This is a genomic window from Brucella sp. NBRC 12950 (assembly GCF_030268145.1).
GTDB lineage: Bacteria > Pseudomonadota > Alphaproteobacteria > Rhizobiales > Rhizobiaceae > Brucella.
The window spans coordinates 55,618-170,960 of the sequence record NZ_BSQC01000003.1; the positions used below are offsets into that span (position 1 = coordinate 55,618).

Consider the following 115,343-nt stretch of genomic DNA (forward strand, 5'->3'; position numbering starts at 1 on the left):
GCGTCTATCCGGTTTCGCTTGCGCTGAGTTTTCTCGGCCTGCCCGACGCTGTTAGCGGACGTTGGACCAAGGCCAAAAGCGGCGTCGACATGCGAACGGAAATCACGCTGACATATGCAAATGCCACAGCTGAGCTCTCATGCGGCTTTGATCGGGATGGTCAGAACCAGATGCTGATTGAAGGTACAAACGGCGCGATCCTCATTCACGCACCGTTTCTGAAAGCACAGCGTCTGGCGATTTTTTCCCCGAATGTGCTGAATTCAGCCCTTGGTCCGAAAGGACCGGGTGGGTTGATTGGCAAGGTTTTGAACCGCCTGCCTTTGCCCGGCAGAACGGTTGAACACCACGCTTTTGCTGGAAACGGATTGCAGTTTCAGGCGCAAGCCGTGCGCGATGCCGTGACACGCGGCGAGATTTCAAGCCCGATCATGCCGCTTGAACACAGTGCTGCGGTGGCAGACATCGTCAACACTGTGCTTAGTATGCAACCTGATTAGAAGCTGCTCTGAACCTTATAGGGTGCAGCGTTTTCGCCAGCATTATTGAGCGCGAGGGCTACTTCGGTGATGTGCAGGGCCACCGCACCGGAGAAAAAGGCCATCTTACCGGTTTCAATGGCGCGCGCCTGATCAGCCACGCCACGCATAAAATCGATCTGCGATGGGAATGACGGCAGGCTTAGCGCATCGCCTTTTGGATAGGCGAGCTTGCTGCCAACAGCCGGTTTCCAAGGCAAAGTCTTGCCGAGCTTTGCTTCCACGCGACCAAAGACGCGCGACAGGATAGAACGCTTTCTGGTGGTCGATTCAAGCCGCACAGCAGAACGGTTGTCCCAAAGATCATCGACAGTGATGGAACCCTTGTCGGCCACGATTGTCAGGCTGCGATCCTTCGGCATTGCAAGGCCGGACGTCAGACGCGCAACAAGACCGGATTTGAAACGCAAGCAGCCGACGGAGAAATCCGGTGCCATGTGCAGATGCTCCGTTCCCGGCCCCTTGTTATGGAAGGTGATCGAGGAGAAGGCGGTCACACTTTCAACGGGGCCAAAAAGCGACACGAGCCAAGACAGTGCATAACCTGCATGTTCCAGTGTGCAACCAATCTCAAACTCATGCAGACCCGGCCAAGGCGCGCCCGATTGCGAGCGCCATGTCGCCCATTTATCGCGAAAAACCGGGCCGTCTTCCATTTCGGCATAGACCAGACGCGGCGTGCCGATCTCGCCCATGGATTGTGAGACCAATTTCTGCGCGTCACTGAGACCATTGGCCGGTGCGGCTGCCAGTGTCAGTCCGTTTGCGGCTGCAAACTCAACCAGCCCTTTGGCATCATTGAAATCCATCGCCAGCGGCTTTTCGGAATAGACATGCTTGCTCGCCTCAAGAGCCGCGCGTGAAATGGCATAATGACTTTCCGGCGTCGTCAGGTTGAGAACGATCTGCACGTCTTTATCGGCAAGAATTGCCTCAAAGCTTTCATAGGCACGCACCTTATAATGCGCTGCAAATACCTTGAGCCGTTCAGCCGAGCGATCAAAGGCACCGAGCAACCTCAATTGCGGATAATTGCGCAGCGTGGTCATGTAGTAATCGGCGACGAAGCCTGTGCCAATGATCGCAATATTCATGGATAACTCCGATTAGAGCATTTCCAGCAAAAGTGCGAAGCGGCTTTGCTTAGGATAATGCGTAAAAACAAAAAGATAGAGCGGTTCCTACTATTCTTTTTCAACAGGAACCGCTCTAGACAGACCGTTTTGGGATGGTGACTTTGGCCGTCATGCGCAGGCCAAAAATGGCAAAGATGAGCATGAGCCAGACCGGGTCCATGCGACGGAAGAAGAAGCTTTCCAGCATCGCGTTGAGCGTGCCGAAAAATACAAACATCAGGAAGAAATCTGCCAGCAACAGGTTTTCGCGTGTCGGCCTGCACCGCATGTAATTGACCAGCGGCATGATGATTATGACGAAAATTGCGCAGATCAGACCGATAAGCCCCATGGAAAGCGTGATGTCGAGATAGCCATTGTGGCCATGCACGATGCCACGCACATCCCAGTCGAGATAATAAGGATGGGCCGCTTCCTTGACTCGATCAGTGCCCCAGAAACTTTCATAGCCAAAGCCGATCCACGGGCGGCTGTGCAGCGCCTCGACGGCAAAAGCCCAGATTGATGTGCGCCCGGTAAAGGTTGGGTCAACGGAGAACTTCAGGACAATCTGGTGCAGCGGCTCGAACAGAACCGTGCCGATGGTGAACAGCGCAAATACCACCTGAATAGCAAGGATCATGAGCGGTGCCAGTCCACGAATACCGAACACGCCCGGACCAATGACCAGAAGCATGGCGAAGGGAACCAGAGCAACCGTGGTTTTTGAGCCGGTATGCGCCACGAAGAACAAAGCCAACAAAGCAATAATCGCACCGCTGACCCGCCAGCCGCGCCGCCACAAATAGATGCCTCCAAAAGCGAAGAGCGCCATGACTGGCCCGCCGATGTTCTTGTGTGTGAAAACACCACGCCAGAGAAACGAATTCTGTGGCTCGCTCACATCAACGCCATGTGTGCCAAGATTAGGCAGCAGCACGACACCGGCATAAGAAACGACAATAACGATGGAGGCTACTGTGAGCAGCATCACGGAATAACCGTCAGCATCTTGTGGCAGGGCGAGTACTGCAACAATTGCCAGAACACCGATCAGTGTCAGCATGACCCCGCGAATGGCAGTTCCCGGATCAGGACTTACGAAAGCGGATGCCAGCAACAAGCCAAACATGAGCAGCCAGCCAAGACTGACCAGCCGCATCAGTTTGCGCGGATCAGCAAACATGGCCAATGCAGCCAGTGCAATTGCGCCAACGAGACCAAAGCCCAGCTGATTGACGGTGTCGCCCGCTTGCGGCCCATCGGGTGCGACGGGCATGGAAAACGGGCGGAAAGAAATCAGCAGAATGCAGAAAATAACCGTCGCGGTGACGAGCGCAATCTGGCGCATCGTCACCCGCATCGGATCGGACGAACCTGAACTAGTTCTTGTCCGGGTTGCGATACTGCTCATTCAGATATCCAAAATGGGCCATCACTCGGCCCAGACCGATATGGATGAAGTAGGTGCCGACAGGTGCAAAGCCAGCAGCAACACCTCTTCTGACTGCCTTGATCGGCGAGTAAGCCAGCAGAGCAAGGCTCTTCAGGAACACGCGCACCTGACCGAAAGGCTCATCCTTGCGCTTGCGCTGTTCGATCAAAGTTGAAAGTACGCCATTTCGCAGACCGCGAGATCTGATCCAGTCATTCTCCAGGCGGCGTGCAGGAATAGTTTCGCGCACAATGCCTTCCGCACACCAGGCAACTTTAAAGCCCTTGGCGATTGAGCGGGACAGGAAGTCGGAATCGCCGCCGCCTGTGAAGTTGAACTTGAGATCCATAAACGGATAGCTATGGGCCTCAAGAACTGCGCGTGCGATCAGCAGATTGCCCGAGGAGTAGATGATCGGAACCGGACCTGTCTTGGTATAGTGCGGCAGGAAGACCGGGTGCTTTGCCCACTGTTCCGAATTTGGCTTTTCAAAAATCGGAAACTGTGGACCACCAACGAGGCTAACGTCGTAACGCTCAGCGGTTGCAACCATGTTTTCGATCCAATCCGGATCGGCCAACTCATCGTCATCAATGACGATGACATATTTGAAGTTCGGGAAAAATTTGGTCGCTGTCAACCAACCAGCATTATAGGCATTGCAGTTGCCGCGGTGGGATTCACCGATCAGCATACCACGATATTTGCCGGCTTCGAAAAGCGGAGCGGCAACGGTTGCGCCTTCCTTCTTTTCGGTTTCGTTCTCGATCACGACAACCGCCCATTTGCGCTTGGTTGTCTGCGCATTCAGCGTGTCGAGCGTGCGTATCAGGTGCTCTGGCCGCTTGAATGTCGGGAGCGAAACGACGATGTCGATCTCGTCATAGGGAAGACCAGGCGTTTTAGCGATTACTTCAATATGATCCGGTAAATCTGGCATCACAGCATCCGATTATTTCTAGGATTTTGGTTTTTATGTTTATCTTTCCACTATTGATAAACGCTTAAAGAAAAGTTCACCGCATAGCTGTAGACACTAGCTTCAATAAACATTCATTAAGAGCCGTCAGGAGTTGAATTGCAACCGTTTCGTCTTGTCTTTGTGACATCGCTTGTTCCACATGCAGTCGCCTCAACAGGTTATGAAGTCGCAAATGCCGCGGTTATTGATGGGCTTCGCCGTGCTGGCGCGCATGTGACCGTTCTGGGCTTTACATGGCCGGGCCACAAGGCTGCGGAAGACAAGGACACAATTGTACTTGGCGAAGTCGAAGTCCGCACTGAAGGTGCGGGCATCAAGCGCAAGATCGGATGGGTGCTCAAATCTTTCATGACCGGCCTCACAGTTTCCTCGGCAAAGTTACGGGTGATCCCGGCAATCGAATTGCACAATGCGATCACCGAACTTGGTGAATTCGATGCTTACGTGCTCAATGGCGTTACTCTACCAGGCGCATTTGAAGGAATTTTTAAGGACAAGCCGTCGCTTTTCGTTGCCCACAACGTCGAGTATCGCTCGGCAGAGGAAAACGCGGCCGATGCCAAAGGTAAGGTCCAGAAATTCCTGTTTGGCCGAGAGGCGCGCATTCTCAAAAAATTAGAAAACCGGCTTTGCAAACAGGCCAGCTTTGTCTTCACTTTTGCGGAAGATGACGGCCCGGCGCTGGGCCTCAACAACGACAAGTTTGCAACCCTGCCCCTCGTAATGCCGGGCAATAGCCAGACCGTAAAGCCAGAAGCAGCCAAATATGATCTCACGCTGATCGGAACATGGACATGGCATCCGAACCGCATTGGCCTTGAATGGTTCCTGCGGGAAGTAAAGCCTCTTCTGCCAAAGGATGTCTCAATCGCCATCGCCGGAAACACGCCGGCTGATCTGATTGCAGCATGGCCGGGCGTGAATTTTCTCGGCAAAGTGCCGGATGCCACAGCCTTTGTCGAAAGCGGCAAGCTGATACCGCTTATCAGCCGTGCTGGCACAGGCGTACAGCTTAAAACCATAGAGACATTCGAGTTGGGCAAGCCAAGTGTCGCGACCGCGCATTCTGTTCGCGGCATTGGCAATATTCCAGCGAACTGCACAATCGCCGACAAGCCTGCAGAATTTGCCGCAGCCATCGTGGAACGCCTCAAAGCGATCAACGAAGGTGACGATCAAAGACTTGATGGCAAAGCCTTCAAACAGGCACAAATCGCAGGCATGGACAGTGCTATCGCCCGAGGCTTAAAGAACCTTCAGGACGTCACAGGAAAAGCAGACTGAATATGACGAATAGTTCATCCGAAAAACTCGAATATCGAAATATTCTCGGCATCAAAGTTGTCTGTTTCGACTGGGACAGTTCATTCGCTTATTTTGAGAAGCGGATCGAAAACCGTGAATTCATGAAGCAGGGCTGGTTGAATGCCAACAATGCCAATATTGCGCATGAAGACCCGGCCTATATGGCAGCGCTTAAAGATTATCTGATCCTGCCTGATGGTATTGGCGTCGATATCGCAAGCAAGGTCGCCTACGGTGAAAAATTCCCGGCCAATCTCAACGGTACGGACTTCATTCCCGGCCTCATGCAGCATATCAAGCGCCCGATGAAAGTGGCACTTCTGGGTGGCGGTCCCGGCGTTGCTGCAGATGCGGCACATTTGTTCAAGAAGCAAATCCCGCAGCACGACTTCCGCGTAATCTCGGACGGCTATTTCAAGCCCGCCGATATCGACGGCATTCTCACCCAGCTTAAAGTGTATCACCCGGATATTCTGCTGGTCGCCATGGGCGTTCCCCGGCAGGAAATGTTCATCGACAAGCATATCACGGCAGAACATTGCACCATTGCGAGTGCTGTGGGTGCCTTGTTCGACCTGCATACGGGCCGCGTACAGCGTGCGCCCCATTGGGTCCGCACAGTCAAGATGGAGTGGGTGCATCGTCTGCTGCAGGAACCACGCCGTCTTGCGAAACGCTACCTCGTTGGCAATCCGGTTTTCCTCTGGCGCGTGGCGAAGGAAAAGCTCTCAGGGGGTAAGCCTTGAAGACAGCAATTGTTACCGCCAGCTGGGATCAGGACTTTGAGCGCTGCAAGCTCTTATGCGAAACCATGGACAAGCATGTCACCGGTTTCACCAAGCATTACATTCTTGTCGACAGCAAGGATGTAGCCCTCTTCCGGCAGATTGAGAGTGCAAACCGCATCGTTATCGACGAGCGCGATTTGCTGCCTTCATGGATTCGCCCATTTCCCGATCCCACCTATCTCGGTCGCCGTCGTGTCTGGCTTTCTTTCAAAACCAAGCCGTTGCGCGGCTGGCATGTGCAGCAGTTGCGCCGCATTGCGCTGGCCAGCAAGGTGGAAGAAGACGGTCTTCTCTATACCGATTCAGACACTGCTTTTGTAAAGCCCTTTGATTGCAGCACACTCTGGCAGAGCGATAAGTTGCGCCTGTTCTATCGGCCCAATGCACTTGCCAATCCCGAATGGCCGGAGCATCCGGTCTGGGCGGAAAATGCCGGGAAATTACTTGGCGTCAAAAACGGCAAAAGCGCACTGAATGATTATATCGGCCAGCTTGTTTCCTGGCGCAGAGATTCAGTCGTCTGCATGTGCGAGCGGATCGAAAAGCACACCGGTCAGCATTGGGTTGCCGCAATCGGCAATGTTCGTCGCTTCTCGGAGTGTTTCATCTACGGCCATTATGTCGATGATGTTCTGGAAGGCGCAGACCACTTCCACGATACCCACGATCTCTGTCGTATGCAGTGGTTTGCACCACCGCCGAGCGAAGAAGAGTTCCGCACCTTCATTGCCGAGATGGAACCGCATCAGGTTGCCATTGGTATGCAGTCATTCCTGAGCCTGTCAGTGAATGACATTCGCCGGATCATCGGCGCGTGATCTATTGAATTCAGAAGAGTAAAGCCCGGAGCACCAAACTCCGGGCTTTTTTATACCCGCTTTGCAGGCAGTCTCATGCTCGTATAGGTGAATACCAGCGAGAGGATGTAGATGCCGGCAAAGACGAAGTTAAGCCCGGCAATCCAGTCGTTGTTGTCGCCGTGATAAAGCAGCAGCAGCCAGACGAACAAAGCCTTGGCCGCAGTCATCAGCACCATGCTTATAGTGCGCAGGCCAGACTGACCGCGCGCATAAAGAATTTCTGTCTGATACTCGATGAGATTGCGGAACCCCGGCACGAGCAGGACCAGCGGCAGAAGACCGACAATCGGCGCCACACTTGCACCAAGTGCTGTCGGGAAGAACTGCAGGAAGATCACCATTGCGCCAAGACCTGCAACCGACACGGCAAAAACCGCAAGTTCCAGCCCGGCCCTGATGCGCAGCGACGCCAGCATATTCGGATTGCGCATGAGCTTTTGCACCAGCATCATATTAAACGAACGGATCGGCAGTGCCGTCAGGTCCACAAGGCGCATGATGATCGCATAGATACCCGCCGTGGTCGGCCCGCCAATGCTCAGAACCAGAAGCTTGTCGAGTTCGCTCTGGATATAGAACAACAATTCCGCCCCCATCACGGCGATGGAATCGGAAACGCGTCTTAAATAAAGGCGCGGCTCAAAACGCAGTTTCACTTTCGGATAAAAGCGCAACGCGACAAGCAATGCTACAGCATTGGCAGCCAGATACCACCATGCCCAATGGGCGACATCATGGTGAGCTGCCAGAAACATGAACAGCACGGCAGCAATGGCACGCGTGGTTGTGCCAAAAATCACCAGAAGCGCTGAGATGCCGAAGCGGCGCAGACCATTATTGACGATGATGATCATTTCGGTTGAGCGCCACAACAGTGCTTCGGCAACCACCACCACAGCAAAGGGCAGGAATGAAATATCGCGGCTGAAGAAGATGAAATAGACGATCCAGGAACTAAGCGCGAAAAGCGGCAGCGACAACAGCACCGCCACCAGATAGCCCGCGGTATAGGTTCCCAGCAGCAAAGGCTTGACGGTCGAGATGCGATAAAGCGGCGAGCTGAACCCAAGCGAGACCAGACGCGAAAGCACCACACCTGTTCCAGATGCAGTGGCAAAAATACCGAAATCACCTGTCGGCAAGGTGTTTGCAAGTGCAATGAAATAAAGAAGCGAAACCACCAGCCGTCCGGCGGAACCCGAAAACAGCGAGAAATAATCCCGCACCATGCCGCCTCTGCTACCCAATAATTTCTGGACTGCTTTCGCGATCACCCAAGGGCCTCGTCTTTATATTACCTGTTGCTTGTTTACTCGTACATGCCGACCGTAAATCGATACTTAGCGAAAAAGACTTAATTAAAAAGCACTAACGCGAATATCGCGATGCAAATTAACCATTTGTTCTCCATAAAAAACCTATAGTCCGATGCGAGTAAGCGGTATTTCGGGGTACGGACATCTTTGACGATGAGCGGTGACGACAAGCGCAACAAAGGAAGAGAAGAAAAGCCTCTTCTGGCATTTTCAGACGCGCCCGAGACGAGCCGCGAAGAATCTGACGCGTCCAAAAACGAATCTCAGACCATTGCGCCGCCATGGACACCCCCTGCAACGCCTGAAGAACGGGCAGAGCTTTTCCGCTCCCAGCAGGCAAATAAAGCAGCAGAAGAGAAAGAAGTTTCCGAGCTTCGCAGTCGCATGGCCGCGATCAAGGCCGAGCTTGAGCGCAAGATTGCCGAGCGTGAAGCGCGTGAAAAGGCACCGAATGATGCGCTGCCACAGCCTTCCGAACCAGTACAGGAAGCAGCCGCTCTGCCTGCCCGACGTGATGCACCGGACAATGAATGGAAACCGCTGATCGATCCGCGTGTTGCGATCGAAGTGGTGAAGGGTTCTCGTCGCTTGCTACTGGCCACGACCTTGCTCGGCGGCATAGTGGCTACGCTTTATGCGCTGACCATTCCGCAGATGTTTGTGGCCTCCACCGATATTCTCGTCGATCCGCGTAATGTGCGGTCTGTTGGCACCGAGCTCACCCCGGGACAATTACCGACCGACGCCTCTTTGGCCATCGCTGAAAGTCAGGCACGCCTGCTCGATTCGAGCAGCGTGCTTCTCAAAGTTATTGATAAAGCAGATCTCACCAAAGACCCCGAGTTTAACGGTAGTTTTGTGCCTACGGGTGTCGCCGGTTTCTTCGCGCAGCTGAAAACCATGTTCCGGCCGAAAACGGCCAGTGACGGTCAGGCGCTTGAAACCCGCGTTCTCTACAATCTCTATGATAGTCTGACCATCGGTCGAGATGCCAAGACCTTCATCTATTCGATTTCGGTCAAGACGCGAAATGCTGAGAAATCGGCTGATATCGCCAATCTTATTGGTTCCGTTTTCCAAACAGAGCTTGATTCGCTTCAGTCAGATGTGGCGCGCCGCAATGCAGACGAACTTTCAAAGCGTCTCGCCGATATGCGGGGCAATGTCGAGAATGCGGAGAAGGCAGCTGCAGATTATCGCGCCTCACGCGATCTGGTTGATGTCGATGGCAAGCTTATCAGTGACAATGATCTGTCGCGCCTCAACGACCAGCTGACCAATCAGCGCGCGGAAACCATGCGGCTTCAGGCGCGGGTACAGGTGCTTAGCGATGCCAATACCGGCAGCGTTATCTCCGGCACCCTGCCGGAAGATTTGCGTTCCAACACGCTGACAGCCTTGCGCGCGCAGTATGCGCTGGCGAGCCAGAACGCCAATGGTGCGTCCACCCAGCTTGGGCCCCGCCATCCGCAATTCATTCAGCTTCAATCGCAGAAGCAGACTGTTCTCAATGATATTGATGCGGAACTGCGCCGCATTCGCGCTTCACTGCAGGTCGAAGTTGCGCGTTCCGTGCAGCAAGAGAAAGACCTGAGCGCCCGTCTTGCGCAGCTCAAGTCACAGCAGGCCAACAGCAACAATGATCGCGTGAAGCTGCGCGAGCTGGAGCGCGAAGCAACGACCTTGCGTTCAGTCTATGAAGCATTCCTCCTTCGCTCGCGTGAAACGAGTGAACAGGAAGGCATCACGACCACCAATGTTCGTGTGATTTCGGAAGCACGTCCGCCGCTTGATCCGGCCGGATCAACGCGCAAGCTGATTGTAATTGCAGGGCTGATTGCGGGCTTTATTCTGGGTCTGGCAATAACAGCCGTCCGCAACTTCGGACGGCTGGTGCGTATCAGTTAAGATCGCGACATCTTGCGTCCGCTGGCACGCAGAATTCCCTGCGCGCCATCGAGATGACCGACCTTTAGCTCCAGCGCCAGAAACCGACGCTTTTCAAACGGGCCGGGCATGGCAAGTTCGCCGGTCTTCTCGGCAGTAAAGCCGAAACGGCTGTAATATTCCGGATCACCGACCAGCAGAATAGCGCCATGACCAAGGCGCTTTGCCTCGGCAATTGCGTACTGCATCAAGGCCGAACCGATACCGCGACCGGCAGTCGATGGGTCGACTGCAAGCGGGCCGAGCAACAGAGCTGAAACAGGAAAGCCGAACGCATCCAGACCGGCATGGACGTTCCACAACCGAACAGTTCCCGCCAGCATTCCATGGTCATCAATCGCCGAAAAAGCCAGACCTTCCGCGGGCAGACGACCACGGCGCAGTTTTTCCGACGATTTCCTACGACGGCCTTCGCCCATCGCGCGATCAAGCAGAGCTTCGCGCGCAATGATGTGTTCCACTGCTTCGCCCGCGATGGTGAAAGCAGGCACAAAAAGCGGCGAAAGACCGGCTACGGTATGTTCCTGAATTTCCAGATTTGCGTTCATGACATCGCACCCTAAAAATGGGCAGCCGCACATCCTGCCCAGCACTTTTCAGCACTGGGCAGATTGAGAGGATCGGTCGGAAAGAACCCGACCGGTTAGATGACGTAGGATCGGAGCGGTTCGAAGCCGTTGAACGCCACCGCCGAATAGGTGGTGGTGTAGGCGCCTGTGCCTTCGATGAGAACTTCATCACCGATGGTAAGCGAAACCGGCAGCGGATACGGTGTCTTTTCATAAAGAACATCCGCACTGTCGCAGGTTGGGCCAGCCAGCACGCAAGGTTCGGTTTCGCCACCATCATGTGGAGTCACGATCTGGTAGCGGATCGCCTCGTCCATGGTTTCGGCCAGACCGCCGAATTTGCCGATGTCGAGATAGACCCAACGAACATTGTCGTTGTCCGACTTGCGCGAAACCAGAACCACTTCGGTCTTGATCACGCCTGCATTGCCAACCATGCCGCGGCCCGGTTCAATAATGGTTTCCGGAATGCGGTTGCCGAAATGCTTCGACAGTGCATCGAAGATCGCCATGCCGTAAGCCTGTGCGGTCGGTACGTCCTTGAGGTAGCGGGTTGGGAAACCGCCGCCCATGTTGACCATGCGAAGGACGATGCCTTCATCAGCCAGCGTGCGGAATACCGATGCAGCATCGCTAAGAGCGCGATCCCATGCGGTTAGGTCCGTCTGCTGCGAGCCGACGTGGAACGACACACCGTAGGAGTCGAGGCCGAGCGACTTTGCATGACGCAGCACGTCGATAGCCATGGCAGGCACGCAACCGAACTTGCGCGACAGGGGCCATTCAGCGCCTTCACCATCCGTGAGAACGCGGCAGAACACACGGCTGCCGGGAGCTGCGCGCGCAACCTTTTCGACTTCTTCAACGCAATCAACGGCAAAGAGGCGGATGCCCAGCTCGAAAGCGCGCGCAACATCGCGCTCCTTCTTGATGGTGTTGCCATAAGAGATGCGGTTTGGCGTTGCGCCGGCTTCCAGTGCCATTTCGATTTCGGCAACGGATGCCGTATCGAAGCACGAGCCAAGTGATGCAAGAAGACGCAGGACTTCAGGTGCAGGATTTGCCTTCACAGCATAGAAAATGCGCGAGTAAGGCAATGCCTTTTCAAAATTCTGATAGTTTTCGCGCACGACGTCAGTGTCCACGACGAGGCAAGGGCCATCTGGGCGGCGGGTGTTGAGGAAGTCAATAATACGCTGAGTTGCCATGGTCGTTCTCCCGCGCGGCTTGATTGGCCGCATCTAGAGCGCAACCCTTTTCGGAATTGCGCAGAAAAAACACTTAGGGAATCAGACCGGGTCCCCCATGGACCCGAAAATTCTCTAAGAGACAAAGTAAGCATAAGCGCATCCGCGGTGAGGCCAGCCTTTGGAGGTGCTGAGGTCACGCGAAAACTCATGCGGCGATGGAACAACGCTAAACCCGCGTTACTCCGCTTTGTCTGCCTTGGATTGGAATTGGAGAACCGCATCCGCACTTCTGGCAATGAAGGTGTGCCTCTTCAGTAATTCCGGCTTTTGGACAGCCGAAAGACACTAGAAAGGCCCGCACCGTCGTTGCTTCAAGATGTCCTTGATCTGGCGGTTGGCCTACAGATCAACTGGAGCGGTTAGGTCCAGGTACCGTACCGAATTCCTCACCATTCGAGGATCGGCGGACACCCACAGGCACGTGCGACTTTGGGCAAGGGCGATATAATCCCAAACATGTGTTCATTCAATGACAAATAAGGGCCGAGCGAAAATAATTTTTAGGGGTCTCAACGCATTCACTGTGCTTGCCATTGTTCAATATTAGTGAAACAATCTACCGTATAAATTTCTCTTTTCTTAACCATAAATGCTGATTTCGACAGCAAGTCGTGAACAATGACCAGCCTCGATTCCTTCAACGCCCTCATTACAAAAGCTGAAATCGCACCTGCACCTTCGGTCAATGGCGCTCTTCAGGGCGCAACTTTGGCAGTCAAAGACATTTATGATGTCGCAGGAATGAAAACAGGCTGTGGCAATCCTCAGATTTTGGCCGAATCAGTTGCAGCCGAAAAATCGGCGCCCGTCGTCGAGAAGCTGCTCGCAGCGGGTGCAACAGTGATCGGCAAAACGCAGACCGATGAACTGGCCTTCTCTTTGATGGGGCAAAATTCGCATTTCCCCTACCCGATCAATCCCGCAGCGCCCGACCGAGTTACCGGTGGGTCTTCATCCGGGTCTGCGGCGTCGGTCGCCGGAAAAATCGCAGATATAGCGCTCGGCTCCGATACAGGCGGCTCAATCCGCGCACCTGCCAGCTTCTGCGGGCTGATCGGCCTGCGTATCACACATGGGCGCATTCCGCCTGAAGGCATCATGCCGCTTGCGCCTTCGCTCGACACAATCGGCTGGTTTGCCCGCGACATCGCACTTTATGAAAAGGTCGGGCAAGTTCTGCTCGGCGATGATGAGCAAAACTTCAGCTTCTCGCAGCTTCTTTATATGCCGCTGCTTGAGCATCTGCTGCTCGATCATCCTGAAACAGACAGCTATCGCGCCATGTTTGCGAAAGTGCGCCCGCATTTTGCAAGTCTTAAGGCTGCCAGCCAGTCAACCTTGTCAATAGACGAACTCTACCTCACCTTCCGCCAGATACAGGGCTGGGAAGCATGGGACACGCATGGCGCGTGGATTTCATCCGGTGATCGCAAGCTTGGCGCCGGCGTTGCGGACCGTTTTGCTTACGGCTCGGAAATCTCCAACGAAGCAGCAACCCGGCATCGCATCCGTCGTGCGCGTTTCACACAGGAATTGGAAACAATCATCGGTGACAACGCGGTTCTGGCGCTGCCAACCGTACCGGGTGCAGCACCTTTCGCAAATGAACCATTCGAGAGCCTGCAAGCCTATCGTGAACAGGCTCTGCGGCTGCTTTGCCTTTCCGTGCTATCCGGCCTGCCACAGATTACTGTTCCATTGGGACAGGTTCATGGCGCGCCATTTGGCATCTCATTCATTGGCCCACGCGGCAGCGACCGGGCGCTTCTTGCGCTTGGCCGAAACATTCTCGAAAAGCAGGACTAAACCATGGACACCCTCACACGTATGCGCGCATTCATCGACGTGGTCGAAGCGGAAGGTTTTTCGGCTGCGGCGCGAAAGATCGGACGCTCCAAGGCGCTGCTTTCCAAATATGTGCGTGAGCTTGAAGACGAGCTTGGCGCCCGTCTTTTGAACCGCACCACGCGCCAGTTTTCGCTGACAGAAGCCGGGCACACCTATTACCACCGCGCTGTAGAGATCATCCGCGAGATCGACGCGCTTCAGGATGCCGTCAGCGAAACAAGTTCAGACGCGCGCGGACGCATCAAGCTTTCAGCGCCGCGTACCTTTGCCGATGCGGTGATCGGGCAGTCGCTGATCGATTTCTGCCTTGCCCATCCGGAAATCGTGCTCGACGTGCGGCTGGATGATCGTTTCGTTGATATGGTGGAAGAAGGCTTCGACCTTGCAATCCGCATCACGCGTTTGCAGGATTCCTCCCTCATTGCCAAAAGGCTGTCACCGTTCCATTCCGTTTTGTGCGGTGCGCCAGAGCTGATTGCGCGCGTTGGCAAGCCCGAACGCCCGGAAGATCTGCACGATAAGCCCTGCATCATCGACACCAATGCCCGCTCACGCAACAACTGGCATTTCCGCAATACCGACGGCTCGATGATGACGGTGACGGTCAATGGCCCAATCGAAGTCAACAGTCCGGTTGCGACCAAGACCGCCGCAATTGCCGGACTTGGGTTTTGCTCGCTTCCAGCCTTTATTGCGGAAGAAGAGATCGAGCGCGGCAGGCTCATTCCCTGCCTCGATGAATTCATCGTAAGGGATGGCGGCATCTATGCAGTCTATCCGCATCGTCGCTATTTGCCAGCCAAAATCCGCGCTCTCGTCGACTTTCTGACCCAGTGGTTCAAGGAACGCGAAATGCAGGGCGACACAAAACTGTAAAAGATCGCGGTATAAAAGGCGGCGCTTGCGTCACTTGTCCTACTTTTGCCGCCTTCACCCTTATGCCTTGCAAATGAATTGACGGAACCCGTATATGCATGATTTGCGCTCATGGCTGAAAAGCCCCCTTGGCCTTGCCGTAACACTGGCGACAGTGTTTGCGCCTCTGGCCGCGAGCGCGCACCCGCATGTCTTTGCCGATGCAAGGCTGGAACTGACAATTGCACCGGACGGCACGGTTGAACAGCTCGCCCATATCTGGCGTTTTGATGATGTGTTTTCATCAACGGTTCTGATGGAGTTTGATAAGAATGGCGATTTGCAGCTCGACAAAAACGAGCTGATCGACCTTGGCCATGTCATCAACAGCTCCATCGCCGAGTTCAAATATTTTCAGACCGTGCTTGCCGATGGCAAGGACGTTAAAATGGCGCGTCCGAAAGATCTGGCAGCTGACTTCTCCGATAATCATCTGATGATCGTCTTCACCAGCAAGCCTGAAAAGCCGCTAAAGCTTGAACCCGGACACAAGGTCAGTTTCGGCGTTTACGATCCGACCTTTTATACGGCGATCGATTATGTGAGTGATAATGAGCTGGTCGTCAAAGGTCTGCCTGCAGGCTGCAAGTCTGAGGTCATTCGCCCTAATCCCGATGAAGCGCTTGCACAAAATCAGGGAACCCTGACCGAAGCCTTTTTCAATGATCCGGCAGGCACAGACATGTCGAAGATTTTCGCCACGCGCCTTGAGATAGACTGCGAGAAAAAAGGATAATCAGCCTTATGAAGAAAACGGTCCGTTTCATTCTCACAGTCAGCCTTGTTATGATCGCCGCCCAGGCTTGGGCGCAATCATCTCTGGGCATCGGTGCCAATGAAGTCGCCATGAAACCGACCGGACCTTTTGCGCATATCATTCTGTGGATGAATGAACAGCAGCGCAACTTCTATCTCGCCATGACAACCGCGCTCAAAGCCATGCGGGAAGACCCATGGCAGGCATCCGTGCTTATCGGCCTTTCTTTTGTATACGGTATTTTCCATGCCGCTGGCCCCGGCCATGGCAAGGCGGTCATTTCGTCTTACATGATCGCCAATGAAACGGCATTGAGACGCGGTATTTTCCTGTCTTTCATCTCGTCTCTGCTGCAGGCGATCATGGCGTTGTTTGTCGTGGGACTGGCCTGGCTTGTGCTGCGGGGCACCGGCATTTCGATGAACCAGACGGCGCGCTATATGGAGATTGCCAGTTTCGCGCTGGTGCTGTTCTTTGGCCTGTGGTTGCTTGCGCGCAAATTGCCGCTTCTGTTCAAGAAGCGTGACAGTGCCGAGCCTTCCCCGACAAGCGCGCTTTTTGCAGCAGCGCCTCAAACGGCAATGGCCAGCGGTCCAGCTTGGCAGGGCAGCATTTCACAAAGCACGCGTGCGCTTGGCACCACCAACACGGTCAAGCTCAACTACAAGCCTGCCAATGCCGCGGCCGATCACGTCTTCATCGGTGAGGGTGATATCTGTGCCGATTGCGGCAACGCCCATATTGCCGATCCATCGACGCTCGGCGACGATTTCAACTGGAAGACGGCATGGTCTGCGATTTTCTCTGTCGGCCTGCGCCCATGTTCCGGCGCGCTGATCGTGCTCACCTTCGCGCTTCTCAATGGTCTGTTGGTTGGTGGATTGCTTTCGGTCTTCGCGATGGCCTTTGGCACATTTCTGACCGTCGCATTTCTCGCAACCCTGGCCGTAACCGCCAAGAACACGGCATTGCGCTTTGCAGGCAGCAGCGCCGTGTCCGGTCGCCTGAAGGCGGCGATTGAAGTAGGCGCGGCACTGTTTATTGCGCTGACCGGCGCTCTGCTGCTTAGTGCTGCACTCGTAGGTTAGTCCTTATTCTGGCGGCGCGAACGCAGCCAGAATATGCCAAAGAAGCTGAGTACGAAGAGTATCCCGAAAATAACCGCTGCGATGTGCGAGCGTTCGCCAAGCGCGATCATGATCGTTGGCAAATAATAGGCAAGCACGCCAAAACCAACCAGGATAATGGCTGCGGCAATTGCCGGATTGCTCTTCTTCGGTTCAGCCGCCAATGCGAAAATCCTCTAATTTTCTGATCTGCTGACCGTCACTATCAAAGTTTGTCGGCGCAAGCCATGCCTGATAAGCTTGTTTCAGCGCTGGCCATTCGCTGTCGATGATCGAAAACCATGCGGTGTCGCGGTTGTTGCCCTTTGTCACCATATGTTGGCGGAAAGTGCCTTCAAACTGAAAGCCGAAACGCTCCGCCGCGCGTTTGGACGGCGCGTTGTTATCATTGCACTTCCACTCATAGCGGCGATAGCCAAGCTCATCGAAAATATACTGCATGAACAGGAACTGCGCTTCGGTGGCAGCCGGTTTACGCGAGATGAGCGGTCCCCAATAGATGTTCCCGATCTCGATGGCACCATGAACCGGATCGATACGCATCAAGGCCTGACGACCGGCGACCTTGCCGCTGGCCTTGTCGATGACCGCAAAGAATAGAGGATCTTCGCTGCCCGACACCTTTTCGAGCCACGGCTCAAACGCTTCGCGCGTTGCAGGCGGAACCTCGAACAGCCAGGTAAACCGTTGATCCGCATCTTCAACGGAAGATGCCGCAAACAACTCATCACCGTGCCGGGCGGCATCCAGTGGTTCGAGCCTGACATAGTGGCCTTCCAGCACTTTGCGTTCAGGCTTCGGGCGTGGTGTCCAATCTCGCAAATCAGTCATTTAATGCTCCCATCTAATAGAGACAGGAGCATAAAAGGTGGATTACGCAAACAGGAAAATTGTCACCCTCATTTCTCTCTCATTGCGGCGCGATCCACGGAGACCGCTTTGACGAGCGCCACGACCTGATCTCCCACTGCAAGGCCCAGATCATCGACCGAACGCCGCGTCAGTCGCGCACCCAGACGCCGACCCTGAAAGTCGAGCGCAACATGGGCGTTGGGGCCTTCTCCCGCTTCAATCGCCACAACGGAAACCGGCAGCACATTGCGGATACTGATCGCATCAGGCGCCTTGCGCGCAATGGAGACATCGCGTGCGCGAACCCGAAGACGCACATGCATGTTCTGTTTAAGCCCGGCATCGCTGAGCTGGAATGTCGTCCCGCCAAGATCAATTTCGGCAAGCTTGTAGCGCTCATCATAAGCTGAAACCGAGCCTTCAAGCAGCACACCAGCGCCCTCGCCGTCACCATCGATCAGCGGGAAAATCTCGGCAGCTTCGCCACTGGCTTTCACCTTGCCGCCCGATAGAAGAACGATTTCATCGGCAAGCCGCGCAACCTCGTCAATCTCGTGGCTGACATAGACGATCGGCACATGGCTTTCATCCCGAAGCCGCTCGATAAAGGGCAAAATCTCCTGCCTGCGTGCATGGTCCAGAGAGGACAGAGGCTCATCCAGCAACAAAAGTGCCGGATCAGACAAAAGCGCACGACCAATAGCCACACGCTGGCGTTCGCCGCCCGAAAGAGTTACCGGACGACGATCCAAGAGATGATCGATGCCAAGCAGCGCCACAACCTCGTCAAAGCTGCGGCTGTTCTGGCGTTTTCCGGCCCAGCGCGCATAAGTGAGGTTTCGCTTCACACTCATATGCGGAAACAGCCGCGCTTCCTGAAACACATAGCCGATACGGCGTTTTTCAGGTGGCAGATTGATCCCCTTTTCGGCATCGAAAAGCGTAAAATCACCGACGGCGATGCGCCCGCTTTCCGGACGCAGCGTTCCGGCAATCATCTTGAGAAGCGTTGTTTTGCCAGCGCCCGAATGGCCAAACAGAGCCGTAACACCCCAACGGGCGGCAAAATCTGCTTCAACCGCGAATTTGCCATTGCGGCCAGCGACGGAAACTTCAAGACCGCTCATTTCGCTTCTCCTGCAAGCCTGCGCTGCAACCATTCAGACAACACCACGGCAGCAATGGAAATGGCTGCAGAAATCGCTATCAGACGGAAAGCTTCGGCGTCGCCTGTCGGGGTCTGCAAAAGCGCATAGATCGCCAGCGAAAGGGTCTGCGTTTCGCCCGGAATGTTGGAAACAAACGTGATGGTCGCGCCGAACTCGCCGAGCGCCTTGGCAAAACCAAGCACCGCACCCGCCAGAATGCCCGGCAGCAAGGGCGGCAAAATCACCGTGAAAAAAGCAATAAACCTGTTGGCGCCCAACGTGCGCGCCGCTTCCTCAAGCCCACGATCAAGCCCTTCAATCGAAAGGCGAATAGGGCGAACAAGCAATGGAAACGCCATGACGCCAGCAGCAAGAGCTGCACCCGTCCAGCGGAAGGAAAAGGAAAGGCCAAGCCATTCCTGCAACGGCGTCCCAAGCGCACCACGCGATCCAAACAGGATCAGCAGAAGATAACCCGTCACCACCGGCGGCAGAACCAGCGGCATGGTGACAATAGCCTGTACCAGAGACTTGCCCGGAAAATTAAACCGGGCAAGAATCCACGCAACAAGAAAGGCAATTGGCAGAGCGACAACAATAGCGATCCCGGCAACCCGGAGCGACAGAGCAACAATCTGCCAGACATTGCCTTCCATCATTACTGAGCGGCCTCTGCAGCGCCTACAAAGCCCTTGTCCTTGATGATCGCCTGACCGGCATCGCTTTCAAGGAACGCAAGGAATGCCTTGGCAGCATCATTTTCGTTCTTTGCAATCAGTGCTGCAGGATAAAGGATTGGAGCATGGCTCGAAGCCGGGAAGCGATAGGCTTCAACGAGTTCAGGCGCAGCCGCACGATCCGATGCATAGACGATTGCGGCCTTCACTTCGGCGCGGCTCACATATTGCAGCGCAACGCGCACGTTTTCGGTGAAAACGGCGTTCTTTTCGATGTCTTTCCAGATATCGAGCTTTTCAAGCGCTGCCTTGCCATATTTGCCGGCAGGCACGTTCGACGGATCACCCATTGCAAAACGACCGGCGCTGAGCAGTTCCTTGGCTTCCCCCTTCGGCGTTTCCTTCTGCGTTGCAATCACCAGCGCGTTGCCCGCAATCACCTTACGCGATGCGTTGTCGATCAGGTCGGCTTTCTCGACAAAATCCATCCAGTCGAGATCGGCAGAAATGAAAATCTGTGCCGGAGCACCCTGCTCGATCTGCTTTGCCAGAACCGAAGAAGAAGCAAAGGAAGCCACAACTTCCGTGCCGTCCTTGGCCTTGATCTGCTTGGCGGCTTCCTCGATCACATCCTTCATGCTGGCTGCAGCAAAGACCGTGACCTTTTCGGCAGCATGAGCAACCGATGCAGCACCGGCTGCAACGGTAATAAGGAACGCAGCGATAAGCTTTTTCATTGTCGACCTCCATAGAGCCCGTATTTCGGGCAAACATCATCACACGCCGGAAAAAGTCCGCCGCCGTTTGTTCGAGCATCAAGACCTGTCGAGATGCTCAACTTGCGATGATGGGTATGATGGAGGCAAACGCGACCCGGATGCCGTCAGACCCTTTTCACACGGGCGTCCATGCAAAAGCCGCCCAGAATTTCCGTAACGAATTCATATCGTTCCGAAAATATGGCCACCTTAAAGGGGAGTAGTAGCTTTGGCTAGTGCTGATAAGAATGATGTGGCAAAAGAACCGCATCATCAAAGCGCATCCCGAAAAGTGTGAAGCGGTTTTCGGACTAAGATGCGCGTTCAAAAAAAGTTAACGTCCGATGTGCTTGTGGCTTGAGCCACGAAGCTTGGCAAGCTTGACCTGCTTTTCGCGCTCGGCAAAACGTGCGCGATCTTCCGGCGTACGTTCGTCATAACAACCAGCGCAGGAAATGCCTTCCTCGAAGAACTGCGAGAGCTTGTCTTCTGCAGTGATTGGACGGCGGCAGGCGCGGCAAAGCTCGATATCGCTTTCCGTCAGACCATGACCGATTGCCACGCGTTCATCGAACACGAAGCATTCGCCGTTCCACATGCTTTCTTCTTTTGGCACGTCTTCGAGATATTTCAGAATACCGCCCTTGAGATGGAAAACATCATCAAAGCCGAGCCCCTTGACGAAGGCCGTTGCCTTCTCACAACGGATGCCACCCGTGCAGAACATGGCAATCTTCTTGCCTTCAAGCTTGTCGCGGTTCTGCTCCACCCATTCCGGAAATTCGCGGAATGTTTTGGTGTTCGGGTCAAGCGCGCCTTCAAAAGTACCAATGGCATATTCATAATCGTTGCGCGTATCGACAACGACCGTGTCTTCATCGGCAATCAGCGCGTTCCAATCCTTGGGCGCAATATATGTGCCAACGCTTTTCAGCGGATCAATGCCATCGACGCCCATGGTTACGATTTCACGCTTCAAACGCACCTTCATGCGATAGAACGGCATTTCGGTCGCATTGGAATATTTGAGTTCCGGATTGGCAAGCTCCGGGATCGACGTGATGTAAGCCACGAGTTTTTCGATCGCAGGCTGCGTGCCTGCCACCGTACCGTTGATGCCTTCCGCCGCGAGCAACAGAGTCCCCTTGATGCCGTTCGTGCAGCAAAGTTCGGCCAGCGGCTCGCGCAGGCTTTCATATTGCGGCAAACGCGCAAAGCAATAAAGGGCAGCAACAGTAAAAGGCAGATTACTCATCGTTCGATCTCTTCCAAATTTCCTTCGAACTAGTCCTCGAACGCGGCAAATTCAAGTTATTTATCCCCCTCCTCTCAAGACAAGCGAAAATCCGGCTTCGATAAACGCGGTTTGCAAGAGGAGAAACCTGTTGTTCGATACAGAAAGTTTTGCAGAAATCATCTCATGGGCAAGGCAAGCCGGAATTGATCCGGCAGCGCTTCTGGCTGAGGCTGAAGTGGAAAGTGGCGGTCGCGCGCTTTTCGACATTAATGGCAAAAAAGAACCAGCAATACGCTTTGAAGGCCATTATTTCGACCGCAGGCTTGCAGGCCGTGTCTATCCATAAGAAGGCGGCGCTTGAATCCACCTCATGGGGGCTTGGTCAGGTGATGGGTGCCCATTGGGAATGGCTGGGCTATAGCAGCATTGATGAACTGGTGGCGGAAGCGCGCAATTCTGTCGGTGGACAGGTCAGGCTGATGCTGAAATTCATCGACAAAGCCGGATTGAAAACAGCACTGGAGCAGAAACACTGGCGCAATTTCGCACGCCGCTACAACGGGCCAGCCTTCGCACGCAATCAATATGATAGCCGCATGGCCGCAGCCTTTGAACGCTGGAACCGCAGCCTCGGCCGTATATTGCAAGCGGTATAACGCTGCCGCGCCGCGCATCGGTTTTGATGTGCGCGGTAGACAAACAGGGCCATGCACTTTAAATCGATTTTTACACGCACACTCAAGCAGAAGAGCAAGCCCATGCCGCAGAAAACCGATCTTCTCGTTCCCGTCCTGCAAGGCCAACCAGTCATTCCCGTCTTGCTGATTGACAAGGTAGAACATGCGGTTCCGCTGGCACGCGCGCTGGCCAAAGGCGGATTGCCAGCAATCGAAATCACCCTGCGCACGGCTGCAGCACTCGACGCCATTCGCGCAGTCGCATCCGAAGTGCCCGAAGCAATCGTCGGTGCAGGCACCATTCTCAATGCAAAGCAATATGAGGAAGCAGCCAAGGCCGGTTCGCGCTTCATCGTAAGCCCAGGCGCGACGAAGTATATTCTCGCTGCAGCCGATGACAGTGATGTGCCTCTGCTGCCTGCGGCCATCACGCCGAGCGAAATGCTCGCCCTTCGCGAAGAAGGCTACACGCATCTCAAATTCTTCCCGGCAGAACAGGCAGGCGGCGCACCATTCCTGAAGGCCCTGTCCTCGCCACTGGCCGGTACAATCTTCTGCCCGACCGGCGGCATCAGCCTTGCCAATGCGAAGACCTATCTTTCGCTGCCAAATGTGGTCTGTGTCGGTGGCTCATGGGTTGCACCGAAGGAACTGCTGGAAGCGGGCGACTGGGACGGTATCACCAAGCTTGCCGCGGAAGCCGCAGCCTTGAAGGGCTAAACGTTAAACAGCCAAATAAAAAAGGGGCCGTAACGGCCCCTTTTTTCTTATCTTGGTCTCGCGGACGATCAGTTCGTTTCGGTGAACTTCGCTACCGTCAGGAAGGTAACGGCATTGCCGCTGAACTTATTTGAGCGGTCGCTTGGCAGGTCGCCACGCTGGAAGCCAGCGGTGTAGACCATTGCCGGTGCCGATCGCATTGCATCGTTGCGCAGAACCGGATTGGTTGCAGGTGCATTCTGAGCAACAGAATCTGTCGACATTGCAACGGTCGAGGTTGGCATCGCCGCCGGCTGCACGACAGCACCTGGACGAGCGCTTGCTTTTGCAACGCGACGAGCACCCTTGGCAGTCGTTCGGACGCCGGTTGCTGCAGCATCACTTGCAGCAGCAATCTGCTGACGGGTTGGAGCCTTGACCTGCTTGGCAACGGAAGCTGTCTTCACCGGAGCAATGCGATCATGTGCAGCTTTTGCAGGAGCTGGAGCTGGAGCTTCTGGTGCAGCATTGGCCACAGGCTTCGTGTCGAAATCGTCATCTGGCGGTCCGATCAGCTCGCCAATCTCATCCTTGCGGGAAAGCATGGCAAGCTGTGTATCGTCGCGTGGGGCAGTCTTTGGCAGCGGGAACGCGGCTGTTTCACCCGGCTGCGGCACGCTTGCGCTCGCATCTGCGACAGCTGGAGCCGCGTCCTGCGGGTTGTTGACGAGCTGGGCAATCGCATCCTGCGGACGGTCAGGCCGCGCCGAAGGGATAGCTGCAGAAGCAAGCTGAACGCTATCGGCTGCCTGCTGAGGACGTGTCGATGGAACTGGAACGAAACCGTTCATCAGCGGCGAAGCACCTGCATCAGCAACTTGAGCCGTGTTTGCGTCAACCGCGGCACGCGCCGCCGCAGCTGCTGCGTCACCAGTCTGTTCAGCGGCAGCAAGGGCTACAGCATCCTGAGGAGCGGTCGCTGGCTTGCGCGCTGGAATTGGCACATTGAGCGCTGCCATTGGCACTTCTTCAGCCTCCGGCGCTTCAACCGCGGCTTCCGGACGTGGCGCCTGCATCGGCACCGGCGCATCGCGGGCTGGCAGAGCTGCAACCATGGTTTCAGCCTGTGGCGTCTGTACTGGTGCGGCAGGTGCCGGAGCCTGACGTGCAGGAACGGCGCGGGCTGGACGGGCCGCAGCTGGCGCTACATCGCCATTATCTTCTTCTTCGTCAGCACCGCCGCCACCAAAGAGCGCGCCAAACAGCGTCTTGCTCTTACGTGGTGCCGAGTTGCTGGCCATCATGACGTTGCCGCCACTGGCTTTCTGTCTTTCAATCATCGCAAGCGCCTGCTCATAGCCCGGCAATGGCTTGCCGTCGGCTGGAATGTGAGCAGTCTTGCCATCCGGGAACAGCGCTAACAGCTCGCGGCGGCTCATGCGTGGCCACGAGCGGACATTGCCAACATCCATATGGGTGAAAGGCGAGCCGGAACGTGGGTAATAGCCTACACCGCCGACCTGATAACGCATACCAATGGCACGCAGCTTTGCAAGCGGAACACCCGGAATGAAAAAGTCCATCGCGCGGCCAAGCGTGTGCTGGCTCTTCTTGGCCACACCGCTGGTCTTGGAGCGCAGCATGTTATTGGTTGCAGGGGAACGATAGGCGGAAACAACGGTGATATACTGATTTGAACCGGTCGAACGATAAACCTGCCAAACCAGATCGAACAGGCGCGGGTCCATCTTGGTTGGCTCGTTGCGACGCCAGTCACGCAGGAAGACGTTCAGCTTCTTCAGACCATCAGGCAGGAAGCGACCATTCTTCTTAAAGGTGATTTCGGCCTTCTCGCCGGTGTGAACGTAATAAAGCTTGAGCGTGCGCGTTTCGGCTGATGCCTGCGCCGGTGCGAATGCAGTCACGACCGCCGCTGCAACCAGAGAGGCGGAAACAGAAGAACGAACCTTAAATACGGAAGCAGACAATCCAGTCCAGACTTTCGCAAAGCGCGCTTTAATGGTCGATATGCTGCTCATTGAATTATATCGCCTTACCGTGTTGTCCGCCCTAAGGGCCGTATCAGAGATCGTAGAAACGAATATGCGTGAGCCCTGATTGTCGGATTTAATGGTTAATGGACGCTTAGTGAACAACAAATGAGGAAACACCATGGCAAAAAAGACACACAGACGCATCTATTTTCGTCATGGTAAAAAAATTATTAACAATCTTCCGCGAAGCTAACATTCTGGCAACACCAACAGGTACTGCTTCATAAATTACTAAATTTCAATAAGTTAAAGAGTTTTAGCGGCCCGCAAACCGGCCGGATTGGGCATTAAAATGGTCATCTGCGTCGTCGCGACCCTTGCCAGCTATTGACGCCACATCGATGCCATATTCCTTCAATTTTCGGTACAGCGTGGTCCGTCCGATGCCCAAACGGCGCGCGACTTCACTGATTTGACCATCGTAATGCGCAATTGCGAAGCGGATCATCTCTTCTTCGGTCGCAGCAAGCGTACGAACTTCGCCGTCCCGTGTCGTGCCGCTGATCGCGCCCGAACTTGATATTTCGCTGTTCTGAAGTGACGCTCCACCGTCCGTAGACTGTCCACGAACAATACCTGTATCGAGACCCATATTTCGGAAATGTCGAGCCGTTAATGCATGTTCATCGCACAGAAGTACGGCATGATAAATTGCATTTTTCAGTTCCCGCACATTGCCGGGCCAATCGTAGGTCTTCAACCCCTCAAGTGCATAGGGTGTGATGCCCGTAATATGCCCGAGCCGTTCTTCGCTGGCAAAATGCATCAGAAACTGATGCGCGAGGATTGGAATATCCTCAATGCGATTTCGCAACGACGGCATCTCAATAGAAAACGATGAAATGAGATGATAAAGCCCGGGGTGAAACCGGCCCATATGCACAAGTTCGGCCACGGAATGACTGTTTGAGGCAATGACGCGTGTGTTGGCCAAAAGATCGGCACTTTCACCAGCGGTCACATATTGCGAGGCTTGCATGAGCTCAAAGAGACGAAGCTGCGTGCGATAAGGCAGCGCGCTGATCTCATCAAAAAACAAAGTTCCGCCCTGCGCCTCTACGATTTTACCCGCAATCTGGATTGGCGCCTCAACGGAATTGATTGATCTCGCTCCTGAATGCCCGAACAGCAGTTGGTCGGCATTGCTTTTTGCAAGAGAACGGCAATCGATGGCGACAAATGGGCCCTGCCAACGTGTTCCACCACTGCTGATAGCCCGCGCCAGAGTTTCCTTGCCTGTGCCGACTTCGCCTTCGATGAGCAATGGCGTATCAAGCGGCGTCACACGACGCGCCAGCATAGCCACTCTCTCCATTTCCGGGCTCTTCGTCACCATATCGGAAAGCAGTATATGTGGTTTCTGCGAGGAGCGCGTGCGCTTGAGTTCCTGTGTCAGCGAATCGAGTTTGAAAGCATTGGCAACCGATACCTGCATTCGCTCGAACACGACGGGCTTGGTCATAAAGTCGACGGCGCCCAGTCTTATAGCCTGCATGGCTTTTTCGAGGTCGTCGTTCTGTACCAACACGATAACGGGAATATTGATGCCAGCTTCACGCATTTTTGTAAGGACAGCGCAGCCATCCATATCTGGCATAGTCAGATCGAGAAGTATAAGCGCAATGTCCTTGCGGGTGCTGATGAAACCGAATGCACTCGTGCCACCATCTGCAAGAATGGTCCTATGCCCCATGCGTAGCACGGCCGTTTCAAGGCTGCGGCGTTGTATCGGATCATCATCCGCTATAAGAATACGCGTACTCATGGCTGCTTCACTACCAGCGGTATATGTCTCGGAACATCCCAATATCTAGTATGTGTCATATTTCAGGCGCGTCATTTGGAGCATCGTTCCTTATGAAAGCAAGCCCTAATGCACACACATTTGCGCATCATCCTCAGAATAGTTCTGTGATCCAGAATACCGCCTTGCCACTTGGCGCCTTGAAAAAGACATGCGAGAAGAGGGCAACAGGAGAATGCTATGACCTTTGCCATGAACCGTTTTTCAAAGTCTGTCACGCTTGACACCATGCCTTATATGCCGGCCGGTGATACCGGAACTGCCGCAACGGCCGACCTTGGAATGCTGCCCGAGTGGAACCTGGCTGACCTCTACCCCTCTGCCGAGAGCGCTGAACTGAAAGCTGATCTCGAAAAGGCGGCAAAGGATGCAGCCGATTTTGAAACCCGCTGGAAGGGCAAACTCGGTGAAGAAGCGGCAAAGGCCAATGGCGGAAATTTTGCCGATGCGATCAAGGAATATGAGGGTCTAAGCGAACTCATGGGCCGCATCGCTTCCTTCGCGGGCCTTTATTACTACGGCGACACCACCGATTCCAAGCGCATGAAACTGTTCGGTGATGTGCAGCAGAAACTGACTGACGCAAACACGCCGCTGATTTTCTTCAGCCTCGAAATCAACCGCATCGATGACGACGTGCTTGAAAAAGCGATGGCGTCCAATCCCTCGATCGGCCACTACCGCCCATGGCTGGAAGATTTGCGCCTCGACAAGCCATATGAGCTTGACGACAAACTGGAACAGCTTTTCCACGAAAAGTCGATCACCGGCTACAGCGCCTGGAACCGCCTGTTCGATGAAACCATGTCGAGCCTGCGTTTTGAAATCGATGGCGAAGAACTGGCCATCGAGCAGACGCTCAACATGCTGCAGGATGCAGATGGTGCCGTGCGCAAAAAGGCATCGGAAGCGCTTGCCAAGACTTTCGGCGCAAACCTGCGCACTTTCACGCTGATTACCAATACGCTGGCCAAGGACAAGGAAATCTCCGACCGCTGGCGTGGTTTTCAGGACATTGCCGACAGCCGCCATCTTGCCAATCGCGTCGAACGTGAAGTTGTCGATGCGCTCAGCAGTGCCGTCGAAGCTGCCTATCCGCGTATTTCGCACCGCTATTATGCGTTGAAAGCCAAGTGGCTCGGCCTCGAAAAGCTGGAGAACTGGGATCGCAATGCGCCGCTGCCGGAAACACCGCAGGCGCTGATCTCGTGGGATGAGGCGCGCGAAACCGTGCTTTCCGCCTATGGCAACTTCGCGCCTGAAATGGCCGAAATTGCCAAGAAGTTCTTTGACAAGAACTGGATTGACGCGCCGGTGCGTCCGGGCAAGGCGCCGGGTGCTTTTGCGCATCCAACCGTGCCTTCCGCTCATCCTTATGTGCTGCTCAACTATATGGGCAAGCCGCGCGATGTGATGACGCTTGCGCACGAGCTTGGCCACGGCGTGCATCAGGTTCTGGCCGGCGAACAGGGTGCGCTGATGGCATCCACGCCACTCACACTGGCGGAAACGGCTTCCGTTTTTGGCGAGATGCTCACGTTCCGCTCGTTGCTTGAACGCACCACCAACAAGCGCGAACGCAAGGCCATGCTGGCTCAGAAGGCCGAGGACATGATCAATACGGTCGTGCGCCAGATCGCTTTCTACCAGTTCGAGCGTCGTGTTCACACCGAGCGCCGCGAAGGCGAACTGACATCAGAGCGTATCGGCGAAATCTGGATGGATGTGCAGCGCGAAAGCCTTGGCGATGCGGTCAATCTCAATCCGGGTTACGAAACCTTCTGGACCTATATTCCGCACTTCATCCATTCGCCGTTCTACGTCTATGCCTATGCATTCGGCGATTGTCTGGTAAACTCGCTTTATGCCGTCTACCAGAACTCGGAAAAAGGCTTCCAGCAGAAGTATTTCGACATGCTGAAAGCGGGTGGCACCAAGCACCACAAGGAACTGTTGGCGCCATTTGGCCTTGATGCAACTGATCCGGATTTCTGGAGCAAAGGCCTGTCGGTGGTGGAAGGCATCATCGACGAACTCGAAGCCATGGAAGACTGAGCAAATTCGTGACCCACAAGGGTTTGAATAGGGGTTTGAATAGGCCGCAAATCCTTTTTCGGGATGACAAGGCGGGCCGCGATGTTTTATTCGCGGCTCCGTCTTCGATTATCCGTGCCGATACGCCAGATACGTTCGAAGCAGCATGGAAGGCCATGCAACGCGCCCACGAAGACGGCAAATGGCTTGCAGGCTACCTCTCCTATGAGGCGGGCTATCTTCTTGAACCCAAACTGAAAGAGCTTCTGCCGGAAAATCGCAAAGCGCCGCTTTTATGCTTTGGTGTTTTCGATGGCCCATCAGACGAAGCCATGCACACGCGCAGCGATGACAACATCACGTACTTAACTGAACCGGTCGCCCAATGGTCGCTTGAGGATTACCAGCCGAAGTTTGCGCGCCTTCACCAGCATTTGCGCAAAGGCGATTGCTATCAGGGAAATCTGACATTTCCGGTTCATGCTGAATGGGACGGCGATCCGCTCGTGCTGTTCAACACGCTCGCAAAGCGCCAGCCTGTTCGCTATGCGACCTATTGCGATCTCGGTGGCCCGATCATCCTGTCGCGATCGCCGGAACTCTTCTTTGAAGTGGATGGCGAAGGCTATATCGAAACCCATCCGATGAAGGGCACCATGCCGCGCGGTGCCACCCCTTTTGAGGATGAAGCGAACCGCCAGTTTTTGATGAACGACCCCAAAAATCAGGCGGAAAACCGCATGATTGTTGATCTCCTGCGCAATGACATTTCACTGGTCAGCGAAGTCGGATCGCTCGATGTGCCGGAAATTTTCCGGGTCGAAACTTATCCAACCGTTCACCAGATGATCAGCCGCGTGCGCGCAAAGCTTAAAGACAAGCTGCCGCTGCGCGCGATTTTTGCAGCACTTTTCCCATGCGGTTCCATTACCGGCGCGCCGAAAATCAGCGCGATGGAAATCCTGCGCAGGCTGGAAACCGGCCCGCGCGATATCTATTGCGGCTCGCTTGGCTGGATCGAGCCGGGTGGACGTATGCGGTTCAATGTTGCCATCCGCACGATCTCGCTTCTTGAGCAAAATCGTGCAATCTTCAATGTCGGGGGCGGTGTGGTCTTCGATTCCACAGCGCAAGCGGAGTATGAGGAATGTCTTCTGAAAGCACGGTTCGCGACGGGACAGCGACCAGCCATGCGAACCCAGACTATCAGCTGATCGAGACCATGCGCTGGGAGCCTCTTTCGGGTATCCTGCGTTGCGATCTTCATATGGCGCGGCTGGAAAACTCCGCAAGAGAGCTTGGCTTCCGTTACAACATGGAAACGGTGCATAAGAAGATCGCCGAGATCAGTGCCGGGGACAGCCCGCTCAAACTGCGCCTGACCCTTGCTCCGGACGGGCTCGTCGAGATTGCAGCTTTTCCTTATGAGCCGTTGCAGCCACAGACTGTCTGGCGCATCGCAGTGGCTGAAACGCGTCTGAAGCACGATGATGCCTTGCTGCGCCACAAGACCACGCGGCGTCAGGCCTATATTTCGGCCCGTGAAGAATATTCGTCAGCCGAGGTGGATGAAGTCATTCTGCTCAACGAGCGTGGCGAAGTGTGTGAAGGCACCATCACATCGATTTTCCTCGATATTGGCGGCAGTACCTGTGTCACCCCTGCCCTTTCCTGCGGCCTGCTCGATGGTGTTCTGCGGCGCGAACTTCTGAACAACAGCGTCGTTCAGGAAGGCGTTGTGACGGTGGATGATCTTAGCCGCGCGCGCAACATTCTTGTCGGCAATTCATTGCGTGGAATGATCCGCGCTCAGCTGGTTACGATATAAATTCGTTAAACACGTATTCATGTCATAGGGTTGTGACGTTTCTTTCTTTCTATGAACCTGTGCTATCGTTGCGAAATTAGCAGTTCTTAAAACAGGGAATTGTGCAACGCTGTAGCTTTACAGCAGGAGAGAGAAAGAAAATGGCGAAAGTGAAATGGCCAGTCTATGGCGAAATTACCGGCTCTGTCATCATGATCGGCTTTGGCTCGATCGGGCGCGGTACCCTGCCACTGATCGAACGCCATTTCAAATTCGACAAGTCCCGTCTGGTCGTCATTGATCCATCTGAGAAGAACCGCAAGATCCTGGATGACAAGGGTATCCGCTTCATCAAGAACGCGATCACCAAGGACAATTACAAGAAGATTCTTGGGCCTCTGATCAAGGAAGGCGAAGGCCAGCCTTTCATCGTCAATCTGTCAGTTGACACCGGATCGCTCGATCTGATGCGCTACAGCCGCGAACAGGGCGCGCTCTATATTGATACGGTTGTCGAGCCATGGCTTGGTTTCTATTTTGACACCGAAGCAGACAATGCTTCGCGCACCAATTATGCGCTGCGCGAGACGGTTCGCGCTGAAAAGAAAAAAAATCCGGGTGGCCCGACCGCTGTTTCCTGCTGTGGAGCAAATCCCGGCATGGTGTCGTGGTTTGTGAAAAAAGCGCTCGTTGATCTCGCGGGCGAACTCAAGCTTGAGTTTGAAGAACCAGCAGCCGATGACCGTCAGGGCTGGGCAAAGTTAATGAAGAAGGCCGGCGTGAAGGGTGTTCATATCGCTGAACGCGACACCCAGCGCGCCAAGGAGCCGAAGCCGTTCGACACCTTCTGGAATACATGGTCGGTGGAAGGCTTTATTGCTGAAGGCTTGCAGCCTGCGGAGCTCGGCTGGGGCACTCATGAAAACTGGAAGCCTAAAAACGCCCGCAAGCAGAAAAAGGGCAACAAAGCTGCCATCTTCCTTGAACAGCCCGGAGGCAATACACGCATTCGCACCTGGTGCCCGACCCATGGCGCGCAATATGGTCTGCTTGTCACCCACAATGAAGCAATTTCGATTGCCGACTTCTTCACTGTGCGCAGCAAGAAGGGCAAGCTCGAATATCGCCCGACTTGTAACTACGCCTATCATCCGAGCAATGTCGCCATTCTGTCGCTTGATGAAATGTTTGGCGGCAGCGGGCGTGCGCAGGCGGTTCAGCATGTGCTTGAGGAAGACGAAATTCTCGACGGCTCGGATGAGTTGGGCGTCCTGCTCTATGGTCACGACAAAAACGCTTATTGGTATGGCTCGCAGCTGAGCGTCGAAGAAGCTCGCAAACTCGCGCCTTATCAAAACGCAACGGGTCTGCAGGTTTCGTCTTCTGTTCTGGCTGGCATGGTCTGGGCATTGGAAAACCCTGAAAGGGGCATCGTCGAAACCGACGAAATGGACTATCGTCGCTGCCTTGAAGTGCAGCTCCCATATTTGGGGCCCGTCAAAGGCTACTATACCGACTGGAACCCTCTGGAAGGCCGTGGCGTTCTGTTCGAAGAAGATGTCGACACCAAAGACCCTTGGCAATTCCGCAACATTCTAGTGCGCTAAACAAATGGAATTGCCCAGCCTTTGCGGGGCAATTTCGATTGCGGCAGTTTCGCAACATTTTGGCTATCGTCGTCAAAGGGGCTTGTAATCGTGTAAATTTCCATACATCACACGAGAAACACTCTTATGGAGAAAATGGACATGAAACGCTTCCGCATCATTGGCTCTACGGCAATCGTATCGCTCGCGCTTGCAGGTTGTGTGGCAACCGGCCCTGGCGGTGGTGGCAATGTCCCAGTCGTCAATCGCGCGCCATCCGGTATCGACGGCGCATGGGTTGATCCGAACGGTATCGTTTCATCCTTCAATGGCGGCATTTTCGAAACCCGCTCGACCGACACCAACGAGAAGCTCGCAGAAGGTAACTATCGTTACCAGTCACCACAGCTTGTCGAAATCGACATGCGCTCGATCGTGCGTGGCACGTCGTCCCGCGTAAACTGCGCTCTCGTGGCACAGAACCAGCTGAACTGCACCTCGTCCGCAGGATCGCGTTTCTCGCTGACCCGTCGCGGCTAAAACCTTCTGATTACCCGTTCCAGACGGCATACGCTTTTAGCGTGTGCCGTTTTTTTATGTGATACTTCCGTAATCTTCAGACAATTCAACTGCCTTAGTCATTGTTAGGATTGTAATTTGCCTTTTTTTCTCTAGTTTTCCGGCAAAGCAGGAGTCGGAATATGAGTGAGACGGATAAAGTGATCGCCACCCCAGCCAGCCATGCTGTAAAGCAACCCAAAGTCGGTGTCTTGCTTGTTAATCTCGGCACGCCGGACGGCACAAGCTATGCCCCGATGCGCCGTTATCTGGCCGAGTTTCTCTCGGATCGCCGCGTGATCGAATGGCCGCGTCTATTCTGGTATCCGATCCTTTATGGCATTGTGCTCAACACGCGCCCGAAGCGCTCTGGCGCACTCTATGACCGCATCTGGAACCGCGAGAAAAATGAATCACCGCTGCGCACCTTTACCCGTGCGCAAGGTGAGAAGCTTGCGGTCGCGCTGAAAGATCATCCGAATGTCATCGTCGACTGGGCCATGCGCTATGGTCAGCCTTCGATTGAGGAAGTGACGGATCGGCTGCTGAAACAGGGCTGCGAACGCATCGTGATGTTCCCGCTCTATCCGCAATATTCGGCAACGACCACCGCTACCGTAAATGACAAATTCTTTGAAGTGCTGATGAAAAAGCGCTTCATGCCAGCTGTCCGCACGATCCCTTCCTATGAAGTGGAGCCGGTCTATATCGAGGCGCTCGCGCAGTCGATCGAGAAGCATCTGGCAACGCTTGATTTCAAGCCGGAAGTGATCCTCGCTTCTTATCACGGAATCCCGAAAAGCTATTCCGACAAGGGCGATCCGTATCGCGCACAATGCCTTGAAACTTCGCGGCTTTTGCGCGCTCGTCTTGGAATGGACGACAAGCAGTTCCGCTCGACTTTCCAGTCGCGTTTCGGACCGGAAGAATGGTTGCAGCCATACACCGACGAAACTCTTGTAGAACTGGCAAAGCAGGGCATAAAAGCCGTTGCCGTTCTCAATCCGGGCTTTGTGGTGGATTGTCTGGAAACGGTCGATGAAATTGGCCACGAAGCGGCAGAAGAGTTTCATGAGGCTGGCGGCGAGAATTTCAGCCATATACCATGCCTCAACGATAGCGAAGAAGGCATGAAGGTTATCGAAACACTCGTCCGTCGCGAGTTGCAGGGTTGGGTTTGATTGAAGGGGTTTGAATAATGACTGGTTTTGACATCACGCTGCTGATTTTAGCCGCACTTGTGCTTGCAACGCTTTTTGCTGGCATCAAGACTGTGCCGCAGGGCTACAATTACACGGTGGAGCGCTTTGGCCGCTATACCCGCACGCTGATGCCGGGCCTCAATCTCATTGTGCCTTTCTTCGACCGTATCGGCGCACGGCTTAACATGATGGAACAGGTGCTCGACGTTCCAACGCAGGAAGTCATCACCCGCGATAACGCCATTGTCGGCGTCGATGGCGTGGCCTTCTATCAGGTGCTCAATGCAGCACAAGCCGCCTATCAGGTTGCCAATCTGCAATATGCAATCCTGAACCTCACCATGACCAATATCCGTACCGTCATGGGCTCGATGGATCTCGATGAACTGCTGTCCAACCGCGACGCGATCAATGATCGTCTGCTGCGCGTTGTCGATGAAGCAGCCCATCCGTGGGGTCTCAAAATGACCCGCGTTGAAATCAAGGATATCAATCCGCCTGCCGACATCGTCACCTCGATGGCCCGCCAGATGAAGGCGGAACGCGACAAACGTGCGCAGGTTCTGGAAGCTGAGGGCGACCGTAATGCGCAGATCTTGCGCGCTGAAGGCCAGAAGCAGTCGCAGATCCTCGAAGCGGAAGGCAAACTGGAAGCCGCCAAGCGCGAAGCTGAAGCGCGCGAACGCCTTGCAGAAGCTGAAGCCAAGGCAACGACGCTGGTTTCCGACGCCGTTGCAAACGGTAATGTTCAGGCACTCAACTACTTCGTTGCGCAGAAATACACCGAGGCACTCGGCAATATCGCCAGTGCCAAGAACCAGAAAGTGGTTCTGATGCCGCTTGAAGCAAGCTCGCTGATCGGCTCGCTGGCTGGTATCGGTGCGATTGCCAAGGAAGTGTTTGGCGATGGCAGCCATCCGGTTGACCCAACACCGGCTGCACCTGCTGCACGCACGCGCAGCGTTCCTACTACTCGCAGCTAAAACAGGCAGGGCGCCATGATCATCAATTTCCTGTCACAACTTGGGCTCTGGGGCTGGTTCGTTTTAGGACTTGTCCTGCTCATCCTGGAAATCCTGGCGCCCGGCATCTTCTTCATCTGGTTCGGCCTTGCGGCCCTCGTAACCGGCGTCTTTGCTTTTCTGCTGGGTTCGGTCGTGGGCTTTGGCTGGCAGTTGCAGATCGTCCTGTTTCTGGTGCTGGCCGTTATTTTCGTGCTGGCAGGACGCCGCGTTTTTGGCTCCAGCGACCGTCAGGATGAGCCTTTGCTCAATCGTCGCGGCGATCAGCTCGTCGGCCAGCGCGCCACCCTTGCGGAACCTATCGTCAACGGTCGCGGCCGCATCCGTATCAATGATACAACATGGCGCATCAAAGGCCCGGACTTACCCGCAGGTACTGAGGTGCATATCGTGTCGTTTGATCCGATCACGCTTGAAATGGAAGTGGCTGTTTAAACCGCCACTTCCATTTCAATTAGGCAACGCCAATCCGCAGCAGATCGTGGAAGTGAACGAGGCCAATTGGGCGGTTGTCTTCAACAACGATCAGCGCGCCGATGTGCTTTTCATTGATGAGGCTGAGTGCTGCGCTCGCCAGCAAATTCTTATCAATCGTCCTTGGCTTACGCGTCATGATGTCATCAACGGTCAGCTCTGAAAGATTGCGGCTCAGATTTCGCGAAATATCACCGTCCGAGATAAAGCCTGCCAACTGACCGTCCTGATCGACAACGATCACACAGCCAAAACTCTTTTGCGCCTGCACCTTCATGGCGTCCGGCATCAATGTACCCACATTGACCAGCGGCAGACGGTCACCCTTATGCATGATCTCACGAACATGGACGAGACTTGCACCGAGCGAACCGCCCGGATGGAAGGTTTTGAAGTCTGTCGGGCTGAAACCACGCGCTTCGAGAAGCGCAATTGCAAGCGCATCGCCAATGGCCAACTGCATCATCGTTGATGTAGTCGGCGCCAAACCATGTGGACAGGCTTCCTGTGCCTTTGGCAATAACAACACGACATTCGCCGCACGTCCAAGAGCCGATTCCTCGCCCGCGGTAATTGCGATCAGCGGAATGCGGAAGCGTTGCGAATAATTGACGATGCCCTTGAGTTCCGCCGTTTCGCCCGACCACGAAATTGCGAGAATGACATCATCCGTACCGATCATGCCAAGATCGCCGTGATTGGCTTCCGCCGAATGCACGAAGAAAGCGGACGTACCAGTCGATGCAAAAGTTGCGGCAAGCTTGGTGCCAATATGCCCGCTCTTGCCCACGCCAGTCACCACGAGACGGCCCTTCGAGGCAACAATCGTCCTGACCGCTTCCGCAAAGGGTGCAGCAAGGCCGTTGTTCAGCGCATCTTCAAGCGCTACGAGGCCCGCATTCTCGGTCTTGATGGTGCGCAGAGCCGAGGCAATCGAATCCTCCGCAGGCGCGGCTTCATGTGTCGTGTCGAGCTTTGTCATGACGCCAACGGTTAGCGCCTTCGCTGCTGCTTGTCCAAGTATTTGTTGACGCACAATAACGACGCTCAAAACGCAATCGTCAATAAAGAATTAACCATGTCCGTTTACCGTTCGCTTACCACGTTGCAACGGTTTGAAGACAATATGCTTTTTGCCAATATCCCATCGGGCGGACCATCGCCTTTTGCCCGCAGGCTGAGAAGCCTGTTGCTGGCAGGGGTTGCCCTGGCAATCAGCAATTCGATTGCATTTGCGCAGGATACGCAGCTGCGCGGCGATCTGGACGAAGACGGTAATCTTCCCATTTCCTCGTCAGAACAGAACGCCAATCGCGATATTGATCCTGCAAATCCGAATGCGCCTGCACAGGATAATCTTGCAGACGATTCCTACACGCCTCCCGCACCGCCTCAGCCCATTGAACCGGCGCAGGCAGCAACGATTGCCGAAGAAGAAGCACCACGCTTCCTTACCACCGACAATATGCCCGTCAGCGCGGTCACCACGGAAGAGCAGGACGAAACCGGTCGCGCGCGTCGTGAGAACCTGCCCGCGCTCCCCGAACAGGGTCGCCGTGCAACACAGGAAGCCGATCCATTCGCGCCAATCGGCATTCGTGCAGGCACGTTTGTATTGCGTCCGACACTCGAACAGGGCATTCGCGCCACCACCAATGGTGACAACAGCTCGACCGGCTCCAGCGCAGTGCTGTCGGAAACAACTCTCCGCCTCAATGCAGAATCGGATTGGGGACGCCATCAGGCAAAAATCGATGCTTCCGGCACAATGAGCAAATCAATCTCCGGGCAGGACGTGTCAGAACCTCGCGTCGATGTTCAGGGCAATCTGCGTTTTGATTTGAGCGACCAGACAACCGTGAATGCGGGGGCGGGCTATAAGCTGCGCCGTGAAAGCGCATCAAGCCCGAACGGCGTCACGGACGCTTTGAAGCGACCGCTCGTTCATACCATCAACGGCAGCCTCGGAATCGAACGCGACACCGGCCTGCTTTTTGGCCGTGCGACGGGTCGCGTCGAGCATGAAATCTATGGTGATGCGGAATTGTCTTCCGGGGGCACGGTCAGCCAGAAGGACCGCGACAATACCTATGCCAGTGTGACGCTGCGCGGCGGCTTCAGCATTTCGCCGGCACTCAAGCCCTTTGCCGAAGTCGAACTCGGCAAGCGCATGTTCGATGATCGCGTGGACAGCAACGGTTATGAGCGTAGCGGCTCGCAATATGCAGTGCGCGGCGGTCTGATGTTTGATCGCGGCGAGAAATTCAACGGCGAATTCTCGGCTGGCTTCATGCGCGTTAACAGCGATGATGCCCGCCTCTCCGATATTAGTGGGCCGTCATTGGCTGCGAGCATCAACTGGTCGCCATTGCGCGGCACCGATGTTCAGCTTTTTGCGCAAACCACCGTCGATACATCAACAACGCCGGGCGTCGCCGGCGCGCTTCTGCATTTCGCAAGTATCGAAGTGAAACGCCAGGTGAGATCCGATTTTAGCCTGAACGGCAAGCTTGATCTCAATGTCCGCGACAACAAGGACGGCACTGGCACGGATTACACTGTCGGCGCCCAGATTGGCGCGACATACTGGATCAACCGCTTTGTCGGCATTGACGCACGACTAAGGCATGAGTTTCAAACCAGCCAAATTTCTTATCGCGAGTACCACGCCAACAGTATTTATGTCGGCATGAAAATACAGCGATAAAACATGCGCTAAAAAAGGAAGGCTTGCGCCGTCCTTTCTGTTTTCAGTCCCACTTCGGGGCCAGTCCGTCCGGGCTGACGATACGCCCATCTGTCTTGGCAAGCGCGTGGATTGCCTGCATTTCTGCGTCACTTAAGGCGAAGTCGAAGATGGCGAGGTTTTCTTTGATCCGCGCTTCGCTGACGGTCTTTGACAGTGCAATCACCTTATCCTGCTGCACCAGCCAGCGAAGAACCACCTGAGCAACCGACTTGCCGTGGGCGGAAGCAATGTCCTTCAACACCGCGTCGCCGAACACCTTGCCGTCAGCCATCGCATAATAGACGGTGATCGACATGCCTGCAGCGTGAGCCGTTTCAATCACTGTCTGCTGGGTCAGATAAGGGTGATATTCGATCTGGTTCGTCACCAGCGGCAGATCAGACAGGGCCTTTGCTTCCGCCATCAGAGCCGTGTTGAAGTTGGACACACCGATGTGACGCACCTTGCCAGCCTTTGCCACTTCATTCAGCGCGCCGATCTGCTCGGCAAGCGGCACGGCTTCATTTGGCCAGTGCAGAAGAAGAAGATCGACATAATCAGTCTTCAGCTTGGCAAGGCTTTCATCGACAGAATTGATAAAAGCATCGTGCTTGTAATGATCGACCCAGACCTTCGTGGTGAGGAAGACATCGTCACGCTGAATGCCGGAGCTGAAAATGGCTTCGCCGACTTCGGCTTCGTTGCCATAGATCTGGGCTGTATCGACATGGCGAAAGCCAGCCTTGAGCGCATAGGGAACAATGCGCAGCACATCTTCGCCGGGCATACGGAAAGTGCCAAGGCCGAGAGCCGGGATGGTGGCACCATTTGTTGTTACGTTATGCATAGTCATTCCTCGTATTTTCAAGCGGTTGCGACGCGGGTTTCAGTGCGGCGATCAAGCACGCCGCTCAAAACTGTGAGGCCAAGAGCACCCGCGACGAGAATTGCACCAACCCAAGGGGTTGAGATGAGACCGAGCTGGCTTTCGACCACCATGCCTCCGAGCCAGGCGCCAAGCGCAATGCCGAGATTGAACGCTGCAATATTCAGCGCGGAAGCGACATCGACAGCCCCCGGACGGTGTTCTTTGGCAAGCTGCACCACATAGAGCTGCAGGCCGGGAACATTTGCGAATTGCAGGAAGCCGAGGGCCGCAAGCGTGATCAGCGTGAAGAGCGGCGACATAGCACTAAAGCTGAACAGCACCAGCACAATCGCCTGCAACACGAACAGAACAGTCAGGGCCCGCACCGGATCGGCGTTTGAAATGCGTCCGCCGACGATATTGCCGATGGCAATGGCGATGCCATAAAGCACGAGAATGTAGCTGACGGAATCTGCGGAAAAGCCGGTAATATCCTGCAGGATCGGGGTGAGATAGGTGAAGGCCACAAACGTACCGCCATAACCGAGTGCGGTCATGCCATAGACAATCAGCAAGCGACCGGAGCCCAGAACACGCAGTTGATCCATGAGCGATGCTGGTTCAGCCTTCGGCAATGCACGCGGCAGAAGTGCTGCAATACCGACGAGAGCCACAAGGCCGATGGCCGAAACAGCCCAGAAGGTTGCACGCCAGCCAAAGTTCTGGCCGATCCATGTGCCGAGCGGCACGCCGGTAACGATTGCAACTGTCAGGCCCATGAACATCATGGCGATAGCCGAAGCGCGTTTGTTTTCCGGCACGAGATCAGCCGCGATGGTGGCACCGACCGAGAAGAAAACGCCGTGCGCAAAGGCAGACAGCACGCGCCCGACCATGAGGATTTCATAGCTTGCGGCGGAGGCTGCAACCATGTTTCCAGCGATGAACAGCGCCATGAGGCCGAGCAGCAATGGCTTGCGTTCAAGACGACCGGTCAGGGCCGTGAGGATCGGAGCGCCAAAGGTGACGCCAAGCGCATAAACGCTGACGATCAATCCGGCGAGCGGCAAAGTGATATTCAGATCCGAAGCGACCGTCGGCAGCAAGCCAACGATCACAAATTCGGTCGTCCCGATCGCATAGGCCGCGATCGTAAGAGCAATGAGAGCTACAGGCATGGGAGGAGTTCCTGTTGTTTAACTTTGTCTCCATATCGCTCTCTGGATATCAAATGATAAGAGTGATAATCTTGCATATAACTGTTCATCAAATTCACAGGTGATGCTTTGGATAATCGCTTTGGTGAAATGGAAGTCTTTGCGCGCGCAGTGGCAACAGGCAGTTTTTCCGCTGCCGCCCGTCAGCTCAACATGACACCGTCAGCGATCAGCCGTCTTGTCTCGAGGCTGGAAGATCGCTTGCAGGTGCGTTTGCTGGTGCGGTCCACCCGCAGTCTGACGCCGACACCGGAAGGTGAAATCTATCTGGCGGAAGCGCGCAGCCTGCTCGACCGGTTGACTGAAATGGAGGCGCGCATCACCGATGGCGCAAAGGCAGCAGTACGCGGCCCTTTGCGTGTCAGTTCGACGGTCGGCTTTGGTGCAACGGTCATCATGCCGCTGGTGCCTGAATTTCTGAAACTATATCCGGAGGTCGAGCTGGATATTACGTTAAACGACAGCATTATCGATCTCTGGCAGGAGCGAACCGATCTTGCGATCCGCTCCGGCGTCTTGAAGGATTCGGCTTTGAAAGCCCGCCCAATCACTCTGATGCGGCGGCTGGTAGTTGCCTCTCCGCTTTATCTGGAAAGGCACGGCACGCCACAAAGACCGGAAGACCTCAAAACGCATAATTGTCTGCGCTATAATTTCCAGCCGAGCGAATGGGAGTTTGCCGACCCGGATACGGGTCATAGCATTCGACAGGTGGTTTCCGGCAATTTTCTTGGCAGCGACGGCACGATCCTAAGACGCATCTGCCTTGAAGGTGGCGGGCTGATGAAGACCGGAGAGCATACTGTTGCCGATGATCTGGCAAGCGGGCGACTGGTGGAAGTGCTGGCCGCATGGTCGCCATCGGAGCCTGAGAAAATCCATGCGGTTTTCCCCGGCCACCCTCACCTCGCCGCGCGTATCCGTGCCTTTATCGATTTCCTTGCGGCAAAACTCTGAATTTGGAGCGCATCGGGCCAGCCATGCGTGAGAGAATGCCGTCTTTAAGAACCAAGCGATGAAACAGTGCGGCCAGTATGTGGGCGACAATCAACACGCACAGAACCCATGAAAGCAGGCTGTGCAGCGCATTTGCGGGTGCCATCATCCATTCCACTTTCTCGCCCGTTGCAGGGACAATATTGATGCCCCATTGCTCGCGTCCCTTACCGCTGCCATAAGCGCGCAACAGTGCCAGAGCCGGAATGGCGAACAGCAGCACATAGAATGCATTATGTGCAATGCGCGCCAGTTTGCCCATCAGTCCTGCTTGATGCGGCGGGCGCTGATTGCGATTGATGAATGCCCAGATGGCACGCACGACAACCAATGCAATCGTCAGAAACCCGACCGTTCCATGTGCCGGACCGAAAACCCGGATGGTATCAAGCATCGGTGAAGGGCCAACCATTTTCCACGAAAGGATCATCATAAACTGCCAGAGCAGAATATAGGCCATTGCCCAATGTAGAATCCGGCTCACAAGCCCGTATCGCTCCGGAGAATCCATCAAGAGCGGCGTGTTCGTATTCATCAGATTATCCCTTTCGGCAAAAGAACGCACAAAGGACGCTCCGAATATTTAAATCTGTGCATCATGCTTTCCGAAAATCGTTCACGATTTCCGGGCCGATGCGAGTGCCCAGGCAAGATAGGGCGCACCGACCAAAGCTGCGAAAAGGCCCAGCGGTAACTCATAGGGGAAGGTCGCATTGCGCGAACCAAGATCGGCAATCACCATCAAAAGCGCGCCCAGCACGGCTGATGCCACGACATGCGACTGAGCCTGATCAAAGCCCATACGGCGCGTCATATGCGGCGCCATCAGCCCCACGAAGCTCAAAGGGCCGACGAGAAGCGATGCGGCGGCACTGGCAATTGCGGCAAGCAGGATCGTCAATATCCGCGCAGACCGCACCGGCAAACCAAGCGAGACTGGAATCGTCTGCCCCAGCGGCAGGATGGTCAACCAGCGAGACGCGAGCAATGCCAGCCCAATCACTGTGAATGTCAGCACGACAAGGAAAAGCGAACTTTCCGGCGTTGCCGTTGCCGATGAACCGCTGAGCCAGGCAAGAATCTGCCACGACCGCTGATCGCCGATCGAGAGGAAGATGCTCAATATGGCAGATGCGAGCGAACCGACCGAAATGCCGGCCAGCAGCAAGCGTGCGGATGAGAGCCTTCTGCGGCTCGCAAAGCTCAATACAACCAGCATGGCAATCAGCGCACCAATGGACGCGCAAAGCAGCAATTGCGCATTATTGGGTGCCGCGAAAATTGTCAGTGCTAAAGCAAAGCCTATGCCTGCTCCGCCACTGACGCCGATTACTTCCGGGCTTGCCAGCGGGTTGCCTGTGAGGCGCTGAAGGACAGCGCCCGCCATTGCAAGCAGACTGCCTGCGGCAGCGGCAGCCAGAAGACGCGGCCAGCGCAAAGGCAGGATATCGCGAAGATTTTCGCCTGTCAGAAGCAACCAGCCTTCCGGCGTGCGCGCAAGCGCAAGAGCGAGAAAAGCGGCGACCAGCAGAACGATGGGCAGCAAGCCAAGTTTGGCATTTGAAGCACGTCTGAAAACCTGTGCAGATGAGGATTGCTGCGATCCTGTCGAACGCACACGCGGAATGAGCCAGAGCAGCAAAGGCCCGCCGATCAGCGCGGTAACTGCGCCTGTCGGGAAAGTCTCACCCAGATTTGCGCCGAAAACTTGCACCGCTCCGTCGCAGATCCAGAGAAGAACGGCACCAGCAAAAGGTGACGCCAGCAGGATTGAACCCGGCTTTCTGACCCCGAAGCCACGGACGATTGCAGGGGCAGCCAGACCGATAAAACTGACAAGCCCGACACTGGCCGCAACGCCGGCACTCAGCACCACCGCAACAGCCACGACCGCCACACGCAGCCATGCCAGGGGAACACCCAGCGAGCGAGCGCTGTTATCGCCAAGGCCTGCTAGTGTCAGCGGACGGCTCAGCATGACTGCGGCAATGAGGCAGACGAGGAATTGTAAAGCAAGAGCGACTGTCGATGACCAGTCCTGCTGGCTCAGCGAACCGCCGTTCCATGTCACAAGCGACATGAGATACTGACCCTGCGATAGCGTCATCGCGGCGGAAATCGCACTGCATGTCACACCGATCAGAAGACCGGACACAACCATCGTCACTGGCTCAAGCCGACTGCGCCAGCCAAGCAGAAACACGATTGCGGTCGCAACACCAGCACCCGAAAGCGCCACCGCCCACCGAAACTGGTCAAGCACTGTCGGGAAGAACAGCGTTGCCGTAACGATTGCCAGCTGCGCGCCCGATGACACACCAAGCGTCGATGGATCGGCAATCGGGTTGTTGAGCAAACGCTGCAGCAAAGCACCCGCCAGCCCCAGTGCTGCACCGGCAAAAATCGCAACGGAAGCACGCGGAAACAGCGCATAGGCCAGGATGACCTGCTCGGTACTCATGTTTTGCGGATTAAACGGCAGCGAAGGCCATTGCGCAAAAGGCAAAAACGCGTTGGCGTTCCAGAGAAACAGCCCAAGAGCAATCATAATGCCGATTACAGCGCTTGAAATCAGTCCGCCACGGGTCACAGGAATGCCTCGCCGCTTGCCTGCAACGCCCGGCTCAGAAGCCGTGCAAATCGCAATCCGGCGGTCAGTCCGCCATAGGGATTGATGTTACCCACCATATAGACACGGCCGTCGCGGACAGGTTTGAGCGATTGCCAGATCACGCTGTTGCGCAGGCTGTTGCGCGATTCAACTGGAATATCCGAGATGATGATGATGCGTGCATCAGGATTTGCTGCCAGATTTTCCAGCGGAACGGGGGCCGCAAATGTAAAGCGCGAGCGATCCGTCCAAGCGTTTGGCAGACCAAGCCGCTCCAGCACATCACCAAACATGCTGTCATTGCCGAAAGCGCGGAAATGGCGCGCATCGCCAATATTGATGAGGTAGGTCGGGCGCGATGCAAAAGGTTTCAACGTCTCTTTGGTCTCGGCAATAAACTTCGCCTGAGCCTCAATAACACTTGATGCTTTGGCGCTGAGTTCAAGCTTATCGCCCAGCGCCGTTACAGCTTGCAGCGACTTCTCATAGGGCCCCTCGCCGCGCACGTAAAACGGCAACGACATGATCGGCGCTATCGATTTCATCGCCTCTTCGTGCCGGATATAAAAAGGGGAACTCAGGATCAGATCAGGCTTGAGCAGATAAAGCAGCTCGAAATTCGGCGAACCACGCAGACCGAGATCGACAACCGAAGCAGGCAATTGCGGCTCAACCGCATCTTCACGAAACCGGATCAGCTCTGTTGCCGCAATCGGCGTGACACCCAATGCCACCAGACATTCGAGCATGGCCCAATCGATTGCCGCAATACGCGGAAATGGATTGGCGCGTGCCACATTCGGCAAAGCCAAAGCCGCCAGAAGGCCAAGGGCTTTCCGGCGGCTGATTTTAGATGCAGAGACTAACGATCCGCGTTGCGGGCCTGTTACCATGTAAATGTCAGCTTGCTCATATAGGTTCTGCCGTCACCATAGTTACATCCGAAAGAACTGCAACTTGCGACATACTTCTTGTCCGCAATATTCTTGATATTGAGCGACGCCCTGATGTGATCCTTCTGATAGTGGATTGCAGCATCGGCGAGGGTCACGCCATCAAGATCAAGCGTATTCCCTGTATCGCCAAAACGCTGGCCAAGATAGCGCACACCGCCACCAACGCCAAATCCTTCAAGCACGGAACCTTCCTGGAAGGTGTAATCAAGCCAAAGGCTGGCTGCATGTTCTGGCACGTTCGGCGGACGATTTCCGTCATCCTTGCCGCTTACGATTTCGGCCTTCATATAGGTGTAGGCTGCACGCAGATCGAGGCCTTGGGCAAGGCTGGTCACACCTTCAAGCTCAAGCCCCTTAACCTGAATTTCGCCGATCTGTTCAGTCGTGGAACCGGTTCCGACCGGCAGCGGAACGCTGATTGGCACATTCTGCTGGCGCAGATCATAAACCGCTGCAGCAAAATAACCATCCCAGCCATTTGGCTGATATTTTACGCCTGCTTCCCACTGCTTGCCGGTCGTTGGCTGCAATACACCTGCGGTTGCCGAAACTGCTACAGGTTCAAACGAAGTCGAATAGCTGACATAAGGCGCGATGCCATTGTCAAACACATAACCAAGGCCTGCACGGCCGGTCAGTTTCTCATCATCCTGATCAAGCGGGCGTGGTGTATTGGTATTGCGATTGGTAGAGGTGCCGCGGGTCGAAGCCCAATCCTGACGCAGAGCGAAAGTCGCGCGCCAGTTTTCATAGGCCAGCTCGTCCTGCGCATAGATACCAACCTGCGTCATGCGGGAATCGACAAGCGTGTTAACGGTCGGCTTCGCGGTCAGGTACTTGATCGGCCCACCATAGACAGGGTTGTAGGCATCCAGTGTGGTCGCACTCCAGAACTGCGTTCCGGCACTATTGTCGAAATAGCGATAGTCGACACCGACAAGAAACTTGTGCTCGACCAGACCTGTATCGAACTCGGCGACCAGATTATTATCGATATTGAACGTGTTCAGGCGTTCGTTCTGAACTGTGGCCGTGCGGTTGATCGTGCGGCCGTCCTTTGCGAGACCGGTCGATGCCATGCCAAGCGCCGTATAATCCCAGCGTTGATTGGTATAACGCGCGTTCTGCCGGAAGGTCCATGTTTCGTTGATGCGATGTTCAAGCTCATAACCGAGATTGACGACATTGCGGCTTGAATCGTCATAGCTTGGATCGCCGACATAGAAGTCGCGTGGCAGGCTGTAATCGGTCGCGTTCAATGTGAGCTGTGCAGGCAAGCCCGAAGGTGAGCTTGGATTGTCATGCTGGAAGCTGGTGAGAATGGTGAGCTTGGTATCTTCATCCGGCTTCCATGTGAAAGCGGGCGCGATGAAATAGCGATCATTGTCGAGATAGTCAGTCTGTGTGCCAGCTTTGCGCACCATGCCCGTCAGGCGATAAGCAAACTGATCACTTTCCGCGAAAGGACCGCCAAAATCGAAATAGGTGCCATAGGTGTCATAGCTGCCAGCCTGAACGCCGATCTCGCCGAACTTCTCAAACGTCGGGCGCTTGCTGATCATATTGATCAGGCCACCGGGATTACCCTGACCGAACATCACCGAAGCAGGTCCGCGCACCACTTCGATACGCTCAAGCATATAAGGATCAACCGCCGAGGCACCTGCAGTGCGCATCAGGCGAAGACCGTTTAAGAACTGCACCTGACGGCCATCAAAACCACGGATCAGCGGTGAATCAAAGCGCGGGTCGGAACCATAGGGTTCGGAAACCACACCCGGCGTATAGCCAAGCGCTTGCCCAAGGGTTTGCGCATCCTGCGCTTTCAACTGGTCAGCCGTAATGACCGAAATAGACTGCGGGGTTTCAACCAGCGGTGTGCCGGTCTTGGTCGCGCTGATGCTTGTTCTGGCAACATAGCCTTTGACGGGAGCGGTTGGATCTTCCGAACCGCTATTCACAACAATCGGTGCAAGCACGGTGGGGCTTGCTGTTTCCTGCGCATGTGCTGCAACGATGGCAGCGAAGGTTGTGCCGGAAAGAATGACGACCGATAATGCGTGGCGGTTTCGGGCCAGGATTTTCACTTTGATCCCCTCAAGGTTTAAACTGGACCCCATTAATCATCTTTTCGTAATCTATCCAATAATTCAAGGGCGTATTTTTCATAAGTTTGAGTTATGCTAATCAAAATCGCCATAGTTTTGAATTATTCAAAGAAACAGCCATGCCGGAACAGCGCAGCAAGCTCCTTACGTCCAGATCCTTTGAACTTCGACATTTGCGTTATTTCTGCGCGCTTGTTGAGGAGAAGAACTTTGAACGGGCAGCTGCAAAACTTGGCATTGCCCAACCCGGTCTCAGCCAGCAGATCATGGCGCTGGAAACCATTCTCGGTGCACCTCTTCTTGATCGCTCGCGACGCGCCGTTCAACTGACGCAATCAGGCGAAGTGCTTTATCGCGAGGCAGTCAAAATACTCATGCAGGTCGATGCGACGATGATTGCGGTCAACCGTGCCGGGCGTGGTGAAATTGGCCAGATTTCCATCGGCTATGTCGCCTCTGCTGCCTATTCAGGCGTAGTGTTCGAGACCATTCGCAAGTTCAAGCACGAATATCCCGACGTTTCGGTCAATCTGGTCGAGATGGAGCTGCGGATGCAATTGACGCGCATTTCCGAAGGGCTCCTCGACATGGGTTTCGTGCGGTGGCCTGCGCTTCTTCTGCCTGGTCTCACCAGCCTAGTGGTGAGAAAGGAGCCGCTTGTTGCAGTTCTCAGCGAAACGCACCCGCTGGCGCATCAAGCTACCATTGAGCTTCCGTCACTCAAGGATGAAATCTTCATCACCCCGCGTCAGCCAGCCGATATCGGATTTCACGGTACAACCATCGAAGCCTGTCACATCGCAGGCTTTGAACCCAACATCAGCGCTCAAGCGCTCGATTTCACCGAAATTGCGAGCCGCGTATCTATCGGGATGGGCGTGGCACTTGCGCCAAAATCGCTAAGTGCTGTGGGCTTGCCCGGCATTCGCTATATCGATGTTGCTGGAATTTCCACCACATCCGACGTGGCACTGGCTTTTCGTAAAAGCGAGGCATCGCAGGCGGTTAAGAGTTTCATCGCCACGTGCCGACGCATGAATCTCTAAAGATTGCCGTTCTCCAAAATGAAATCCACAACCTCCTGCACACCCTTGCCGCGATGCAGATCAGTAAATCCATAAGGACGCTTGCCACGCATCCGCGCAGCGTCGCCATTCATGATATCGAGATCAACATGAACATATGGCGCAAGATCGCTCTTATTAATCACAAGAAAGTCGGACCGCGTGATGCCCGGCCCGCCCTTGCGCGGTATTTCCTCGCCCTGACAAACGGAAATTACATAAAGCGTCAGATCCGCGAGATCGGGCGAAAATGTTGCTGCAAGATTGTCACCGCCAGATTCGATGAAAACGATATCCAGATCGGGAAACCGCTTGTTCATCTCGGCAATCGCCTGAAGATTGATTGAAGCGTCTTCGCGGATCGCCGTGTGCGGACACCCGCCTGTCTCCACACCCATGATGCGATCTTCAGACAAGGCCTGATGTTTGGCGAGAATGAGCGCATCCTCCCGCGTGTAAATATCGTTTGTGATTACCGCAATGGAATATTTCTCGCGTAAGGCCTTGCAGAGTTTCTCCGTTAAAGTCGTCTTTCCCGAGCCTACGGGGCCACCGATACCAACGCGCAAAGGTCCGTTTTTTTGTGTCATGAGCGGAAAAGCCTCGAATGCTGTGTTTCGTGTTTCATGGCCATGATTTCAGCAAGAAATGTTGCCGAACCAAGGTCATCCAATATGGATTGAGCAGCCCTTGCAGCCGTCGTAACAAGCGTTGGCTCCAAAGCTGCCATCAGGCTTGTAACGCCCGCTTGCCCAGTAACGGAAAGCCGAATGGATGCTTGCAGAAGATTGATGCAAAAAGCCTGTAGATAGGCGCTCAGTGCCAATCCCAGCGGAATGCCGTGCGCGCCCGACACGGCACCCACCGCAACAGGATAAGCACATTCAGACGGCAGGCGTCTGAAAATTACATGATCCCAAGGTGCGGCAGCCACCAAAAATGCAGAGCCTTGCAACATAGTTTCCATGCGCCGTTCGTGGGAACCTGCTAGTGCTGCGCCAAGCTCCGCTACTTCCTGAAGGTCACCACCTGAAACGGCCTTTCGCCAGCTTTCCGCAAACAGGACAGCATCATTCCAGCCTGACCCATACTTGATGAGCGATTGCAGCCACGTTTGCAGTCCCTCAACATCGGTTACCAGACCATCATGAACCGCACGTTCCAGCCCAATGCTATAGCTGAAAGAGCCCACCGGAAAGGCCGGCGAAAGCCAGGCCATCAAGCGCACCAATGCAACGTTCTGATCAGTCGTGATCGTGGTGGTGATCGACATGGTGGTTATGCTGGTGATCGTGTGCTGAATGCGCGCCCGAATAGGCTCCGCGCAATGGCCTGAAGATTGCAACGGTATCAATAACTTTGGCGCCAAGCCCTTCGAGCATCTCCCGAATTACGTGATCTCGCAGAATGAAAATTCGATCCGGTTCAATCTGTGCGGCAAGATGTCTGTTGCCGATGTGCCATGCAAGCTCCGCGATATGGAGTGCATCGCGACCGCGGACCTCATAGAGCGCCTCTTGGGCGGCACGAACTTCGATCTCGCGCCCATCTTCCAGCACCAACCGGTCGCCATGGTCGAGCACCACCGGCTCAGCAAAATCCATAAAGATTTTCTCACCGTCTTCAAGTGCTATGGCTTTGCGGCGCAGATGGCGCTCATCGCGTTCGAGGATTGCATGGCCCGCCGGGACAGCATCAATTACTTCATGAGCGCGGATGATTGACTTTACTTCTATCATTTCAAACCTTCAAAACAGGAAGTAGCGTTGAGCCATCGGAACGACATCCGCTGGCTCGCAAGTCAAAAGCTCACCATTGGCCCGCACTTCGTAGGTTTCCGGGTCGACTTCTATCTGCGGCATGGCATCATTCAAAATCATCGAGCGTTTGCCAATACCACCGCGCGTATTTTTGATCGCAAGCATTCGTTTGTCCACCCCAATCGACTCCCGCAAACCTGCAGCCATCGCGGCTTCAGAAACGAATGTTATCGAGCTGTTAGTGCGCGCCTTGCCGAACGAGCCGAACATAGGCCTGTAATGCATGGGTTGCGGCGTGGGAATGGAAGCATTTGGGTCGCCCATCGGGGCGGTTGCAATCCAGCCGCCAAGCAATACGAAATCTGGCTTTACCCCAAAGAATGCCGGATTCCACAATACCAGATCGGCGCGCTTTCCAACTTCCACCGAACCAATCTCATGCGACATGCCATGCGCAATTGCTGGGTTGATCGTATATTTCGCAACATAGCGACGGGCACGGTAATTATCATTGCCTGGTACATCTTCAGAGAGTGCGCCTCGTTGCCGCTTCATCTTGTCGGCAGTTTGCCAGCAGCGAATAATCATTTCGCCAACACGGCCCATGGCCTGACTGTCTGATGAGATGATAGAGAAAGCACCCATGTCATGCAGAATATCTTCGGCGGCAATCGTTTCCTTGCGGATGCGACTTTCAGCAAAGGCTATGTCTTCCGGGATAGATGGCGACAGGTGATGGCAGACCATCAGCATATCGAGATGTTCGGCCACCGTATTGACCGTATAAGGCCGTGTGGGGTTGGTCGAAGCGGGCAATACGTTCGGATATTGGCAGACGCGTATGATATCGGGGGCGTGCCCGCCACCTGCACCTTCGGTATGAAATGAATGGATCGTGCGCCCTTTGAAAGCAGCAAGCGTATCTTCAACAAAGCCCGATTCATTGAGCGTGTCGGTATGGATTGCCACCTGCACATCAAACCGGTCCGCGACATCAAGGCAATTGTCGATAGAGGCCGGGGTCGTTCCCCAATCTTCATGGAGTTTCAGACCGCAAGCACCAGCAAGCACCATTTCCTCCAGTGCGCCGGGCAAGGATGCATTGCCCTTGCCAAACACGCCGAAATTCATCGCCATGCCGTCAAATGACTGGATCAAACGAGCAATGTTCCACGGTCCCGGAGTGCAGGTGGTAGCAAGGGTACCATGTGCCGGACCGGTGCCGCCACCGACCATACAGGTGACACCAGAGTTCAAGGCTTCTTCCACCTGCTGTGGCGAAATGAAATGGATATGTGAATCAATAGCACCCGCAGTCAGGATACGGCCTTCGCCTGCTATGATCTCCGTGCCGGGGCCGATGATAATCGTTACACCGGGCTGAGTATCAGGATTGCCGGCTTTGCCGATGCCCGCAATACGCCCGTCGAGCAGACCGACATCGGCCTTGTAAATGCCGGTATGATCAAGGATCAGCGCATTGGTGATGACAGTATCCATAGCGCCTTGTGCGCGCGATAGCTGGCTTTGCCCCATACCGTCACGGATAACCTTGCCACCACCGAACTTCACCTCCTCGCCATGGACGGTCATATCTTTTTCGACTTCGATAAACAGCTCCGTATCGGCAAGCCGAACCTTGTCTCCGGTGGTCGGGCCGAACATCTGCGCATATGTGACGCGACTAATTCTGGCTGGCATGGGATTCCCCTTTTTCCTGGATTAGAGCCTGCCCATGACAAGCTGACGGAAGCCATAAATTTCGCGTTTTCCACCAATCGGCACCAGCGTCACATCACGCTCCTGTCCCGGCTCGAAACGAACTGCAGTTCCGGCTGCAATATCGAGCCTGAAACCACGCGCCTGCTCGCGATCAAAAGACAACGCCGCATTGACTTCGTAGAAGTGATAATGGCTTCCCACCTGGATAGGGCGATCGCCGGTATTGGCCACTTTGAGGGTAATGGTCGATTGGCCTTGATTGAGCTCTATGTCGCCATCGGCGGTAATGATTTCTCCGGGTATCATCGCATCACCTCATCCGGCCATCAGCATGAGGCCGCCAAGAGCCGTCGCGCCACCCGTAAAGCGCAGGGCAATTCGCCAGTTTTTCTCCGTCATCATGCGCCCGGCTGTGAGCCCCACGCCAATACCTGCCACATGGAGCAGGATCGTCGCCAGCGTAAATCCAGCACCATAGGAAAGGAAAGCCGCTCCACCAATTTCACCGCCATGGGCATGACCATGGAAGAATGCGAAGAAGCCAACGATCATGGCGCCAACTACATCCGAAACCGGAAGCGCCAAAGCAACAAGAAGGCCAATCACGACCACTGAAGCGAGGATAACCGGCTCGACAAACGGTACCGGAAACCCCGCGAGGGCCACAACAAAGCCGAGCAGCATGACACCGACAAAGGCGGCAGGTACAGCAAACAGCGCCCGCCCGCCAAGCATTGCAGCCCATAGACCGACTGCCACCATCGCCAGTATATGATCAGCCCCTGAAAGCGGATGCGTGAAACCCGCCACGAACGAACCATGCTCGGCAGGGTTAAGATGCGCGAAGGCAGGGCTTGCTGTGAGAGCCATCGCTGTTGCCGCAAGAAATATCGATTTTTTCATTATCACTCCCTTTATTAAAGTATTTCCGCCAAAAGTGCGAAGCGGACTTGCGTCGGATAATGCGTAAAAACGAACAGTTACAGCGGTTCCAACGATTCATTCTTAACTGAAACCGCTCTATGTCTTCCCGCTTCAGCGAATTGGTTCATGCACGGTGACGAGCTTGGTGCCATCAGGAAAGGTCGCCTCGACCTGAACATCGTGGATCATCTCTGCGACACCTACCATCACCTGCTCACGCGTAATCACATGGGCTCCCGCTTCCATGAGGTGGGCGACGGAGCGCCCATCTCTTGCGCCCTCAACAACGAAATCGCTGATCAGAGCAATCGCTTCCGGATGATTGAGCTTCACACCGCGTTCCAATCGGCGGCGGGCGACCATGGCGGCCATAGCGATTAGGAGTTTATCTTTTTCTCTTGGCGTTAAATTCATGATCCTGTTCCAAATCGTCCTGCATAAAACCTGAGCTCACGCCGGATTTAAATTGACCAAACTTTAGGCAATTGTGCCTTTCCATTAAGCAACGTCAGCAGAGGTACCAACCGCTTGCGGAGCGAATAGCTGTCCGACGTCATAAGCCGGATCAGAAGCTTCGCCACGCCTGCGGTCTCGGTGATGCTGCATCCCCCATCCTCACCCACAATCTGCCGGGCTTTATCGAGATGGCGTGCTATTTGCTTCCCAATCATCAGGATTGTCGCTATCGCCACAGCACCATCGGTTACAGCGCGGCTGTTCAATTGCGCGGCCACGTCGGGGCCAATGCTGAACTCTTCAGCGTGAACCAGCCGATCTCCAACCCGCACCCGCCAGCGATCTCGAAACTGCGCTTGCTCGACCCTTTCTCCCATTGCAAGCCGCCCGAAAACCGTTGTTTCCACCAGCAGCAGTTCAGCACTTGCAGCCATTTCAATCTCCAGCCTGCGCAATAGCGCAGATTGGTTGAACAGAATGGTTTCCTGAGGGAGCCATGCAAAACGTGTGCCGTCTGCAAGCTTGATACTTGTGGTGATGCGAGCCTCATCATCGCTCGCGCGGTAGATACGTTCGCAGGCTTGGCTCGTGATGATAGCTGACGTGTTTTTGGCCAGTTCCATCTGCCAATTCAGGCGATCACCGCCAGTTAAACCGCCCGATGTATTTATGAGGATAGCCTCAAGAGGATCAGTTGCAGCTCGTGGCATACGGATCTTTGCAGCGCCCTCCTGATAAAGCTTTGCAATTCGGGTACGGCCATCCTTGAACTGAAGCGATAATCGCCCAATTCCGTTAACGCGCTGTGATGAAAGCGCCCTCAGATGCTGGTTTGCTGCCGTCATATTCCCGATCATGCTTTCGCTTTGTCGTAGTTGAGGAAGCGAATTTCATGCCAAGAGAACTGGCCAGGGGGACGACATGTTATATTACTGCGGCTCCAGCTAGGATTGGTTCGTTGGAGCCGCCGTAACTGTTTGTTTTATAGATCATCCAACACAAAACCGCTTCGCACTTTTGTTGGAATTGCTATAAACAAAAACCCCGCTTCACATTTGAAAGCGGGGTTCTCTTGGTACCGGATGTCGGTCTGACTTATTCCGGCTTGATCGTCTTGAGCAGATCGGCAATCGAAACTTCGACCGTTGGGCGGATATCCTTACGCCACAGGGCAAAAGCAACGTTTGCTTCGATAAAGCCCGACTTCGAGCCACAGTCGAATGTCCGGCCATGGTAATCGAAGCCGAAGAACTTCTGCTGGTCTGCAAGTTTGAGCATGGCGTCGGTCAGCTGGATTTCATTGCCAGCACCCTTTTCCTGCTTGCTTAGCAGTTCAAAGATTTCCGGCTGAAGAATGTAGCGGCCATTGATATAGAGATTTGAAGGTGCGGTGCCCTTGGCTGGCTTTTCAACCATCTGGTTGATCTCAAAACCGTTGCCAATCGCATTGCCCTTGCCGACGATGCCGTACTTATGGGCTTCTTCAGGATCGCATTCCTGCACGGCAATCACATTGCCGCCGGTTTGTTCATAAAGCTCGACCATTTCCTTGAGGCAGCCCTTCTTCGACTGCATGACCATATCTGGCAAAAGCAGTGCAAAAGGTTCATCGCCGACCAGTTCGCGTGCACACCAGACCGCATGGCCAAGACCGAGTGGAACCTGCTGACGGGTGAAGCTGGTGGTGCCTGGCTGCGGCTGCAATTCCTGCAGATGCTCAAGCTCAGCCTTCTTACCGCGTTCGGCAAGCGTGGAATAAAGCTCAACCTGTGCGTCGAAATAGTCTTCGATGACAGCCTTGTTGCGTCCGGTGACGAAAATCAGATGTTCGATACCGGCCTCGCGGGCCTCGTCTACCACATACTGGATGACTGGCTTGTCGACTACGGTAAGCATTTCCTTGGGGATGGACTTTGTCGCGGGAAGAAAGCGGGTCCCAAGACCGGCGACCGGGAAAACTGCCTTACGGATTTTGCGGATCGAACTCATTCGTCTCCTCGATTTGTTACAAACAGCGTTGTGCTATCAAAGCATTGAAACCATTGCATTTCAAATAGGGCGTTTTCATTAAGGAATGACGAAATTCCGTCTTTTTCCTTATCACATTCGATGACCTGACCTTAATCTTACTTGATTCAAATATTTCATAAAAGTTCAGGCAATTTTTTTCGTAAATCGCGCCATGGTAAACCAAATGCTAACCTGAAGCCTATAATTCTAAGCCTCATCAGGGTCGGCCCCAAATTCAACACTGGATAGTATTAGCGACTTAATGCAATCTAACTGAAACAGGCTCGGCATGAAAGGCAACTCGCCGTTAGGCACGGCAAAATATGATTGCAGAAGGGAAACACAGAATGCTGCGATTTCCATTCACTCTGGGACGAGGAATGCGCGCCAAGATTACAGCAACCGTTGCGGTGGCAATGCTTGCATCTGGGCTGACGACTGGCAGCGCTTTCGCTGATGCCAATTTCAGAAAATGGGTTTCCAGTTTCCGCACCACGGCTGTTCAGAATGGCGTATCGCCATCGACATTTGACCGCGCGTTTCGAGGCGTCGATTCGCCCGATCCGGAAGTACTGCGCAAAGCGCGCTTTCAGCCGGAGTTCAACGAGCCTGTCTGGAACTACATCGACAACCGCGTGAATGAGCATTCCGTGGCTGTGGGCCAGAGCATGGCGAAAAAATGGGGCCCATGGCTCCAGCGCATCGAACAGCGCTTCTCGGTTGATCGCAATATCCTGCTGGCCATCTGGTCGATGGAGAGCAATTACGGCGAAATCCTCAAGCGCGACGATGTCATGATGGACACGATCCGCTCGCTGGCGACGCTGGCCTATGCAGATCAGCGTCGCGCCAAGTTCGGCCGCACGCAGCTGATCGCCGCAATGAAAATTCTCCAGACCGGTGATATCGACCGCGGACATCTGACCGGCTCTTGGGCAGGCGCAATGGGTCATACCCAGTTCATCCCGACCAGCTACCAGGCCTATGCTGTCGACATGGACGGCAATGGCAAGCGCGATATCTGGAATTCGGTTCCCGATGCTCTTGGCACCGCCGCAAACCTTTTGCACCGCAATGGCTGGCAGCCGGGTCGTACTTGGGGTTATGAAGTTCAGCTTCCAGCTGGGCGAAAGTTCCCATCCGGCTCACTTTCGGCTGCTGAATGGCAGAAGCTCGGCGTGGTTCGCGCCAATGGCCGTCCATTCCCAGATGCCAATGAAAAGGTCACTTTGAAAGTTCTGGACGGTCGTGAGGGGCCAGCCTTCCTGATGGCTAAGAACTTCTCCGTCATCAAACGCTATAACAATGCCGATAAATATGCACTCGCCGTTGGCCTGCTTGCAGATCGCATTGGTGGTTATCAGGGTTTGCGCCAGGATTGGAACCGTCCTTTCACGCCAATCACCATGAATGAACGTGAAGAATTGCAGACGCATCTTAAGGCGCTTGGCTATTACGACGGCAAGATCGACGGCAAGATCGGTTCAACTTCGCGCAAAGCGATTGAAGCATTCCAGCAGCGCAATGGCTTGCAGCCAGACGGCCATCCAAGCGCGGAGGTGCTTTCGGTTCTCCGCCGCCGTTAAAAGCCGCTTAAAAGGAATGGAGCGTGCATCTGATGTACGCTCCTTTTTCTTTTTGGCGATGGGCGCTACAATTCTGGAAGCAGGAAGGTAAGAACTATGCAGACAAAGCAGTTCAAAAACACGGCTTTCAGCGTTTTAGCAACCAAGCTTGTTGCCTTCGCGATTGTTCTCTCCGCCTTTTCATCTGCATCGGCACAGGAGCGTCCACGTACGATTTTCGACCTGCTGTTCGGCCCCAAAAAGGCACAGCCACAGCAGCAATATGAGCAGCCAAAACCACAACGTGTGCGCCCGGCCAAACCCAAGCGCGCGCAAAAAGCAACACCCGTTGCCCGCTCAACACCCGCACCTGCCCCGCAGCCCGAAGTCAATTTCGTTGAAAAGAAGCCGGATGCCAAAAAGGTTCTCGTGGTGGGTGACTTCATCGGCAATGGTCTTGCGGAAGGTCTCGACGTTGCCTTTGCAACCAATCCGGATTTGCGGATCGTCAGCCGTATCAACGGCTCGTCAGGCTTTGTCCGCGACGACCATTTTGATTGGCCTGCCAGCATCGGCAAGATACTTGAAGAAGAAAAGCCTGCCGCTGTCGTCGTGATGATCGGTTCAAACGACCGACAGGCGATCACCGCAAAAGGGCAAAGTCTTGCGGCTCGCTCGCCCGAATGGACGGCGGAATACCAAACCCGCGTTTCCAAGTTCATGAAGGAAATCAAGGATAAGAACTATCCTCTAATATGGGTTGGCCAGCCACCGTTTCGGCCACGCGGCATGTCGCAAGATATGCTTGCGCTCAACGAAATCTATCGCACCGCATCCGAAAAGGCGGGGGCGAGATTTATTGATGTTTGGGACGGTTTTATCGACGAAGAAGGCAATTTCAGCCAGACCGGCTTCGACATCAACGGTCAGACAGCGCGTCTGCGCGGTAATGATGGGATCAACACCACCACTGCCGGCAAACGCAAACTCGCTTTCTACGCAGAGAAGCCTCTAAAGGCGCTTTTCGGCGACATTCGCGACAATGAGCAATTGTTGCCCACCGCCGGAAAACAGGACCCTGCCAAGCCTGTTGATCGCATTGCGCCGGTGAGTCTGCGCGACATTGACCGCGACAATAGCGGCGTCTTGCTGGGCGGAACGCTGGCATCGCGCAAAAAGGAAGAGAAAAAGCCATCAGAAGAGCGAAAAACTGCTCCTGGCCGGGCAGATGACTTCAGTTGGCCGCAAAAAAGCGTAAATCCCTGATACTTAAACATAATAATGGCGGAGCAGGCCAACTTTTACTGAAAGTGTGGTGAAATATGCGGCATTTCTTCGCCTAATTGCTATATTTCTCTTAGTTCACATTACAGATTTCCTCGTCTATCAGAAGCCTGTTGTCCGTTCCGGGCATGATTTTGAGGGTGCGTCCCCGACGCGGCCGCAATGCATAAGAGGCATCTGAATGAATATTGCATCGAAGCCTCCCGTTGAGAACAACCGGGAGGAGGAACCCCATCTTGCACGCAATCTGTCCAATCGACATCTCCAGCTGATCGCCATTGGTGGCGCAATCGGCACGGGCCTTTTCATGGGTTCGGGCAAGACCATCTCGCTCGCGGGACCATCCATTCTGCTGGTCTATGCGATCATCGGCTTCATGCTGTTCTTCGTGATGCGTGCGCTGGGTGAAATCCTGCTGTCCAATCTCGAATATCGCTCATTCGCTGATTTCGCAGGCGACTATCTCGGCCCATGGGCACAGTTCTTCACTGGCTGGACCTACTGGCTTTGCTGGATTGTAACCGGCATTGCCGATGTGGTGGCAGTTTCGGGCTATGTATCGTTCTGGTATCCGGAACTGGCTCTGTGGATTCCGGCGCTTGGCCTGATCGGCGTGTTGCTGCTGCTGAACCTGCCAAACGTGCGCAACTTCGGTGAAATCGAATTCTGGTTTGCGCTGATCAAGATCGTTGCAATTGTCGCGCTTATTCTGGCTGGCGCTTATATGCTGATCACGAATTTCACGCTGCCAAATGGCACGCAGGCTTCGGTCACGCATCTGTGGGCGAATGGCGGGTTCTTCCCGAACGGCTTCTTCGGCTTTGTGGCAGGCTTCCAGATCGCGGTTTTCGCTTTCGTGGGTATCGAGCTGGTTGGTACGGCTGCGGCTGAAACCGAAAACCCGACGCGTAATCTGCCAAAGGCAATCAATTCGATCCCGATCCGTGTCGTGCTTTTCTATGTTGGTGCGCTGTTCGTGATTATCACGGTCATTCCGTGGGATCAGGTCGATCCAAACTCCAGCCCGTTCGTGGCCATGTTCTCGCTGGCAGGACTTGGCATTGCCGCCCATGTCGTCAACTTCGTGGTGCTGACTTCGGCAACGTCGAGCGCCAATTCCGGCATCTACTCGACCTCGCGCATGATTTATGGTCTGGCAACATCGCGCCTAGCACCGCAGACACTCGGCAAGCTTAACAGCCGCAAGGTGCCGGTGAATGCCCTGTTCTTCTCCTGCATCTTCCTGCTTGCAGGCGTTGTGCTACTTTATGCAGGCCAGAGCATCATTGAAGCTTTTACTATCGTCACGACGATTTCAGCGCTTCTCTTCATCTTCATCTGGTCGATCATTCTTGCGTCTTATCTTCAGTATCGCCGCAAGCGTCCTGATCTGCATGAAAAGTCGACCTTCAAGCTGCCGGGCGGACGCGCTTCAGTCGTCATGGTCTTTACCTTCTTTGCCTTCATTCTCTGGGCGCTGGCACAGGAACAGGACACGGCAGCGGCACTCAAAGTAACACCGATCTGGTTTGTGTTCTTAGGCATTGTCTATCTGGCAATCCGCAAGAATCGTAAGCAGAGCTAACGCGCATTCCGAAAAGTGGAAACCGGTTTTCGGACCAAAATGCGCGTACAAAAAAGTAACTAAAAAGCCCGGCTTAAAGCCGGGCTTTTTATTGAGACGAAGTTTTAATTACCGCGGCAATACGGACGATCCCATCAGATCCGCATCAATTGCGTGGGCTGCCTGACGGCCTTCACGAATTGCCCAGACAACCAGCGACTGACCACGGCGCACATCGCCTGCTGCATAGAGCTTATCGACATTGGTGCGATAGTCTTGCTCATTGGCCTTCACGGAAGTCCCACCGCGACGATCCGTTGCGATTTCGAGCTTATCGCCAAGTTCCTTCACCACGCTGTCTTCACCCGGACCGAAGAAGCCGATGGCGATGAAAGCAAGATCCGCCTTGATGAAAAACTCAGAGCCAGCAATCGGCTTGCGCTTTTCATCAACCTGGCAGCACTTCACATGAGTGAGCTTGCCGTCTTCGCCGATGAATTCAAGCGTTGCCACCTGAAACTCGCGATTAGCACCTTCAGCCTGACTGGAAGACGTACGCATCTTGGTTGCCCAATAAGGCCAGACGCTCAGCTTGTCTTCTCTTTCAGGCGGCTGCGGGCGAATATCGAGCTGCGTGACATTGACCGCGCCCTGACGGAAAGCCGTGCCAACGCAGTCAGAAGCCGTATCACCACCGCCGACAACGACGATATGCTTGCCACCTGCAAGGATTGGCGCTTCATGCCAGGCGACCGATTCAATGCTTTCGCGGCCAACACGACGGTTCTGCTGAACGAGGTAAGGCATGGCATCATGCACGCCTTCAAGGTCTGCACCCGGAATACCGGCTGGACGCGGCTTTTCGGAGCCGCCCGAATAAAGCACCGCATCATAGGTATCGAGCAGACCGCGCAGCGGCTTGTCGACGCCAATATTTACGCCGCAAAGGAAGCGGACGCCCTCACCTTCCATCTGCGTGACGCGACGGTCGATCAGGTGCTTTTCCATCTTGAAGTCAGGAATGCCATAACGCAGCAGACCACCCGGACGGCTTTCGCGTTCATAGACATCGACCATGTGCCCAGCGCGTGCCAGCTGCTGTGCGGCAGCAAGACCTGCCGGGCCAGAACCGATGATCGCAACTGACTTGCCGGTCTTCTGCGCTGCTGGCTGCGGAACGATATAACCAAGCTCATAGGCCTTGTCGCCCAGCGCCTGTTCAACGGTCTTGATCGCAACTGGCGCATCTTCAAGGTTCAGCGTGCAGGCTTCCTCGCAAGGCGCCGGACAAACACGACCCGTGAATTCCGGGAAGTTGTTGGTCAGATGCAGGTTGCGGATCGCCTGATCCCAGTTGTTGTTATAGACGAGATCGTTCCAGTCAGGGATCTGATTATGCACAGGGCAGCCCGTTGGACCGTGGCAGAACGGGATGCCGCAATCCATGCAGCGTGCCGCCTGCTTCTGCACTTCACCATCCGTCATGGGAAGCGTGAATTCGCGGAAGTGACGAATGCGATCGGATGCTGGCTGGTACTTTGCTACCTGCCGATCAACCTCAAGAAAACCAGTAACCTTACCCATTATTCCATGCTCCTATCGCGGTGCTATTCGCCATTTCAGGCGCACAAGCACCGCGTCTTGATTATGAGTTTTATTCCGCTGCAACGCCGATCTGCATGCGTTCCATCTCTTCGAGAGCGCGGCGATATTCGACCGGCATGACCTTCACGAATTTCGGGCGATAGCTCTCCCAATTATCGAGAATGTCTTTCGCACGCGTAGAGCCGGTGTAATGCAGATGGTTGGCAATCAGCTGCACCAGACGTTCTTCGTCGTGGCGCGTCATGTTTGCCGATACATCCACACGGCCCTTGTGCATCAGGTCGCCGCCGTGATGGTGCAGCTTTTCGAGGATGTCGTCCTCTTCCGGCACCGGTTCCAGCTCGACCATCGCCATGTTGCAGCGCTGTGCAAAGTCACCTTCTTCATCCAGCACATAGGCGACACCGCCCGACATGCCCGCTGCAAAGTTACGGCCAGTCTGACCGATAACGACAACCACACCACCCGTCATGTATTCGCAGCCGTGATCACCCACGCCTTCGACAACCGTGACCGCACCGGAGTTACGCACTGCGAAACGCTCGCCTGCCACACCGCGGAAATAGCACTCGCCTTCAAGCGCACCGTAAAGCACGGTATTACCTGCGATGATCGAGTTTTCAGCCACAATACGCGTGTCTTCTGGCGGACGTATGACAATGCGACCACCCGAAAGACCCTTGCCGATATAGTCGTTGCCATCGCCAATCAGTTCGAACGAGACACCGCGTGCAAGAAAGGCACCGAAGGACTGGCCAGCCGTACCACGGAGGGTAACGGCAATGGTGTCATCCGGCAGACCCTTGTGGCGGAAACGCTTGGCCACTTCACCCGAAAGCATCGCACCTGCCGAACGGTCGACATTCTTGATGTCGACATCGATCTTGACCGGCGTCTTGTTTTCAAGCGCAGGCATGGCCTGAGCAATCAGCGTCCGATCCAGAACATCTTCAATCGGATGATGCTGACGTTCGGTCCAGAAGATTTCGTGCTTCTCAGCTTCCGGCTTGTAGAAGATACGGCTGAAGTCGAGACCCTTGGCCTTCCAATGATCGATCATGGTCTGCTTTTCGAGCAGTTCGGTTTCGCCGATAATCTGCTCAAGCTTGGTGAAGCCCATGGCTGCCAGCAATGCGCGCACTTCTTCTGCCAGATAGAAGAAGAAGTTGATGACATGCTCAGGCGTGCCCTTGAAGCGCTTGCGCAGAACAGGGTCCTGTGTGGCAACGCCCACAGGGCAGGTGTTGAGATGGCACTTGCGCATCATGATGCAGCCAGCGGCAATCAGCGGAGCGGTCGAGAAACCGAACTCGTCGGCACCGAGCAGTGCACCAATCACCACGTCGCGACCGGTCCGAAGACCGCCATCGACCTGCAGCGCAATGCGCGAACGAAGACCGTTCAACACCAGCGTCTGGTGGGTTTCGGCAAGGCCGATTTCCCATGGCGAACCAGCGTGCTTGAGTGATGTGAGCGGAGACGCACCCGTGCCGCCATCATAGCCGGACACTGTGATGTGGTCAGCGCGTGCCTTGGCAACACCGGCCGCAACCGTACCAACACCCACTTCCGAAACCAGCTTAACGGAAATATCAGCAGCCGGATTGACGTTCTTCAGATCATAGATCAGCTGTGCCAGATCTTCGATGGAATAAATGTCATGGTGTGGCGGAGGCGAAATGAGGCCAACGCCCGGCGTCGAGTGACGTGTCTTGGCGATGGTCGCATCGACCTTATGGCCCGGCAGCTGACCGCCTTCACCCGGCTTTGCACCCTGCGCAACCTTGATCTGGATGAGATCGGAATTGACCAGATATTCCGTCGTCACACCGAAACGGCCCGATGCCACCTGCTTGATCGCAGAGCGTTCTGGGTTTGGCGTACCATCCGGCAGCGGATAGAAACGATCCGGCTCTTCACCACCCTCACCCGTGTTTGACTTGCCGCCAATGGCGTTCATCGCACGCGCAAGCGTGGTGTGAGCTTCACGCGAGATCGAGCCGAACGACATGGCGCCGGTCGAGAAGCGCTTGACGATATCGACCGCCGATTCAACCTCTTCAATGGCAACCGGCTTGCGACCACTTGCTTCCGCAAAGCGGATATCAAACAAGCCACGAATGGTCTTTGCCTGCGCCGCCTTGGAGTCGAGCATGGACGTATATTCGGTGAATGTATCAGGGTTCGAAGTACGGACGGCGTGCTGCAGTTTCGCTACCGCATCCGGCGACCAGAGATGTGCTTCGCCACGCATACGGTAGGCATATTCGCCACCAACTTCGAGCGCTGTCAGCAGAACCGGGTCATTACCGAACGCATCGGTGTGACGGCGCACGGTTTCTTCCGCGATTTCGTCAAGACCAACGCCCTCGATGCTCGTTGCCGTACCGAAGAAGAACTGATCGACAAAGCTCGTCTGCAAGCCAACCGCATCGAAAATCTGCGCGCCGCAATAGGACTGGTAGGTCGAGATGCCCATCTTGGACATGACCTTGAGAATGCCCTTACCGATCGACTTGATGTAGCGCTTGACCACTTCATATTCGTCGACTTCCGGCGGGAATTCGCGACGGCGATGCATGTCGAGCAGCGTGTCGAAGGCGAGATACGGGTTAATTGCTTCTGCACCATAGCCTGCGAGGCAAGCGAAATGATGCACTTCGCGTGGTTCACCCGATTCAACAACCAGACCGACCGATGTACGAAGACCCTTGCGGATCAGGTGATGGTGGACAGCAGCCGTTGCCAGCAGAGCCGGGATCGGAATGCGATCCGGACCAACCTGACGATCCGACAGGATGACGATGTTATAGCCGCCATGAACCGCTGCTTCCGCACGGTCGCACAGGCGTTCAATCGCGCCCTGCATACCGTTAGCGCCTTCGCCGACATTATAGGTGATGTCGAGCGTCTTGGTATCGAAGCGATCTTCCGTGTGACCGATGGAGCGGATCTTTTCGAGATCGCCATTGGTCAGGATCGGCTGACGCACTTCCAGACGCTTGCGACGCGATGTGCCAACCAGATCGAAAATGTTTGGGCGCGGTCCGATGAAGGAGACAAGGCTCATCACCAGCTCTTCACGGATCGGATCAATCGGCGGGTTGGTGACCTGCGCGAAGTTCTGCTTGAAATAGGTGTAGAGCAGCTTCGACTTGTCGGACATGGCCGAAATCGGCGTATCCGTACCCATCGAACCGATGGCTTCCTGACCCGTTGTGGCCATTGGCGACATCAGAAGCTTGGTGTCTTCCTGGCTGTAACCGAATGACTGCTGACGGTCGAGGAGGCTTACATCCTTGCGCAGCGCGCGAGGCTCAACCGGGTTCAGGTCTTCCAGAATAAGCTGCGTGTTGGAAAGCCACTGCTTGTAAGGATGCTTCTGTGCGATCTGTGACTTGATTTCCTCATCCGAAACGATGCGGCCTTCTTCCATATCGATGAGTAGCATACGGCCTGGCTGAAGACGCCACTTCTTGACGACCTTCTTCTCTTCGACAGGCAGAACCCCTGCTTCCGAAGCCAGAATGACGAAATCATCGTCAGTCACAATATAACGGGCCGGACGCAGACCGTTACGGTCCAGCGTCGCACCAATCTGGCGGCCATCGGTAAAGGCAACGGCTGCAGGACCATCCCATGGCTCCATGAGAGCCGCATGATATTCGTAGAACGCGCGGCGTTCGTCCGACATCAGCTTGTTGCCCGACCATGCTTCCGGGATCAGCATCATCATCGCATGGGCGAGGCTGTAGCCTCCCTGATGCAGGAATTCGAGCGCGTTATCGAAGCAGGCAGTGTCTGACTGACCTTCGTAGGAAATCGGCCAAAGCTTGGAAATATCGTTGCCGAACAGCTCCGAATCCACCGATGCCTGACGGGCAGCCATCCAGTTGACGTTGCCGCGCAGCGTGTTGATTTCGCCGTTATGCGCAACCATGCGATATGGATGCGCCAGACGCCACGACGGGAAAGTATTGGTCGAAAAGCGCTGGTGAACGAGAGCCACAGCACTTTCAAAGCGCGGATCTTTCAGGTCGTTGTAATAGGCACCAACCTGATAGGCCAGGAACATGCCCTTATAAACAACAGTGCGCGCCGACATGGATACGATATAGAAGCCCTTATCGTCCCCCTCGTTTTCCTGATAGATGCGGTTGGAAATGACCTTGCGCAGCACGAACAGACGGCGTTCAAAATCATCGTCGGTTTCAATAGTCGCGCTACGGCCGATGAAAACCTGGACATGGAAAGGCTCGGTCGCAGCAATTTCAGGAGCCTTCGACAAAGACTCATTATCAACCGGCACCTGACGGAAACCGATGAATGTCTGGCCTTCAGCAGCAATGACTTCCTTGATGATTTCTTCGATATGCGCGCGCAATTTTGCATCGCGCGGCATGAAGAGATAGCCTACGGCATAATGGCCCGGCTGCGGCAGGTCGATGCCCTGACGCGCCATTTCTTCGCGAAAAAAGCGATCTGGAATCTGCACCAGAATGCCTGCACCATCGCCCATCAGAGGGTCTGCGCCAACCGCACCACGATGGGTGAGGTTTTCAAGCATCTTGAGGCCGTTTTCGACAACCTGATGCGACTTCTGACCCTTCATATGCGCAATGAAGCCAACGCCGCAGGCGTCGCGTTCGTTGCGTGGATCATAGAGACCTTGGGCGGGGGGAGTACCCGCCGAAGTTCGCGTTTTTCGGGTTGCGTTGGTGGAATTGGTCGCAGCTTTGACCGTTCCGTTCTGACCGTTGTGTAAATCCACATGCGATACAGATGGCGTCAAATGCGGCATCGTCATTCCCTCCAGTGAGCGCGCAACCCTGCGCGATACGATAATGAACCGGAACGGCTATTCGTTCCGAACTGTTTTAGTCGCGCATCTTATCCGAAAACCGCTTCGCACTTTTCGGGATGCGCTGTGTCTCGCCGTGCGTCTGATCCAAAAACCGCTTCGCACTTTTTGGGACGCACTTTAGTCTGTGTATGGAAAGCCTTATCGAAAAGGCGTTGGACGACGTTCCGGGGCCGATGGCATAGCCATCGAAAGGAATATTGTTTTGGCGCCGTAGTCTTTCAGGCTCGACAAGCGACCTCGGCCCGCATTGCGGCGCACCAAACTCCCCTGTCTCATTAAGCATCGCATTCTGCCGGGTTATCCCGATCCGCGCGGCACTTTCTTTCTGCAACTGACGGAAGCTTTGACAAGAAACCTGACGATCACAGTGATGAATTGGACAGCAAGGGTGAATTAGTCAGTATTGCTGTCCTAATCACGTATGACAGAATTCAAATTCGCTCACAAGATGGAAACATGATTTTTTCGAGCCAATTGCGAAACAAAGTGTCGCAGACATTCACTATCGCATCATTTAATTACGTTTGATGCTAGTTGCGTCAGTTTGGCGCGCCTGGCGCTCCTCACGGGAAGCTCTAAAAAGTGACACATGCTGCTCGCTTTTTAGCGTCAACAGGCCTTACGCCTGTTACCGAGTCCGGTTATAGACCTTTGCTATAAGGTCCTACCGCCAGCGGAGAACATCGTGCATTTTGCTTCAGACAATTGGGCAGGCGCCCACCCGAAAATCGCTGAAAGTCTTTCGCTTCATGCAAACGGATTTGCTGCAGCCTATGGCGCCAGCGAAATCGACAAACGCGTTGAACAGCGTTTCAACGAATTGTTCGAGCGTGAAGTCGCGGTCTTCTTTGTCGGCACAGGCACGGCGGCCAACTCCTTGGCGCTCGCCAGCGTCAACCGTCCGGGCGGCGTTTCACTCGTGCATCGAGAAGCGCATGTGATCGAAGATGAATGCGGTGCGCCTGAATATTTCACCGGCGGCGCACGTCTGCATCCGATTGATGGCGCAATGGGCCGTATTGATCCTGAATTGCTCAAGCGCGAACTCAAGCGTTTCAATCCAGCTTTCGTCCATGCCGGTCAGCCGATGGCGGTCAGCATCACGCAGGCCACGGAAGTCGGCACGCTGTACCAGTCTGAACATATCGCGACGATCTCGCAGATTTGCCGCGATGCGGGCCTGCCTCTGCATATGGACGGCGCACGTTTTGCCAACGCGCTTGTATCCCTTGATATGACGCCAGCCGAAATGACGTGGAAACAAGGCGTCGATATTGTTTCCTTTGGCGGCACCAAGAATGGTTGCTGGTGTGCGGAAGCACTGGTCTTCATGGACCCGGCCCGCGCACGCGACCTGCCTTTCATCCGCAAACGTGCGGCACAGCTTTTCTCAAAGACGCGCTTTATTGCAGCACAGTTCGATGCCTATCTTGCAGACGATCTCTGGATTGACCTTGCAAAGCATTCCAATGCGCTCTCCGCGCGTCTCGCCCGTCACATCGATGCATCCAGCCAGATGCGGCTCGCATGGAAGCCGGAAGCCAACGAGGTTTTCGCGATCATGAAACAGTCAGTCTATGACCGCCTGCGCAGTGCGGGTGCGATCTTCTATGACTGGAACCCGCCGCATTCGGAAGTCAACCGCATCAGCGAGGGCGAAATCTTCGCGCGCTTCGTCACGAGCTTTGCCAATACCGAAGAAGAAGTCGATCAGTTCGGCAAGCTTATCGCTTAGAGCGCGTATCCCAAAAGCAAAAAAAGCGGCGCTTAATGCGCCGCTTTCTTTATATAGGCTTCAGCAGAGATTAGTGGGCAGTTTTCGTTTCGATCTGCTGGGCTTCACCAACCGATGCTTTGCTGACTTCAATCTTGCGCGGCTTCATCTGTTCAGGGATTTCGCGCTTGAGATCGATATGGAGCAAGCCATTCTTGAGGCTGGCGCCAGCGACTTCAACAAAGTCTGCAAGCTGGAAGCGGCGCTCGAAAGCACGCGAAGCAATGCCGCGATAAAGCACTTCACCGGTTTCAGAAGCATCGTTCTCGGCCTTCTGGCCCTTCACGGTCAACTGATTGCGATGGGCTTCGATTTCGAGTTCGCTTTCCGAAAAGCCTGCAACGGCCATGGTGATGCGATAGGTGTTCTCACCGGTCCGCTCAATATTATATGGCGGATAAGACTGCGAACCTTCTGGCGATGCGAGCGTGTCGAGCATCGAGGAGAAGAGGCGGTCGAAACCAACGGTGGAACGATAGAGCGGGGAAAAATCAACGTGACGCATGTGTAAGCCCTCCTTAAGAGCGACATAATGCATTGGTTTGGCGGCAGAACTCCCATTCTGGCGAATCCTTCGTGCCGGCGATCCCGTTATCGGCGACCGCAAAACTTAATTGGGAATGCCCCTTTTTCATTTCAAGGCTGATTTTATTGTGTCTTGCATAAAACGCTGTCGGGGCCGCGCGTGAAAGCCGAGAATATAGTTACACGGCTTATCACTTAGCGTAACAACTCCTGATCGCTTGGACCCCGGAAATTGGGGGTTACGCCATCCAATGAACCCAAAATGAACATCATCTTCGGCGAGCGTTCAGATGCTTGGGGCTATTGTCCCACTATGCCTGCTGAGAGGCGGGTTCACCAAAGGATTACGGTTATGAAAAAAGCTTTTCTTGCTTTTGCCGCACTTGCCACCGTCGCAACCGGAATTGCGACTACGTCCCATGCAGCTGATAACGGCCTGCGTGTTCAGGTTCAGTATTACGACGATGATGGTTATCGTCCACCAATGCCGCCACGCGGCGGACCACGTCCAGGTTGGGACGGTCCAGATCGCGGATATGATAGAGGCCCGGGTCGCGGACCGGGCTGGGGTGACGGCTATGGACGTCCGGAAACACTCGGCCCACGCCAGATTTCGCGCTCACTGCAGCGCCGCGGCTATGATGTCGGTGATATGCGCCGTGAACGCGGAGCTTATCTCGTCAAGGCAACCCGCCCGAATGGCCGCCGCGTAATCGTTGTGGTCGATGCATTCAGCGGCCGCATCATCGATGAACGCCGCGTTGGTCGCGGCTGGTAATATTCTCTGATTTGGAAAGATCAGCCAGTGTAACGTCCCTTGCACTGGTTGTTTCCTGAACCGGAAGTTTGCTTGCAAACTTCCGGTTACTTTTTATCATTCTTTATCCGACTATACTGGTGTGTGATTTTAATTGGGGCCGCAGTTTGAATGCCAGAATTTCTTTTTGAAACCGACGCGAACCCCATTCCCGCAGGGACAAAATCAGGACAGTTCAAATCGAAAGATGGCCTGGATCTGCGCTACGCCATTATGAGGCCCGAAACAAAACCTTCGCGCGGAACCATTATTCTGCTGCAGGGCCGCAACGAGTTTATCGAAAAATACTTTGAAACCATCTCGGATCTGGCCAGACGCGGGTTCACGGTCGCAACGCTCGACTGGCGCGGCCAGGGTGGTTCGCAGCGGCTGCTCGAAGACCGGCTGCGCGGCTATGTTCGGAATTTCAGCGACTATACTGACGATCTCGATCAGTTTCTGACCGAGATCGTGCTGCCTGATTGTCCGCCACCCTTCTATGTGCTGGCGCATTCGGCAGGCGCACTGATTACCTATTCATCGATTCACAAACTGGCATCGCGCGTGACCCGTATCGTGCTGTGCGCGCCATTAATGGGATTGCGTCCATCACAATCCGGCGACACCAAAATGCGCTTCATGGCAACGACCTTGCGCTGGCTAGGAATGGGTCGGAATTATGCCGCCGGTGGGCGCTTGCGCGGTGAAAGGCCCTTTGAAAACAACCCGCTGACCAATGATCCAGAACGCTTTGAACGGAATGTGGCTGTGGTGCGAAAACATCCAGAGCTGGCGCTTGGCGGGCCAACGATCAACTGGATCGGCAATGCGCTTGCGGCCGCAGCCCGTATTCATCAGCCCGGTTTCTATGACGGGCCGACAGTGCCTGTGCTGGTTATTGCTGCAGGTGCTGACAAGGTCGTCTCGACCACAGCTATTGAGCGCTTTGCTGCGCGCACGCGCAACGTCTCGCTCGTCGTCATCGACGGCGCTCGCCATGAATTGCTTCAGGAAGCCGATTTCTATCGGGAGCAGGCTCTTGCCGCTTTCGACGCTTTCATTCCCGGCACATCGGAAATTGAAGCGCTTCCAGAGAGCATAGAGCCTGCAAATCCAGACAAGGCCTGACGATCAGCTGTTCAGCAAATCAAGAGCGGCCTTGTGCAGTGCTGGTGAAGCTGCGGCAACAACATCACCGCCCTTTTCTGCCGGGCCGCCGTCACGCTGCGTGACAACGCCACCCGCCTGCTCGATGATTGGAATGAGCGCCACGATATCATAAGGCTGAAGGCCCGCTTCCACGACGATATCGGCAAAGCCACTTGCCAGCATCGCAAAGGCATAGCAATCAACGCCGTAACGCGACAGACGCACCGCATTTTCCAGTCGGTCAAAGCCCTTACGCAGATCGCCCTTGAAAAGTGCCGGCGTGGTGGTGAACATGGTCGCATCTTCAAGCTTTGCCTGAGCGCGCACAGAAAGCCGACGTGGGTCTGCACCTTCGCGGAGGAGATAAGAACCATTGGCATCGCCGTAAAACAGCTCACCCGTGAAAGGCTGGGACATCATGCCAGCCTTTGCATCGCCATCGACGGTCAGGCCGACCAGCGTTCCCCAAACAGGCAGACCAGAGATGAAAGCGCGGGTGCCATCAACCGGGTCGATCACCCAAACATGACTGCGATCGATATTTTCAGGGCCATATTCTTCGCCAAGAATGCCGTGATCTGGAAACTCGCGCCCGATGACTGCACGAATCGCGCGTTCCGCAGCACGGTCGGCTTCCGTGACCGGATCAAATCCCGAAGTATATTTGTTGTCGATCTCGTTGAACTGGCGAAACCGTGGCAAGGTTTCAGCAGCTGCGACCGAAGCGACTTCGGAAAAAAATGCCTTATCAATCAGCAATCCCAATCTCCCGTTTCCATAAGATGATGCATTGATGTGCATCTCGTCCTAATATTGCTCACAATTTGAGCTGTCTATTTTTTAGCACAAAAAATATGCGTAAATCCTTGACGCATAAAGCTTTGCCGCGTAGCTTAAAGGTCAGACAGGCTGTCCTGTCGGTGCCTTTCGGGGCATTTCCTCCCTAGTCTTTGGCCGCGCTTTCTTCTTGGAGCGCGGCTCTTTTTATATGCATTTGATGTTAGATTTCTGTGCTGCAGCATAATTCCTTAAACCTGAACCAGTTTAAGGTGAGATTATGCTGTAAATATATAGTGTTAGAGCACCCGACAGCTATTCAGCTGCGAGCGGCCGCACGACCAGAAGTTCATCCGGCAAGGACGTGAGATCGCTCAGGAACTGATAGAGATCGGCGCATAGCGCATCGAAGCCGGCAAGCTTCTGCAAGGTCTGCTCATTCATATAGAGACTGCGATTGATCTCGATCTGCAACGCGTAACAGGCTGCAGCAGGTCTGCCATAATGCTCCGTGATAAAACCACCTGCATAAGGCTTGTTATGTGCGACAGTGTACCCAAGGCCGCGAAGCAATTCGATTGCCGCCTGCGTCAGCTGCTCGCTGCAGGATCGACCGAAACGATCACCAATGATGAAATCAGGCCGCCCGCCAACATCGCCGGAGCGCGTGCCGCCCGGCATTGAGTGACAATCGATCAGAACCGAATAGCCAAAGCGCTCATGGGTCGACTGAAGCAGACCATCCAGCGCACGGTGATAGGGCTTATAAAGCTCCTCAATACGATAATAGGCCTCTTCAAGCGATATGCGGCCAGGATAAATAAGCTGCCCCTCGCCGACCAGACGCGGCACAGTGCCCAGACCGCCCGCAACACGCGCCGACTGGCTGTTCACGTAAGGCGGCAAAGGCTCCGCAAACATTCGCGGGTCAAGCTCGTATGGCTCACGGTTCACGTCCAGAAAGGCGCGCGGGAAGTGGGCTTTGAGCAACGGCGCGCCAAGGCGAGGCACTGCTGCAAAAAGCTCATCGACGTAGCAATCTTCGGAATAGCGAATGGCGAGCGCATCCAGCCGCGATTCTTCGAGAAATGAATTGGGATAGGCTCGACCGCTGTGGGGAGAATTAAAAACGAAAGGAATACGCTGCTGCGCAGGTGCACAGACCTCGAAAGGGGGCATCAGATGAAAATCACGATCCAGACTCATACTTAAACCCGTTTCGACTGCCTTTAGACGACCGACCATACGATAATTACGCTTTTAAAGCAGTATCTTATAATAATAGGGCGCGATTCAATATCCAATGTTTGAGGGCCAACCTTTCCTCCCTTTGGCAGGCCGTTCAAACGATGCAAAGCTGTAACACATATCAGCTTGTTGCCAAACACTGGCCATAACAATTAACATTTGCGAGAGCATTCATTTCATATTTACCAAAAAAGCGTTTTCTAGTGTGAAAACTGAGTCGTCATTTGTGCCAGAAGGCACGAACGGGCGGCGCGAAATTCGGACGGACCCATGAAAAGAATTCTGCTAGCTGAAGACGACAACGATATGCGTCGTTTCCTCGTGAAGGCGCTGGAAAAGGCGGGCTATCACGTTACTCATTTCGATAACGGTGCCAGCGCCTATGACAGACTGCGCGAGGAGCCATTCTCGCTGCTTTTGACCGATATCGTCATGCCAGAAATGGATGGTATCGAGCTTGCACGCCGCGCAACTGAAATCGACCCTGATCTGAAAATCATGTTCATTACGGGCTTTGCGGCAGTGGCCCTCAATCCCGATTCGGACGCCCCGCGCGATGCGAAAGTGCTTTCCAAGCCTTTCCACCTGCGCGATCTTGTGAACGAAATTGAAAAAATGCTGATCGCCGCATAAGGCGACCAGCGACTTTCCCGGCCTTTGATAAGGTATTCAACAAAAAGAATAAAAAAGTTCAAAAAAGGGCATTGACGGACGCAACGCTATATGGTGTATGCGCCACATCGAATGGGCGTATAGCTCAGCGGGAGAGCACTACATTGACATTGTAGGGGTCACAGGTTCAATCCCTGTTACGCCCACCATTCGAACTCCAAGCCTTAAATTTAGTATAACGTTCAAGTGCTTAGACGTTTTTCGGCTTTTAGCTTTTTCTCAGGCACATCATTCGGTTCAGGCTTTTCCTGGCTTGCGCAACATCTATTTATTTGCGGACACCACCCAAATATTTCGGAACAAAATTGCATCTGCTGCGTTAGTGCGCCCGGAGAGGTGCGTCTGAATTTTTAGCTTTCGTACACTCCAGACTTAAGCGGAGTGAATTTCTTCAATGTTCCATAAAGTGACGTCGGGGCGATATTGGCGATTAAAGTCGGCCACCGATCCTCATCATAATCGAGTCGACGCGCTGTGCAGCGATCTGTCCATGTTTGGTTCAGAAGCTTCCTACAGAAATTATTTGCAGGCTACGCTTGCAAGTCGCCTTTTACTGGAATCGATGCTTGAAACAAGCCACATCGAAGCTCTTCTACCGCAATGGAACGACCGCAGGATTGAGCCTGATCTTACCCACGATATAAATGACTTCCCCGATTGTCTCCCACCCGAGACGTTGAAGTTCAAGCGCGCGACCGAGCCCGTCGATCTACCCACCATCATCGGGACGCTCTATGTGCTGGAAGCATCCGCCATTCGGGTTCAGGACCGCGCCGAGCAAGTCGCCAAACTCGGTTTCACGAAAGAGTTCGGCGCCAGACATCTCGACAGACAAATGGCGAATTTGCGTTCATGGCAGCAAACACTTAATTTGATCGATATAACGCCCTTCGATGACGATGACGAAGAGCGCTGCAAATTTGCCGCCATCGCAGCATTCGGTGCATTTGAGTATAATTATCAAAAGGTCTTCAACTATGTCGCCAGACAGCCCGCTTGATCAGACTGCCTGCGACCGCGAACCAATTCATATACCCGGATCTATCCAGCCGCATGGCATGCTACTCATAGCAGAACTGGCGAGCGGTCTCATCGTCGGCGGTGCCGGGCAATTGGAGGCCTATTTTGGGGAGACATGGCCCGGCCAGAACCTCGATGACCTTTTGCAATTCGATGCACTGGCGCTCGCCACAGAAGCGCCGCGAGCCGACGAAATCATTCTGGGTAAACTCATCATTGGGGAGGAAACTTTCGACCTCCTCGGCCATATCCTCAGCGAATATCTGCTGGTCGAAATAGAACCCGCACTGCATTCATTTGTTACGCCTGAGCAGTCTCTTTCTGGTCTTGAGGCGGTGGCTTATCAGTTTGAAGCAGCACCCGATATTAGGACTCTTTTTCAGAAAGCTGTGGTGGCATTCCGCAAACTGACCGGTTTTGATCGCGTGATGATCTATCAGTTTCTCGAAGATGCGTCCGGCGTTGTGGTAGCTGAAGATGGCAACGACAATTACCCTTCTTTTCTCAACCACCACTTTCCTGCCAGCGACATTCCCAAACAAGCAAGGGCGCTTTATCTTCGCAATCGCGTGCGCGTCATTCCAGACGCGTCCTATGTTCCGGCTCCCCTGAGATGGTACAGCGAAGAACCACAGCAGCCGCTGGATTTGAGCGATGTAGCCCTGCGTAGTGTTTCCCCCATTCACCTCCAATATCTGCAGAATATGGGCGTTGCCGCTAGCGCATCTGTCTCGATCATCAAGGACGGCGTACTCTGGGGCCTCATTGCCTGTCACAATGTGGTGCCGCTTGCTATGCCATTTGCAACACGCGCATCAGCCCGTGCGTTGGCCGCAAGCCTCGCCCGACAGATGAAATCGAAGGATGAGGCAGAAAATGCCCGGGAGCGGTTGCGGCTGCGTTCGCATGAAGATCGACTGGTCGAAGCACTCCTGATTAACGCACCACTCGAAGAACGCCTTGCGGAAGCCGCCGACAATCTGCGACAGATGATGATTGCGGATGGCTTTGCCGTGGTTTCCAATGGAAAGATCGCGGCGCGGACCGGTGCGTCGCCCGATATTTCCGATTTGCGAACAATCCTTGATCTGATCCACGGTAGGTTCAAAGACGGCTTGTTTCATTCACATGAGATGGGGCGTGACAAAGACCTGCCGCAACATATTATCCCAATTGCCAGCGGCATTGCCGTGTTGAAACTACATTTGGATGAAGATGTGTTTCTGATCTGGTCGCGCGCGGAAAAAGTGCAGATCGTGGAATGGGCAGGTAATCCTCATAAAGACACGTCGGATTCCGCCTCAACGCCGCTCACGCCACGCGCCTCGTTTGAAGCCTGGTCGGAAGAAGTGCATGGTCGCTCACGTTATTGGAACTTCAACAAGATCGACGCAATGCATCGAATTAGCCGCGTCATTCACGAGGCCTATCAGCGCCGTCGGATAGACAAGCTGAACAGCGAATTGCAGCGCACTCTGGATCAGCAGGAAAAGCTTCTGGAACAGAAAGATTTTCTGATGAAGGAAATCAATCACCGCGTCCAGAACAGTCTTCAGCTCGTTTCGACCTTCCTTGGAATGCAAATGCGGGAAACCAGCGATCCGTTGATTACGCAGTATTTGACGGATGCCCGCAGCCGTATCGCCGCAGTGGCACTCGTCCACCGCCGTCTTTATTCCGATAGCTATGTCGGTTCCGTTGATCTTGCCCGCTATCTCGACGAACTGTCGAACGAACTGTTTCAATCGATGGGAGAGGAATGGCGCAGCCGCCATACAAGCAGGCTCTCGCATGTGCTCATCAATGCCGACCGCGCAATCAATATTGGTTTGGTCTATTCCGAGCTTGTGACCAACGCGAATAAATATGCCTATGATGGCGCACCAGGACCAACATGGGTTACGCTTGATCAGCATTTCAATGAGGCGCGCCTGATCGTAGCTGATAACGGAACGGGCAAGACACGCAGCCGCGTCGGCTTTGGCAGCAAAATGCTCAATGCCATTGTGTTGGGACTTGGCGGCGAGATGGAAGAACTCAACAACGATCCGGGTCTGAAAGTCGTGGTCACAGTCCCCATCGAGCTCTAAGTTCATACGACTGACATTACGCCAGCCGTACGATTTTCATTTTTTTCAGGTTAGAACTGGGTTGTGAGCCCCACCATAAAGGTGCGCCCGCGGCCGGTTTTGTCAGCCATTTCACCCGATACAGCTGGGCTATACGCCACATCCGTCAAGTTCTCGACGTTCATGAACGCGGTCGCGTGTTTGTTGAACTTGTACGAGGCATAGAGATTGTAAAGCGTGTAGGCTTCCTTCTTCTCGGTATCGCCAAATCCAACTGCGTAGCGGCTGCCGCCAACATAATTCATCGTGGCACCGACCGTCAGAGCTTCATCAAATGCACGAACGCCGACATCGGCAGTCACATAGTCTTCCGGCAGGAATGTCGAGTCGCCATTGCCGATACCTGCGCCCCAGCCAACTGGCTGATCGTTGGTTGCATGGGTATAAGACAAGTTCACATAGGCAAACCGCGCATCATAACCGCCTTCGATTTCGAAGCCGCGTGAGTGGGTGGTTCCTGGCACATTGACCCAGATTGCCCGTTCATACGGATCGCCCGGCAGGCTGATGATATTGTTGACGATGTAGTTTTCGATATCGTAGCGGAAGTAGTTTACTTTCAGTCTCAATGCGTCGCCTGCCAACAATACGTCATCTTTAATGACATTTGTGCCGAACTCCCATCCGCGAGACTTTTCCGGATCGAGGTAGAAGTTGGAGAACTGACCACCACCAATGCCAGCGCCGATTGGAACCAGTGCCCATAGCGCTTCTCGCGCGGATGGAGGCCTGAACGTGTGAGCATAGGTGACGTAAGGCTGCAACCAATCCAGCGGCTTTGCGGAGAGAGTAATCTTCGGATTTAACGCATTTTCACTTCGTGACACATCGACATTACCGCCCGTTGGTGGGCAGAAACCGACATTGGCCGTACAAGGGCTTTGGTGCCCACTCAGGGTCCAGTAGTCGTAATTTATCCCTGTGCTAAGCTCAAAGATTCCGCTCGACAAAGTGAGGTCTGTGAAAGCACGCGCTTTTTGCATTCTGCCGGGAGGGTTTGCCCCACGATAATTATTGACCTTGTAATCGTCCGAAGAATAGGCCGCACCATATTCCCAGCGAGCGCTAACGGCGTCGGTGATGTCAAAACGGCTGGTGTTCGTGACATCGAATCCATAGCCATTGTCACGCGTCTGGCGCTGCCGATAAGAACCACCGGTCGTCGGATCGTAAGACATATCTGTGCGGTTATAATAAGCGTTGACCTTCAAATCGATCCAGTCACTATCCGGATTATAGCTATAGTTGGCCGTGTAAGTCGAGTTCGTTACGCCCCACTCATAGCCCGAAACCAGAAAGCGGTTCTTGTACCACCGTGCGCCGAGTTTCAGATCATGCACATCGTCTGGCTGGAAATGAAACTTCAACAAACCCGAACCCGGCTTGTTACTCGCATCCGGCGTATTGTAAACACCGTCTCCTCGGCGGTAATTCTCGCGATCACTATAGCTGAAAGCACCAACAATAGACGCCGTTCCCGATCCAGGTATATTGGTCCTTGCACCACCGGCAATCATGCCCGAAAGACCGAAGCCATTATTTCCGGCCTTCATGATTGTCTTGACGCCCTGGTCCTGTCCATCAAGGACCACATCTTGGAAATCAATCGTCCTGAAATTGACCGCTCCGGCAAGCGACCCCATGCCATGGGCACCGTTTACAGCGCCGCGCTCGGCACCCACACCTGCTAGCAGGTTGGTATCGATATAAAGCAGTTCTCCACCGGTCGAAGCATGACCTGCAGTGTTTCTGAACATCTGCGGAACACCATCGATCATGGTATTGATGCGACCATCCGATTCAAAGCCACGAATATTAACCGCAACACCCGGCTGGCTCGATGAGATACGCGTGAAAGTGCCAGGCATGGAGCGAACGATTGCGTTTGCATCGCCACCGTATTTTTCCTGCACGATATTGCCATCGATGACGCTGACACCGCCTGGCGTCAGATAGGGCGCGTCCATGTCGACGCCTGCACTGATGATAATCGGCTGAAGCTCCACAGAGCCTGGAACCTTCTGGTCTTGTGACTTGTCGCCCGCTTCTGCACTCTGCGGTGTACCGCCCGCCAATTGCGCATGGGCCGCGGGAATGCCCGCGATGAATGCGCTATATGCAACACCGAGTAAAAGAATGCCGTATTGTTTTGAGTGTATTTTTTTCACTGTTTCCTCGCGAAAGTGGAAATCAGTGGCTGGCTACCTGAGAACTATTGCTTGCTGCTGATATGCGTGGTCGGCCTGCAGACGTTGCAGTTTACAGGCTGACAATTTTCAAAGGTAAAGATTTGCAATGATAACGATCACTGCAAATAAACCAGCATACGCTACCCAGAATCCATCTCCCTCGACAAATCGATGAAGCGCCGTCTTCTGACTATTTTTGTTATACATGATCTTACCCGCCGAAAGGGATGCCTCCGCCGCAACCTCTAGTTAACATGATAATTTGAGTCAAGTTAAATTACTTTAAAATGCTCTGCAAATTTCTTATACAAAAATGTGTCGGCATTCAGCGTAGCTTGAAAAGAAATAACATCCGGCATTGCAAAATTCATTGCGGCCCGTACCTCAGTTATGAAAAGAGTGAGAAGCGCATCCTGAAAATGAGAAACCGTTTTCAGGCAAGATGCGCGTTGAAAGAGCGCAGGAATTGATGCTTTTCAGCGCGACCGCTCAAGGATATTCTGCCGCACGTAGCGACTGTTAAGGGCCAGTGAATGAACGAGAATTTCGTATCAGTCGATGAAGAGCAGGAGCGCGCACGCGTGGCCTGGCTCTATTTCATTGGCGGCCAGACTCAGCAGGAAATCGCACAACGGCTTAACATTACCCGGCTAAAGGTCAACAAGATCATTGGTCAGGTTCGCGAGTCGGGTCAGATACAGGTCAAAGTCAGCCTGCCGCTTGTGGATTGTATCGAACTGGCGGAGAAGGTCGCGGCTCGTTACGGCTTAGCTGATGCCGTAGTGGTGCCGGATCTTGATGACTATCTGGAGCAGAAACGTGTGATCGGCGAAGCCGCAGGGACCATGGCAAGCGAGCTGATTTCAGGGCGGGACATGGGGGTGGGCATTGCCTCGGGACGCACTTTAAGTTTTGCGGTTAGAAATTTACGTTCGCGTCCCAAACCTGAAAGCTGGGTCGTCAGTCTGACCGGGGGCGTGACCAGCGGCTCCTCTACAAACACATTTGAAGTTGCAACCGACTTTGCGCGGGCGCTCGGCGTTGAGTGTCATTATCTCACTGCTCCGATCTATTGCGCAAACCGCGAAAGCCGCGATGCAATTCTTTTGAGCGACGAACTGACAGACGTTCTGGCGCGCACCGAAATCGCGGATATCGGCCTTGTCTCTTGCGGCGCACTAACATCGGAAACCTCACTCACCCACATCCGCGTGGTGAAAGATAACCTCGATGCCGTCCTGAGGCTTGGGGCGGTCGGTGAATTTCTGGGGTATTTTCTTGATGCTCAGGGGCGTCCGATTGACCATTTCCTCAATGAATCAATCATTGCCCTGCCACCAGACAAGCTCAAACTCAAACCCGCATCGGTTCTGGTCTCGGGTGGGCCGAATAAAATTCCGATTATTCGGGCCATTCTGCGCGGCGGCTTTGTCAATCGCCTCGTCACCAATGAAGGCGTTGCCCGCGCATTATTGCAGGGGCCGCGCTAAACACGGCCCCTGTGCTAATTGATTAAGCTTTACCTTGAAGCGCTTCTGCCATGGCGCGCAGGGTTACGAATGTAGACGCTGCACCCGGATCAATATGGCCGATGGAGCGCTCGCCCAGCTTGGCTGAACGGCCACGACGCGATTCCATTGCGGTGGTCGCCTTCATGCCCGCTTCCGCACCATCGCGGGCAGCAATCAGTACGTCGAGCGTGGACTTGCCGGCCTTCGCAGCTTCATTCGCAGCCTCGACCGCCGGAACCCATGCATCAATCATCGTCTTGTCGCCGGGTGCAGCGCGGCCCCGATCCTGAATGCCTTGCGATGCGGCTGCAAGCCATTCGGCAATGCCCGTACCATCAAGGTTTAGACGATTGCTGACAGCCGTACCCGCACGCAGGAACGCAGTTGCATAGAGCGGACCCGACGAGGCGCCAACCGCATCAAGAAACGCCTTGGCCATGCGCTTGCAGATGGCTTCGATGGTTTCATCGCCCTGCTCGTCTTCTAGCGCATGTTGCACGGCCTTCCAGCCGATTTCCATGGTAATGCCATGATCGCCATCGCCAATCACCCCATCGAGTTCCGAAAGCCAATTCTTCTCGGCGATGATCTGATTGCCGACATTCATCATCATCGCCTTGAAAAGTGCAGGCGTCACGTCACCCTCGGTGATGAGTTTGCGCGGCGTGTCAATGGCAGCTTCCTTGTGTTCAGAACTGCGCTGCGCCTTGCGATGTGAAGCCGGTTCACGATCCGCTGGCTGCACGGCACCAACCGTTAAGGCTGGGGTATGGCATGGATGATCGAGAAGCGTCTGCAACGTCGCATCGAGTTTCATCAACGTCACCGACGCACCAGCCATTTCGAGCGACGTCGCATATTCGCCAACCCAGGAGGCGTGGATCTGAACGTCCCTGCCATCCAGGATCTGCTTCACGCGGCGGAAAATCAGGTAGAGCTCGATATGCGTGGTCGCGCCAAGTCCGTTGACCAGAACAGCAACGCGATCACCAGCCTTGAGTGCCAGTTCTTCGACAACCGAGGCCATCAGTTCGTCAGTCACTTCATCGGCGGGCGCCAGCTTCTGGCGGCGGATACCCGGCTCGCCATGCAGGCCCATGCCGATTTCCATTTCATCGTCACCGATGGAAAAGTTCGGCTTGCCGGTCTGGGGCAGCGAGCATGGGCTCAATGCCACGCCCATCGAACGGGTCGCTTCATTGGCAGCCTGCGCTAGGGCTTCAACGCGCGGCAGGGATTCACCCAAATCAGCGGCAGCACCAGCAACCTTGAACACAAAGAAATCACCGGCAATACCGCGGCGCTCCGACTTGCGATCAAGCGGAGCCGAGGCCACATCGTCCGCAACTGCGACATGACGCACATCCATGCCGTCCTGCGCGAGTTCTTCCGCAGCCATCGTGAAGTTAAGAACGTCGCCGGTATAATTGCCATAGAGCATCAGCACGCCAGCGCCACCATCCGCAGCCCGTGCCGCTTCTGCAATATGAGCAGGCGATGGGGAGGCAAACACGTTGCCAACAGCTGCTGCATCGGCAAGGCCGCGCCCGACATAGCCCGCAAAAGCTGGCTCGTGACCTGAACCGCCACCGACCACAATGCCGACCTTGCCTTCGCGTGGACCATCGACAGCCACAACTGCACGACCCGTTTCGCCTTCAACACGCAGCATGTCAGGATGCGCGCCGACCATACCTTCTATCATTTCCGCAATGATGTTTTCCGGCGCGTTGATCAGCTTCTTTGTTTTGACTTGTTCATTCATATTTCTGGCTTTCTAAAACGTGTCAGGTCGTCAGATCAGTTGGCATCCCGGCGCAGATAACGACGCGATATGGCATCGAACGAGATTGCCAGCACGACGATTGCACCTGAAACAATGCCCTGCCAATAGGGGGAGACACCGAACAGAACGATAATGTTTTCAATAATAGCGATGATACCTGCACCAAGGATCGCACCAATCGGGCTGCCTATACCGCCCGTTGTGGCAACGCCACCAATTACGGATGCAGCAATCGGAGCGAGAACCCAGCTGTCGCCAATGGACGGCTGTGCCGTTCCAAGACGCGCAACCATCAGCACGCCTGCAAGACCTGCAATTGCACCGGCCACACCGAACACCATAAGACGCACACGGTCCACGCGAATGCCCAGCATACGAGCACCATCACGATTATTGCCGATGGCATACATATAACGACCGAACGGGGTTTTCAGCATCACGAAAGTCGCCAGCAGCAGTGCAACAAACATGATGATGAACGGCACTGGCACGCCGAACAAATCACCACGGCCGAGATATTGCACATCACGCGGAATGCCGGTGATGGCAACACCGCGGGTCAGCACCAGATTGGCACCGCCGAAGATGCCAGCCGTACCAATTGTGAGCACCAGTGAATGCAGGCGGAGGAACGTGACGAGGAAGCCGTTGAACAGACCAAGGCAAAGGCCAAGCAGTATTGCCAGCAACATTGCTGAGTAAGGCTCAAAACCCATCCGAACCATAAGAATGCCCGAAACAACGCCGCAAAGACCACCGATCACGCCAAGCGACAGATCCAGCTCGCCAAGCACCATCAGCATCGACTGTGCGATGGTGATGAGACCGACAAAAGCGAGACCGCGCGCAACAACCGACAGATTGTAAGGTGTGAGAAAGTAAGGTGACAGGATGGCCGAAAGGGCAAAGATCACCAATAGCGCCGCAAACACACCGGCCAGCGGCGTGCGGATGAGATTGGAAAGGGGATTAGTTTGCATCGGCTTTTACCTCTGTTCCAAAGATCGCGCCCACGAGTGTTTCATTGTTGGTATCGGTGGTGGAGAACTCACCAGTGATATGGCCGTTATGCATGGTGATGATACGGCTTGCGCATTTCTGCAGTTCGTTGAGTTCCGAGGAGACGAGGATGACACCGACGCCTTCTTCGGCGAGATTTTTCATGATGCGATAAATCTCGGACTTGGTCCGGATATCGATACCCTTCGTCGGCTCATCAAAAATGAGGACGCGCGGACGCGTGGCCATGGCGCGACCGATAATCGCCTTCTGCTGATTGCCGCCCGAAAGCTGCGAGATGCGCTTGCCCATGCCAGATGTGCGGATACCGTAATCATTGATAATTTTTTGCACGATATTGCGTTCACGGCGGTCGGAGATACCCAATTTGCCGCTGGTCAGCGACAATACCGAAATGCCGATATTCTCACGCAGTGACAGAAGTGGCAGAATGCCGTGATGTTTGCGTTCTTCCGAAAGATAGAGCATACCGCCGGAAACCGAGCGGGAGGTATCATTCAGTCCCCAGCTCTCGCCCTCCACCTTCACCTGGCCCGATTTGGCTTTCAAAAAGCCAAAGATCGTCTGCATCACTTCGGAGCGTCCAGCGCCTACCAGGCCGGCAAAGCCGAGAATCTCGCCTTTGCGCAGATCAAAACTGATGTCTTCAAAGCGCGAACCGGACAGTCCGCGCACTTCCATGATGGTTTCAGTGGTAGGCTTTAACGGGCGGAAATGCTCATCGAAAGAAAGATCACGCCCAGACATGGCGCGGATCAGATCGGCTTCGGTGACGTCCTTGATATGACCGCTTTCAATCTTCGTGCCATTGCGAAGAACAGTATAATCATCCCCAATCTGGAAGACTTCTTCCATCTTGTGACTGATGAAAACAATCGCATGATCGCGATCAAGCAGGCCACGAATAACCTTGAAGACACGCTCGACTTCAACGCGCGTCAGCGAAGATGTCGGCTCATCAAGGATCAGCACCTTCATCTGCTCATTGGTGCAGGCACGCGCAATTTGCAGAAGCTGCTGATCGGACACAGAAATATTGGCAACCAGGTCATCCGGCTGCGCTTCTATGCCGAAACGGTCGAGATAGGATTTTGCCTCTTCCATCAACGCCTTGCGGTTGACGAGAAAGCCGCCATGGCCGGTTCGGCTGAATGGCATGAACAGGTTTTCAGCCACGCTCATCTGCGGGAACAGCGTCAGCTCCTGTGGAACATAGGCGACGTTTTTATAAAGCGCAGGATCGGCAACCGGATCGCGACCATCAATCAGTACCTGACCGCGCGAAGCGCTGTCGGTTCCGGTCAGAATTTTTACGAGTGTGGATTTGCCGGCGCCGTTTTCGCCAGCAAGAATATGCGTGCGACCCAGCTCGATTTTCAGGTCAACACCATCCAGCGCGGTTACGCCCGGAAAGTCCCGGCCTAATCCGCTTGTTTCAAGATAAGCCATGATGGACACCTTGGAAAACTATCGGTATGTCCGGCAAGCCGCTGGTCAAAGCCGATAGGACAGGAAAGAATGGAGCACGGGAGAACCCGTGCTCCTGCAACAAGACCAGAACGGATCAGTTGCCTACGTTTTCCTTTGTAAGGAAAGCATTGCCGGTGTCGATATAGCCAGGAACCGGAGCGCCGGTTGCCTGTGCCCAGAGCGTCATCACCGACCAGTAACCCTGCAATTCAGGTTGCGATGCGGATGAGCTGTCAGCCACGCCATTGCGGATCATGTCGAGCATTTCCGGCAGATTGTCGAGGCCGACCAGCGTGACCTTGCCCTGCTTGCCGGCTTCAACAATAGCCTGACCGATACCGATCGGACCAGCCGCATCCGAAGCAACCCAGCCCTTCAGGTTTGGATTGGCCTGCATGATGGCGGCTGCCTGCTGCTGTGCGATTTCGATGCTGTCATTGTCGATGCCTTCAGCAACAACCTTGATACCCGGGTGTTCTTTGAACACTTCGCGATGGCAATCGGCGCGGATCGAATGGTTTGGTGCGGTAGGCACGCCCATCATGATTGCGACTTCGCCTTCACCACCCAGCACTTCGACCAGACGACGGGCAGCAATTTTGGCCTGCTCGCAGAAATCTGAACCGATGTGCGTGATGGTCATGCCTTCAGGCGGCACGGAGTCAAACAGCACGAGAGGAATCTTCTGTCCCTGTGCTTCTTCGAGCGACGCACGATTGCCCGACGGATCGAGCAGATCGAGCGCAAGACCATCCGGGCGGGTGGCAAGCGCGCTGTCGATAATCTGATTCTGCTGAACAACGTCTGCACTCTGTGGTGCCGAGTAAACGATTTCAACATTTGCGCCAGTCTGTGCCTTGAGCGCAGCAGCGGCCTGCTGTGCGCCTTCATTCACCTTGTCAAACCACGGATGCACAACCTTTGGCACGATGACAAAACGATAGCTGTCTTTTTTAACAGTACCAGGAGCGTCCTGCGCCATAGCAGCAACAGGCAACGAAAAGGCAGCAACAGCCGCCAGCATAGCAAGCTTATTCATTAATTCCTCCCTTGGAAATCAGACGAAACTTCCTCCCGCCTGACTGCTTGAAAGATCACCCGGGAAGGCTCCTCTGCCTCCAGCCCATAGCGAACTCTCATTCTGAATACAGATGTATAATTAAAATTACAAGAGTAATTGTCTGCCTATTTGGGGGGTGTGGATAGCCATCCGCACAACTTGCCCGACAGAGCCGCAGAAAAGCGGATCGCTCAGGAAGAGGGCTAGGGAGGCGAAGACATGCAAAATAGGCGACAAGCTTCCGCCTGCCGCCTATCAAAATTCATGCTCTTTTGTATGGGATTAGCTGGTAAAAGCGCCGGTCTTTGGTGCAGCAGATTTAGCCGCAACACCAGCATCGCTTGATCTGATGACGAGACTTGCACCGACCAGAATTTTCACTGGTGGCTGCGATTCAGCGGTATTGATGAGATCATCGAGAATGGTTACGGCGAGATTGCCGATCTTGCGCTTGGATACTTCGACCGTCGTCAGCCCCGGCTCCATGGTCGCACTTTGCGGCAGATTATCAAAACCAATCACCGAAACATCATCAGGAATACGAAGGCCCTTTCCTTTCAACGCCCGGATGAAGCCATAGGCGATGATATCATTGGTGCAGAAATAGCACTCAGCCAGATCAAGACCCGAATGCAGCATTGCGCAAGTATCTCGATGCGCACCCTCATAGGTTGATTCAACCGAAAGAATGTCGTGTTCCTGAACGGTTAGGTCCAGACGCTGCATATTCTTGAAAAACGCATCGCGCCGAAGGCGGAAATTCGTCGTTTCTGTATGACTTGCGACAAAGCCGATGCGCGAAAAACCAAGCTGTTTGAAGCGTGAAAGAACTTTGAAGACTGCATCCTCATTGTTCATGTCTACGAAGTTGGCTTCGATGACCTCATAAAACGTGTCGATAAACACAGTTGGCAGGCCAAGCCCCTGTATCATGTGGATATCTGCTGCCGAAAGCTCGGTTCCCAGAGCAATCACACCGCGCACCGGCGCACCGGCCAGCGATTCTGCCACCGCACTGATCGGTTGTCCTTCAAAGCTTACTACTTCAAGCGTGTAATTGCGGCGCGTAGCCTCAGACGACATGCCGTCGATATAGTCGGAGACAAATACGCTGTGGTCGCGATTTACCGTCTCGCCATGCTTGGCGATCTTCAGAAAGCGGATTGTCTCACCGCCACCAGATCCAGTTTTAGCTGCGCGCGGCACATAATTGAGCCGGGAAACCGACTCAAGCACGCGGGCTCTTGTCTCTCCCGAAATTTCGCCTTTGCCGTTCAGAACGAGGGACACTGTAGCGGGAGAAACACCCGCATTTTCGGCAATATCTCTGATCGTAAAAGACTTTTTCTTTTTCATATTTTCCAAGCGGAACTTCGACTTTGATGGGGGAACTGCATTGTAGTTTAGTAAACAGAACCACTGCTGTTTAAAACGATTAGGGTAATTCCCCCTGTTAGGCAACCATAATTCCCTGATATTGCGCTTGACAAGCCCTAACCTCTTGGTCATTTATTTAGTGAATAACCGTTTTGTTTACTAAACATGGTAGGAGGAGACCATGCAGAAGACAAGCAATCAGCTTGCTATGCTAGTTGTCATCAATCTCGGACTGCTCGCGCTTGGCGCGTATATTTCGGGTGGATCTTTCCTATCCCTGTTCAATCTGCAGTCGATGGCAGGCCAGGTGCCTGAAATCGGGCTGTTGGCAATCGGCGTGATGCTGGCAATGTGCGCTGGCAATGGCGGGATTGATCTTTCAGGTATCGCTTTGGCCAATCTGGCGGGCGTGCTTTCCGCAGTTATCGTTTCGATGTTCTTTTCCAGCGCCGAGAACCAGCTTGGTTTTAGCCTAGCTTTCATCGGACTGGCACTGGTGATCGGCCTTGCAGGCGGTATCATCAACGGCGTGCTGATTGCGCGCTTCAATATCACGCCAATCCTTTGCACGCTCGGCACGCAGATGGCGTTTACGGGGCTTGCGGTTGTCGTGTCCGGTGGCCGTGCCGTCATGGTTGGCAGCCCGGATCTCCTGTCGCGCATCGGCAACGACATGTTTATGGCCGTTCCGATCAGCTTCCTGATCTTTATCGCAGTCGCGTTGTTGATTGCTGCTGTGGTGCGCTTTACGCCCTACGGTTATTGGCTAATGCTGATGGGAACCAATCCGAAAGCCGCTGTTTTTGCAGGTTTTCCGCGCAACGGCGTACTCGTTGCCACCTATGCAACCAGCGGCCTGCTGGCCGGGATTGCGGGCATCATCATCGCGGCACGCAACGTCAACGTGAAGTTCGATTATGGCAGTTCTTACCTTCTGGTCGCAATTCTGATTGCCGTCATGGCTGGTGTGAAGCCTGAAGGTGGCTATGGCCGCGTGATCTGCGTGGTCCTGAGCGCAGTGGCCCTGCAGCTCATGTCCAGCCTGCTTAACTTCGGCGGTCTTTCCAATTTTGTCCGCGACTTCGCTTGGGGCCTGCTGCTGCTCGCCTTCCTCGCAGTCGGAAAATACGACATCGCGGGATTCTTTACCCTCGGCAATCGCCAAAAGGGAAATATCGGTGCTCAACCCTCAGGCACCCGACCATAGACATTGGGGGAATGTTAGCGTGGAGGAAATCATGAAATCAGTAACGAAAAAACTGCTCGCCGGCACTGTCATTGGCGCAGCAATCGTCGCGGGCAGCGCGGGCACGCTCGTCGCACAGGAAAAGCCAGTTATCGCAACTGTCGTCAAGATCAGCGGTATTCCTTGGTTCGACCGCATGAACACCGGCGTTGAAGCCTATCAGAAGGCAAATCCTGATGTGGTTGCAACGCAGAGCGGGCCTGCAACGTCTGACGCAGCACAGCAGCTCCAGATCGTTCAGGACCTCGTTGCCAAGGGCGTCAATGCGCTTGCAGTCGTTCCTATGGATCCAGCTGTTCTGGAAGGCACCTTCAAGCGCGCCATGGAACGCGGCATCGTCGTTGTAACCCATGAAGCCGACAACCAGGTCAACACCATGGCCGATGTCGAAGCCTTCGATAATGCCGATTACGGCACAGCGCTCAACGAGCGTCTGGCAGAATGCATGGGCAAGAGCGGCAAGTGGACGACTTTCGTTGGCTCGCTCGGCAGCCGCACGCACATGCAGTGGGTTGGCGCAGCGGAAGAAAACGCCAAGAAGTACGCTGACATGCAGCTCGTCGATCCGAACAACGAATCCTTCGACGACGCCAACGGCACCTATGAAAAGGCCAAGGAAATCCTGCGCAAGCATCCTGACCTGAAGGGCTTCCAGACCTCTGCCGGTAACGACGTTCTCGGCGTTGGCCGCGCTATCGATGAAGCTGGCCTGAGCGGCAAGGTCTGCCTGGTTGGCACCGGCCTGCCAAACCCTTCGGCTGATCTGCTTGAATCCGGTGCGATCACAGCAATCGGCTTCTGGGATCCGCAGAAGGCTGGCATGGCGATGAATGCGCTCGCCCGTCTGTTCCTTGAAAAGAAGGAAGTCAAGGACGGCACCGATCTTGGCGTTGAAGGCTATAACAGCGTTCGCGTGAAGAAGGGGGCAGGCGAAGGCCTTCTCGTGATCGGCAACGGCATGGTTATTGCGGACAAGGCGACCTACAAGGAACACCTGTTCTAGGCGTTACGCACAGGTAGCCTGACCATCGTGTTCGGACATCGTTCAGCCTCGCGCGATGGTTTCAAAAACCCGGATGCAGCCCCCGCTGCATCCGGGTGCCTGGACCAACAAAACAGCCATAAAACAAGACATTAGCGCCCGATAATTACCGTCGGTCGATCCTACAGCCAGCCCAGTCATTTTGGCGAGCGGTGCGGCGATAAAGGAATTTAACGTGTCAACTACAACGACGAATGGGACGAGCAACGACCGGTCGCCGGATCGCTTTCTCGAACTGCGCAACATTCATAAGCGGTTTGGTGGCGTTCATGCGCTGCGCGGCATCGACCTGACAATCGATCTTGGTCAGGCCTACCACCTGTTGGGTGAAAATGGCTGCGGCAAGAGCACAGTCATCAAGATCATGTCCGGCGCACACGCACCCAGCGAAGGCGAGATCATTCTCGATGGCAAAACATATGCCTCGCTGAACCCAATCCAGTCGCTGGCAGCCGGGATCGAGACCGTCTATCAGGATCTGTCGCTTATTCCCAATTTGACCGTCGCTGAAAACGTAGCGCTGAATGAGCAGCTCGTTGAAGGCAATGGCCGACTGTTCCGCAGCGTAAAGCTTTCTCAGCTTCGCGAGACTGCAGAACGGGCATTGAGCACGGTTGGCCTGCCAACCGACAAAGCCTTTCTGAACACAATCGTTTCCGAGCTGCCGCTCGCCATGCGCCAGCTGGTTGCCATTTCGCGCGCAATTGCAACGCGCGCCAAGCTTGTCATCATGGATGAGCCGACCACATCGCTGACCCGTCGCGAAGTGGACAATCTGATTGAAGTTGTTGAACGCCTGCGTGCTGACCGCGTCGCAGTGCTTTTCGTGACCCACAAACTCGATGAATGCTATCGCATCGGCGGCAATGCGGTTGTCTTCCGCGATGGCCAGTGCGTGGCACAAGGCCCAATCGAAAACTACACCAAGAAGCAGCTTTCCGAGCTGATGATCGGCCGGGAAATCGATGCCGAACGTTATCGCACGGCACAGCCCGGCGATGCCGAACTGCTTAAACTCGACGGCCTTACCGCATCGGGCTTCGAGGACATAGGTTTTCGCTTACGCAAAGGCGAAATCCTCGGCATCACCGGCCTTGCAGATTCCGGCCGTAACGAGCTTGCGATGGCAATCACCGGCGTTGTGCCTGCGCATTCCGGTTCAATCCGCCTCGAAGGGACTGTAAGCGAGGTTAAAAGCCCTGCGGAAGCCATTGAGCGCGGCATAGGCTATGTGCCGGAAGACCGGCTTGCAGAAGGCCTTTTCCTCGACAAGTCGATCTTCCAAAACGAGATCGCACTGATCTTCCGGAAGCTCTGCAACAGCCTTGGCATGGTCAACCAGAAACAGGGCCGCAACATCGCCGCCTCGCTGATGAAAGAGATGCGGCTTAACACAACCAATCTGGACCTGCCTGTTGGTGCGCTTTCGGGCGGCAATCAGCAGCGCGTTTTGATCGGTCGCTGGCTGAGCATTGCCCCCAAGCTTCTGGTGCTGCACGGCCCGACCGTTGGCGTCGATGTCGGATCAAAAGACACAATTTACCGCGCAATTCAGGCGCTGGCCGAAGCTGGCATGGGCCTCATCATCGTCAGCGATGATCTGCCGGAGCTTCTGCAGAATGCCGACCGCATTCTCGTTATGAACTCAGGGAGCATCGTCGCAGAACTGGATGCTGCACAGGCCACCGAAGATCAGCTCTATCAAGCCATGATGTCGTCGCAGAAGGAAGTTGCCTAATGAGTGCGTCGCAGTATCAACAGGATCTGGGTCGAGGCCAATCCTTCAAGTTAGGTGATTTCATTCGCAGGCGCCCGGAATCGATCACTTTCTTCCTGCTCGTGGCAATCTGCACGATTGTCTCGATCATCAACCCTGCATTCCTGCAAGCCTCGACATTGATCGATATTGGCCGGGCCAGTGTGGTGATGGGCCTGTTTGCGCTTGGCGTCTTCATCATTCTCGCCGCTGGTGGAATTGATGTTTCCTTTACGGCAATTGCCGCCACCACAGTCTATTCGCTGACGCTTCTTGTGCAGTCCTATATGCCGGAACTGCCGATCATCTTCATCATTCTGATGGCGATTGCTGGCGGTATTTTCCTCGGTGTTCTCAACGGTCTGCTGGTGCATTACCTCAATGTGCCGTCATTGATCGTCACCATCGGCACGCAGTATCTCTTCCGCGGCTTCCTGCTGGCTTTTGTCGGCACGGTCTGGATTATGTCGCTGCCGCCGACAATGGGGGCTTTCGGTCGCCTTCCGCTGTTCCAGTTTGAATCGGCAACCGGTGCAACCATCACCATGCCATTCTATTTTCTGGTGCTGCCTGCGGCTGCAATCCTGACCTGGTGGATATTGAACCGCACTTTAATGGGCCGCGCGATTTTTGCGATGGGTGGTAACAGCCAGATCGCAAGCCGCCTCGGCTATAATCTGCGCACCATCCATATCTTCCTGTTCGGCTATGCAGGTGGTCTGGCCGGACTTGCAGGTATCATCCATGTCTGCGCCAATCGCCAGTCGAGCCCTTTCGACTTTGTTGGCACAGAAATTGCGGTTATCGCCGCTGTGGTTCTCGGTGGTGCACGCATCACCGGCGGCACCGGCACCGTCTTCGGCACCCTTCTCGGTGTGCTGCTCATCACCGTCATCAACAGTGTTCTGGTGCTCGTCGGCATCCCCAGCACATGGCAGCGTCTCGTCGTAGGCTGCTTCATCCTGCTGGCCGCCGCCTTCTTCGTCACCCGCCAACGCAAGAAATAACCCGATACTCTCAAGAGGAAATCATGAAGAAATTCCTGAACGATCCCGTCAATTTCGTGGATGAGATGCTCGAAGGCATCTATCGGGCACATCCCGAGCTTACCTTTGTCGATAATGACAAGCGTTGCATGGTCACAGCCAATACCAAATCCGGCAAGGTAGGCATTGCAACAGGCGGCGGCTCCGGCCACCTGCCGTTGTTCCTCGGCTATATCGGCGAAGGCATGATCGATGGCGCAGCTGTCGGCGGCGTCTTCCAGTCGCCAAGCTCGGAGCAGATGTATCAGGTCACCAAGGCCATCGATCAGGGCGCAGGCGTGCTCTACATCTATGGTAACTATAGCGGCGACATCATCAATTTCGATATGGCTGCAGAACTTGCCGATCTCGATGGCATCGCCGTCAAACAGGTTGTCGGCAATGATGATGTGGCGTCCTCAGTTGTCGGTGAAGAACATAAGCGTCGCGGCGTCGCCGGTATCTTCTTTGTCTACAAAGCAGCCGGTGCAGCAGCAGCCAACGGTCTGTCGCTAGATGAAGTGACACGTCTTGCTGATAAGGCACGCCTGCGCACCCGCACCATGGGCGTTGCTCTTTCGAGCTGCGTGGTACCGGAAATCGGTCACGCCACCTTCTCCATCGGCGAAGATGAAATGGAAATCGGCATGGGCATCCATGGCGAACCCGGCATCAGCCGCAAGAAGCTTGCCAGCGCGGATGCAGTCATCGACGAGCTGATGGGACGTATTTTCGCCGAGCAGGCCTATGCCAAGGGCGACGAAGTAGCTGTGCTGGTCAATGGTCTTGGCGGCACGCCGCTTGAAGAGCTTTACATCATGTTCCGACGGGTTTCGCAGCTGTTTGACGAGCGTGGCGTCAAGGTCAAGCATGTCTGGATCGGCGAGTTTGCCACGTCCATGGAAATGGCTGGCGCGTCAGTTTCCGTGCTGCATCTTGATGAAGAACTGGAGCCACTGGTTGCCGCCTCCGCAAACACCCCGTTCTTCAAGCATTTTGCGGGCTGAGGTCAGATTATGAACGTCATTACAGCATCTGATCTGATCAATCTCTTCGACAGCTGGAAGCAGCTTTTTGCAGAACAGCGCGAATTCCTTATCGCGCTGGACGGCAAAATTGGCGATAGCGATCTCGGCATCACCATGAGCAAGGCCTTTGCAGCAGCTTCAGAAACTGCCCATGCTGAAGGTGAAGCTGCAGGCATCGACAAGCTTCTGCGCACAGCTGGCGCCACCATGGCACGCGTCGCGCCATCAACCATGGGCACGCTGACCGCAACCGGCTTCCTGCGTGCAAGCAAGGTCTGTGATGGTATCGACGAGCTGGGAACCGCAGAGATTGCCGCTTTCTGGCGCGCATATCGTGATGGTATTGCCGAGCGCGGCAAGGCAAAGGTTGGCGACAAGACGCTTCTCGATGTGCTTGATCCAATCGCCGTAACGCTTGAAGCACAAGCCTCAGCGGGTGCCTCGCTGGCAGATGCGCTTGCAGCCGCCGCCAAAGCTGCTGAAGATGCTCTTGAAGCGACTAAAACGATGGTTGCTCAGCATGGCAAGGCCGCAGCTTTTCAGGAAAAGACCATCGGTCTTCAGGACGCAGGCGCAACTGTCGGAATGCTGCTGATTACCAGCATGTCGGCTTTTGTTTCTGCAAACTAAAAGCGAATAGTTCTCAAGACAGAAGAAGCCCCACGCTATGCGTTCGGGGCTTCCGCTATTCCGTTGCGGATGCGCTTGACGACAGTGAGGATCAAAAGCGCGCACAGCACAGGCTGCAACCAGAACATCCATTGTGGCAAAACGCCATCAATGGCGACCCACGCACCAAGCACACCAAAGACCACGGCGCGGTCGCTCTTGCCCATTGGACCGTCATAACGGCGGCTTGATCCGAGCGAGGCTGCCGTCACGCCGACAAACTCGGTCAGCGTGGCAATAAAGATAATCGCGAAAATCCACAGCGCCGAAAACGGCGCGATGATCGCAAAAGGCGCATAGAGCGCCGCGTCGGAAATTACATCGCCGATCTCGTTGAGGTAGGCACCCAGCATGGATTTCTGACCATGTTCGCGTGCCAGCATGCCATCAACAGCATTGAGCGCCATGCGCAGAAAAAGCCAGACCGGCAGCAGCGCAAACCAGATCGCATTCCCGTTCAGCCCAAGAAAAGCACCAAGAACAATTGAAGCCAGTGCAGCTGCAATCGTGACCTGATTGGCCGTCACACCTTTTGCCGCAAGCTGCACGACAAGAGGTCTCAACAAGTTCTGGAAACGGGACTTAAGTTGATAAACAGACATAAGAAACTTTCGGGAAACTTTTGGAAATGACGATTATGTAGAAATCAGCTATTTGCGACCGGCCTTAGCTCGTTTATTCAAACATTCTATTCTACTCAATAGTAATTGGGTGGAATAACTTGGAGTTCATCCCGAAAAATGGGAGAAGGCCTATTGAGAGGAGAAATGATGAGCCAGCGCACAGAATTGCCGGGGCATGAAACGGCGTCATATCGTGAACCGTTAGAATCCCATTTCGTCACCCATGACGGCACTTCGCTGTTCTATCGTTTCTGGCCTGCCCGCTCTGAAAAGCCGAAGGGCGTTATCGTTTTGCTGCATCGCGGTCATGAGCATAGCGGACGTGTGAGCCATCTCGTGGATGAGCTCGGCCTTGATGATTATGCATTCTATGCCTGGGATGCGCGCGGCCACGGAAACTCACCTGGCGTGCGAGGCTTTTCGCCGTCCTTCGGAGCATCAATCCGCGATCTCGATAGTTTCGTTGCTTATATCCGCAATGAAACCGGCGTAAGAAACGAAGACGTGGCGCTTATTGCGCAGAGCGTCGGCGCCGTTCTGGCGAGCGCATGGGTACATGACTATGCGCCCAATATCCGTGCGCTTGTCATGGCGTCGCCAGCCTTCGACATCAAGCTTTATGTGCCTTTCGCCAAAGAGGGCATCGCGCTCTGGCAGAAACTCAAAGGCACGTTCTTCGTCAATTCCTACGTCAAACCGCAGTTTCTGACCCATGATCGGGAGCGCATTGAATCCTATCGCACCGATCCGCTGATTACACGGCCAATCGCCTCGCATATCCTGCTTCAGCTTTATGATGCGGCAAAGCGCGTGGTGGATGATGCGCGGGCGATTACCGTTCCGACACAGTTGCTCATTTCCGGCAGCGATTTTGTCGTGCGGCCAACGCCACAGCACCGCTTTTTTGAGAACCTTGGCAGCCGCATTAAAGAGCGCCATGTGCTCAAAGGTTTTTACCATGACACGCTGGGCGAACGGGATCGCAAACCGGCACTCGCGCTGATCCATGATTTCATCGAGGCGCGTTTTGCGGAGGCACCACAACGCGCCGATCTGACCGAAGCGCATATTGCAGGCCATACGCGCGATGAGGCTGACAGACTATCAAGTCCGCTACCGCTGCTTTCACCGCGCGGCCTTTACTGGGCATCGACGCGCGCCTCTATTGGCTTTGGCTCGCTTTTGTCGGAAGGTCTGAAAGTTGGCCGTCGTACCGGTTTTGATTCAGGCTCCACGCTCGATTATGTCTATGAGAACGAAGCACGAGGCTTGGGTCCCGGCGGCAAGCTCATCGACAAGCAGTTTCTGGAAGCCATCGGCTGGCGCGGCATTCGCCAGCGCAAAGTGCATCTTGAGGAACTGATCAGACACGCCATCAGGCGGCTGGAAAGCGAAGGTCGATCGACCAATATCCTCGACATTGCCTGTGGGCATGGCCGCTATGTGATTGATGCGGTGGTTCGTGCCGGCGAATTGCCGGACAGCATTCATCTTCGCGATTACTCGCCGATCAATGTGCTGGCTGGCCGCAAGCTCATCAAGGAGCGTGGTCTTGAAGCAATTGCTCATATGGAAGAAGGCGATGCGTTCAATGAAGAAAGTCTGGCAACGGTCACACCACAGCCAGACCTTGCGATTGTGTCGGGGCTTTATGAGCTTTTCCCGGACAATGCGCTCATTAATCGGTCGCTTTCGGGTCTCGCTCGTGTGCAGAAGCCGGGCTCACTGCTCATTTACACCAACCAGCCATGGCATCCGCAGCTTGAAATGATCGCTCGCGCGCTCACGTCACATCGCGGCGGACAGGCATGGGTGATGCGTCGCCGCACACAGGGCGAAATGGATCAGCTCGTCGAAAAGGCGGGCTATCGCAAAATCGAACAGCGCACCGATCAATGGGGCATCTTTACCGTATCGATTGCCGAACGCATCGGAGACGCTGAAGCGTGACCACGCAATTGACGGAACTTGATGGTTTCTCGCGGCGGCCTGTAATCCGCCGCGCAATCGCTTGGCTTCTGTTTCTTGGACCGTTTTTCTATCTGACCTATGGCACCGCCAACTGGCTTGCATCACTCCATGATGACGTGCCGAACCTCGCTTTCGACTGGGAAGGCTATGTTCCCTTTATCGCGTGGAGCATCATTCCCTATTGGTCGGTCAATCTGTTTTACGCGATAGCGCTTTTCGTAAATGACAGCCCGGAACAGGTGGACCAGCTGGCAAAGCGTTATCTCACCGCGCAGATTATCGCCGTTCTTTGCTTTGTTGCCTTTCCGCTGACAGCCACATTTGTCAAACCTGAGACCTCCGGTCTGCCGGGTTTCATGTTCGATGTGCTGGGCGGGTTCGACAAACCATTCAACCAGGCGCCGTCGCTACATATCGCGCTTTTGATCATTATCTGGGATCAGATGCGCCGTGTTATGGGCGATATAATGCGTGTGATCTGGCACGTCTGGTGCCTGCTGATCGGATTATCGGTGCTAACCACCTATCAGCATCACGCCGTCGATATTCCGGCAGGCGCTTTGCTCGGGCTGTTTGCGCTGTGGCTTTTCCCACGCAACACGCCATCGCCTTTGGCAGGTTTTCTGCTCACATCAGACCCAAAATCCCGGCGGATCGGCTTGTATTATCTGGCGGTGGCGACAGTTTTTCTTGCGCTGGGTGTTCATGGTCTGAGCATCACCGGCTATGCGATCTTCTGGTTCTGGCCTGCAACCGCACTTGCACTAGTGGCGCTTGGTTATCTCGGTGCGGGTGCTGGCATTTTCGAGAAACAAACAGACGGTATGGTCAGTCTCGCCAGCCGCCTGTTGCTCTGGCCTTACCGCTTTTTTGCCCTGATTAATATCCGATACTGGACGCGCAAACTCCCAACCCATGTCGAACTTGGCGACAATGTCTTCCTCGGACGCTTCCCGAAGGCTAGAGAACTGCAATTTTTCTCGACTGTCATTGATCTTGCATCCGAAATGGTGCCACCCCCTCACTCTATCGATTGGAAAAGCTACGTCACGATTGATCTCATCAAGCCTCCCGCAGAAAAGCTACGGCTTGCATCGGATGCGGTCGAAGTCGCACGCCATCACGGTCCGGTGCTCATCTGTTGCGCGTTGGGCGTTCAGCGCAGCGCCACGGTTGCAGCCCATTGGCTCATCAACACGGGCCGCGTGAACAATCAACGCGAAGCCGAAGAGCTGATCCGCGCAAAAGGCTGGCCGGTGCATCTACACACAAGCGAGGTGCATGAATGAGCGCGCAGGCATCAAGCATCGCGGCAGGTTTGCAGCGAAATGCCTATTTCGGCATTGCACTAGCCGTATTGATACTGGCTGTCGCACCGTTTTTGCGCTTCGTGCATGACCTCACCTTCTGGCTGGTCTGGCCGGTCCTTCTTGCGAGTAGTTTGGTCATTCTCGGAATTGCCGCGCACCTGCTTTTCGATGCAGCACTTTTCCGGCTGGTTGCCGCAAATCCCATTGAAGAGGCGGGACTGATCGAACTCGACAGAACGCTCGAAAAAATGGGCCTGAGTGAAGCTATCTGCCCCACCCGCCCGCTCCTCGAACGGATCGCCGGTTCCCGGCGCATCATCGGTCGTTTGCGGTTTTTTCTGGCACTTGCCATTGTGCTATTCATTCTGCTGGCCTTCGTGCCGCATGGTCAGGGGCTTTGATATGCGGGTACTGGTCCGCCATCAGGTGCAATCGATTTTCGGCTCGTTTCTGGCGATCCTGTCACGTGGGATTACCGGCGTGCGGCCCATCTGGAGCGGCACCGGACCCTCGCGCGATCAGCGCATCTATTTTGCCAACCACACCAGCCATGGTGATTTCATTCTGCTTTCCTCCTGCCTCAATCAGGAAGAACGTGCGCGCACCCGCGCCGTCGCTGGTGCTGATTACTGGCGGGGCAATGCTGTGCGCCAGTTCATGGCCGAAGTGCTGCTGCGCACCGTGCTTGTGGAACGCAACTGGGTGGAACGCACACAAGATCCGATGGAAGTGATGCTGAAAGCGCTGGCCGATGGTCATTCGCTCATCATCTTTCCCGAAGGCACACGCAATATGACCGATGAGGCGTTGCTGCGTTTTCGGTCCGGCATCTACAATCTTGCGCTGGCGCGGCCGGATGTTGAACTGGTGCCGTGCTGGATTGAAAACATGTCACGCGTGTTGCCAAAGGGCGCGATGCTGCCCGTGCCGCTTCTTTGTCGTGTAATTTTCGGTACGCCGGTTCAGCTTCACGAGGGCGAGAACCGCAAGGAATTTCTCACGCGCGCGCGCCAGAGCCTTCTCGATATTCAGCCTCAGAATGGTAATCACCCATGAGCGAAACGACCCAACTCTTCCTTGGCCTCATGGGCGTTCTGGTCACAGCCAGTGCCGTTGCCGGTATATTGTCATGGCGTGCGCCAAAACCGCTTTCATCCACACTGGTCAACCTCAATGCCCGCATCAAGGCATGGTGGATCATGGTCGGCGCCATGTGCATCGCCTTCCTGTTCGGCAAAGGCGGCGTGATCGTTCTGTTTGCGCTTATTTCGTTTGCCTCATTACGCGAATATGCGACGCTTACACAAACCCGTCGCGCTGATCATCGCGTGCTGCTTGGCATGTTCCTGCTGGTCATTCCGGTGCAATATTATCTGATCTGGATCGACTGGTACGGTCTCTATTCCATCTTCATACCGGTCTATTGTTTCCTCGCCATGCCGGTGCTGACTGCCCTTTCCGGTGATACGTCGCGCTTTCTCGAACGCATCAGCGAGCAGCAATGGGGCATCATGCTATCGGTCTATTGCATCAGCCATGTGCCTGCGCTGATGACGCTGGATATTCCAGGCTTCGAAGGCAAGAAGCTGCTGCTGATCGCATTTCTGGTGGCAACCGTTCAGGGCAGCGACGTGCTGCAATATGTTTTCGGAAAATTGTTCGGCAAGCATCGCATTGCGCCCAATATTTCTCCATCCAAAACCTGGGAAGGCTTTGTCGGAGGGGTCGCGAGCGCATCTCTTCTGGGGGCTGGACTTGCCTGGCTTACTCCGTTTTCGCCATTGCAAGCTGGTGCGCTGGCCGCGACCGCTTGCGTCATGGGCTTTTTCGGCGGGCTTGTGGCATCTGCCATCAAACGTGACCGCGGGGTCAAAGACTGGGGACACATGATTGAAGGGCATGGCGGTATGCTCGATCGTGCCGACAGCCTCGTCTTCTCGGCCCCGGTATTCTTCCACATTGTGCGGTATTTCTGGGCATAACCCCCGGTTCCGAATGTGACGAAACAAAGCCTTGGAAACCCCGGATACAGTAAAAACTTGTTACCCGGTTTTGCAGGTCTTTATTTCGCGATGCCTTTTATGACCTTTAAGCCTTTCTAGGCGGGTTTCGTTTCACCGGACCCGCTCTATCTGTTTGCTCGGGTGGAAATGCAATAGAACTGAAAGGTTGAAACGATGAAAACTGCAGGTATCTGCGCTTTTATTCTGGCATCGGTCACCGCAGGCGGCGCTATGGCGCAAGGCCAGGCCACGCAGCAGATGACACCGGAAGCGCTCTATAAAGCAGCACAGAACCAGCTCGGTATCGTCGAGTATTGCAAGGACAAAGGCTTCGCGACACAGGAAGACATCGACAGCCAGCAGTCCATCATGAAGATCATGCAGGCACCAGCCGACAAATCTGGTCTTGAAGAAGCACAGGCAGCCGGCAAAAAGGGCGTAGTCCAGTCAATGGGGCAGGAAACCGACGTTGAAGACTATGCCAAGACATCTGGCAAAAGCGTCGAGCCTTTCTGTCAGCAGGTCACAACGGCCATCAAGCAGGCCGCGGCCCAGTTGCCGAAATAAGCCATTGCTTCCTTTGTCGCTGCGGTGGAGTGCTCTCCATCGTTGCGGCTATCGGTCAATTTTGCTGAAATGCAACAGCATTCACATAAGATGAGTATATTGGTCATATATTATTGCGTTTGCACAAGCGCCTAACTATGGTGCCGCCACGAAAATGTGGTGCCTGCCTTGAACCAATCTGACAAATCCAATCTGCCTTCGGCTTTTCCTCTGCAGGAAATTGCAGACATTGATGCAGCTATTACAGATTATTACGACGAACTGTGCCGCGCAGTCCGTCGGCGTGGGCACGTACCCTCCAATGCCAATGAAGTCGTCCACGATCTTTATGTCAGGCTGAAAGACCGCAGGACCGATCTGCAAGGCAAATCGTCGTTACGCGCCTTTCTTACGCGCGCTGCGATTAATCTGGGTCTTGATCGGTTTCGCCGCGAACGCTTTGAAGCAAAGCTCTTTTGCGGCACTGACGACGAAGCCGCAAACATTGCAAGCAAGGATGCAAATCCTGATCTGGTGCTGGATATGCCACGCCGCCTCGCCTGCCTACGTGATGCGATCATGGAACTGCCCTTGCGTCAGCGCCGCGTGTTCATTGCCCACCGGATCGGCAATCTATCCCCAGATGAAATAGCCATACGCTTCGGAATTACGCGCAATATGGTGGACAGGCATCTGCGGAAAGCGCTTATGCACTGCCTCTTGCGGCTCGACGAACTGGATCAGGCTTAATGCGCGCGACGGCAAAGAAGAACGATAAGGCTGAGCGCCAAATCCAGGAACAGGCTGTCGACTGGCTGATGCAGTTGCAGGCATCGCCCAGAGATCTGGAGGTTGTCGAGGCTTGTGCGCTATGGCGCGCCAGCGATTCCCGACACGAGCTAGCATTTGCCAAAGCTTCGCGCGTTTTCAGCGATACGCGCTTTCTGCTGCTGCAAGACACCGACTTTGCAAAAACTGCAGCCAGAAAGCCGCGCTACCCTGTGCGCGCGGCCGTCAGTTCCATGCTGTTGTTCGCGGCCCTCGGGGGCGGATTCCTTGCCTTTGACGGGCCGATGCGCCTGCGTGCTGATGCTATATCGGCGAGTAGCGAGATGCCGGTCATTGAGTTAAGCGATGGTTCGACCGTTCAGCTGAATGCCGGATCAGCAATCACTTTCGATATTACGAATGATGGGCGTCAGGTGCAGCTGTTGCGCGGCGAAGCCTATTTTATTGTGGCCCCAGATCCACAGCGCCCCTTCACGGTTAAAGCCGCAAATGGCGAAGTGACGGCCCTTGGCACCCAATTCGATGTGAAACTGAAAGATGGCGGCGCAGATGTCATTGTTACCGAACACGCAGTTCAGGTGCAGACCAGCGCGTCATCATCTGCCTTCAGCCCGCTCGATACGCTGCGGCTGGATGAGGGACACAGCGTTTCATACGACAGCCGGAATGGTATAGGCCAGGTTTCGATGGTTGATCCGGAACTTGCAGCATCCTGGCGAAGCGGTCGCCTTGTTTTCGAGGGCCAGCCGCTTGAGCATGTGGTCGAAGATATTGCGCGCCACCTTCCGGGTAAGGTGATGATCGCAAGCAGCGACCTCGCCGAACGCCGGATCACCGGCACCTTCGATCTCTCCACGCCCTCGACAGCACTTGATGATTTTATCAAGGCATTTGAGCTCAAAGCAGTCCGTGTCGGGTCATTGCTCACGGTGCTGCATAATTAATTTTCGTCCAAATGTCCCAAACAGCTCAATTCATTCGTCCAGTTGGTGAAAGGCAGTTTGCGCACCCCGCGCGAGTGCCTCAGCCACCCAATGCCCGACACCAACGCCTTGAACGTTGAGACTGGAAACGACATGAAAAGCCCTTCCTCGCGCATTCTCACTGCCTGCGCCCGCCCGCTGTTTGCTTCGCTGCTTTTGAGCGGCACTGTTCTAAGCCCGTTTATGACCGCGCCAGCAATGGCACAGACAACATCGCGAGCCGTCAGTATCAATATTCCGGCAGGTGCGCTTTCAACGGCACTTAATCGCCTTGCAGTTCAGACAGGTCTGCAAATCGCATTCGATGCATCCGTCACCAGCGGCCTCAGGACATCCGGCGTCAGCGGAACCATGGCTCCAGCCGACGCGCTTTCTGCATTGCTGCGCAACACGAATATCCAGTATCGTTTCACCGGCAATCGCACTGTACGCCTTGAGCGCGAAATGGCTGCAAACAATGCAGCCGTGCCTGCTGTTGACGGAGCAGTGCAACTCGACACGATCAGCTTCTCCCAGATTACCGGCGTGAACTTCGCTGATCTCGACCCGCGCGTCTCTCAGATTACGCCTGAACAGATGCAACAGGCACAGGCCTCAACAATTCCCGAACTCATCAAAAAGACGCCCGGCGTAGCCATGCTGGGGGGCGTCCGCACCGAAGGCCAGTCGATTTCGATCCGTGGTTTCTCGCGACAGACTGACGTTCGAGTTCTGCTCGACGGCGCGCCGAAAAACTTTGAAAAATACGATCAGGGCACCATTTTCGTCGAGCCCGAACTTCTCAAGCGCGTCGAGATTGAAAAGGGTGCAACCTCGGTTCGATATGGCAATGGTGGCTTCGGTGGCACCGTGAAGCTTGAGAGCAAGGATGCCGCCGATATGCTGCGCGAAGGCGAAAGCTGGGGTGCATGGGGTAAAACCGCGTATCAGACAGCTAACAAGCAGTTTCTGGAAACCGGCGCGGTTTATGGCCGCTCCAATCTCGGCACCGGCATGACGTTTGACGGTATTGCCAGCCTGACTTGGCGCAAGAGCGACAACATGCGTGTCGGCAGCGGCGAGACCTATAATTACTCAAGTTCTGAACTCACTTCATTCTCCGGTAAACTTTCCGGCGAATATGGCGGGCACAAGGTGAAGGCCTCGGTTCTTTATGGTGAAAGCGCCAATTGGGGACCACTTGCAGCCATTCGCGGACAGCTTCAGCCAACCAGCAACAGCCTTGTTCCCGGCACACCTGCCTATAAGGAAGCAATGCGCAGGCTGCTTGCATGGCGTGAGCTGAAAGACTTCACTTCGGTATTCGAACACACCTATGACGGCGACAGCGACCTCGTAAACACCCGCATCATGGCGAGCTATTCCTCGACCGACATGCATGCTGAACGCGCAACCGGCGTGAATGGCACGGCATCGCTTGGTGGTACCGAAAACGATGCGAAATATTCGGATTTTCATATCGAAGCTGAAAACACCTCCAACTTCGAGCTTGGCGGTATTGAACACAGCCTGAACTACGGTGTGCAGTATAACCACCACATTCGCGATGTGACGATGTTCGACATCACAAAGAAGAACGACAAAAGCTATAATTATGGCTATTACGCCCCATGGATCATGCCCGGCGGCAAACAAGACGTAACATCCTTCTTCATGCGTGATCGCATGGCCATTACCGACAAGCTGACCATCACGCCAGGCGTCCGCTATGACTATGTTCGCTCCGAAGGCGAGCCAAATGCGGCTGCGATCTATAACGATCCAAAAGCTGGACATGACTATTCGTCAGCATCTCACCATGGTTTCACACCAGCGATCAGCGCATCCTATCAGATAACACCCACGACGCGCCTGTTCGCCGACTGGGCTTATGCCATGCGCGCGCCCAATATTGACGAAATCTACTCGGTTCAAAGCGGACGCACGCAAACCTCCGGCACAAGCAGAGATCTGGCAGTCGAGCGCAACAACACGATCAATATCGGCGCGGATACGTCGTTCAGCGGTATCTTGACCGATTCCGATGTGTTCATGGTGCGCGGCTCGTTCTTTAACAACCACGTCACCAACCCGGTGGCGCGTCGCGTCGGCAGCGCAAACAAGGTTGGCCTGAAAGACGGCGAAGTCCCATTCTACTGGAACATGCCTTCCTATTATTCGCGTGGTGTGGAACTGGAAGCGCATTACGAAAATGACTTCATGTTCGCCGATGCAAGCGTCACCTACATGATTGGTCGGCGCCATGGCACGGTCAACAATATCTATGGGCAAGATAGTTATATCAACGATATCATGCCGACAACGGTTGTAACGACCCTCGGATACAAGCTGCCGGATCAGGATATCAATTTTGGCTGGACGGGGACCTTTGTCGACAAGCAGGACCGAACCTCCTATGTCAAAGGCGATCTCAGCTACAATCGACCAGAAACGCCGGGCTATGCCGTGCATGACCTGTTCTTCAACTGGACGCCGACCAAAGGCTTCATGAAGGATTCGGAATTGCGTCTCGCACTGGAGAACGTGTTCGACAAGGAATACGAACCTTATCTGACTGACGGCATCACAGCCATGCCAGGCCGCAATCTGAAGGTCTCTTTCAGCCGTAAGTTCTAAATTATCAAAGGGCTGGAAATTCGTTTCCAGTCCTTCTTTTATCGACTGTTGAATTTGACTGGCGCGGTGATCGTCTTGTTGACGTCTGGTGGGGGAGCGGGAACCGGTGAAGCTCGCTGAACCAGCGATAGCACCTCATTATCAAGCTCCGGCCAGCCAGAAGATCGCGCAAGCGTCGCAGAAAGTACCTTGCCGCTATCATCGATGCGAAACCGAACATAAACGGTGCCCTCTTCCCGACGCGACTTGGAACCCGATGGATATTTCTTGCGGCGCTCCAGATGTGCCATTAAACGCGATTGCCAGCGCGCCGGTGTCATAGAGGATGCAAACAAACCGGAAGCTGACTGTCTCGCTGCGTTGCGACTGGACTGCGTGACCTGTGCCTGTGCCTTCACTGCTTGCTTGGCCGATGCCTGTTCGCGCTGTTTCACCGGCTTCTTCTTCGGCTCATCCTTCTTGACGATTTCCTTTTTGGGCTCCGGCGGCTTAGGTTTTGCGACAGGTAGTGGAACCTCAACCTTATCGAGCTGCGCTATTTCTTCCCGAGGCTCTTCCTCCACAGGCTCCGGCTCGTCCTGAACCACTTCCTGCTCGAGTACAGGTTCATCGACAGGTTCTTCAACCTTCTCGGCTGCAGCGCTTGCATCCGACATCACTTCATCCGGTGATAGCTCGTTTTCTTCGGTTTCAGTTGCTTCAGGCGTTTCCGCCAGCTCGATCATGATAGCGGCCGGCGGCGTATCATCGGCCGCCATCATGTCCGGCTCACGTAGAAGCCACATTGCGGCTCCCACATGCAAGGATAGTACGAGAAGGCTTGCCCCCGCCCAGAGCGCAAGCTCGCTAAAGCTCTCGCGCACCCCGATACTATCCGTTGGACCATTCATGACGCGCCCGCCCAGGCAGGCACATCCGTATATTCGCTTCTGCGGCGCAGCTCAGAGAGCATTTGACCGTGGTTGATCAGATTGCGCAGATCGCAATCAAGACAAGCCAGGCGACCGTCACTGGTCTCAATCGCAAGATCTGCAATGGTGAAATCATCAAAAGCCGCCACGAAGGACCGCAAGGCTGCCTGCAGCAACATGCCGAATGCTGAATCTGATCCAGACTGCTTTGTCGCCTGTTCATCGAAACCCGGCTGCATCAGTCGCAGAACTGTTCCGACATTGATTGTCTTTGCCGGGCGCGCAAGACGGATGCCACCACCGCGCCCGCGTGAGCCAACCAGAAAACCGTGATGTATGAGATCCGAAACGATCTGCGCGGCGTGATCTTTTGTCGTGCCTGTGGCTTCTGCCGCTGCACGGGTGGTCAGCGCAGTCCCATCTGGTGCTCGCTCGCAAAGAACAAGAAACTCAATTGAAAGCTCTGCCTGTCGGGTAAATCGCATTGCAAACTATCTCTATTCTGGAACGAATTTCACTTCTCGATATTGCGGGCCGACAAAAAGCATGAGGCCTGCAAACAGCATTGCATTGATTGCCAGTTCCACCCCGAAGAGATAAGGGTTCAAAACAACGGCTGCCAAGCCGATTGCCGTAACCAGACTGAGCAGGCACAGCCTGAACAGAAAGGGCAGAGCACCGAGTGCACGCCATGCATCGATGACAATGCGTGTACTTCTGTTGGTTTCCAGCCAGCCTAGAATACTGGATGAAAGCTGTACAAAGCAAAGTGCTGCACCAAAGACAAACAGGGCTGAAGGCATCATAGGTATCTTCAAACCAATCAAAGCTGCCACGACCAATAACAGCCCCAACGCGAGATAACCTGCGCGCTGCCGCTCATCGGGATAGGCGAATTGGGCGGCCCCGTTATTCGCAGTCGTCAGGTTAGAGACGGTCATGAAAGATTTTCCGCACCAGTACATGGACACGGCGGAAAGCAGCTTCCGCACCAGCGACCACGCGTTCTTCCTCAGCGTCAGAAAGCTCAATCTCATCAAGTGCCGCAGTGAAGGTCCGCCAATGCAGTCCGCGACCTTCAGGAGCACCGGCCAGATGGCGCGCACCAAGCTCTTCAGACAAGCCCAGCTTCAGCGCTTCTTTGAGCAGAAAGGCCGCACCGAGGTTGGAGCCTTCAGCCACATAGAGCCAGCCAAGTGCGGTCGGCAGATCAATGTCACATCCGGCAGGGAAGGCAGGCGCGCCATCTGCTGCAGGCAGCTCGAAACCGAGATCGATCATGTCCTGACCAACCTGCTCAAGGCGACGGCGCCCGTTTAGATCGGGCAGCAACGCATCCAGCGCGGCATCATCGTAAAGCGCATTAATGTCACGGTGGAACTGATACTGCACCTCAACGAACAATGCATAGCTTTCGCGGCTGGCAAATGGTTTGCCCGCCATGATGGTCTGATCAAGACGTTCGTGAGTGCCCGTCGTTCGCGCTTTCAAGCGCTTAGAGCGGGGAAGAGCAACGGGGTGCTCAAGTGTAGCAACATCAGTCATTTCGAATATCCCTATTGATAGACGGTGTTCTCAGCGCGTAAAGCCGATAACACCGCTCTACTAATTAAGACGATTGAGGACGCAATTTTTTGCAATGCCAAGGCAAAAAAACTTCACCCTGGCCAAAATGTCGCACCTAATCCCAATTAAAAGTGGAAATTGAGGCCAAGTTTCACGGTGTGTGTATCCAGTGAATTGGAAGCTTTGCGGCCATTGGCGATATTCGAGCTGCCAGTGTGGTCGGTATATTTATAGACCGGTTTTTCGGATGGATCGCAGTAGGGATCTCCCAGAATTTCACAAAGAAATGGTTCGGGAGGTGTAATTTCCACACCTGTCTGCTCTCTGGTCGTGTAGTTGCCCCCTGTTCCGGCACGCGCATTTTCAAAGCTGAAGCTGCGGTTGCCAAAGCGGCTATAGGTATAATCGGCCATGACCGACCAGCGATCGTTGATTGCATATTCAACACCGCCGCCAACGGTGACGCCCGTTCGCATTCCCGACAATTGATCGACGAAGAACAGGCTTGAGCTTGCCTTGCCCATGATATCTTCAGAATAGCGGTACTGGTCGCGGGTCTGCTTCTCATGCGCGAAGGCTACACCCGCCGTTCCATAGACAAGCCAGCGATTATCCAGCGCATAACCAAGGCGACCGCGAATGGACCCCGTCCAATCAATGTCGTAATGCGTGTTTGCCTGAATACCGGCAATGTCCTTTTCAGCGGCAATCCAGTCTTCCTGCATGAAGGCCGCCTGCGCGCCCTTCAAACGCGTTTTGCTGACATCGGCTTCGATACCAAGTACGACCCGGTTGCTGAACTGGTGGTTATAACCCGCCTGCACGCCGAACAGGGCCGAATTGCCAAATCCACGATCCGCAGATTCACTCGCCGATATCGGATCAACCGTGCCATCAAGCGCAGTCGTATTGCCCCAAGTGCGCCCGGAAGTCATACCGGTATGAACACCGCCGTAGAAGCCGGTCCAGTCGATTCCCGGTGCCCCACCCTGTGACCGGGAGAATGGCGAGAGTTGCGGCAGGCGCTGATCGCCGCCGAAATTGCTGGTAAGGCCCGCATAGAACGTCCGGCCCGGACCAGGCTGGTTCACCAAGCCAAGCGGATCGACGTAATATTGATCCGTCAAATTTTCAATACGAGCTGTCGCGGTCAGGCTGTCGTTGATCTTATATTCGGCAAAGACATCGATGAGCGTATAGGGCTTCCAGCGTGTCAGCGAAATAAATTCACCAGCACCCACCGCTGTGACATCACCATGACCAATCGCACGCGGACCGACGTAAGAAACACGCCCGCCAAGCGTCAGCCTGTCTTCAAGCATCTTCTGCGAGAGTGTCAGATCCACGCTGTATTTCGGAGGCACCTGGTTGGTCGCATAGTCACCATAAAGCGACTTGGCTCCACAGGTGTCAGAGGTGCGGCAGAATTGTACATCAAGATAATAGTTGGCCGAGAAATCGGCAGTAAACCCGCCGGCCTCGTAACGGCTTGAGAATTCAAGACCTGAAAAGCGTGCGCGATCAATGTTGTAGACCTGCATACCGCTGTAGACAAATTTTCCGCTGTTATCGTAGAAATCGCGGAATGCACGCGCAACATAATCTTTAACGTCCCAGTTAAAGTAGCCAAACTTGACCATGCCGCGATCGTCATCATTCAACAGACCATCTCGCGTGAAGTTCGCCCCAACTTCCCAGTTGCTGGAACGCTCTGGCCGCAATCCGGCATTGGGAATGACGGTGAAGGCTGAAACCGATTCAAACAGGCTCGGATAGCGTAGCGCGTTGGAATAATTGACATAAAGTTGGCTGCCATCGAAAGGTTCGACCGTCACGCCGACCGATGGACTGAAACCACCTGAATCGCGGTTGGGTTCCGGGTTTAGCTGTACAGCAGAGTTGGCCTCAGTGCGGCGGTCATGTGACCAGTAATGCGAATAACGCAGGCCAGCATTCAATGTCAGCCAGTCGACTGGCTTGTAGGCTGCTTTGGTGAAGACGCCAAGTTCGTCACGATAAGCGTCACGCAGGTTTAGCCAGCCCTCAAGTTCGTTAGTATAAGCACTCGGACGCGTATCTTCCCTGAGATAAGACACACCATAATTTAGGTCGAGATCGCCATAGTCGCCAAACGAAAACTTCGACGTATTGGCAACATCGCCGCCCCACATGATCGTATTCGATCCAGTGCGGAAATTCGGCGAAAGGCCGAGAGATTCCAATGTCGGCATCATGTTACCGCGACGTGGATTACGCAGTTCCAGTTTTGTAACCCAAAGATTTGCTTTCAGATCAATGAGTTCATTGTCATCCGGGTTCCAATAATAGCGCAGGGTGCCGGTATCGAGCTTGGAACCAGATGTCAGCTCCTGCTGAACAGGTTGATTTCTGTCCCCTGTGAAACGGGATGCAAGAAGATCGCCAGCCTCCCCACGAAAACCAGTATAGCCCAGCTTCAGCGTATGACCGCCATCAAAGCGCAGCGTCGCTTTCGTCAAGAAGGATTTGGTCTCAAGCTGCGTATTGAGGACTTCTTCGCCAGCACGATAATTCGTAAGGCCGCCGTTTTCGACATATTCAGGCCAGTTCTGACACCAAGAACCCGATGTATTGCAGGTCCTGGCAGGGCCGATATTCACCGGATCGGCTGACGGGCCATGCTTGCCCGCATGATAATTGCCGCGCTTGCGATAAGCATAGCCCGCAAAGAAATCGTAATTCTCTTCCTTGATCGCAGCGACAATACTGGCAGAGCCATTGGTCGGTGTAAGGAAAGAAGGACGGTTCATACCGTCGGGCGACCCAACGACTTCCGGGACGTCACTCGGCGAATAGGGCCATGCATATCCACCCTTGGCGCCCGCATGCGGTGATGAGGAATTCGAGCCATATTCACCTTTCACACGCATACCCCAGTTATCGCCTTCCTTGACGATATCATCAGCATCGAGTGTTCGAATGGCGACGTTGCCCGCGATACCACGCGAGGATGCGTCCGAGCCTTTGTTGATATCAAGGCCCGCAATCAGATCGGGATCAATGTAAGTACGATTGGAAAGACCTTGATAGCCCTGATAAACGGTCACGCTGTTTTCAGCGCCATCAATCGTGGTTGCAACACGCCCCATGCCCTGCATACCGCGAATATTGACATCGACCGAGCCCGCACCGTTACGCGCTTCACCGGACATCACCCCCGGCGTACCGCGGAAAATATCGGCAGGGCTTGAGCCGCGGAAACGCTCAATGGTTTCGGACGAGATATAATTGGTCGGTGCTGCCGTTTGATACGGTGCTTCTGCCCCCACCACGCCCGCACCGCCGGTGACGGTAATCGTATCAAGCAGTGTGGTGCCGTCAGGGGTCAATGGTGCATGCGCGGCCGCCGGTTGCGCGGCCAACGCAACTGTGTTGCTACCCGTGAAACGATGGGAAATACCAGATCCCGCAAGCAGACGCGAAAGTGCATCTTGTGGCGTCATCATGCCCGAAACGGCGGGAGCCTGTTTAGCGGAAGCGATCTGCGGCTGATAGGTCACCTGCATTCCAGCCTGCCGACCGAAATTGGCGAGTGCTGAAGACAGTGAGCCTGCGGGAATATTGAAAGAAACCTGCCGAGCAGTCTGCGCTTGCGCTTGAAAAGCTGTCGAAAGGGATAAGGCATAAACGCATGTAGAACCCAGAAGTGCTGCTGTCAGAATTTTCGTCCCCAAGCGCTGCACAACACTTTTATTAACCCGACGCCCCATGTCCAACCACTCCATCTTTTGGTGAAAAGGCGGTTGTATGGCAGCAGCTAACGTCCGACCCTGATGCTTACAACGAGCGGGGCTTTAGGATTTTCTCCCCTTGCATCAAAAAAATATCAGATTGACGAAATGACCGTCAGCCAAGGCGATATCTGCCGAACTTTTCCGCCATAAGGTTCAACCACTGCTTCCAGCGCGGCAATCGGTTGGTTGAGATCGAACACACCACTAATGCGTTGTGTGCCAAAGCTCGATTGAGCCAGCAGCACCCGGCCTGATTGCCAGCGTGCAATGCGCGCGACAACTGACGCAATCGTATCGCGCTCGGCCACCAGCATTCCCTGACGCCAGGCTGCAATTTGGGAAACGTCACGATTACCACGCTCGAAGTCATGGCTTTGCACATTGAACGACAGCCAATCGCCCTGCCCAAGTGGTGTCACAGTGTCGTTCACACCGGTCGGCCTGACGGCGACCAAACCATGACCCACCGAAACCGAGAGATAACCCGCGTCATTGCTCACATCGAAAGCAGTACCAAGTGCGGTCGCGGTAAGCTTTCCGGTCTGCACACTGAATGGACGTACAGGATCGGGCTTCACATCGAAAAATGCCATTCCAGCAAGAAGCTCGACGCGGCGCTCATTCGGGCTAAATCGTAGTTGGATCGCACTATCAGGACCAAGCATTGCACGACTGCCATCCGGCAGCGGTACATCCTGCAACTGAGCGGAAGCGGTCATGTAATCCGCTTGTGCCTGCAACATCAGCTGCGGCCCAAAAAGTGCCCCGACTGCAACAACGGAAAGCCCAGCTGCTCCGCCCGTGAGGATCGAACGGCGGGATATTTTCGGAGCTGCCGTACGGCGCTGATCATGCATGACTTTACCCGTCATGCCATAAATTTCCATCGCCTCACGCCAGGCGGTTTCGTGTTCCGGTCCACGCGCACGCCAGCGGTTGACCAGCTCTTGGGCCACAGGATTATCCGGATCATCCTGAATGCGGATGACAATATCCAATGCTTCTTCGAACAGCTTTTCGCTTTCCGATAATTCGACATCCATGCAGCATCAGCCTCTTTAATTCAGCCGTTTCTCACCGCCGAACTGCTTCTCTCAAATTATGTCCTATTGAGTATAACGAATGAAGGGAGGGAATTTTCTCTTTTAAAGACTGCCAGCCGGATCTTCATTCAAACACGCTCTCAGATGCACGTAACCACGCTTGATCAATGTCCATGTTCGCGAGACGGAAAGCCCCAGTTCGCTGGCCACTTCAGCAATCGTCTTTTCATCGAGACGATGCAGTTCAAACGCACGGCGTGTTTGTTCAGGCAACTCAAGCAGCGCCTGTTCAATAATCAAGAGGCGCTGTCGGTCATAGACGATAGTTTCTGGCGTAGGTGTCGTATCGGCAACGCGGCGCCATTCTTCGTCAGGCATATCGACATATTCAACGATGCGCTCGCGGCGGTAGAGATCAATGGACAGGTTGCGTGCTACCTGATGCAGATAGGCGCGCGGATTATGTTCATTGGCTGATGGTGTTGCCGACATCACTCGCACAAACGTATCTTGCGTCAGATCGGCCGCCGTCTCTGCATTGTGCCCTCTGCGCCGGAAAAAGCGATGCAGCTCCCGCGCATGGTTCTGGAAAAGGCGTTGCAGATTCCACATCAAACGAAGCTCATTCGGAATAGCTAATGCCATAGCACCGATCCTCTCCAGACCGGATACACAGTCCCCTGACCTGCCTATAGCAGCAGAGTTAGCATTTACTGTAATATATGACTATAAGTGTCAACTTATTATTGCATTGTTGCCATGATCGAACATAGCGGCGGGAACAGGACGGCCAAAAAGCCAACCTTGCCCTATGGCATCCGGATGTAAAGCCCGCACATAATCCGCCTGTTCTCGCGTCTCCACGCCTTCAACCACCAGCTTCAACTCGAGCCGCCGTGCGATATTGCAAATGTTCTCGACAATTTCGGCACTGACAGCCTCGGTTCCGATCGCTTGCGTGAACATGCGATCTATCTTGATCCCGCTGATCGGCAGTTTTGCGAGATAGGCGAGATTGGAATAGCCAGTGCCGAAATCATCGATGAAAAATTCATAGCCCTTTGCGCGAAATGATTTCATCGCTTCAATCAGGCGTTCATGGTTAGCTGTCGAGCGCTCCGTGATCTCAAGCATAACTCTGAGCGAAGAAAGCCCATGGCGCTTGACCTCCTGGTCCAGAAAGACGAGCGTGTTCGGATCAATAACATCATCGACCGCAAGATTGAGGCTCAGATAAAGATCTTCATTTGCATGTAAGCGCATGTTCATTTGATCAAGCGCTTTGCGCACGACAATCCGCGTAATATTCTTGATATCGCCCTGCTTCTCCGCAATCGGAATGAAAACATCCGGCGGAATTGACACACCATCTTCGTCTGACAGACGAGCAAGCACTTCCGCTCCAATCACTTGTCCGTCACGCAACCGCACCAATGGCTGAAAGACGACATCGACACGGCCTTCCGCAATGGAACGTTTGATCTGCTGCGCGAGCGATGCATGGCCCCTACGCCATTGAACCCCTGCTGCTCCCAGTCCGCCACCGGCCAATGCACCGAAGACTGCGAGTGCCATCAATACGCCCGGCGATTGCTGGAAAACGCTGACATTGGTCATGGATGCCGTCACACAGACATCGATGTCATCGGCACATTGCGAAACCAGCCGATGCGTGCGCAGATCATACCATGGCAGCTTTTCCGGCGGCCGTTCCGCTATCTTTCTCGTATCGCCAAACGCTCGGTAAATATATTTGCTGTCGCGGCTAACAACCAACGCGCTGAGGTTAGGTTCCGTACGTTCGTACAGGGCAAAAGCAACGGGCGACGTAAAAACAATCGCCGAGCCTTGCATGATCATTTCCACCTTTGTCTGGTGTTTTCCGATCTTTTCGGCATTTGCCCATAATCGATGCCCGCCCTCCACCTCACGATCCCATTTCGGCAGATCCGCTGGCGGAGACAGACGCCCCCATAAAGCAGTACAAACAATGCGATTGTTCAAAACGCGGCCAATATCGCGCAGATAATGCGCCTTATATGCCAGCAGTCGCAGCTCGGTCAGATTTTCATCCGAGCAAAATTCCTGCATGGTGCTATTCACCACTGCAAGCGTATTTCTGCCAGATTGTGTGACATTTATCGAATGGGACAAGAGATTGTCCCTGTATTCGTTAAGGCGAATATAAGCGAGCCGAACCAGTTCCAGCTGACCTAAAAGAATTGTTATGGCGATGCCTAAACAAGCGACGAGCGCAACAAACCACCGATCCCCGTTGGTACGCAGCTTTATCATCAGGATGAATGTCCCCAAGCAGCAAATCAACGCCCCCCGTTGTTTGCGCGAAATTACACAACTCAAGGCTGGAAGCCAATGCTTAACATGCTGAAATTATCGCGAAATTAGACCATCCTTAAAATAAACTTTAGAAAAAGCTCACGCGTAGACGTTGCAGAACTCAGTTCCCATCGGGATTTAACTTTAAATCTGCCCGCAAGGTTGACGTTAATTATCGGGGCCGTAGATTACCTGACCATGACAAATATTGCGATTGATCAAAATTATCTCCTCGAAAAACTGGGCGCGCTCCTGGCAATCCCAAGTCCAACCGGTTTCACAGATGAGGCAGTGCATTTCGTTGCACGTGAACTGGAGCGCCTCGGCCTTGAAGTCATCCTGACGCGGCGCGGGGCGATCCGAGCACGCCGCAGCGGCAAATCGAGAAAGCCCGCGCGCGGTATCGTCTCACATGTCGATACGCTTGGTGCACAGGTCAAATATCTCAAATCCAACGGGCGGCTTGAGCTTGTTTCAATCGGCAACTGGTCGGCACGCTTTGCAGAAGGTGCGCGCGTTTCGATATTTTCTTCCAAAGGCACCTATCGCGGCTCGATTCTGCCGCTGAAAGCCTCCGGCCACACTTTCAATGAAGAAGTAGATACGCTTCCCGTTGGCTGGACCTATATCGAGTTACGCGTCGATGCGCTTGCCCGAAACAAGGAAGACCTCATTGAGCTTGGCATCGATGTTGGCGACATTGTCGCCGTGGATCCCATGCCGGAATTCATCGATAATGGCTTCATCGTCTCGCGCCATCTTGATGACAAGGCAGGCGTTGCAATCATGCTGGCATCGCTCGAAGCCATGCAGCGGCTCAATGTCGAAACGCCGGTCGATACGTACTGGATATTCACCATCGGCGAAGAAGTCGGCGTCGGCGCTTCTGCAGCCGTTGTGCCGGATATTGCTTCTCTGGTAGCCATCGATAATGGCACCACGGCGCCCGGTCAGAATTCGTCTGAGTTTGGCGTAACACTTGCCATGGCCGACCAGACCGGACCTTTCGATTATCATCTGACCAAGAAGCTTTATGAGCTTTGCGGCGAGCACGATATCCCGGTGCAGAAAGACGTTTTCCGCTATTATCGCTCTGACGCGGCATCTGCGGTAGAGGCCGGTCACGATGTTCGCACCGCGCTTCTGACCTTCGGTGTCGATGCCTCGCATGGCTATGAACGCATTCATTTGAGCGCGCTCACATCGATTGCAAAGCTCACTGTTCACTATGCAATGAGCGAGGTTGAGATCAAGCGCGATGCCGAGGAAACCACGAAGGGTCTCAAGGGCTTCACGCATCAGACATCGACGACGGCCGAGCAGGACCTGAGGCCTGAAGACAGCCCGACGGAATAGCTGAAAACAGCACAGAGGATTTGAAGGCGGGGTCATCCCGCCTTTTTTTGAGCGCATCCCCGAAAGCGTAAAGCGGGCGCAGCGACACAAATTAATTATGATAATTTGTTGATATACGTCATTTCCTCCCTATAAATTATATCCTGACAGATTTGCAGGCATACATGGCCAAACGAAAGGAACCGCTGATGAAGAGGTTATTTCGCGCCGTTTTGACAGCGGCCACTTTGGTTCTGGGTTCAGCGACATTTCACGCTGGCGCGCAGACACCGCCCGATGTTCTGATCGTCGGGCAGATTGCGGAACCGCAATCGCTTGACCCACACACGGTCACGGCAACCAATGATTTCCGCATCCTTGTGAACATCTATGACGGTCTGGTCCGGTATAAGGATGGCACACTGCAAATCGAGCCGGCGCTTGCTGAAAGCTGGACCATTTCAGACGATGGCAAAACCTATACATTCAAGCTTAGACAGGGCGTGAAATTCCATGACGGTTCGGATTTCAACGCGGAAGCGGTCAAATTCAACTTCGAGCGAATGCTGAACAAAGATCATCCGTTCTACAATACCGGCCCGTTCCCCCTCTCCTTCAACTTTG

General features: G+C 54.5%; 98 protein-coding genes, 1 tRNA gene and 1 pseudogene (2 of these 100 only partly in view). 50 read left to right on the forward strand and 50 right to left on the reverse strand.

The features are described from left to right. Positions 1 to 500, forward strand: partial view of a Gfo/Idh/MocA family protein gene (locus QSJ70_RS05805; RefSeq protein WP_215778235.1) — the end only. It extends 556 nt beyond the left edge of the window; only the last 500 of its 1,056 coding nucleotides appear in the window; its start codon lies beyond the left edge, outside the window; it ends in the stop codon at positions 498 to 500. Here QSJ70_RS05805 and QSJ70_RS05810 read toward each other — a convergent pair. From QSJ70_RS05810 to QSJ70_RS05820, 3 genes are all read right to left on the reverse strand, one after another. After that, on the reverse strand, positions 497 to 1,633 hold the full coding sequence (locus QSJ70_RS05810) for a Gfo/Idh/MocA family protein (RefSeq protein ID WP_215778234.1): 1,137 nt from the start codon (positions 1,631 to 1,633) through the stop codon (positions 497 to 499). The two genes, QSJ70_RS05805 and QSJ70_RS05810, sit on opposite strands and share 4 nt — an antisense overlap. 115 nt (positions 1,634 to 1,748) lie before the next feature. After that, positions 1,749 to 3,068, reverse strand: coding sequence for an O-antigen ligase family protein (locus QSJ70_RS05815; protein WP_285535122.1), 1,320 nt, complete (start codon positions 3,066 to 3,068; stop codon positions 1,749 to 1,751). Beyond that, positions 3,037 to 4,029 (reverse strand): glycosyltransferase family 2 protein, encoded by a 993-nt coding sequence (locus QSJ70_RS05820; RefSeq protein ID WP_007877100.1) that lies wholly within the window; start codon positions 4,027 to 4,029, stop codon positions 3,037 to 3,039. Before QSJ70_RS05820 ends, QSJ70_RS05815 begins: the two co-directional genes overlap by 32 nt. Positions 4,030 to 4,167: 138 nt before the next feature. Here QSJ70_RS05820 and QSJ70_RS05825 point away from each other — a divergent pair, with 138 nt between their 5' ends. The 3 genes from QSJ70_RS05825 to QSJ70_RS05835 are packed head-to-tail and all read left to right on the forward strand — an operon-like array spanning position 4,168 to position 6,982. Next, positions 4,168 to 5,355, forward strand: coding sequence for a glycosyltransferase (locus tag QSJ70_RS05825; protein WP_215778231.1), 1,188 nt, complete (start codon positions 4,168 to 4,170; stop codon positions 5,353 to 5,355). Positions 5,356 to 5,357: 2 nt separating this feature from the next. Next, entirely contained in the window at positions 5,358 to 6,122 is a 765-nt protein-coding gene (locus tag QSJ70_RS05830; protein WP_285535123.1) for a WecB/TagA/CpsF family glycosyltransferase, read from the forward strand. Then, positions 6,119 to 6,982 (forward strand): DUF6492 family protein, encoded by an 864-nt coding sequence (locus tag QSJ70_RS05835; RefSeq protein WP_285535124.1) that lies wholly within the window; start codon positions 6,119 to 6,121, stop codon positions 6,980 to 6,982. The genes QSJ70_RS05830 and QSJ70_RS05835 overlap by 4 nt, the downstream gene beginning before the upstream one ends. Before the next feature lie 50 nt (positions 6,983 to 7,032). On the opposite strand, the gene QSJ70_RS05840 is transcribed toward QSJ70_RS05835, so the two are convergent. After that, positions 7,033 to 8,298 (reverse strand): lipopolysaccharide biosynthesis protein, encoded by a 1,266-nt coding sequence (locus QSJ70_RS05840; RefSeq protein ID WP_285535125.1) that lies wholly within the window; start codon positions 8,296 to 8,298, stop codon positions 7,033 to 7,035. Between the two features lie 195 nt (positions 8,299 to 8,493). On the opposite strand from QSJ70_RS05840, the gene QSJ70_RS05845 reads away from it, so the two are divergent. Next, complete coding sequence (locus QSJ70_RS05845) at positions 8,494 to 10,248, forward strand: GumC family protein (protein ID WP_215778225.1); 1,755 nt, start codon at positions 8,494 to 8,496, stop codon at positions 10,246 to 10,248. Here the strand turns inward: QSJ70_RS05845 and QSJ70_RS05850 are convergent. Together QSJ70_RS05850 and odc2 are read right to left on the reverse strand one after the other, a co-directional pair. Further along, complete coding sequence (locus QSJ70_RS05850; protein ID WP_285535126.1) at positions 10,245 to 10,835, reverse strand: GNAT family N-acetyltransferase; 591 nt, start codon at positions 10,833 to 10,835, stop codon at positions 10,245 to 10,247. The genes QSJ70_RS05845 and QSJ70_RS05850 overlap by 4 nt on opposite strands. Before the next feature lie 95 nt (positions 10,836 to 10,930). Continuing rightward, entirely contained in the window at positions 10,931 to 12,064 is a 1,134-nt protein-coding gene (odc2, locus tag QSJ70_RS05855; RefSeq protein WP_007877108.1) for an ornithine/lysine decarboxylase, read from the reverse strand. A 660-nt stretch (positions 12,065 to 12,724) separates the two neighbouring features. Between odc2 and QSJ70_RS05860 the strand changes: the two genes are divergently transcribed. The 4 genes from QSJ70_RS05860 (at position 12,725) to QSJ70_RS05875 (ending at position 16,714) form a co-directional block, all read left to right on the forward strand. Next, positions 12,725 to 13,912 carry an amidase gene (locus tag QSJ70_RS05860; protein ID WP_285535128.1) on the forward strand — a complete coding sequence of 396 codons (1,188 nt, stop codon included), beginning with the start codon at positions 12,725 to 12,727 and terminating at the stop codon, positions 13,910 to 13,912. Positions 13,913 to 13,915: 3 nt separating this feature from the next. Beyond that, positions 13,916 to 14,830, forward strand: coding sequence for a LysR family transcriptional regulator (locus QSJ70_RS05865; protein ID WP_007877110.1), 915 nt, complete (start codon positions 13,916 to 13,918; stop codon positions 14,828 to 14,830). Positions 14,831 to 14,924: 94 nt separating this feature from the next. Beyond that, positions 14,925 to 15,605, forward strand: a complete 681-nt coding sequence (locus tag QSJ70_RS05870) for a DUF1007 family protein (protein ID WP_285535129.1) — start codon at positions 14,925 to 14,927, stop codon at positions 15,603 to 15,605. 8 nt (positions 15,606 to 15,613) lie between these two features. Further along, positions 15,614 to 16,714, forward strand: coding sequence for a nickel/cobalt transporter (locus QSJ70_RS05875; RefSeq protein ID WP_285535130.1), 1,101 nt, complete (start codon positions 15,614 to 15,616; stop codon positions 16,712 to 16,714). Here the strand turns inward: QSJ70_RS05875 and QSJ70_RS05880 are convergent. The 6 genes from QSJ70_RS05880 to trhO form a co-directional block, all read right to left on the reverse strand. Next, on the reverse strand, positions 16,711 to 16,917 hold the full coding sequence (locus QSJ70_RS05880) for a hypothetical protein (protein ID WP_007877114.1): 207 nt from the start codon (positions 16,915 to 16,917) through the stop codon (positions 16,711 to 16,713). The genes QSJ70_RS05875 and QSJ70_RS05880 overlap by 4 nt on opposite strands. After that, positions 16,907 to 17,584 (reverse strand): GNAT family N-acetyltransferase, encoded by a 678-nt coding sequence (locus QSJ70_RS05885; RefSeq protein ID WP_215778217.1) that lies wholly within the window; start codon positions 17,582 to 17,584, stop codon positions 16,907 to 16,909. Before QSJ70_RS05885 ends, QSJ70_RS05880 begins: the two co-directional genes overlap by 11 nt. Before the next feature lie 68 nt (positions 17,585 to 17,652). Beyond that, on the reverse strand, positions 17,653 to 18,732 hold the full coding sequence (gene modC / locus QSJ70_RS05890) for a molybdenum ABC transporter ATP-binding protein (protein ID WP_285535131.1): 1,080 nt from the start codon (positions 18,730 to 18,732) through the stop codon (positions 17,653 to 17,655). Continuing rightward, positions 18,729 to 19,412, reverse strand: a complete 684-nt coding sequence (modB, locus tag QSJ70_RS05895) for a molybdate ABC transporter permease subunit (protein ID WP_285535132.1) — start codon at positions 19,410 to 19,412, stop codon at positions 18,729 to 18,731. The genes modC and modB overlap by 4 nt, the downstream gene beginning before the upstream one ends. Beyond that, positions 19,412 to 20,167 (reverse strand): molybdate ABC transporter substrate-binding protein, encoded by a 756-nt coding sequence (gene modA, locus QSJ70_RS05900; protein ID WP_285535133.1) that lies wholly within the window; start codon positions 20,165 to 20,167, stop codon positions 19,412 to 19,414. The genes modB and modA overlap by 1 nt, the downstream gene beginning before the upstream one ends. Before the next feature lie 355 nt (positions 20,168 to 20,522). Next, positions 20,523 to 21,443: an oxygen-dependent tRNA uridine(34) hydroxylase TrhO gene (trhO, locus tag QSJ70_RS05905; RefSeq protein WP_215778210.1), complete on the reverse strand. Its 921-nt coding sequence runs from the start codon at positions 21,441 to 21,443 to the stop codon at positions 20,523 to 20,525. 130 nt (positions 21,444 to 21,573) lie between these two features. Between trhO and QSJ70_RS05910 the strand changes: the two are divergent. Continuing rightward, a pseudogene (locus QSJ70_RS05910) lies at positions 21,574 to 22,081 on the forward strand (N-acetylmuramidase family protein). A 102-nt stretch (positions 22,082 to 22,183) separates the two neighbouring features. After that, entirely contained in the window at positions 22,184 to 22,822 is a 639-nt protein-coding gene (locus QSJ70_RS05915) for a 2-dehydro-3-deoxy-phosphogluconate aldolase (RefSeq protein ID WP_113497818.1), read from the forward strand. A gap of 68 nt (positions 22,823 to 22,890) precedes the next feature. Here QSJ70_RS05915 and QSJ70_RS05920 read toward each other — a convergent pair whose 3' ends face one another. Beyond that, positions 22,891 to 24,840, reverse strand: coding sequence for a peptidoglycan L,D-endopeptidase MepK (locus tag QSJ70_RS05920; RefSeq protein WP_285535134.1), 1,950 nt, complete (start codon positions 24,838 to 24,840; stop codon positions 22,891 to 22,893). A gap of 271 nt (positions 24,841 to 25,111) precedes the next feature. Continuing rightward, positions 25,112 to 26,620 carry a sigma-54-dependent transcriptional regulator gene (locus QSJ70_RS05925; RefSeq protein ID WP_215778209.1) on the reverse strand — a complete coding sequence of 503 codons (1,509 nt, stop codon included), beginning with the start codon at positions 26,618 to 26,620 and terminating at the stop codon, positions 25,112 to 25,114. 219 nt (positions 26,621 to 26,839) lie between these two features. Here QSJ70_RS05925 and QSJ70_RS05930 point away from each other — a divergent pair, with 219 nt between their 5' ends. The 8 genes from QSJ70_RS05930 (at position 26,840) to QSJ70_RS05965 (ending at position 35,303) form a co-directional block, all read left to right on the forward strand. Then, positions 26,840 to 28,714, forward strand: coding sequence for a M3 family oligoendopeptidase (locus tag QSJ70_RS05930; protein ID WP_502871666.1), 1,875 nt, complete (start codon positions 26,840 to 26,842; stop codon positions 28,712 to 28,714). A 35-nt stretch (positions 28,715 to 28,749) separates the two neighbouring features. Beyond that, on the forward strand, positions 28,750 to 29,907 hold the full coding sequence (locus QSJ70_RS05935) for an aminodeoxychorismate synthase component I (RefSeq protein ID WP_502871667.1): 1,158 nt from the start codon (positions 28,750 to 28,752) through the stop codon (positions 29,905 to 29,907). Next, positions 29,841 to 30,521 (forward strand): aminotransferase class IV family protein, encoded by a 681-nt coding sequence (locus QSJ70_RS05940; protein WP_215778206.1) that lies wholly within the window; start codon positions 29,841 to 29,843, stop codon positions 30,519 to 30,521. The genes QSJ70_RS05935 and QSJ70_RS05940 overlap by 67 nt, the downstream gene beginning before the upstream one ends. Positions 30,522 to 30,661: 140 nt before the next feature. Then, positions 30,662 to 32,107: a homospermidine synthase gene (locus QSJ70_RS05945; RefSeq protein ID WP_285535136.1), complete on the forward strand. Its 1,446-nt coding sequence runs from the start codon at positions 30,662 to 30,664 to the stop codon at positions 32,105 to 32,107. Positions 32,108 to 32,248: 141 nt separating this feature from the next. Next, positions 32,249 to 32,626: an outer membrane lipoprotein Omp10 gene (gene omp10, locus QSJ70_RS05950; RefSeq protein WP_007877140.1), complete on the forward strand. Its 378-nt coding sequence runs from the start codon at positions 32,249 to 32,251 to the stop codon at positions 32,624 to 32,626. A gap of 161 nt (positions 32,627 to 32,787) precedes the next feature. Then, positions 32,788 to 33,825 carry a ferrochelatase gene (gene hemH, locus QSJ70_RS05955; RefSeq protein ID WP_215778201.1) on the forward strand — a complete coding sequence of 346 codons (1,038 nt, stop codon included), beginning with the start codon at positions 32,788 to 32,790 and terminating at the stop codon, positions 33,823 to 33,825. A 17-nt stretch (positions 33,826 to 33,842) separates the two neighbouring features. Then, positions 33,843 to 34,829, forward strand: coding sequence for an SPFH domain-containing protein (locus tag QSJ70_RS05960; protein WP_064321396.1), 987 nt, complete (start codon positions 33,843 to 33,845; stop codon positions 34,827 to 34,829). A gap of 15 nt (positions 34,830 to 34,844) precedes the next feature. Further along, on the forward strand, positions 34,845 to 35,303 hold the full coding sequence (locus QSJ70_RS05965; RefSeq protein WP_105519304.1) for an NfeD family protein: 459 nt from the start codon (positions 34,845 to 34,847) through the stop codon (positions 35,301 to 35,303). Positions 35,304 to 35,322: 19 nt separating this feature from the next. On the opposite strand, the gene QSJ70_RS05970 is transcribed toward QSJ70_RS05965, so the two are convergent. Continuing rightward, positions 35,323 to 36,324, reverse strand: a complete 1,002-nt coding sequence (locus QSJ70_RS05970) for a KpsF/GutQ family sugar-phosphate isomerase (protein WP_064322498.1) — start codon at positions 36,322 to 36,324, stop codon at positions 35,323 to 35,325. Between the two features lie 144 nt (positions 36,325 to 36,468). Here QSJ70_RS05970 and QSJ70_RS05975 point away from each other — a divergent pair, with 144 nt between their 5' ends. Continuing rightward, the gene (locus QSJ70_RS05975) at positions 36,469 to 38,049 is read left to right on the forward strand and encodes an outer membrane beta-barrel protein (protein ID WP_285535457.1); all 1,581 of its coding nucleotides are present in this window, start codon (positions 36,469 to 36,471) and stop codon (positions 38,047 to 38,049) included. Between the two features lie 43 nt (positions 38,050 to 38,092). Here the strand turns inward: QSJ70_RS05975 and QSJ70_RS05980 are convergent, their stop codons facing one another. After that, a complete protein-coding gene (locus tag QSJ70_RS05980) occupies positions 38,093 to 38,917 on the reverse strand; it encodes an aldo/keto reductase (RefSeq protein ID WP_285535138.1) in 825 nt (274 codons plus the stop codon). Positions 38,918 to 38,934: 17 nt separating this feature from the next. Then, positions 38,935 to 40,116 carry an MFS transporter gene (locus QSJ70_RS05985; RefSeq protein ID WP_285535139.1) on the reverse strand — a complete coding sequence of 394 codons (1,182 nt, stop codon included), beginning with the start codon at positions 40,114 to 40,116 and terminating at the stop codon, positions 38,935 to 38,937. A gap of 108 nt (positions 40,117 to 40,224) precedes the next feature. On the opposite strand from QSJ70_RS05985, the gene QSJ70_RS05990 reads away from it, so the two are divergent. Further along, complete coding sequence (locus QSJ70_RS05990) at positions 40,225 to 41,112, forward strand: LysR family transcriptional regulator (protein ID WP_285535140.1); 888 nt, start codon at positions 40,225 to 40,227, stop codon at positions 41,110 to 41,112. On the opposite strand, the gene QSJ70_RS05995 is transcribed toward QSJ70_RS05990, so the two are convergent. The 4 genes from QSJ70_RS05995 to QSJ70_RS06010 all read right to left on the reverse strand — a co-directional run bounded on the left by QSJ70_RS05995 (position 41,084) and on the right by QSJ70_RS06010 (position 46,838). Further along, the gene (locus QSJ70_RS05995; RefSeq protein ID WP_285535141.1) at positions 41,084 to 41,686 is read right to left on the reverse strand and encodes a cytochrome b; all 603 of its coding nucleotides are present in this window, start codon (positions 41,684 to 41,686) and stop codon (positions 41,084 to 41,086) included. The genes QSJ70_RS05990 and QSJ70_RS05995 overlap by 29 nt on opposite strands. 81 nt (positions 41,687 to 41,767) lie before the next feature. Beyond that, on the reverse strand, positions 41,768 to 43,699 hold the full coding sequence (gene fhuB, locus QSJ70_RS06000; RefSeq protein ID WP_285535459.1) for a Fe(3+)-hydroxamate ABC transporter permease FhuB: 1,932 nt from the start codon (positions 43,697 to 43,699) through the stop codon (positions 41,768 to 41,770). Positions 43,700 to 43,737: 38 nt separating this feature from the next. Continuing rightward, positions 43,738 to 44,655 (reverse strand): iron-siderophore ABC transporter substrate-binding protein, encoded by a 918-nt coding sequence (locus QSJ70_RS06005; RefSeq protein WP_285535142.1) that lies wholly within the window; start codon positions 44,653 to 44,655, stop codon positions 43,738 to 43,740. Continuing rightward, positions 44,649 to 46,838, reverse strand: coding sequence for a TonB-dependent siderophore receptor (locus QSJ70_RS06010; protein ID WP_285535143.1), 2,190 nt, complete (start codon positions 46,836 to 46,838; stop codon positions 44,649 to 44,651). The genes QSJ70_RS06005 and QSJ70_RS06010 overlap by 7 nt, the downstream gene beginning before the upstream one ends. 107 nt (positions 46,839 to 46,945) lie before the next feature. Here QSJ70_RS06010 and QSJ70_RS06015 point away from each other — a divergent pair, with 107 nt between their 5' ends. Continuing rightward, complete coding sequence (locus QSJ70_RS06015; RefSeq protein WP_285535144.1) at positions 46,946 to 47,872, forward strand: LysR family transcriptional regulator; 927 nt, start codon at positions 46,946 to 46,948, stop codon at positions 47,870 to 47,872. Here QSJ70_RS06015 and ureG read toward each other — a convergent pair. The 9 genes from ureG to galU form a co-directional block, all read right to left on the reverse strand. After that, complete coding sequence (gene ureG / locus QSJ70_RS06020) at positions 47,869 to 48,480, reverse strand: urease accessory protein UreG (RefSeq protein WP_007877167.1); 612 nt, start codon at positions 48,478 to 48,480, stop codon at positions 47,869 to 47,871. The genes QSJ70_RS06015 and ureG overlap by 4 nt on opposite strands. Then, positions 48,477 to 49,163, reverse strand: a complete 687-nt coding sequence (locus tag QSJ70_RS06025) for an urease accessory protein UreF (protein WP_285535145.1) — start codon at positions 49,161 to 49,163, stop codon at positions 48,477 to 48,479. The genes ureG and QSJ70_RS06025 overlap by 4 nt, the downstream gene beginning before the upstream one ends. Next, positions 49,135 to 49,629, reverse strand: a complete 495-nt coding sequence (gene ureE, locus QSJ70_RS06030; RefSeq protein ID WP_285535146.1) for an urease accessory protein UreE — start codon at positions 49,627 to 49,629, stop codon at positions 49,135 to 49,137. The genes QSJ70_RS06025 and ureE overlap by 29 nt, the downstream gene beginning before the upstream one ends. A gap of 9 nt (positions 49,630 to 49,638) precedes the next feature. Further along, positions 49,639 to 51,351 (reverse strand): urease subunit alpha, encoded by a 1,713-nt coding sequence (gene ureC / locus QSJ70_RS06035; RefSeq protein WP_215778176.1) that lies wholly within the window; start codon positions 51,349 to 51,351, stop codon positions 49,639 to 49,641. A gap of 21 nt (positions 51,352 to 51,372) precedes the next feature. Then, the gene (locus QSJ70_RS06040) at positions 51,373 to 51,678 is read right to left on the reverse strand and encodes an urease subunit beta (RefSeq protein WP_215778173.1); all 306 of its coding nucleotides are present in this window, start codon (positions 51,676 to 51,678) and stop codon (positions 51,373 to 51,375) included. A gap of 9 nt (positions 51,679 to 51,687) precedes the next feature. Next, a complete protein-coding gene (locus QSJ70_RS06045) occupies positions 51,688 to 52,275 on the reverse strand; it encodes a HupE/UreJ family protein (protein ID WP_215778163.1) in 588 nt (195 codons plus the stop codon). A gap of 132 nt (positions 52,276 to 52,407) precedes the next feature. Continuing rightward, positions 52,408 to 52,710: an urease subunit gamma gene (locus QSJ70_RS06050; RefSeq protein WP_215778160.1), complete on the reverse strand. Its 303-nt coding sequence runs from the start codon at positions 52,708 to 52,710 to the stop codon at positions 52,408 to 52,410. A 47-nt stretch (positions 52,711 to 52,757) separates the two neighbouring features. Then, positions 52,758 to 53,597, reverse strand: coding sequence for an urease accessory protein UreD (locus QSJ70_RS06055; RefSeq protein ID WP_215778157.1), 840 nt, complete (start codon positions 53,595 to 53,597; stop codon positions 52,758 to 52,760). A 250-nt stretch (positions 53,598 to 53,847) separates the two neighbouring features. Next, positions 53,848 to 54,741 carry a UTP--glucose-1-phosphate uridylyltransferase GalU gene (gene galU / locus QSJ70_RS06060; RefSeq protein WP_084479833.1) on the reverse strand — a complete coding sequence of 298 codons (894 nt, stop codon included), beginning with the start codon at positions 54,739 to 54,741 and terminating at the stop codon, positions 53,848 to 53,850. Positions 54,742 to 55,109: 368 nt separating this feature from the next. Here galU and QSJ70_RS06065 point away from each other — a divergent pair, with 368 nt between their 5' ends. The 3 genes from QSJ70_RS06065 to QSJ70_RS06075 all read left to right on the forward strand — a co-directional run bounded on the left by QSJ70_RS06065 (position 55,110) and on the right by QSJ70_RS06075 (position 59,196). Continuing rightward, the gene (locus QSJ70_RS06065) at positions 55,110 to 56,348 is read left to right on the forward strand and encodes a lytic murein transglycosylase (protein WP_215778155.1); all 1,239 of its coding nucleotides are present in this window, start codon (positions 55,110 to 55,112) and stop codon (positions 56,346 to 56,348) included. A 96-nt stretch (positions 56,349 to 56,444) separates the two neighbouring features. Next, on the forward strand, positions 56,445 to 57,593 hold the full coding sequence (locus QSJ70_RS06070) for a DUF459 domain-containing protein (RefSeq protein ID WP_285535147.1): 1,149 nt from the start codon (positions 56,445 to 56,447) through the stop codon (positions 57,591 to 57,593). A 199-nt stretch (positions 57,594 to 57,792) separates the two neighbouring features. Next, positions 57,793 to 59,196, forward strand: coding sequence for an amino acid permease (locus QSJ70_RS06075; protein WP_502871668.1), 1,404 nt, complete (start codon positions 57,793 to 57,795; stop codon positions 59,194 to 59,196). A gap of 108 nt (positions 59,197 to 59,304) precedes the next feature. Here the strand turns inward: QSJ70_RS06075 and QSJ70_RS06080 are convergent, their stop codons facing one another. Beyond that, a complete protein-coding gene (locus QSJ70_RS06080; RefSeq protein ID WP_079213212.1) occupies positions 59,305 to 60,759 on the reverse strand; it encodes a glutamate synthase subunit beta in 1,455 nt (484 codons plus the stop codon). Between the two features lie 70 nt (positions 60,760 to 60,829). Further along, positions 60,830 to 65,581 (reverse strand): glutamate synthase large subunit, encoded by a 4,752-nt coding sequence (gltB, locus tag QSJ70_RS06085; protein WP_285535148.1) that lies wholly within the window; start codon positions 65,579 to 65,581, stop codon positions 60,830 to 60,832. 748 nt (positions 65,582 to 66,329) lie between these two features. On the opposite strand from gltB, the gene QSJ70_RS06090 reads away from it, so the two are divergent. Next, positions 66,330 to 67,379 carry a threonine aldolase family protein gene (locus QSJ70_RS06090; protein WP_215778146.1) on the forward strand — a complete coding sequence of 350 codons (1,050 nt, stop codon included), beginning with the start codon at positions 66,330 to 66,332 and terminating at the stop codon, positions 67,377 to 67,379. A 70-nt stretch (positions 67,380 to 67,449) separates the two neighbouring features. Here QSJ70_RS06090 and QSJ70_RS06095 read toward each other — a convergent pair whose 3' ends face one another. Continuing rightward, entirely contained in the window at positions 67,450 to 67,923 is a 474-nt protein-coding gene (locus QSJ70_RS06095) for an Hsp20 family protein (protein ID WP_007877193.1), read from the reverse strand. A gap of 372 nt (positions 67,924 to 68,295) precedes the next feature. Between QSJ70_RS06095 and QSJ70_RS06100 the strand changes: the two genes are divergently transcribed. Both QSJ70_RS06100 and QSJ70_RS06105 read left to right on the forward strand, forming a co-directional pair. Beyond that, complete coding sequence (locus tag QSJ70_RS06100) at positions 68,296 to 68,721, forward strand: PepSY domain-containing protein (RefSeq protein ID WP_007877195.1); 426 nt, start codon at positions 68,296 to 68,298, stop codon at positions 68,719 to 68,721. 150 nt (positions 68,722 to 68,871) lie between these two features. Next, positions 68,872 to 69,867 (forward strand): alpha/beta fold hydrolase, encoded by a 996-nt coding sequence (locus QSJ70_RS06105; RefSeq protein WP_215778143.1) that lies wholly within the window; start codon positions 68,872 to 68,874, stop codon positions 69,865 to 69,867. A gap of 3 nt (positions 69,868 to 69,870) precedes the next feature. Here the strand turns inward: QSJ70_RS06105 and hisN are convergent, their stop codons facing one another. Both hisN and QSJ70_RS06115 read right to left on the reverse strand, forming a co-directional pair. Beyond that, positions 69,871 to 70,647: a histidinol-phosphatase gene (gene hisN, locus QSJ70_RS06110; protein WP_285535149.1), complete on the reverse strand. Its 777-nt coding sequence runs from the start codon at positions 70,645 to 70,647 to the stop codon at positions 69,871 to 69,873. Between the two features lie 333 nt (positions 70,648 to 70,980). Further along, positions 70,981 to 71,871, reverse strand: coding sequence for an N-formylglutamate amidohydrolase (locus QSJ70_RS06115; protein ID WP_215778141.1), 891 nt, complete (start codon positions 71,869 to 71,871; stop codon positions 70,981 to 70,983). Between the two features lie 312 nt (positions 71,872 to 72,183). Between QSJ70_RS06115 and cpdR the strand changes: the two genes are divergently transcribed. From cpdR to QSJ70_RS06135, 4 genes are all read left to right on the forward strand, one after another. Further along, positions 72,184 to 72,546, forward strand: coding sequence for a cell cycle two-component system response regulator CpdR (gene cpdR / locus QSJ70_RS06120; RefSeq protein ID WP_113159629.1), 363 nt, complete (start codon positions 72,184 to 72,186; stop codon positions 72,544 to 72,546). A gap of 113 nt (positions 72,547 to 72,659) precedes the next feature. Further along, a tRNA-Val gene (locus tag QSJ70_RS06125) sits at positions 72,660 to 72,734 on the forward strand. 341 nt (positions 72,735 to 73,075) lie between these two features. Beyond that, complete coding sequence (locus QSJ70_RS06130) at positions 73,076 to 73,585, forward strand: heme oxygenase-like domain-containing protein (RefSeq protein ID WP_215778138.1); 510 nt, start codon at positions 73,076 to 73,078, stop codon at positions 73,583 to 73,585. Continuing rightward, entirely contained in the window at positions 73,563 to 75,695 is a 2,133-nt protein-coding gene (locus QSJ70_RS06135; RefSeq protein ID WP_285535153.1) for a histidine kinase dimerization/phosphoacceptor domain -containing protein, read from the forward strand. Before QSJ70_RS06130 ends, QSJ70_RS06135 begins: the two co-directional genes overlap by 23 nt. Before the next feature lie 50 nt (positions 75,696 to 75,745). On the opposite strand, the gene QSJ70_RS06140 is transcribed toward QSJ70_RS06135, so the two are convergent. Beyond that, entirely contained in the window at positions 75,746 to 77,902 is a 2,157-nt protein-coding gene (locus tag QSJ70_RS06140) for a TonB-dependent receptor domain-containing protein (protein ID WP_285535154.1), read from the reverse strand. A gap of 554 nt (positions 77,903 to 78,456) precedes the next feature. Between QSJ70_RS06140 and QSJ70_RS06145 the strand changes: the two genes are divergently transcribed. Then, positions 78,457 to 79,413 carry a sugar-binding transcriptional regulator gene (locus tag QSJ70_RS06145; protein WP_215778129.1) on the forward strand — a complete coding sequence of 319 codons (957 nt, stop codon included), beginning with the start codon at positions 78,457 to 78,459 and terminating at the stop codon, positions 79,411 to 79,413. 22 nt (positions 79,414 to 79,435) lie between these two features. Here QSJ70_RS06145 and dhaL read toward each other — a convergent pair whose 3' ends face one another. The 5 genes from dhaL to QSJ70_RS06170 all read right to left on the reverse strand — a co-directional run bounded on the left by dhaL (position 79,436) and on the right by QSJ70_RS06170 (position 86,126). Continuing rightward, positions 79,436 to 81,199 (reverse strand): dihydroxyacetone kinase subunit DhaL, encoded by a 1,764-nt coding sequence (gene dhaL, locus QSJ70_RS06150; RefSeq protein ID WP_215778127.1) that lies wholly within the window; start codon positions 81,197 to 81,199, stop codon positions 79,436 to 79,438. A gap of 35 nt (positions 81,200 to 81,234) precedes the next feature. Beyond that, positions 81,235 to 82,200 (reverse strand): ABC transporter permease, encoded by a 966-nt coding sequence (locus tag QSJ70_RS06155; RefSeq protein ID WP_215778124.1) that lies wholly within the window; start codon positions 82,198 to 82,200, stop codon positions 81,235 to 81,237. After that, entirely contained in the window at positions 82,190 to 83,689 is a 1,500-nt protein-coding gene (locus tag QSJ70_RS06160; RefSeq protein ID WP_285535155.1) for a sugar ABC transporter ATP-binding protein, read from the reverse strand. The genes QSJ70_RS06155 and QSJ70_RS06160 overlap by 11 nt, the downstream gene beginning before the upstream one ends. Before the next feature lie 115 nt (positions 83,690 to 83,804). Continuing rightward, on the reverse strand, positions 83,805 to 84,749 hold the full coding sequence (locus tag QSJ70_RS06165; protein WP_105519284.1) for a substrate-binding domain-containing protein: 945 nt from the start codon (positions 84,747 to 84,749) through the stop codon (positions 83,805 to 83,807). A gap of 303 nt (positions 84,750 to 85,052) precedes the next feature. Further along, entirely contained in the window at positions 85,053 to 86,126 is a 1,074-nt protein-coding gene (locus QSJ70_RS06170; RefSeq protein WP_215778119.1) for a LacI family DNA-binding transcriptional regulator, read from the reverse strand. 202 nt (positions 86,127 to 86,328) lie between these two features. Between QSJ70_RS06170 and QSJ70_RS06175 the strand changes: the two genes are divergently transcribed. From QSJ70_RS06175 to QSJ70_RS06200, 6 genes are all read left to right on the forward strand, one after another. Beyond that, on the forward strand, positions 86,329 to 87,354 hold the full coding sequence (locus QSJ70_RS06175) for an ABC transporter permease (protein ID WP_215778116.1): 1,026 nt from the start codon (positions 86,329 to 86,331) through the stop codon (positions 87,352 to 87,354). Between the two features lie 31 nt (positions 87,355 to 87,385). Beyond that, a complete protein-coding gene (locus QSJ70_RS06180; RefSeq protein WP_007877226.1) occupies positions 87,386 to 88,396 on the forward strand; it encodes a substrate-binding domain-containing protein in 1,011 nt (336 codons plus the stop codon). Positions 88,397 to 88,610: 214 nt separating this feature from the next. After that, positions 88,611 to 90,173 carry a sugar ABC transporter ATP-binding protein gene (locus QSJ70_RS06185; protein WP_285535156.1) on the forward strand — a complete coding sequence of 521 codons (1,563 nt, stop codon included), beginning with the start codon at positions 88,611 to 88,613 and terminating at the stop codon, positions 90,171 to 90,173. After that, entirely contained in the window at positions 90,173 to 91,198 is a 1,026-nt protein-coding gene (locus QSJ70_RS06190) for an ABC transporter permease (RefSeq protein WP_125334640.1), read from the forward strand. Before QSJ70_RS06185 ends, QSJ70_RS06190 begins: the two co-directional genes overlap by 1 nt. Before the next feature lie 23 nt (positions 91,199 to 91,221). Continuing rightward, the gene (locus QSJ70_RS06195) at positions 91,222 to 92,223 is read left to right on the forward strand and encodes a dihydroxyacetone kinase subunit DhaK (RefSeq protein WP_285535157.1); all 1,002 of its coding nucleotides are present in this window, start codon (positions 91,222 to 91,224) and stop codon (positions 92,221 to 92,223) included. A 9-nt stretch (positions 92,224 to 92,232) separates the two neighbouring features. Beyond that, positions 92,233 to 92,874: a dihydroxyacetone kinase family protein gene (locus tag QSJ70_RS06200; protein WP_285535158.1), complete on the forward strand. Its 642-nt coding sequence runs from the start codon at positions 92,233 to 92,235 to the stop codon at positions 92,872 to 92,874. A gap of 35 nt (positions 92,875 to 92,909) precedes the next feature. On the opposite strand, the gene QSJ70_RS06205 is transcribed toward QSJ70_RS06200, so the two are convergent. After that, positions 92,910 to 93,515: a CDP-alcohol phosphatidyltransferase family protein gene (locus QSJ70_RS06205; RefSeq protein ID WP_215778105.1), complete on the reverse strand. Its 606-nt coding sequence runs from the start codon at positions 93,513 to 93,515 to the stop codon at positions 92,910 to 92,912. A gap of 168 nt (positions 93,516 to 93,683) precedes the next feature. Between QSJ70_RS06205 and QSJ70_RS06210 the strand changes: the two genes are divergently transcribed. From QSJ70_RS06210 to QSJ70_RS06250, 9 genes are all read left to right on the forward strand, one after another. Beyond that, a complete protein-coding gene (locus QSJ70_RS06210) occupies positions 93,684 to 95,486 on the forward strand; it encodes a bifunctional alpha/beta hydrolase/class I SAM-dependent methyltransferase (RefSeq protein ID WP_215778976.1) in 1,803 nt (600 codons plus the stop codon). Next, on the forward strand, positions 95,483 to 96,796 hold the full coding sequence (locus QSJ70_RS06215; RefSeq protein ID WP_285535159.1) for a phosphatase PAP2/dual specificity phosphatase family protein: 1,314 nt from the start codon (positions 95,483 to 95,485) through the stop codon (positions 96,794 to 96,796). Before QSJ70_RS06210 ends, QSJ70_RS06215 begins: the two co-directional genes overlap by 4 nt. Then, positions 96,793 to 97,218, forward strand: coding sequence for a hypothetical protein (locus QSJ70_RS06220; protein ID WP_285535160.1), 426 nt, complete (start codon positions 96,793 to 96,795; stop codon positions 97,216 to 97,218). The genes QSJ70_RS06215 and QSJ70_RS06220 overlap by 4 nt, the downstream gene beginning before the upstream one ends. A gap of 1 nt (position 97,219) precedes the next feature. Next, a complete protein-coding gene (locus QSJ70_RS06225) occupies positions 97,220 to 97,873 on the forward strand; it encodes a lysophospholipid acyltransferase family protein (protein WP_215778099.1) in 654 nt (217 codons plus the stop codon). Further along, positions 97,870 to 98,799 (forward strand): phosphatidate cytidylyltransferase, encoded by a 930-nt coding sequence (locus tag QSJ70_RS06230; RefSeq protein WP_285535161.1) that lies wholly within the window; start codon positions 97,870 to 97,872, stop codon positions 98,797 to 98,799. The genes QSJ70_RS06225 and QSJ70_RS06230 overlap by 4 nt, the downstream gene beginning before the upstream one ends. A 195-nt stretch (positions 98,800 to 98,994) precedes the next feature. After that, positions 98,995 to 99,387 carry a hypothetical protein gene (locus QSJ70_RS06235; protein ID WP_215778095.1) on the forward strand — a complete coding sequence of 131 codons (393 nt, stop codon included), beginning with the start codon at positions 98,995 to 98,997 and terminating at the stop codon, positions 99,385 to 99,387. A 159-nt stretch (positions 99,388 to 99,546) separates the two neighbouring features. Further along, positions 99,547 to 100,116: an RNA polymerase sigma factor gene (locus tag QSJ70_RS06240; RefSeq protein WP_285535162.1), complete on the forward strand. Its 570-nt coding sequence runs from the start codon at positions 99,547 to 99,549 to the stop codon at positions 100,114 to 100,116. Then, a complete protein-coding gene (locus QSJ70_RS06245; RefSeq protein WP_285535163.1) occupies positions 100,116 to 101,099 on the forward strand; it encodes a FecR family protein in 984 nt (327 codons plus the stop codon). The genes QSJ70_RS06240 and QSJ70_RS06245 overlap by 1 nt, the downstream gene beginning before the upstream one ends. A gap of 132 nt (positions 101,100 to 101,231) precedes the next feature. Continuing rightward, on the forward strand, positions 101,232 to 103,754 hold the full coding sequence (locus QSJ70_RS06250; RefSeq protein ID WP_215778090.1) for a TonB-dependent receptor: 2,523 nt from the start codon (positions 101,232 to 101,234) through the stop codon (positions 103,752 to 103,754). A 38-nt stretch (positions 103,755 to 103,792) separates the two neighbouring features. Here QSJ70_RS06250 and tolA read toward each other — a convergent pair whose 3' ends face one another. The 8 genes from tolA to QSJ70_RS06290 all read right to left on the reverse strand — a co-directional run bounded on the left by tolA (position 103,793) and on the right by QSJ70_RS06290 (position 113,342). Then, entirely contained in the window at positions 103,793 to 104,644 is an 852-nt protein-coding gene (gene tolA, locus QSJ70_RS06255) for a cell envelope integrity protein TolA (RefSeq protein ID WP_285535165.1), read from the reverse strand. Continuing rightward, positions 104,641 to 105,150, reverse strand: a complete 510-nt coding sequence (locus QSJ70_RS06260) for an Rrf2 family transcriptional regulator (RefSeq protein ID WP_079213240.1) — start codon at positions 105,148 to 105,150, stop codon at positions 104,641 to 104,643. Before QSJ70_RS06260 ends, tolA begins: the two co-directional genes overlap by 4 nt. A gap of 12 nt (positions 105,151 to 105,162) precedes the next feature. Next, positions 105,163 to 105,606 (reverse strand): DUF454 family protein, encoded by a 444-nt coding sequence (locus QSJ70_RS06265; RefSeq protein ID WP_215778087.1) that lies wholly within the window; start codon positions 105,604 to 105,606, stop codon positions 105,163 to 105,165. Next, the gene (locus QSJ70_RS06270) at positions 105,593 to 106,210 is read right to left on the reverse strand and encodes a biliverdin-producing heme oxygenase (RefSeq protein ID WP_285535166.1); all 618 of its coding nucleotides are present in this window, start codon (positions 106,208 to 106,210) and stop codon (positions 105,593 to 105,595) included. The genes QSJ70_RS06265 and QSJ70_RS06270 overlap by 14 nt, the downstream gene beginning before the upstream one ends. A gap of 146 nt (positions 106,211 to 106,356) precedes the next feature. Then, the gene (locus QSJ70_RS06275) at positions 106,357 to 109,980 is read right to left on the reverse strand and encodes a TonB-dependent receptor domain-containing protein (RefSeq protein ID WP_285535167.1); all 3,624 of its coding nucleotides are present in this window, start codon (positions 109,978 to 109,980) and stop codon (positions 106,357 to 106,359) included. A gap of 116 nt (positions 109,981 to 110,096) precedes the next feature. Further along, positions 110,097 to 111,047, reverse strand: a complete 951-nt coding sequence (locus tag QSJ70_RS06280) for a FecR family protein (protein ID WP_285535168.1) — start codon at positions 111,045 to 111,047, stop codon at positions 110,097 to 110,099. A 102-nt stretch (positions 111,048 to 111,149) separates the two neighbouring features. Further along, positions 111,150 to 111,659 carry an RNA polymerase sigma factor gene (locus QSJ70_RS06285; protein ID WP_285535461.1) on the reverse strand — a complete coding sequence of 170 codons (510 nt, stop codon included), beginning with the start codon at positions 111,657 to 111,659 and terminating at the stop codon, positions 111,150 to 111,152. Between the two features lie 123 nt (positions 111,660 to 111,782). Continuing rightward, positions 111,783 to 113,342, reverse strand: a complete 1,560-nt coding sequence (locus QSJ70_RS06290; protein WP_285535169.1) for an EAL domain-containing protein — start codon at positions 113,340 to 113,342, stop codon at positions 111,783 to 111,785. A 240-nt stretch (positions 113,343 to 113,582) separates the two neighbouring features. Between QSJ70_RS06290 and QSJ70_RS06295 the strand changes: the two genes are divergently transcribed. After that, positions 113,583 to 114,740 carry an osmoprotectant NAGGN system M42 family peptidase gene (locus QSJ70_RS06295; protein WP_194779718.1) on the forward strand — a complete coding sequence of 386 codons (1,158 nt, stop codon included), beginning with the start codon at positions 113,583 to 113,585 and terminating at the stop codon, positions 114,738 to 114,740. Positions 114,741 to 114,928: 188 nt separating this feature from the next. Next, on the forward strand, positions 114,929 to 115,343 hold the start of the coding sequence (locus QSJ70_RS06300) for an ABC transporter substrate-binding protein (protein WP_285535170.1). 1,148 nt of this gene lie beyond the right edge of the window; the window shows 415 of its 1,563 coding nt (coding positions 1–415); it begins with the start codon at positions 114,929 to 114,931; its stop codon lies off the right edge, out of view.

What these genes read in the sequence shown, in the direction of transcription:
- QSJ70_RS06220 (WP_285535160.1), top strand. Translation starts at nt 96,793, where the DNA reads ATGAGCGCGCAGGCATCAAGCATCGCGGCAGGTTTGCAGCGAAATGCC.
- QSJ70_RS06145 (WP_215778129.1), top strand. Translation starts at nt 78,457, where the DNA reads ATGAACGAGAATTTCGTATCAGTCGATGAAGAGCAGGAGCGCGCACGC.
- QSJ70_RS05980 (WP_285535138.1), bottom strand. Translation starts at nt 38,917, where the DNA reads ATGCATAACGTAACAACAAATGGTGCCACCATCCCGGCTCTCGGCCTT.
- fhuB (WP_285535459.1), bottom strand. Translation starts at nt 43,699, where the DNA reads ATGATTGCTCTTGGGCTGTTTCTCTGGAACGCCAACGCGTTTTTGCCT.
- QSJ70_RS06005 (WP_285535142.1), bottom strand. Translation starts at nt 44,655, where the DNA reads ATGGTAACAGGCCCGCAACGCGGATCGTTAGTCTCTGCATCTAAAATC.
- hemH (WP_215778201.1), top strand. Translation starts at nt 32,788, where the DNA reads ATGAGTGAGACGGATAAAGTGATCGCCACCCCAGCCAGCCATGCTGTA.
- QSJ70_RS06070 (WP_285535147.1), top strand. Translation starts at nt 56,445, where the DNA reads ATGCAGACAAAGCAGTTCAAAAACACGGCTTTCAGCGTTTTAGCAACC.
- QSJ70_RS06130 (WP_215778138.1), top strand. Translation starts at nt 73,076, where the DNA reads ATGTTTGGTTCAGAAGCTTCCTACAGAAATTATTTGCAGGCTACGCTT.
- QSJ70_RS06210 (WP_215778976.1), top strand. Translation starts at nt 93,684, where the DNA reads ATGAGCCAGCGCACAGAATTGCCGGGGCATGAAACGGCGTCATATCGT.
- QSJ70_RS06080 (WP_079213212.1), bottom strand. Translation starts at nt 60,759, where the DNA reads ATGGGTAAGGTTACTGGTTTTCTTGAGGTTGATCGGCAGGTAGCAAAG.
- ureE (WP_285535146.1), bottom strand. Translation starts at nt 49,629, where the DNA reads ATGATAGAAGTAAAGTCAATCATCCGCGCTCATGAAGTAATTGATGCT.
- QSJ70_RS05995 (WP_285535141.1), bottom strand. Translation starts at nt 41,686, where the DNA reads ATGAATACGAACACGCCGCTCTTGATGGATTCTCCGGAGCGATACGGG.
- QSJ70_RS06050 (WP_215778160.1), bottom strand. Translation starts at nt 52,710, where the DNA reads ATGAATTTAACGCCAAGAGAAAAAGATAAACTCCTAATCGCTATGGCC.
- QSJ70_RS06040 (WP_215778173.1), bottom strand. Translation starts at nt 51,678, where the DNA reads ATGATACCCGGAGAAATCATTACCGCCGATGGCGACATAGAGCTCAAT.
- QSJ70_RS06270 (WP_285535166.1), bottom strand. Translation starts at nt 106,210, where the DNA reads ATGACTGATGTTGCTACACTTGAGCACCCCGTTGCTCTTCCCCGCTCT.
- QSJ70_RS06055 (WP_215778157.1), bottom strand. Translation starts at nt 53,597, where the DNA reads ATGACGGCAGCAAACCAGCATCTGAGGGCGCTTTCATCACAGCGCGTT.
- QSJ70_RS05885 (WP_215778217.1), bottom strand. Translation starts at nt 17,584, where the DNA reads ATGACTGATTTGCGAGATTGGACACCACGCCCGAAGCCTGAACGCAAA.
- QSJ70_RS06045 (WP_215778163.1), bottom strand. Translation starts at nt 52,275, where the DNA reads ATGAAAAAATCGATATTTCTTGCGGCAACAGCGATGGCTCTCACAGCA.
- QSJ70_RS05820 (WP_007877100.1), bottom strand. Translation starts at nt 4,029, where the DNA reads ATGCCAGATTTACCGGATCATATTGAAGTAATCGCTAAAACGCCTGGT.
- QSJ70_RS05845 (WP_215778225.1), top strand. Translation starts at nt 8,494, where the DNA reads ATGAGCGGTGACGACAAGCGCAACAAAGGAAGAGAAGAAAAGCCTCTT.
- QSJ70_RS05985 (WP_285535139.1), bottom strand. Translation starts at nt 40,116, where the DNA reads ATGCCTGTAGCTCTCATTGCTCTTACGATCGCGGCCTATGCGATCGGG.
- QSJ70_RS06285 (WP_285535461.1), bottom strand. Translation starts at nt 111,659, where the DNA reads ATGTGGAATCTGCAACGCCTTTTCCAGAACCATGCGCGGGAGCTGCAT.
- QSJ70_RS06015 (WP_285535144.1), top strand. Translation starts at nt 46,946, where the DNA reads ATGCCGGAACAGCGCAGCAAGCTCCTTACGTCCAGATCCTTTGAACTT.
- QSJ70_RS06235 (WP_215778095.1), top strand. Translation starts at nt 98,995, where the DNA reads ATGAAAACTGCAGGTATCTGCGCTTTTATTCTGGCATCGGTCACCGCA.
- tolA (WP_285535165.1), bottom strand. Translation starts at nt 104,644, where the DNA reads ATGAATGGTCCAACGGATAGTATCGGGGTGCGCGAGAGCTTTAGCGAG.
- QSJ70_RS06250 (WP_215778090.1), top strand. Translation starts at nt 101,232, where the DNA reads ATGAAAAGCCCTTCCTCGCGCATTCTCACTGCCTGCGCCCGCCCGCTG.
- QSJ70_RS06170 (WP_215778119.1), bottom strand. Translation starts at nt 86,126, where the DNA reads ATGAAAAAGAAAAAGTCTTTTACGATCAGAGATATTGCCGAAAATGCG.
- QSJ70_RS06065 (WP_215778155.1), top strand. Translation starts at nt 55,110, where the DNA reads ATGCTGCGATTTCCATTCACTCTGGGACGAGGAATGCGCGCCAAGATT.
- modB (WP_285535132.1), bottom strand. Translation starts at nt 19,412, where the DNA reads ATGATGGAAGGCAATGTCTGGCAGATTGTTGCTCTGTCGCTCCGGGTT.
- QSJ70_RS06245 (WP_285535163.1), top strand. Translation starts at nt 100,116, where the DNA reads ATGCGCGCGACGGCAAAGAAGAACGATAAGGCTGAGCGCCAAATCCAG.
- QSJ70_RS05920 (WP_285535134.1), bottom strand. Translation starts at nt 24,840, where the DNA reads ATGAGCAGCATATCGACCATTAAAGCGCGCTTTGCGAAAGTCTGGACT.
- QSJ70_RS05975 (WP_285535457.1), top strand. Translation starts at nt 36,469, where the DNA reads ATGCTTTTTGCCAATATCCCATCGGGCGGACCATCGCCTTTTGCCCGC.
- QSJ70_RS06265 (WP_215778087.1), bottom strand. Translation starts at nt 105,606, where the DNA reads ATGACCGTCTCTAACCTGACGACTGCGAATAACGGGGCCGCCCAATTC.
- QSJ70_RS06205 (WP_215778105.1), bottom strand. Translation starts at nt 93,515, where the DNA reads ATGTCTGTTTATCAACTTAAGTCCCGTTTCCAGAACTTGTTGAGACCT.
- QSJ70_RS06190 (WP_125334640.1), top strand. Translation starts at nt 90,173, where the DNA reads ATGAGTGCGTCGCAGTATCAACAGGATCTGGGTCGAGGCCAATCCTTC.
- QSJ70_RS05875 (WP_285535130.1), top strand. Translation starts at nt 15,614, where the DNA reads ATGAAGAAAACGGTCCGTTTCATTCTCACAGTCAGCCTTGTTATGATC.
- QSJ70_RS06075 (WP_502871668.1), top strand. Translation starts at nt 57,793, where the DNA reads ATGAATATTGCATCGAAGCCTCCCGTTGAGAACAACCGGGAGGAGGAA.
- QSJ70_RS06275 (WP_285535167.1), bottom strand. Translation starts at nt 109,980, where the DNA reads ATGGGGCGTCGGGTTAATAAAAGTGTTGTGCAGCGCTTGGGGACGAAA.
- QSJ70_RS05930 (WP_502871666.1), top strand. Translation starts at nt 26,840, where the DNA reads ATGACCTTTGCCATGAACCGTTTTTCAAAGTCTGTCACGCTTGACACC.
- QSJ70_RS05965 (WP_105519304.1), top strand. Translation starts at nt 34,845, where the DNA reads ATGATCATCAATTTCCTGTCACAACTTGGGCTCTGGGGCTGGTTCGTT.
- QSJ70_RS06165 (WP_105519284.1), bottom strand. Translation starts at nt 84,749, where the DNA reads ATGAATAAGCTTGCTATGCTGGCGGCTGTTGCTGCCTTTTCGTTGCCT.
- QSJ70_RS05870 (WP_285535129.1), top strand. Translation starts at nt 14,925, where the DNA reads ATGCATGATTTGCGCTCATGGCTGAAAAGCCCCCTTGGCCTTGCCGTA.
- QSJ70_RS06135 (WP_285535153.1), top strand. Translation starts at nt 73,563, where the DNA reads ATGTCGCCAGACAGCCCGCTTGATCAGACTGCCTGCGACCGCGAACCA.
- ureG (WP_007877167.1), bottom strand. Translation starts at nt 48,480, where the DNA reads ATGACACAAAAAAACGGACCTTTGCGCGTTGGTATCGGTGGCCCCGTA.
- QSJ70_RS05915 (WP_113497818.1), top strand. Translation starts at nt 22,184, where the DNA reads ATGCCGCAGAAAACCGATCTTCTCGTTCCCGTCCTGCAAGGCCAACCA.
- QSJ70_RS06230 (WP_285535161.1), top strand. Translation starts at nt 97,870, where the DNA reads ATGAGCGAAACGACCCAACTCTTCCTTGGCCTCATGGGCGTTCTGGTC.
- QSJ70_RS05970 (WP_064322498.1), bottom strand. Translation starts at nt 36,324, where the DNA reads ATGACAAAGCTCGACACGACACATGAAGCCGCGCCTGCGGAGGATTCG.
- modA (WP_285535133.1), bottom strand. Translation starts at nt 20,167, where the DNA reads ATGAAAAAGCTTATCGCTGCGTTCCTTATTACCGTTGCAGCCGGTGCT.
- QSJ70_RS05830 (WP_285535123.1), top strand. Translation starts at nt 5,358, where the DNA reads ATGACGAATAGTTCATCCGAAAAACTCGAATATCGAAATATTCTCGGC.
- QSJ70_RS06175 (WP_215778116.1), top strand. Translation starts at nt 86,329, where the DNA reads ATGCAGAAGACAAGCAATCAGCTTGCTATGCTAGTTGTCATCAATCTC.
- QSJ70_RS06195 (WP_285535157.1), top strand. Translation starts at nt 91,222, where the DNA reads ATGAAGAAATTCCTGAACGATCCCGTCAATTTCGTGGATGAGATGCTC.
- QSJ70_RS05945 (WP_285535136.1), top strand. Translation starts at nt 30,662, where the DNA reads ATGGCGAAAGTGAAATGGCCAGTCTATGGCGAAATTACCGGCTCTGTC.
- ureC (WP_215778176.1), bottom strand. Translation starts at nt 51,351, where the DNA reads ATGCCAGCCAGAATTAGTCGCGTCACATATGCGCAGATGTTCGGCCCG.
- QSJ70_RS06095 (WP_007877193.1), bottom strand. Translation starts at nt 67,923, where the DNA reads ATGCGTCACGTTGATTTTTCCCCGCTCTATCGTTCCACCGTTGGTTTC.
- QSJ70_RS06200 (WP_285535158.1), top strand. Translation starts at nt 92,233, where the DNA reads ATGAACGTCATTACAGCATCTGATCTGATCAATCTCTTCGACAGCTGG.
- cpdR (WP_113159629.1), top strand. Translation starts at nt 72,184, where the DNA reads ATGAAAAGAATTCTGCTAGCTGAAGACGACAACGATATGCGTCGTTTC.
- QSJ70_RS06260 (WP_079213240.1), bottom strand. Translation starts at nt 105,150, where the DNA reads ATGCGATTTACCCGACAGGCAGAGCTTTCAATTGAGTTTCTTGTTCTT.
- modC (WP_285535131.1), bottom strand. Translation starts at nt 18,732, where the DNA reads ATGAGCGGTCTTGAAGTTTCCGTCGCTGGCCGCAATGGCAAATTCGCG.
- QSJ70_RS05810 (WP_215778234.1), bottom strand. Translation starts at nt 1,633, where the DNA reads ATGAATATTGCGATCATTGGCACAGGCTTCGTCGCCGATTACTACATG.
- QSJ70_RS06155 (WP_215778124.1), bottom strand. Translation starts at nt 82,200, where the DNA reads ATGCAAACTAATCCCCTTTCCAATCTCATCCGCACGCCGCTGGCCGGT.
- QSJ70_RS05865 (WP_007877110.1), top strand. Translation starts at nt 13,916, where the DNA reads ATGGACACCCTCACACGTATGCGCGCATTCATCGACGTGGTCGAAGCG.
- QSJ70_RS06225 (WP_215778099.1), top strand. Translation starts at nt 97,220, where the DNA reads ATGCGGGTACTGGTCCGCCATCAGGTGCAATCGATTTTCGGCTCGTTT.
- omp10 (WP_007877140.1), top strand. Translation starts at nt 32,249, where the DNA reads ATGAAACGCTTCCGCATCATTGGCTCTACGGCAATCGTATCGCTCGCG.
- QSJ70_RS06115 (WP_215778141.1), bottom strand. Translation starts at nt 71,871, where the DNA reads ATGAGTCTGGATCGTGATTTTCATCTGATGCCCCCTTTCGAGGTCTGT.
- QSJ70_RS06295 (WP_194779718.1), top strand. Translation starts at nt 113,583, where the DNA reads ATGACAAATATTGCGATTGATCAAAATTATCTCCTCGAAAAACTGGGC.
- QSJ70_RS06160 (WP_285535155.1), bottom strand. Translation starts at nt 83,689, where the DNA reads ATGGCTTATCTTGAAACAAGCGGATTAGGCCGGGACTTTCCGGGCGTA.
- galU (WP_084479833.1), bottom strand. Translation starts at nt 54,741, where the DNA reads ATGAGTTCGATCCGCAAAATCCGTAAGGCAGTTTTCCCGGTCGCCGGT.
- QSJ70_RS06290 (WP_285535169.1), bottom strand. Translation starts at nt 113,342, where the DNA reads ATGATAAAGCTGCGTACCAACGGGGATCGGTGGTTTGTTGCGCTCGTC.
- trhO (WP_215778210.1), bottom strand. Translation starts at nt 21,443, where the DNA reads ATGAGTAATCTGCCTTTTACTGTTGCTGCCCTTTATTGCTTTGCGCGT.
- QSJ70_RS06025 (WP_285535145.1), bottom strand. Translation starts at nt 49,163, where the DNA reads ATGTCGATCACCACCACGATCACGACTGATCAGAACGTTGCATTGGTG.
- QSJ70_RS05850 (WP_285535126.1), bottom strand. Translation starts at nt 10,835, where the DNA reads ATGAACGCAAATCTGGAAATTCAGGAACATACCGTAGCCGGTCTTTCG.
- QSJ70_RS06280 (WP_285535168.1), bottom strand. Translation starts at nt 111,047, where the DNA reads ATGGATGTCGAATTATCGGAAAGCGAAAAGCTGTTCGAAGAAGCATTG.
- QSJ70_RS05960 (WP_064321396.1), top strand. Translation starts at nt 33,843, where the DNA reads ATGACTGGTTTTGACATCACGCTGCTGATTTTAGCCGCACTTGTGCTT.
- QSJ70_RS06100 (WP_007877195.1), top strand. Translation starts at nt 68,296, where the DNA reads ATGAAAAAAGCTTTTCTTGCTTTTGCCGCACTTGCCACCGTCGCAACC.
- QSJ70_RS06105 (WP_215778143.1), top strand. Translation starts at nt 68,872, where the DNA reads ATGCCAGAATTTCTTTTTGAAACCGACGCGAACCCCATTCCCGCAGGG.
- odc2 (WP_007877108.1), bottom strand. Translation starts at nt 12,064, where the DNA reads ATGGCAACTCAGCGTATTATTGACTTCCTCAACACCCGCCGCCCAGAT.
- QSJ70_RS06180 (WP_007877226.1), top strand. Translation starts at nt 87,386, where the DNA reads ATGAAATCAGTAACGAAAAAACTGCTCGCCGGCACTGTCATTGGCGCA.
- QSJ70_RS05940 (WP_215778206.1), top strand. Translation starts at nt 29,841, where the DNA reads ATGTCTTCTGAAAGCACGGTTCGCGACGGGACAGCGACCAGCCATGCG.
- QSJ70_RS05925 (WP_215778209.1), bottom strand. Translation starts at nt 26,620, where the DNA reads ATGAGTACGCGTATTCTTATAGCGGATGATGATCCGATACAACGCCGC.
- QSJ70_RS05815 (WP_285535122.1), bottom strand. Translation starts at nt 3,068, where the DNA reads ATGAGCAGTATCGCAACCCGGACAAGAACTAGTTCAGGTTCGTCCGAT.
- gltB (WP_285535148.1), bottom strand. Translation starts at nt 65,581, where the DNA reads ATGCCGCATTTGACGCCATCTGTATCGCATGTGGATTTACACAACGGT.
- QSJ70_RS05860 (WP_285535128.1), top strand. Translation starts at nt 12,725, where the DNA reads ATGACCAGCCTCGATTCCTTCAACGCCCTCATTACAAAAGCTGAAATC.
- dhaL (WP_215778127.1), bottom strand. Translation starts at nt 81,199, where the DNA reads ATGAATGAACAAGTCAAAACAAAGAAGCTGATCAACGCGCCGGAAAAC.
- QSJ70_RS06010 (WP_285535143.1), bottom strand. Translation starts at nt 46,838, where the DNA reads ATGGGGTCCAGTTTAAACCTTGAGGGGATCAAAGTGAAAATCCTGGCC.